78 protein-coding genes (1 of these 78 running past the window's edge) are annotated in these 115,343 nt (G+C 35.2%); 45 read left to right on the top strand and 33 right to left on the bottom strand.

All coding sequences use genetic code 11. The features are described 5' to 3' along the window. From BD847_RS07250 to panC, 5 genes are all read right to left on the bottom strand, one after another. Positions 1–287, bottom strand: partial view of a transglycosylase domain-containing protein gene (locus tag BD847_RS07250; RefSeq protein WP_115888333.1) — the start only. 1,681 nt of this gene lie to the left of the window's left edge; 287 of the gene's 1,968 nt are visible here — the first part of the coding sequence; it begins with the start codon at positions 285–287; the stop codon falls past the left edge of the window. Between the two features lie 20 nt (positions 288–307). Then, positions 308–1,669: a DNA repair protein RadA gene (radA, locus tag BD847_RS07245; protein ID WP_115887627.1), complete on the bottom strand. Its 1,362-nt coding sequence runs from the start codon at positions 1,667–1,669 to the stop codon at positions 308–310. Further along, on the bottom strand, positions 1,669–2,823 hold the full coding sequence (locus BD847_RS07240; RefSeq protein WP_115887626.1) for an alpha/beta hydrolase: 1,155 nt from the start codon (positions 2,821–2,823) through the stop codon (positions 1,669–1,671). The genes radA and BD847_RS07240 overlap by 1 nt, the downstream gene beginning before the upstream one ends. A gap of 202 nt (positions 2,824–3,025) precedes the next feature. After that, entirely contained in the window at positions 3,026–3,376 is a 351-nt protein-coding gene (panD, locus tag BD847_RS07235) for an aspartate 1-decarboxylase (RefSeq protein WP_115887625.1), read from the bottom strand. 14 nt (positions 3,377–3,390) lie between these two features. Beyond that, entirely contained in the window at positions 3,391–4,239 is an 849-nt protein-coding gene (panC, locus tag BD847_RS07230) for a pantoate--beta-alanine ligase (RefSeq protein ID WP_115887624.1), read from the bottom strand. 108 nt (positions 4,240–4,347) lie between these two features. On the opposite strand from panC, the gene BD847_RS07225 reads away from it, so the two are divergent. The 14 genes from BD847_RS07225 to BD847_RS07160 all read left to right on the top strand — a co-directional run bounded on the left by BD847_RS07225 (position 4,348) and on the right by BD847_RS07160 (position 22,750). Next, the gene (locus tag BD847_RS07225; RefSeq protein ID WP_115887623.1) at positions 4,348–5,154 is read left to right on the top strand and encodes a glycogen/starch synthase; all 807 of its coding nucleotides are present in this window, start codon (positions 4,348–4,350) and stop codon (positions 5,152–5,154) included. A 21-nt stretch (positions 5,155–5,175) separates the two neighbouring features. Beyond that, positions 5,176–6,813 carry a DUF4270 domain-containing protein gene (locus tag BD847_RS07220; protein ID WP_115887622.1) on the top strand — a complete coding sequence of 546 codons (1,638 nt, stop codon included), beginning with the start codon at positions 5,176–5,178 and terminating at the stop codon, positions 6,811–6,813. 9 nt (positions 6,814–6,822) lie between these two features. Further along, positions 6,823–8,673, top strand: a complete 1,851-nt coding sequence (gene glmS / locus BD847_RS07215; protein WP_115887621.1) for a glutamine--fructose-6-phosphate transaminase (isomerizing) — start codon at positions 6,823–6,825, stop codon at positions 8,671–8,673. Positions 8,674–9,078: 405 nt separating this feature from the next. Then, positions 9,079–11,919, top strand: coding sequence for a TonB-dependent receptor domain-containing protein (locus BD847_RS07210; RefSeq protein WP_115887620.1), 2,841 nt, complete (start codon positions 9,079–9,081; stop codon positions 11,917–11,919). 84 nt (positions 11,920–12,003) lie between these two features. Beyond that, positions 12,004–13,482: an SGNH/GDSL hydrolase family protein gene (locus tag BD847_RS07205; RefSeq protein WP_115887619.1), complete on the top strand. Its 1,479-nt coding sequence runs from the start codon at positions 12,004–12,006 to the stop codon at positions 13,480–13,482. Positions 13,483–13,718: 236 nt separating this feature from the next. Then, a complete protein-coding gene (atpD, locus tag BD847_RS07200; RefSeq protein WP_115887618.1) occupies positions 13,719–15,230 on the top strand; it encodes a F0F1 ATP synthase subunit beta in 1,512 nt (503 codons plus the stop codon). A gap of 71 nt (positions 15,231–15,301) precedes the next feature. Continuing rightward, the gene (locus BD847_RS07195; RefSeq protein WP_115887617.1) at positions 15,302–15,583 is read left to right on the top strand and encodes a F0F1 ATP synthase subunit epsilon; all 282 of its coding nucleotides are present in this window, start codon (positions 15,302–15,304) and stop codon (positions 15,581–15,583) included. Positions 15,584–15,603: 20 nt separating this feature from the next. Continuing rightward, the gene (locus BD847_RS07190) at positions 15,604–16,158 is read left to right on the top strand and encodes a hypothetical protein (protein WP_147298498.1); all 555 of its coding nucleotides are present in this window, start codon (positions 15,604–15,606) and stop codon (positions 16,156–16,158) included. 179 nt (positions 16,159–16,337) lie between these two features. Beyond that, a complete protein-coding gene (locus BD847_RS07185) occupies positions 16,338–16,976 on the top strand; it encodes an NAD(P)-dependent oxidoreductase (protein WP_115887615.1) in 639 nt (212 codons plus the stop codon). A gap of 77 nt (positions 16,977–17,053) precedes the next feature. Beyond that, positions 17,054–18,205 (top strand): aminotransferase class I/II-fold pyridoxal phosphate-dependent enzyme, encoded by a 1,152-nt coding sequence (locus BD847_RS07180; RefSeq protein ID WP_115887614.1) that lies wholly within the window; start codon positions 17,054–17,056, stop codon positions 18,203–18,205. Positions 18,206–18,377: 172 nt separating this feature from the next. Beyond that, a complete protein-coding gene (locus BD847_RS07175) occupies positions 18,378–19,241 on the top strand; it encodes a TraB/GumN family protein (protein ID WP_115887613.1) in 864 nt (287 codons plus the stop codon). Positions 19,242–19,419: 178 nt separating this feature from the next. Next, the gene (gene bioD / locus BD847_RS07170; RefSeq protein WP_115887612.1) at positions 19,420–20,037 is read left to right on the top strand and encodes a dethiobiotin synthase; all 618 of its coding nucleotides are present in this window, start codon (positions 19,420–19,422) and stop codon (positions 20,035–20,037) included. 139 nt (positions 20,038–20,176) lie between these two features. After that, a complete protein-coding gene (gene bioA / locus BD847_RS07165; RefSeq protein WP_115887611.1) occupies positions 20,177–21,448 on the top strand; it encodes an adenosylmethionine--8-amino-7-oxononanoate transaminase in 1,272 nt (423 codons plus the stop codon). A gap of 135 nt (positions 21,449–21,583) precedes the next feature. Next, entirely contained in the window at positions 21,584–22,750 is a 1,167-nt protein-coding gene (locus BD847_RS07160; protein WP_115888332.1) for a beta-ketoacyl synthase N-terminal-like domain-containing protein, read from the top strand. 75 nt (positions 22,751–22,825) lie between these two features. On the opposite strand, the gene BD847_RS07155 is transcribed toward BD847_RS07160, so the two are convergent. Beyond that, positions 22,826–27,070 carry an Ig-like domain-containing protein gene (locus BD847_RS07155; protein ID WP_115887610.1) on the bottom strand — a complete coding sequence of 1,415 codons (4,245 nt, stop codon included), beginning with the start codon at positions 27,068–27,070 and terminating at the stop codon, positions 22,826–22,828. A gap of 371 nt (positions 27,071–27,441) precedes the next feature. After that, a complete protein-coding gene (locus BD847_RS07150) occupies positions 27,442–27,912 on the bottom strand; it encodes a regulatory protein RecX (protein ID WP_115887609.1) in 471 nt (156 codons plus the stop codon). Between the two features lie 444 nt (positions 27,913–28,356). Here BD847_RS07150 and BD847_RS07145 point away from each other — a divergent pair, with 444 nt between their 5' ends. The 4 genes from BD847_RS07145 to BD847_RS07125 all read left to right on the top strand — a co-directional run bounded on the left by BD847_RS07145 (position 28,357) and on the right by BD847_RS07125 (position 45,234). Then, the gene (locus BD847_RS07145) at positions 28,357–34,713 is read left to right on the top strand and encodes a T9SS sorting signal type C domain-containing protein (protein ID WP_167443835.1); all 6,357 of its coding nucleotides are present in this window, start codon (positions 28,357–28,359) and stop codon (positions 34,711–34,713) included. 222 nt (positions 34,714–34,935) lie between these two features. Continuing rightward, positions 34,936–38,736, top strand: coding sequence for a T9SS sorting signal type C domain-containing protein (locus BD847_RS07140; protein ID WP_115887607.1), 3,801 nt, complete (start codon positions 34,936–34,938; stop codon positions 38,734–38,736). Positions 38,737–39,309: 573 nt separating this feature from the next. Continuing rightward, positions 39,310–44,442: a fibronectin type III domain-containing protein gene (locus BD847_RS07130; protein WP_167443834.1), complete on the top strand. Its 5,133-nt coding sequence runs from the start codon at positions 39,310–39,312 to the stop codon at positions 44,440–44,442. 234 nt (positions 44,443–44,676) lie between these two features. Further along, complete coding sequence (locus BD847_RS07125; protein WP_115887604.1) at positions 44,677–45,234, top strand: hypothetical protein; 558 nt, start codon at positions 44,677–44,679, stop codon at positions 45,232–45,234. A gap of 134 nt (positions 45,235–45,368) precedes the next feature. On the opposite strand, the gene BD847_RS07120 is transcribed toward BD847_RS07125, so the two are convergent. From BD847_RS07120 to BD847_RS07105, 4 genes are all read right to left on the bottom strand, one after another. After that, positions 45,369–46,235, bottom strand: a complete 867-nt coding sequence (locus BD847_RS07120; RefSeq protein ID WP_208641791.1) for a cupin-like domain-containing protein — start codon at positions 46,233–46,235, stop codon at positions 45,369–45,371. Between the two features lie 80 nt (positions 46,236–46,315). Further along, positions 46,316–47,404 (bottom strand): biotin synthase BioB, encoded by a 1,089-nt coding sequence (gene bioB / locus BD847_RS07115; protein WP_115887602.1) that lies wholly within the window; start codon positions 47,402–47,404, stop codon positions 46,316–46,318. Between the two features lie 172 nt (positions 47,405–47,576). Next, positions 47,577–48,014, bottom strand: a complete 438-nt coding sequence (locus tag BD847_RS07110; RefSeq protein WP_115887601.1) for a hypothetical protein — start codon at positions 48,012–48,014, stop codon at positions 47,577–47,579. A gap of 699 nt (positions 48,015–48,713) precedes the next feature. Beyond that, on the bottom strand, positions 48,714–49,646 hold the full coding sequence (locus BD847_RS07105; protein ID WP_115887600.1) for a bifunctional riboflavin kinase/FAD synthetase: 933 nt from the start codon (positions 49,644–49,646) through the stop codon (positions 48,714–48,716). Between the two features lie 196 nt (positions 49,647–49,842). Here BD847_RS07105 and BD847_RS07100 point away from each other — a divergent pair, with 196 nt between their 5' ends. Beyond that, positions 49,843–52,527 (top strand): zinc-dependent metalloprotease, encoded by a 2,685-nt coding sequence (locus tag BD847_RS07100; RefSeq protein WP_115888331.1) that lies wholly within the window; start codon positions 49,843–49,845, stop codon positions 52,525–52,527. Between the two features lie 85 nt (positions 52,528–52,612). Here the strand turns inward: BD847_RS07100 and BD847_RS07095 are convergent, their stop codons facing one another. Continuing rightward, positions 52,613–53,233 (bottom strand): ComF family protein, encoded by a 621-nt coding sequence (locus BD847_RS07095; RefSeq protein WP_115887599.1) that lies wholly within the window; start codon positions 53,231–53,233, stop codon positions 52,613–52,615. 226 nt (positions 53,234–53,459) lie between these two features. Between BD847_RS07095 and BD847_RS07090 the strand changes: the two genes are divergently transcribed. The 6 genes from BD847_RS07090 to BD847_RS07065 all read left to right on the top strand — a co-directional run bounded on the left by BD847_RS07090 (position 53,460) and on the right by BD847_RS07065 (position 60,997). Then, the gene (locus tag BD847_RS07090; protein WP_115887598.1) at positions 53,460–54,878 is read left to right on the top strand and encodes a T9SS type A sorting domain-containing protein; all 1,419 of its coding nucleotides are present in this window, start codon (positions 53,460–53,462) and stop codon (positions 54,876–54,878) included. 157 nt (positions 54,879–55,035) lie between these two features. Then, entirely contained in the window at positions 55,036–56,577 is a 1,542-nt protein-coding gene (locus BD847_RS07085) for a glycine--tRNA ligase (RefSeq protein ID WP_115887597.1), read from the top strand. Between the two features lie 251 nt (positions 56,578–56,828). Next, positions 56,829–57,704 carry a LytR/AlgR family response regulator transcription factor gene (locus BD847_RS07080; protein ID WP_115887596.1) on the top strand — a complete coding sequence of 292 codons (876 nt, stop codon included), beginning with the start codon at positions 56,829–56,831 and terminating at the stop codon, positions 57,702–57,704. 175 nt (positions 57,705–57,879) lie between these two features. Beyond that, positions 57,880–58,155, top strand: coding sequence for a hypothetical protein (locus BD847_RS07075; protein WP_115887595.1), 276 nt, complete (start codon positions 57,880–57,882; stop codon positions 58,153–58,155). A 99-nt stretch (positions 58,156–58,254) separates the two neighbouring features. After that, a complete protein-coding gene (locus BD847_RS07070) occupies positions 58,255–60,312 on the top strand; it encodes a tetratricopeptide repeat-containing sensor histidine kinase (RefSeq protein ID WP_167443833.1) in 2,058 nt (685 codons plus the stop codon). Then, positions 60,302–60,997, top strand: coding sequence for a response regulator (locus tag BD847_RS07065; RefSeq protein WP_115887593.1), 696 nt, complete (start codon positions 60,302–60,304; stop codon positions 60,995–60,997). The genes BD847_RS07070 and BD847_RS07065 overlap by 11 nt, the downstream gene beginning before the upstream one ends. An 89-nt stretch (positions 60,998–61,086) precedes the next feature. Here BD847_RS07065 and thiL read toward each other — a convergent pair whose 3' ends face one another. After that, entirely contained in the window at positions 61,087–62,133 is a 1,047-nt protein-coding gene (thiL, locus tag BD847_RS07060) for a thiamine-phosphate kinase (RefSeq protein WP_115887592.1), read from the bottom strand. A 256-nt stretch (positions 62,134–62,389) separates the two neighbouring features. Between thiL and BD847_RS07055 the strand changes: the two genes are divergently transcribed. Both BD847_RS07055 and BD847_RS07050 read left to right on the top strand, forming a co-directional pair. After that, positions 62,390–62,872 carry a DinB family protein gene (locus BD847_RS07055; protein ID WP_115887591.1) on the top strand — a complete coding sequence of 161 codons (483 nt, stop codon included), beginning with the start codon at positions 62,390–62,392 and terminating at the stop codon, positions 62,870–62,872. A 43-nt stretch (positions 62,873–62,915) separates the two neighbouring features. Then, positions 62,916–63,416, top strand: coding sequence for a DinB family protein (locus BD847_RS07050; RefSeq protein WP_115887590.1), 501 nt, complete (start codon positions 62,916–62,918; stop codon positions 63,414–63,416). Between the two features lie 47 nt (positions 63,417–63,463). Here BD847_RS07050 and BD847_RS07045 read toward each other — a convergent pair whose 3' ends face one another. From BD847_RS07045 to BD847_RS07025, 5 genes are all read right to left on the bottom strand, one after another. After that, positions 63,464–64,426, bottom strand: a complete 963-nt coding sequence (locus BD847_RS07045; RefSeq protein WP_115887589.1) for a helix-turn-helix transcriptional regulator — start codon at positions 64,424–64,426, stop codon at positions 63,464–63,466. Positions 64,427–64,537: 111 nt separating this feature from the next. Then, positions 64,538–65,155 carry an outer membrane beta-barrel protein gene (locus BD847_RS07040; protein WP_115887588.1) on the bottom strand — a complete coding sequence of 206 codons (618 nt, stop codon included), beginning with the start codon at positions 65,153–65,155 and terminating at the stop codon, positions 64,538–64,540. A 262-nt stretch (positions 65,156–65,417) separates the two neighbouring features. After that, positions 65,418–67,214, bottom strand: coding sequence for a translation elongation factor 4 (gene lepA, locus BD847_RS07035; protein WP_111287390.1), 1,797 nt, complete (start codon positions 67,212–67,214; stop codon positions 65,418–65,420). A gap of 162 nt (positions 67,215–67,376) precedes the next feature. Beyond that, positions 67,377–68,084 carry an NUDIX hydrolase gene (locus BD847_RS07030; RefSeq protein WP_115887587.1) on the bottom strand — a complete coding sequence of 236 codons (708 nt, stop codon included), beginning with the start codon at positions 68,082–68,084 and terminating at the stop codon, positions 67,377–67,379. Positions 68,085–68,090: 6 nt separating this feature from the next. After that, positions 68,091–68,807 (bottom strand): NUDIX hydrolase, encoded by a 717-nt coding sequence (locus BD847_RS07025; protein ID WP_115887586.1) that lies wholly within the window; start codon positions 68,805–68,807, stop codon positions 68,091–68,093. 506 nt (positions 68,808–69,313) lie between these two features. Between BD847_RS07025 and BD847_RS07020 the strand changes: the two genes are divergently transcribed. The 12 genes from BD847_RS07020 (at position 69,314) to BD847_RS06965 (ending at position 94,768) form a co-directional block, all read left to right on the top strand. Beyond that, complete coding sequence (locus tag BD847_RS07020) at positions 69,314–72,442, top strand: SusC/RagA family TonB-linked outer membrane protein (RefSeq protein WP_115887585.1); 3,129 nt, start codon at positions 69,314–69,316, stop codon at positions 72,440–72,442. Positions 72,443–72,453: 11 nt separating this feature from the next. Beyond that, positions 72,454–74,025, top strand: a complete 1,572-nt coding sequence (locus BD847_RS07015) for a RagB/SusD family nutrient uptake outer membrane protein (RefSeq protein ID WP_115887584.1) — start codon at positions 72,454–72,456, stop codon at positions 74,023–74,025. 23 nt (positions 74,026–74,048) lie between these two features. After that, entirely contained in the window at positions 74,049–75,416 is a 1,368-nt protein-coding gene (locus tag BD847_RS07010) for a hypothetical protein (RefSeq protein ID WP_244201568.1), read from the top strand. 77 nt (positions 75,417–75,493) lie between these two features. Beyond that, positions 75,494–77,977, top strand: coding sequence for a glycoside hydrolase family 2 TIM barrel-domain containing protein (locus BD847_RS07005; RefSeq protein ID WP_115887583.1), 2,484 nt, complete (start codon positions 75,494–75,496; stop codon positions 77,975–77,977). A gap of 124 nt (positions 77,978–78,101) precedes the next feature. Beyond that, positions 78,102–80,501 (top strand): glycoside hydrolase family 31 protein, encoded by a 2,400-nt coding sequence (locus tag BD847_RS07000; protein ID WP_115888329.1) that lies wholly within the window; start codon positions 78,102–78,104, stop codon positions 80,499–80,501. A gap of 331 nt (positions 80,502–80,832) precedes the next feature. Further along, complete coding sequence (locus BD847_RS06995; RefSeq protein WP_115887582.1) at positions 80,833–82,839, top strand: glycoside hydrolase family 97 protein; 2,007 nt, start codon at positions 80,833–80,835, stop codon at positions 82,837–82,839. A 129-nt stretch (positions 82,840–82,968) separates the two neighbouring features. Beyond that, a complete protein-coding gene (locus BD847_RS06990; RefSeq protein ID WP_115888328.1) occupies positions 82,969–84,549 on the top strand; it encodes a GH39 family glycosyl hydrolase in 1,581 nt (526 codons plus the stop codon). Positions 84,550–84,657: 108 nt separating this feature from the next. Continuing rightward, positions 84,658–86,895 carry a glycoside hydrolase family 3 C-terminal domain-containing protein gene (locus BD847_RS06985; RefSeq protein WP_115887581.1) on the top strand — a complete coding sequence of 746 codons (2,238 nt, stop codon included), beginning with the start codon at positions 84,658–84,660 and terminating at the stop codon, positions 86,893–86,895. Position 86,896: 1 nt separating this feature from the next. Further along, on the top strand, positions 86,897–88,408 hold the full coding sequence (locus tag BD847_RS06980; RefSeq protein WP_115887580.1) for a cellulase family glycosylhydrolase: 1,512 nt from the start codon (positions 86,897–86,899) through the stop codon (positions 88,406–88,408). A 114-nt stretch (positions 88,409–88,522) separates the two neighbouring features. Next, on the top strand, positions 88,523–90,469 hold the full coding sequence (locus BD847_RS06975) for a sialate O-acetylesterase (protein ID WP_115887579.1): 1,947 nt from the start codon (positions 88,523–88,525) through the stop codon (positions 90,467–90,469). Between the two features lie 10 nt (positions 90,470–90,479). Further along, positions 90,480–91,979 carry a family 43 glycosylhydrolase gene (locus tag BD847_RS06970; protein WP_115887578.1) on the top strand — a complete coding sequence of 500 codons (1,500 nt, stop codon included), beginning with the start codon at positions 90,480–90,482 and terminating at the stop codon, positions 91,977–91,979. A 305-nt stretch (positions 91,980–92,284) separates the two neighbouring features. Further along, on the top strand, positions 92,285–94,768 hold the full coding sequence (locus BD847_RS06965; protein ID WP_115888327.1) for a glycoside hydrolase family 95 protein: 2,484 nt from the start codon (positions 92,285–92,287) through the stop codon (positions 94,766–94,768). Between the two features lie 230 nt (positions 94,769–94,998). Here BD847_RS06965 and BD847_RS06960 read toward each other — a convergent pair whose 3' ends face one another. The 4 genes from BD847_RS06960 to BD847_RS06945 form a co-directional block, all read right to left on the bottom strand. Next, the gene (locus tag BD847_RS06960; protein ID WP_115888326.1) at positions 94,999–95,673 is read right to left on the bottom strand and encodes a hypothetical protein; all 675 of its coding nucleotides are present in this window, start codon (positions 95,671–95,673) and stop codon (positions 94,999–95,001) included. A 5-nt stretch (positions 95,674–95,678) separates the two neighbouring features. Next, entirely contained in the window at positions 95,679–96,671 is a 993-nt protein-coding gene (locus BD847_RS06955; protein ID WP_115887577.1) for an alpha/beta fold hydrolase, read from the bottom strand. A gap of 232 nt (positions 96,672–96,903) precedes the next feature. Further along, positions 96,904–97,992 carry a helix-turn-helix domain-containing protein gene (locus BD847_RS06950; protein WP_115887576.1) on the bottom strand — a complete coding sequence of 363 codons (1,089 nt, stop codon included), beginning with the start codon at positions 97,990–97,992 and terminating at the stop codon, positions 96,904–96,906. Between the two features lie 286 nt (positions 97,993–98,278). Beyond that, positions 98,279–98,821: a CvpA family protein gene (locus BD847_RS06945; RefSeq protein WP_115887575.1), complete on the bottom strand. Its 543-nt coding sequence runs from the start codon at positions 98,819–98,821 to the stop codon at positions 98,279–98,281. Between the two features lie 222 nt (positions 98,822–99,043). On the opposite strand from BD847_RS06945, the gene BD847_RS06940 reads away from it, so the two are divergent. From BD847_RS06940 to BD847_RS06930, 3 genes are all read left to right on the top strand, one after another. Then, a complete protein-coding gene (locus BD847_RS06940) occupies positions 99,044–99,400 on the top strand; it encodes a hypothetical protein (RefSeq protein ID WP_115887574.1) in 357 nt (118 codons plus the stop codon). Positions 99,401–99,522: 122 nt separating this feature from the next. Further along, the gene (pheS, locus tag BD847_RS06935; protein WP_115888325.1) at positions 99,523–100,542 is read left to right on the top strand and encodes a phenylalanine--tRNA ligase subunit alpha; all 1,020 of its coding nucleotides are present in this window, start codon (positions 99,523–99,525) and stop codon (positions 100,540–100,542) included. Positions 100,543–100,620: 78 nt separating this feature from the next. Beyond that, positions 100,621–101,028, top strand: a complete 408-nt coding sequence (locus BD847_RS06930; protein WP_115887573.1) for a hypothetical protein — start codon at positions 100,621–100,623, stop codon at positions 101,026–101,028. A 121-nt stretch (positions 101,029–101,149) separates the two neighbouring features. Here the strand turns inward: BD847_RS06930 and BD847_RS06925 are convergent, their stop codons facing one another. The 3 genes from BD847_RS06925 to BD847_RS06915 all read right to left on the bottom strand — a co-directional run bounded on the left by BD847_RS06925 (position 101,150) and on the right by BD847_RS06915 (position 104,566). Beyond that, positions 101,150–102,145, bottom strand: coding sequence for an NAD(P)H-dependent glycerol-3-phosphate dehydrogenase (locus tag BD847_RS06925; RefSeq protein ID WP_115887572.1), 996 nt, complete (start codon positions 102,143–102,145; stop codon positions 101,150–101,152). Positions 102,146–102,486: 341 nt separating this feature from the next. Further along, on the bottom strand, positions 102,487–103,644 hold the full coding sequence (locus BD847_RS06920) for an iron-containing alcohol dehydrogenase (RefSeq protein WP_115887571.1): 1,158 nt from the start codon (positions 103,642–103,644) through the stop codon (positions 102,487–102,489). Between the two features lie 160 nt (positions 103,645–103,804). Beyond that, on the bottom strand, positions 103,805–104,566 hold the full coding sequence (locus BD847_RS06915; RefSeq protein ID WP_167443832.1) for a type 1 glutamine amidotransferase domain-containing protein: 762 nt from the start codon (positions 104,564–104,566) through the stop codon (positions 103,805–103,807). An 85-nt stretch (positions 104,567–104,651) separates the two neighbouring features. Here BD847_RS06915 and BD847_RS06910 point away from each other — a divergent pair, with 85 nt between their 5' ends. Together BD847_RS06910 and BD847_RS06905 are read left to right on the top strand one after the other, a co-directional pair. Next, on the top strand, positions 104,652–105,557 hold the full coding sequence (locus BD847_RS06910) for a LysR family transcriptional regulator (protein WP_115887570.1): 906 nt from the start codon (positions 104,652–104,654) through the stop codon (positions 105,555–105,557). Between the two features lie 68 nt (positions 105,558–105,625). Beyond that, complete coding sequence (locus BD847_RS06905) at positions 105,626–105,979, top strand: PKD domain-containing protein (protein WP_115887569.1); 354 nt, start codon at positions 105,626–105,628, stop codon at positions 105,977–105,979. Between the two features lie 51 nt (positions 105,980–106,030). Here the strand turns inward: BD847_RS06905 and nadD are convergent, their stop codons facing one another. The 4 genes from nadD to BD847_RS06885 all read right to left on the bottom strand — a co-directional run bounded on the left by nadD (position 106,031) and on the right by BD847_RS06885 (position 108,804). Next, positions 106,031–106,612 (bottom strand): nicotinate (nicotinamide) nucleotide adenylyltransferase, encoded by a 582-nt coding sequence (nadD, locus tag BD847_RS06900; RefSeq protein WP_115887568.1) that lies wholly within the window; start codon positions 106,610–106,612, stop codon positions 106,031–106,033. A 23-nt stretch (positions 106,613–106,635) separates the two neighbouring features. Then, entirely contained in the window at positions 106,636–107,208 is a 573-nt protein-coding gene (gene gmk, locus BD847_RS06895) for a guanylate kinase (RefSeq protein ID WP_115887567.1), read from the bottom strand. Positions 107,209–107,302: 94 nt separating this feature from the next. Further along, entirely contained in the window at positions 107,303–108,163 is an 861-nt protein-coding gene (locus BD847_RS06890; protein WP_115887566.1) for a YicC/YloC family endoribonuclease, read from the bottom strand. A gap of 293 nt (positions 108,164–108,456) precedes the next feature. Beyond that, the gene (locus BD847_RS06885) at positions 108,457–108,804 is read right to left on the bottom strand and encodes an arsenate reductase family protein (RefSeq protein WP_115887565.1); all 348 of its coding nucleotides are present in this window, start codon (positions 108,802–108,804) and stop codon (positions 108,457–108,459) included. Between the two features lie 80 nt (positions 108,805–108,884). On the opposite strand from BD847_RS06885, the gene BD847_RS06880 reads away from it, so the two are divergent. Then, positions 108,885–109,340, top strand: a complete 456-nt coding sequence (locus tag BD847_RS06880; RefSeq protein WP_115887564.1) for a DinB family protein — start codon at positions 108,885–108,887, stop codon at positions 109,338–109,340. A gap of 38 nt (positions 109,341–109,378) precedes the next feature. Here BD847_RS06880 and BD847_RS06875 read toward each other — a convergent pair whose 3' ends face one another. From BD847_RS06875 to pgi, 4 genes are all read right to left on the bottom strand, one after another. Continuing rightward, on the bottom strand, positions 109,379–109,864 hold the full coding sequence (locus BD847_RS06875; RefSeq protein WP_115887563.1) for a septal ring lytic transglycosylase RlpA family protein: 486 nt from the start codon (positions 109,862–109,864) through the stop codon (positions 109,379–109,381). Between the two features lie 86 nt (positions 109,865–109,950). Then, a complete protein-coding gene (locus BD847_RS06870) occupies positions 109,951–110,373 on the bottom strand; it encodes a hypothetical protein (RefSeq protein WP_115887562.1) in 423 nt (140 codons plus the stop codon). A gap of 106 nt (positions 110,374–110,479) precedes the next feature. After that, positions 110,480–113,323, bottom strand: a complete 2,844-nt coding sequence (locus tag BD847_RS06865) for a TonB-dependent receptor (protein WP_115887561.1) — start codon at positions 113,321–113,323, stop codon at positions 110,480–110,482. A 320-nt stretch (positions 113,324–113,643) separates the two neighbouring features. After that, positions 113,644–115,287 carry a glucose-6-phosphate isomerase gene (gene pgi, locus BD847_RS06860; RefSeq protein WP_115887560.1) on the bottom strand — a complete coding sequence of 548 codons (1,644 nt, stop codon included), beginning with the start codon at positions 115,285–115,287 and terminating at the stop codon, positions 113,644–113,646. Positions 115,288–115,343: the final 56 nt, after the last annotated feature.

Genomic DNA, 115,343 nt, shown 5'->3' with positions numbered 1-115,343 from the left:
AAATTGCTCAAACTGACGCTGGTTTCAATGTTGTTAATTTTTAAAAGTGTGTCGGCATTTTTCGGAACCAAAACCACATCTGTCAATTTGATAGTAGATAATCCATCGAATGAGGCTTCTTTTATAGAAAAGTCACTATTATAATCAACCGCCATTTTATGGGTAACTTTTGCAATAGCTTGTTTCAAAAGCGAGTTTCTAAAAAAATACAATCCGATGCAAAGCAAAACCACTACAACGGCAAGTATTTTTAAAGCTGTAAATATTTTTTGTTTTGGAAAATTCATAGAAGTATTTTTATCAGAAATCAACCAAAAAGAATGCTTGCCACATCTTCAATTTTTGCTACAAGTTCAATTTTGATTCCGGTATTTTTTAATGCTATTTTATTGTATTTTGAAACAAAGATCGTATCGAAACCTAATTTTTCTGCTTCCTGAATGCGTTGATCAACACGGTTTACAGGTCGAATTTCGCCAGAAAGTCCAACTTCGCCGGCAAAACAAAAGCCTTTTCCAACCGGAATATCTTCATTTGATGATAAAATGGCTGCAACAACTGCAAGATCGATTGCAGGATCATCAACTGAAATTCCTCCCGTAACATTCAGGAAAACGTCTTTGGCACCCAAACGAAATCCGGCTCTTTTTTCTAAAACAGCCAAAATCATGTTTAATCTTTTGGCGTTATAGCCTGTTGTGCTTCTTTGCGGAGTTCCATAAACTGCGGTACTTACCAATGACTGGATTTCGATCATAAGCGGACGCATGCCTTCAAGTGTTGTGGCGATTGCAGTTCCGGATAATTCTTCGTCTTTGTGCGAAATTAAAATCTCTGACGGATTGCTAACTTCGCGTAAACCACTCCCTAGCATTTCGTAAATTCCTAGTTCTGATGTTGAACCGAAACGGTTTTTTAAGGAACGTAAAATTCGGTAAATATGATTTCTGTCGCCTTCAAACTGAAGAACGGTATCAACCATGTGTTCCAGGATTTTTGGACCGGCAATATTTCCGTCTTTGGTAATATGGCCAATTAAAATAACTGGAATATTGGTTTCTTTTGCGAATTTTATAAGCTCAGCTGTAGTTTCCCTAATTTGAGAAATACTTCCGGCTGTTGATTCAATATAATCCGTGTGTAAAGTCTGAATCGAATCGATAATGACGATTTCAGGTTCAATCGCTTCAATTTGTTTGAAGATATTCTGCGTTTTTGTTTCCGTCAGAATATAGCAATTGTCGCTGTTTGGCGTGATTCTTTCAGCGCGCATTTTTATTTGTTTCTGACTTTCTTCGCCCGAAACATATAAAGTTTTATATGGTAATTTTAATGAAATTTGAAGTAAAAGTGTACTTTTTCCAATTCCGGGTTCACCGCCTAAAAGCGTTAAAGATCCCGGAACAATTCCGCCACCCAAAACACGATTCAGTTCGCCATCAGTAGTATCCATTCGGATTTCCTGAGCCGAATCAATTTCGTTTATTTTTAAAGGTCTTGGCGCTTTATTTGTTGGAGTCGGTTCGCTTTTCCAGGCGACTTTTTCCTGTTTTTGGATGATTTCTTCTGCAATAGTATTCCATTCTTTGCATGCGTTGCATTGTCCCTGCCATTTAGAATATTGGGTGCCGCAATTTTGGCAAAAAAAGGAAGTTTTAACTTTTGACATTATTTACTTTTTTTAGCAAGCGTATTCATTTCGTCAATTTTCTCATACATCAAATCTTTGTTCAAATCTCCAATTGGCTCCATTTGAGAAGCGTTTTGATATTTTTTTGAAGCATGTTTTGGATCGCCCATTTTTTCGTACATCAAGCCTAATTCATATTCGCCCAACATGGCTTTTGGATAATTTACGTTTCCAATTTCTGCCATTTTTCCTAATTCATCGTAGGCATTTTTCTTTAAAATAAGATTTTCAATTACTTTGAAATCGTTCATTCTAACAGGAACTTGATAGCCTAATATTTCCGACATCGTTGCATATTTCTTTTCTAAATAGTCGGCATAACCGGTTTCTAAAACTGCAATTTTATCATTGTATTCCGCAGAATTTATTGGTCTGTAAGATTCAAAAATCTGATACAATGCACTCGGAATCGAATGTAAAACCTCGGTATAATGCGTTGCACCTTTGAAAACCTCATATTTATAATTCACTAACGGATTATTTGCGATTTTAATATTGCTGTTTAATTTTTCAATCGGTTCTTTTATTTTTTTATTATCACCTTCTCCTGCAGAAAGATAATAGAATATGGGTTGTTTGATTTTAGCAAATTTCTCAGCTATTCGAACTTCCATTTTTGGGGCAAGTTCAGGGCTAAAACAAATGTAAGCGTTAAAAATCGGATCTTCTTTATATAAATAAAAATTAGCAAAACTTGCTGTTATGTCATGGCCTGCAATAATTCTGAAAGGTGCGGTATGGTATTTTTTTTCGATGTACGGAATTAATTCAGCACCTACAAATTCAAAAAACTTTGCTCCTTTTTCAAATGGAAGACCTTCATTTTGATCGATTGTTGAATCGTCTTCACGTTCATCATTTTTGTTTTGATGAATTCCAATGATAATCATTTCCGGAATATCATCCCAATAGGAGCCATAACTCACTGCTCCCAAAAATGGGTCAAATAAATAATCTCCATCAAAAAGATATAAAACCGGATATTTTCTATCTGATTTTTCATCATAAGATGGCGGAAGCCCAATTGTTATTCTTCTTTCTTCTCCTAATTTTTCTGATTTGATGTTGTCAAATTTTTTCTGAGAAAATACAGAAATGGAGATGAAGGTTAGCAGTAGGTAAACTTTTTTCATGATTTGTGGCATTTCGTGAATTAAAAAGTATTGATAATTATATGGCAATATAATACTTTATTTGCTTTTTGGTATTTTGGGATTGAAAAAAAAGCAATGATTTCCTACGCTTAATTCAGTTTTTGACTTAAGGCAAAAGGAAATCTGTTTGTGCAAAATAAATTGTACAAATTATTAGTTTAAGTAAACTTGAATTGAGTGTTTATGTTAACGAATTATCGTTTTCATTAGGGAAAATGATCCATGGTTTGAAGGTTTTTGCCTCTTCAAAATCCAGGGTTGCATAAGAAATGATGATGATAATGTCGTCTTTTTGAACCTTTCTTGCAGCCGGACCATTAAGTGTAATCTCGCCTGAATTTTTAATGCCTTTTATCGCATAAGTTTCAAAACGTTCGCCATTATTAATGTTAACAATTGATACTTTCTCGCCTTCAATAATATTTGAAGCTTCCAGTAAGGTTTCATCAATAGTAATACTGCCAATATAATTTAAATCAGCTCCAGTAACTTTTACTCGATGAATTTTTGATTTTATAACTTGAATTTGCATGCTGCAAAGGTAATTTAATTTAATGAAATGGTGTCAATTAACCTTATAGAATTAACAAATACCGCTATAAATGCACGATATTTTTTGTCGTTAATTTTGTGATCAATAGATAATAATGTGGATTCGTCAGCAATTACGAAATATTCAAGTTCAAAACGCTCGTTGTCTTTAAAAGCCTCTTCTACGAATTTAATGGTTTCTTCGGGAGAATGTGTTTGAAATACTTCTTTTGCTTCGGTTAAAGTTTTATAGATAATGGCAGCTTCTTTTCTTTCTTCAGTTGTAAGACGTTCGTTTCTAGAACTCATTGCCAAAAGATTGTCTTCTCTAAAAATAGGACAACCCACAATATTTACAGGAAGATTGTTTTTTTCTACCAGTTTTTTTACAATTTGCAACTGCTGAAAATCTTTTTCTCCAAAATACGCATTTGTAGGAGTGACGATTTCAAAAAGTCGTTTTACAATAGTTCCAACTCCGTTAAAATGACCTGGTCTGAATTTTCCTTCCATCTGATTTTCCAGTCCGTCAAAATCAAAAGATTGAGAAATAGTCTGTCCTTCATAAATATCTTCTACAGAAGGAGCATATAAAATCATTTTGTCACTTAAACCTCTCATTTTTTTTACGTCTTCTTCAAGAGTACGAGGATATTTTTCGAGATCTGCAGGGTTGTTGAACTGCGTAGGGTTTACGAAAATACTTACAACGGTGTCGTCGTTTTCTTTTAGTGAACGTTGCATTAAAGCCAGATGCCCTTGGTGTAAAGCTCCCATTGTAGGGACAAATCCGATAGTAGAATTTGCGGTTTTGATAGTTTTTAAATACGCTATCAGCGCTACTTTACCGTAAAAAATATGCATGGCGGTATTATTAAAATTTTATGCAAACATAATATATTAGTTATAAACTGCATAAATTTTTGTAATTTTGCAACGTTTTTATTACCAAAAATTAAGTAAAATACTATTATGAAAGATAAGAGGATATTATATGTATCATCTGAAGTCGTGCCTTATTTGGCTGAAAATGAGGTTTCTTTAATGTCTTATGACGTTCCTAAAATGATCAACGATCAAGGAGGTCAGATAAGAATTTTCATGCCCAGATATGGAAATATCAATGAAAGAAGACATCAACTACACGAAGTAATCAGACTTTCTGGAATGAATTTGGTAGTGAATGACTTAGATATGCCATTGATTATCAAAGTAGCTTCTATTCCAAAAGAAAGAATTCAGGTTTATTTTATTGATAACGATGAATATTTTAAGCGTAAAGCAACTTTTGCAGACGAAGAAGGAGTTTTATATCCTGATAATGATGAAAGAGCGATATTTTTTGCTAAAGGAGTTGTTGAAACGGTAAAGAAATTAAATTGGGTTCCGGATATTATTCATGTTCACGGATGGCTTGCGGCTATGTTGCCAATTTATATGAAGCATTATTATAAAAACGAAGCTTTATTTTCTGAAACAAAAATCGTGACTTCGGTTTACGGTCAGTCGTTTGATGAAAATTTAGATTTGGAAATGATTAATAAGGTGAAATTCGATGGCGTGCCACATGAATCAGTAGCTGATTTGGAAACACCGAACTACGAAAATATTTTAAAAGCTAGTATATTACATTCTGATGGCGTTATAATTGCGTCAGAAAATGTTTCTCCAAGTTTAACAAAATTTATAGAATCTTCAGGAAAACCTTTTTTACCTTTCGCCACGAAAGATGCATTCGCTGAAGCGTATACAAATTTCTACAGAACATTTGGACTTTAAAAATTAACTTTACTATTAAACATGTATAATACTTCTTTTATTAAGAAAATTCTATTAGCTGCAACAGTTGTTCTTTTATATTCTTGTGATAAAGATTTTAATGCGATTGGAGATGATTTAATTGGTGACAATCATTTTGATTTGGCACCTGAAAAATATGATGTTCTGGCTTATAACCAGGAAGTAACTCCAATTCAGTCAAACGCATTGTTGGTTAATGGTCTTGGTATTTATGATAATCCTGTTTTTGGTACTACTACTGCCAATTATGTTACTCAAGTTGCTTTAGGGACTTATGCGCCAACTATTGGTGAGTCACCAGTTATTGAAACTGTTACATTGAGTATTCCATATTTTAGTCATACAACCGGATCGGTGAATACTGAAGGGTTAACACCGTATGCACTGGATTCAATTTATGGTGCGAAAAATGGTAGAATAAAACTTAGTGTTTATGAGTCGGGAGTTCAGATGCGCGGAAGTTTTTACGACAATGGTACTCAGTTTCCACAGTATTATTATACAGATATGGATAGTAATACGGATCCGAATTATATAAATTTTGATGCAAAAAAAGTAGGAGTAAGACTGAATAATTATAGCGATAAAACTCAAAATGATGAGTTTTATTTTGATGCCAAGCAACAAAATGATACAGTTGTAGATGATGCTGGTAAAGAAACTATTAATAAAGTGAAACCTGGAATGCGTTTATATTTGAATAAAGCATATTTTCAGAAAAAAATATTAGAAGCTCCAGCAGATAAATTGGCTAAACCTGATACATTTCAGGAATATTTTAGAGGATTATACTTTAAAGCAGAAAGAGCAGATGGATACCCTAGTAATATGGCTTTGCTTAATTTCGCAGAAGCAGTAATTACGATTAAATATAAGGCTAAAACGGAGAGTACTGCAGATGATGCGGCAACTACCGAAGAAAAAAGTTTAACCATTAGTTTTGGTGGAGCCACTGCCGGTTTGTTAAAAGATAATAAAGCAACCGCTTATGCTGACGCAATAAAGACGGCAAATGTTAACAAAACAACGGGTGATCCAAGACTTTATTTAAAAGGTGGTCAGGGTTCGCTTGCAGTTATTGATCTGAAAGATTTTGGTTCAAAACTGGATGATATCAGAGCTAAAAACTGGATGGTCAATGAGGCAAATCTTGTTTTTACAATTGATTCTGATAAAATGGGTGTTAAAGATGCAGCCGGATTACAGGCTAATGAACCTAAAAGGGTTTATTTGTATGATTTGACTAATAATGTTCCTATTTTGGATTATACTTCGGACCGATCTACAAGTATAACTTCAGACGCGAGAATGAGTAAGATTATTTACGGAGGGATTATTTCAGTTGATGCAACTACAAAAAGAGGAACTACTTATAAAATTAGGTTAACAGAGCACATTCGTAATCTTATAAAAACTAAAACGGCAACTAATGTAAAATTAGGATTAGCTGTTATGGATGATATCACCATCACAACATCAAATAAGTTGAAAAATAAAAATGATGTTATTTCAGAAGCGCCGAGAGCTTCAGTTGTGAATCCGTTGGGAACGATATTGTTTGGTAATAATATTCCTTCAACAGATGCTTCTTTTGAGAAGAGACTGAGACTTGAGGTTTATTACACGAAACCAAATTAATAAGTATATATGTGTGGAATTGTTGGGTATATCGGTCATAGAGAGGCCTATCCTATTGTTATCAAAGGATTAAAGCGGCTCGAATACAGAGGATATGACAGCGCCGGAGTTATGTTGTATGACAACGAAGCTGGTGTAAAACTTTGTAAAACAAAAGGCAAGGTTTCAGATCTTGAAGCTAAAGCTAAAAATGATTTTACAACAAACGGAACTATTGGAATAGGGCATACACGTTGGGCAACACATGGTGTGCCAAATGATGTAAACTCACATCCGCATCTTTCTAATTCCGGGGAGTTAGTCATAATTCACAATGGAATTATTGAAAATTACGCACCTCTTAAAGAGGAGTTGATTAAAAGAGGCTATAGCTTTAAATCAGATACTGATACTGAGGTTTTAGTAAATTTAATCGAAGAAGTTCAGAAAAACGAAAACATCAAACTCGGAAAAGCAGTTCAGGTTGCTTTAAATCAAGTTGTTGGTGCTTATGCAATTGCTGTTTTTGATAAGAAAAATCCAGATGAAATTGTTGCAGCACGACTTGGTAGTCCGTTAGCAATTGGTGTTGGAGACGGAGAATATTTTATTGCTTCTGATGCTTCGCCTTTTATTGAGTACACTTCAAATGCTATTTATCTTGAAGATGGTGAAATGGCAAATATCCGTTTGCATAAACCACTTAAAATTAGAAAAATTAAAGATGACTCTTTAGTAGATCCTTATATTCAGGAACTTCAAATGAATTTGGAGCAAATTGAAAAAGGTGGGTATGATCACTTTATGCTAAAGGAAATCTATGAGCAGCCAAGTGTAATTAAAGATACTTACAGAGGAAGGCTTCATGCTAATGAGGGAATTGTTCAGATGGCTGGGGTTGAAGATAATCTTGAAAAATTCTTAAATGCAAAACGAATCTTAATTGTTGCTTGTGGTACTTCATGGCACGCAGGTTTGGTTGCAGAATATATTTTTGAAGAGTTTACACGTATTCCTGTTGAAGTTGAGTATGCTTCGGAATTTAGATACAGAAATCCAATTATAAATAAAGATGACGTTGTAATAGCAATCTCTCAATCGGGAGAAACGGCTGATACAATGGCGGCTATTAAATTGGCAAAAGAGAATGGTGCCTTTGTTTTTGGAGTTTGTAATGTAGTAGGTTCGTCTATTTCAAGAGAAAGTCATGCAGGTGCTTACACGCACGCAGGTCCGGAAATTGGAGTAGCTTCTACTAAAGCTTTTACAACTCAGATTACAGTTTTAACTATGATCGCTTTGAAATTAGGAAAAGCAAAAGGAACATTGTCAAACCCTGATTTTCATGCTTATTTGCAGGAATTAGAATTGATTCCTGAAAGAGTTGCTGAAGCTTTGGATACTAATGATAGAGCAAAAGAAATTGCAGCTGCTTTTAAAGACGCGCCAAACTGTCTTTACTTAGGTCGTGGGTATAATTTCCCGGTTGCTCTTGAAGGTGCTTTAAAGCTTAAAGAGATTTCATACATACATGCTGAAGGTTATCCTGCAGCTGAAATGAAACACGGTCCAATCGCTTTGATTGATGAGCATATGCCAGTTATTGTAATTGCTCCTAAGCAAGGTCATTATGACAAAATTGTAAGTAACATTCAGGAGATTAAATCGCGTAGTGGTAAAATCATTGCAGTTGTTACAAAAGGTGATACGCAAGTGCGTGAATTAGCAGATTATGTAATCGAAATTCCTGAAACTTCAGATGCATTATCGCCATTAATTACAACTATTCCGCTGCAATTGCTTTCGTACTACATTGCGGTTATGAGAGGTTGTAATGTTGATCAGCCACGTAACTTAGCAAAATCGGTTACTGTTGAGTAATTTTTTTGACATAAATAATTTTAGAAAGCGAGATTAGGTCTCGCTTTTTTTGTGCTTTAATACAAAGGATTTTTAAGTTATCGAAGAATCGATAATGTTAAAAAAGTGAGATTTACATCTCACTTTTTTTTATTGTCAAATTTTTTTTATGGCAGGTGTATTTTTATTAAATCCTCAAAAAGAGCGTCAAATTTTATATGTATGCATAGTATTGTTGCTAATAATGTATTTAAATATTGATTTTACTTTAATAAAATCAATTGCATAATAGTTAATATTGATGTAAATTTTATAATAAATATTAATTTTTTTTAACGTTTTTTTATCAATGTCAAAAATATTTGTATTTTGGCTTGATCAACTAGTAATTTATCAAAATCAAAAACTAACCAAAATCTAACCCTAATGAGAGTCTACTTGCTTATTATGTTGTTTTTCAGCGGAATATCTTTTGCGCAGAATACAATTACAGGTTCTGTTACTGATAGTAACAAACAATCTATTCCTGGTGCCAATATCAATGTTGTTGGAAGTACTAGCGGAGCTTCAACTGATTTCGATGGTACATTCAAATTAAATACTACCGCTAAACCGCCTTTTTCTATTAAAATTTCTGCTGTAGGATTTGAGAGTAAGACAGTCAGTATTACTTCTGCTAATCAAAAGGTAGATGTAGTGTTGATTGGAGAAGAGAATAAACTTGATGAAATTGTTGTTTCTGCTTCTAGAACGCCGGAAAGAGTTTTGGAATCGCCTGTGACAATTGAAAGAATGGGGCTTCAGGAAATTAAAAGAACGGCTTCTCCATCTTTTTATGACGGATTGGAAAATCTGAAAGAGGTGCAAATGAATACAAGTAGTATGTCTTTTAAATCAATTAATACTAGAGGGTTTGCTACTGTTGCAAATACTCGTTTTATGCAATTGGTTGATGGAATGGATAACTCGTCTCCATTATTGAATTTTGTTTTAGGGAATATGATTGGTGTTTCTGAAATTGATGTTCAGAGCGTTGAGTTACTTCCAGGAGCATCATCTGCTTTGTATGGTGCGAATGCTTTCAATGGAATTTTATTCATGAATAGTAAAAGTCCATTTACAAGTCAGGGAATTTCTACTTATTTTAAATACGGAGTTACTTCGCAAGAGGCAGCTGGAACAAATGGATATTATGATTTCGGAATTAGATTGGCTCATTCTTTTAATAAATATTTCGCAGCTAAAGCTAACTTCACTTATATGCAGGCTACAGATTGGTATGCAACAAACTATGACGATAAAACCAGAGCTGGAATTGACAGAACAGATCCAAATTACGATGGTATAAACGTTTATGGTGATGAAGCGTCTACTAATATTAGAGGTGTAGGTCAAAAGTTGGAAGCAATGGGTTTGATTCCTGCGGGAGCTTCTAATCTTTTGCCAAACTCAAATGTGAGCAGGACTGGTTATAATGAAACTGATTTAACAAATAATAAAGCTGGAAATACAAAAATCGACTTGTCTTTTCATGTTAGACCTTTTGGTGATGAAAAGTTGGAAATTATTTGGCAAAGTAAATTTGGTTTCGGAAATGCTGTCTATCAAGGAGCAAATAGATATTATTTGAATAACTTTTTTATGCAACAGCATAAGATTGAATTTAAAGGAAAGAATTTTTTCGTAAGAGGATATACTACTTCTGAAGATGGTGGGGATTCTTATGATATGATCTTTACAGGGATTAATGTAAACAGAAAGTGGAAGGATGATAACACTTGGTTCGGTCAGTATGCTGGAGCTTTCATCACAGGAACTTTAGGAGGTATGACTCCGCAACAGGCACATGCGGTGGCAAGATCTACTGCTGATACTGGTCGTTTTATGCCAGGAACTACACAATTTAATAATGCTTTTAATCAGGTAATTGCAGATGAAAGTGTTCTTACTGGTTCAAAATTGGTTGATAATTCAAGAATTTATCATTCAGATGCTAATTATAATTTCAAAGACGAAATAAAATTTGCTGAAATTCAGGTTGGTGGATCTTTCAGATTGTATGAGCTTAATTCTCATGGTAGAATTTATACAGATGCTAATGGTCCTATTAATTATAATGAATACGGTGCATACACGCAATTGATGAAAAAATTCATGGATGACAGATTGAAGTTTACAGGTTCTATTCGTTATGATAAATCTAAAAACTTTGATGGAAACTTTTCACCGAGATTGTCTTTGGTGTATTCTGGAGGGGAGAAGAGAAATCATAATTTCAGAGGATCTTTTCAAACAGGTTTTAGAAATCCATCTACACAAGATCAGTACATAGGATTCAATATCGGAAATGCTGTACTTATCGGATCTGCTCCTGATAACTTAACAAGATTTAGTGAAACTTTTAATCTTAGTGCAGAAGGACAAGCTTACAGTGGTGGAAGAACTACGAAAGATATGACGGGTGTTGATGCTTACGGAAACTCTTATTTAGCAAGTTCAGTTGCTGCGTTTTCAGCTATGGCTGGAACAGATCCTGTAGCGGCGGCAGCTTTATTAAAGAAATCAACAGCAAATTATGTAAAACCTGAAGAGGTAAAAGCTTTTGAATTAGGATATCGTTCTGTTTTTGAAGGTATGTCAATAGATCTTAATGGTTATTATAACATATACAATAACTTTATTGGTAATTTGAATGTAATTTCTACTTATTATGGAACGGCTCAGGATAATCCTGCTTTGCCAAATCCTAGTGCCCCTATTACAGATCCGGGAGCGCAATCTATCCGTGCTTTGCAAAATAGCGAATATAGAGTGTATCAATTATATACAAACTCAGATGTGGAAATACATTCGCTTGGTTTTGGTGTTGGGCTTTCTAAAAAAGTAATTTCTGATTTTGAGGTAGGTCTAAATTATAATTATGCTCAGTTTGATTTTGATCAGGCAAAAGATCCAAGTTTCGAGGCTGGATTTAACACGCCAAAACATAGAATAAAAATGTCTGTTGGAAACGATAAGTTGTTCAAAGATTTTGGTTTCAGTGTTAGTGGAAGATGGAATAGTGAATATTTATGGCAAGCAGGTTTTGCTGATGGTGTAATTAAGTCGGCTACTGTAATTGATGCTCAGATAAACTACGGAATTCCAAAATTAAAATCAGTTGTAAAATTTGGAGCTGCTAATATTGGTGGTAAAGAATACTATCAAGTTATCGGAGCTGGATTAATCGGACAGCAATATTTTGTTTCATGGACAATTAATCCATAATTAGAGATTTCAAATAAAATAAATATGTTATTCGCTTTTCTTAAAAGAGAATTTAGAAAGGAATAATTTTAAAATATATAAATTATGATAAAAAGTTTCAAATGGCTCTTATTGGTTTCATTGACCTTTGCAGCCTGTAATAGCGATGATAATACCCCAGAAGTAATTGATTCAGCAGATGGTTTACCTCTAACTTCTGGTTCAGCTGATTTTGCTAATTATGTTGCTTTGGGAGATTCCTTTGCGGCTGGTTTTAGTGACAATGCTTTGTTTATTAAAGGGCAACAAGGGGCATATACTAATGTTATTGCTCAGCAATTTGCTTTAATAACTAAGGCAGATTTCAAAACTCCGTTAGCTAACGATAATATAGGAGGATTATTGTTAGGTGGAAATGTTATCAGCGGGCCACGTTTGTATTTTAATGGGAAAGTTCCTGTTCCTGTAGATGGAGTGCCTACAACAGAAGTTACTACACATCTTTCGGGTACTTTTAATAATTTAGGCGTTCCTGGAGCCAGAAGTTATCATTTGGTTGCTCCGGGATACGGTAACGTAGCAGGAGTGGCGCTTGGAAAAGCAAATCCGTATTTTGCAAGATTTGCAAGTTCTCCGACTACAACAGTTTTAGCAGATGCAATTGCGCAATCGCCTACTTTCTTCTCTTTATGGATTGGAGGGAATGATGTTTTAGGATATGCTACATCAGGAGGTACAGGTAAAGATCAAACTGGTAATATGGATCCGTCGACTTATTCGGGAAGTGATATTACAGATCCAACAGTTTTTAAAATGGTTTATACTAATATAATAGACGGATTGACAGCTAAAGGAGCAAAAGGTGTAATAGCAAACTTGCCAAATATCACATCGCTGCCTTATTTTACAACTGTTCCGTATAACCCTGTAGGATTGACGGCAGAGAAAGCTGCTCAGTTAAATGCGGGATATGCAACTTATAATGGAGGTTTGCAGCAATTGAAGGCTTTAGGTGCAATAAGTGCTGATGAAGCTGCAAAAAGAACAATAAACTTTGTAGCAGGAAATAATCCTGTAGTTATTGAAGATAGTTATTTAACGAACCTTTCTGCTTATAAACTTCCTTCATACAGACAAGCTACAAAAGATGATTTAGTGGTTTTGACTGCTATGAGTTTTATAGGAACACCTGTGGGTGAAGATCCAACAAAAGTAAATGGAGTTTCGGTGCCTTTAGCAGATAAATGGGTTTTGACAAAAGATGAAATTGCAGAAGTGGCAAAGGCAACTAAGTCATACAACGAAACTATTGTGGCAGTAGCTACTGCGAAAAACTTAGCTATTCTAGATACAGAAACGCTAATGAAGCAAATTGCTGGTGCAGGAATTACAGCTAATGGCTTTACAATGAAATCTACATTTGTAACAGGTGGTACTTTTTCTTTAGACGGAGTTCATCCATCGCCAAGAGGATACGCTCTGATCGCTAATAAATTCATTGAGGCTATCAATGCTAAGTACGGATCGAACTTAAATGGAGTAGACATAAGTAATTATCCGGTTATGTTTCCTAAAGCATTATAATAAAGCCAATTTTTTTTTAGTAAAAAGTCACTCATTTTTAAAATGTAGTGGCTTTTTTTATTGTCTTAAAATTTACTGTTTTAGTTATTTGAAGCCCAACTTTTAAGAATCAAACAAAATGATGGTATTTTTTATGAAAAAAAAATTGATTTTATATTTTAAAAAATTATCTTTGCGCTCTGAAAAAAGAGGTATTTTCGATAAACCTAAATAGCTATTTAATAAATACATAAGTAATGTCAAAAGTAATAGGAAAAGTTGCTCAAATCATTGGACCAGTAGTTGACGTAGTTTTCAACGGTAAGGATGTTGAACTTCCAAAAATTTATGATTCACTAGAAGTCACTAAAAAAGATGGAACTTTATTAGTTCTAGAAGTACAATCTCACATTGGAGAAAACACTGTTCGTACAATCTCTATGGACTCTACAGACGGTTTGTCAAGAGGATATGAGGTAGTTGGAACTGGAAATCCAATCCAAATGCCAATCGGTCCAGACGTATATGGACGTTTATTTAATGTTGTTGGAGATGCAATTGATGGTTTAGGCGAATTGCCAAAAACTGGAGAAAATGGTTTGCCAATTCACAGACAAGCTCCTAAATTTGAAGATTTATCAACTTCATCTGAAGTTTTATTCACAGGTATTAAAGTAATCGATTTGATCGAGCCTTACGCAAAAGGAGGTAAAATTGGATTGTTCGGTGGTGCTGGTGTTGGTAAAACAGTATTGATTCAGGAGTTGATCAACAATATCGCAAAAGGTCACGGTGGACTTTCAGTATTCGCTGGAGTAGGTGAAAGAACACGTGAAGGAAATGACTTACTTCGTGAGATGTTGGAGTCAGGAATTATTAAATACGGTGATGATTTCATGCACTCTATGGAAAATGGAGGATGGGATTTATCTAAAGTAGATATGCCAGGAATGAGAGAGTCTAAAGCTACTTTCGTTTTCGGACAAATGAATGAGCCACCTGGAGCTCGTGCACGTGTGGCACTTTCAGGATTATCTATCGCTGAGTATTTCCGTGATGGAGCTGGATCTGACCAAGGTAAAGATGTATTATTCTTCGTTGATAATATCTTCCGTTTTACACAAGCAGGTTCTGAGGTATCGGCACTTTTAGGTCGTATGCCATCTGCAGTAGGTTACCAACCAACTTTGGCAACAGAGATGGGAGCTATGCAAGAGCGTATTACATCTACAAACAAAGGATCTATTACATCTGTACAAGCGGTTTACGTTCCTGCGGATGACTTAACTGACCCGGCGCCGGCTACAACTTTCGCGCACTTAGATGCAACAACAGTATTGTCTCGTAAAATTGCTGAGCTAGGTATTTATCCAGCGGTTGACCCGTTAGATTCTACTTCAAGAATTTTGACTCCTCAAATTTTAGGAAATGAGCACTACGACTGTGCACAAAGAGTAAAAGAGATTCTTCAAAAATACAAACAACTTCAGGATATCATCGCGATTCTTGGTATGGAAGAGTTATCTGAAGAAGATAAACTTTCTGTATCTAGAGCTCGTCGTGTACAACGTTTCTTGTCTCAGCCATTCCACGTAGCGGAGCAATTTACAGGTATTCCAGGAGTATTAGTTGATATTAAAGATACTATCAAAGGATTCAACATGATTATCGACGGTGAGTTAGATCATCTTCCAGAAGCAGCTTTCAACTTGAAAGGTTCTATTCAGGATGCTATCGAAGCTGGAGAAAAAATGTTAGCTGAAGCATAATCTAGTTTTCAGTATTCTGTCACAGTATTCAGTACTGAGACTGTTAACTGAGACTGTAAACTAAAAAAAATATGATTTTAGAAATAGTATCACCAGAAGCAAAATTATTTTCAGGAGAAGTAACATCGGTTACATTGCCTGGAGTTGATGGAAGCTTTCAAATATTGAATCATCACGCTCCTATTGTTTCTATTCTAGAAAAAGGAACTATTAAAATTGCAGCGCCAAGTTTCAGTTTTTCTAAAGAAGTTGCGGATAAATTCACGAAAGTAAATGACCAAACCTATACATTAGAAATTACGTCAGGTACTATCGAAATGAAAGACAATAAGATAATTGTTTTAGTTGACTAATAACAATTTCAGAATAAGTTTTGAAAACCATTCACTTTTGTGAATGGTTTTTTTTATTTTTAGATATGCAAAACGCCCACTTAGACAAATTAATTTATAGATCAGAAAGGCCATTTTGGCATTTTCTTTTAGCTGCACCACTTTATTTTTTTACCATTTCAATGTCACTTAAAATGTTTGATCTTTTTTATACTGGCAGGATTATTAATGGGTTAAAATTTACTTTAGCTGTCTTGTTTATGTTTGTTTGCGCTGCGGCATTGACTTTTACAAAAAGAGTGTATACAAATTCCTTTACTAAAGAAGTTCGTTTCAATTTCATTTTATTTAATATCCCTTTGTGTAAGGACACTGTATTTAAAAATGTAGAATATGTTTCTGTATACAAAAACCACTCTGACAGGGATTTTGAAGTGCAAATTTGGCTTTCAGAAACAAAGAAAAAATCTGTTTCGATTCATCTTAATTCTCAATCTGCTTTTAACTTGGCGATTAAAATAGCTAACGGACTTCAAGTTAATTTACTCGATGCAACCGAAAAAGGTAACTTTAAATGGGTTGAAAAAGAAAGCTAATAATATTTAAATGTCATTAGCTAAGGTTAATATCTTTATTAAAGTTACTATCTTTGAATTATTAAAATCTCTTTATAAAATATTGATTCTGTTGTGAAAGCTCAGTAAGCTTTTACGTTTTTGCTTTATCAAACTGATAAAGCAAAAGTTTTCTATGTCAAATTTTATAAAGAATATATATGAAAAATATATCAAAAGTCGCTGTTCTTGGCGGTGCAGGGAGAACTGGAAAATACCTTATAAACCAGTTACTAGAAAAAGGATTTAATATAAAAGCATTAGTTAGAAATCCTGAAAATCTAACCATTCAAAATTCATGTTTAGAAATCATCAAAGGAGATGCTGTCGATGAAGAAACGATTCGCTTATTATTAAATGATTGTCAAGCAGTCGTAAGTACTATCGGTCAAAGACCCGGCGAAACTATGGTTGCAAGCCAATCTGTGAAAAACTTGCTGAAGGTTATGAATGAATTAGAAATTGAGCGATTTGTTTTATTGGCAGGGCTCAATATTGATACACCATTTGATAAAAAAAGTCCAAAAACTATCATGGCAACAGATTGGATGAAGGCTAATTTTCCAATAATTCAGGAAGATCGTCAGAAAGCGTATGATCTTTTGATTCTGAGTGATGTTTGCTGGACACAAGTTCGTGTTCCGTTTATCGAATTTATTGATGATAGTTCTCAAATCGAAGTAAATCTTGAAGATTGTTTGGGAGATAAAATCAGTGCATTTGACATCGCGAAATTTATGGTTCAGGAAATGATCGAATCAAATTACCGCAGGCAATCGCCTTTTATAAGTGCTGTTTAAAATAAATTAGGAAACAGCGGGAACATCAAATCCCGCTGTTTGTTTCTATCAAATTTCAATTTCATAACTTTGCTTTCATGAAATTACCTGAAAATCTTATTCAAAAGCTTGAAAATCGAAAGCAAAATAACTCGTTAAGAAAATTACCAAGTTTTAATAATCTTGTTGATTTTTCTTCAAATGACTATATTGGGTTTTCAAAATCGGAAACCATTTTTAAGCAGTGTCATCATTATCTAATAGAAAATGAGATTTTTCAGAATGGCGCAACCGGTTCGCGATTGATTTCGGGTAATCATTCGTTATATCAAATTGCAGAAACAGTTATAGCTGAATTTCAAGAGGCAGAATCGGCTTTAATTTTTAATTCGGGCTACGATGCTAATGTTGGTTTTTTTAGCGCTGTACCGCAGCGAAATGATGTTATTTTGTATGATGAATTAAGTCATGCCTCAATTCGGGACGGAATTGTAATGTCGAATGCTAAATCGTATAAGTTCAATCATAATGATTTTGAAGATTTAGAACGATTAATTCTTAAATTCCAATCTTCGAATTCCCTAAATCCAAACATTTATATCGTTACAGAAACCGTTTTTTCAATGGATGGCGACAGTCCGAATTTGGAAGAGTTAGTGCAGTTAACCGAAAAGTATAATTGTTATTTAGTTGTTGACGAAGCACATACTCTTGGCATTTTTGGTGAAAAAGGAGAAGGACTTATACAGCAATTGCAACTGCACAGTAGAATTTTTGCCCGCATAATGACTTTCGGAAAAGGATTAGGCTGCCACGGTGCGGTGGTTCTCGGAACAAATGAACTTAAAGAATATTTAGTAAACTTTGCCAGAAGTTTTATTTATACAACAGGTTTGTCTCCACATTCTGTTGCCACTATTTTGACTGCCTATCAGCATTTGGAAATTGAGAAAGAAACAATTGAACAGCTTCGAAGCAATATTATTTTCTTTAATCAGCAGAAAAATCTTTTGGGTTTAAAACCAATGTTCGTTCGTAGTAAATCGGCAATCCAATCGGCCATTATTCCCGGAAACGAAAATGTAAAACGTATTGCTCAGCAATTGCAGGATAAAGGTTTTGATGTAAAACCAATTCTTTCTCCAACCGTTCCGGAAGGTCAGGAACGTTTGCGTTTTTGTATTCACAGCTTTAATACACAGGAAGAAATTAGTCAGATTTTAGAATTATTGCGAGATTTTGTATTCTAAGATTTCTTCAGATTCAAAAAAACTTTTGCGAATCTCCGTGATTCATAAAACTTTTCCGCATGATATTTTACTTGTTAACCTGATTTTTAAAGGTTAAAATTTTTTGTAACGTTTTGAATATTTGGGTACATACAAGTTGTAATTCACACATCATCTTAAATCAATAATTAAAATGAAAAATACCATCCAATCAATACTAACATTATTTTTAATTGTTTTTGGTTTTTCTGCGAAAGCACAAACAAATGTTCCAAAACTTGAAAATACGCTTTTATGGGAAGTTTCCGGAAACGGACTTAAAAAGCCTTCTTATTTATACGGAACGATTCATATGATTTGCGCACCGGATTATTTTCTTTCCGATAAAACAAAACGCGCTTTTGAAGCATCGAATAAATTGGTTTTAGAAATTAATTTTAATGATCCGAAAGAGTTGACTGAAATGCAGCAATTGGCAATGGGCAAAGAACCATTAAGCAAAAAATTAAGTCCGGAGCAATTGTCAAAGTTAGATGCGATTTTAAAAAGTACTACCGGGATGGGCGTACAGCAAGTCGACAGTTTTAGTTTAGTGACTGTATTGAGTTTGATATCGATGAAATCTTTCGGTTGTGCTGATTTGAAATTTTATGAAATGGAATTTATCGATCAGGCGAAGAAGAGAAGTATAGAAATTAGCGGACTTGAAACGGTCAAAGCGCAGTTTGCCACTCTTGAAAATGCCTATTCAAATGATGAAATGATTGCCTTGCTGGAAGAATCAGATATGGAGGAAACAAGTAAGTTAGTGGCCGCTTATAAAACTGAGAATCTCGAAATTTTATATGATATTTCAACGGATAAAAAAGTAACGAGCGATAAGATTAGGAAGATTATACTGGACAACAGAAATAGTAATTGGGTAAAAGAGATGCCACAGCAAATGCAAAAAGAAAGCGTCTTTTTTGCTGTTGGTGCGGGACATTTGGGTGGTGAGTTTGGAGTAATAAACTTATTGAGGAATGCGGGATTTGTTGTTAAACCGATTATGAATTAGTCTCTTTTTGAAAAGGTAAGAATTTTTAAGCTGACTGGAAATTCACAAAAGAATTCCGTGTGAAATTTCAAAAATGTACGTGGATGATGTTGATAATCAGTAGGATTTGTTTCGGAAGAATAAATAGAAATTAGCTTATTGTTTTTATTGGTATTTTTGTATCCGTTAAAATAAGAAAATGAAAATATTTATTACAGGAATTTCAACGGATGTTGGCAAAACAGTAGCTTCGACAATTGTGGTTGAAGCTTTAGAAGCTGATTATTGGAAACCTATACAAGCTGGAGATTTAGATATTAGTGATACACATAAAGTAAGAGCAAAAATATCGAATTCAAAATCTCAATTTTTTCCGAATGCATATGAATTGAATACGCCGGCGAGTCCACATTTGGCAGCGGAAATTGATGGAATTGAAATTGACTTGAAAAATATTCAGGAGCCAAAAACAGAAAATCATTTGGTTATTGAAGGCGCGGGTGGAATTTTTGTTCCATTAAACGAAAAAGACACTATTGTAGATTTGATTCAGCCCGATTATAAAGTAATTGTGGTTTCGCGACATTATTTAGGAAGCATCAATCATACGTTATTAACTATTGAAGCTATAAAAAACCAAGGATTTGATGTTCACGGAATTATCTTTAGCGGAAGCGAAAACAAATCGACAGAAAGTTTGATTCTGAATAAAACCGGAATTAAATGCATTGGAAGAATTGATGAAGAACCGTATTTCGATCAGAATGTAATTAGAGAATACGCCGATTTATTTCGAGAGAATCTTCTTGGCTTGTAAAAGTATAGATTTAAAGAGGCAAGATGCAAGAAGCAAGAGAATAGAGACGGGAAATTGAGGGTAAGCAAATAGACTTTCTTATCTTTGCGCAAACTTATAGCGTCTTTCTTCTTGACTTTATAAATCTATTCTCTAAAAAATGACATTAACAGAAAAAGACAGCCAATACCTTTGGCATCCTTATACACAGCATAAAACATCACAAACTCCGATTGCTATTTCTAGAGGCGAAGGCGCTTTGCTTTGGGATGAAAACGACAAACAATATATAGATGCAATTGCATCGTGGTGGGTAAATCCGTTTGGGCATAGTAATAAATTTATTGCCGATGCGATTTACAAACAATTAACCACTTTAGAACATGTTTTGTTTGGTGGTTTTACACACGAGCCAGCGATAAAAGTAGCAGAAAAACTAATTGAGATTCTGCCTGAAAATCAGCAAAAAATCTTCTTTTCTGATAATGGTTCAACTGCAGTTGAAGTCGCGATCAAAGTGGCTTTGCAATATTTTTTCAATAAAGGAGAAAAACGAACTACAATAATTGCTTTTGAAAATGCTTTTCATGGTGACACTTTCGCGGCAATGGCAGCGAGCGGTATTTCATTTTATACACAAGCTTTTCAAGGAATGTTTATTGATGTTGTCCGAATTCCGGTTCCGGAAAAAGGACAGGAAGAAGCAAGTTTTGAAGCTTTAAAAAATGTAATTCAGAATCATAATTGCGCCGGATTTATTTTTGAACCTTTAGTACAAGGTGCCGCGGGAATGGTAATGTATGAACCTGAAGCATTGGCAAAACTGATTGAAATTTGTGCAGCAAATAATGTTTTAACGATTGCCGATGAAGTAATGACAGGTTTTGGAAAAACAGGAAAAACCTTTGCAATGGATTATGTTAATGTTAATCCGGATATGATGTGCCTTTCGAAAGCGTTAACCGGAGGAACAATCCCGATGGCGATTACCACTTTTACGCAGGAAGTTTTTGATGCTTTTTATGATGATGATATCAACAAAGCATTGTTTCACGGACATACTTTTACTGCCAATCCAACTGGTTGTGCGGCAGCTTTGGCTAGTATTGAATTGTTGCAGACAGATGAAATGCAGGCGAATATTGAAAGAATAAATAAAAGCCATTTAGAATTTCAGAAGAAAATCGAGAATCATTCAAAAGTAATAACAGCAAGAACTTTAGGAGTTATTTTTGCGGTTGAAATAAAATCGGATTCTGAGGAAAGTTATTACGGTTCAATGCGTACTAAATTGTATAATTTCTTTATCGATAAAGGAGTTGTGTTAAGACCGGTTGGAAACATCGTGTATATTTTGCCTCCTTACATAATGACAGACGATCAACTTCAGAAAGTATATAAAACCATTGAAGAAGCCATCGAAATGGTATGATTTTTTAAACATATAAGTCATATAAGTTCATTTAATTAAACTCGCTTTAATTTACTTATATGACTTATATGGTTTAATTTTGCATAAACTTTGGCTCCTGATAACTGTCGGGATTACGCCTTAAAAATCATTACATTGAATAAAAAAATATCCATAACTGCTTTTTCATCTATTTCTCCATTAGGAAATAATGCTGAAGAAGTATGGTCAAAATACCTGGAGAATAATCATTGTTTTTCGAAGCAATTTTTAGATCAGCAGGAAACTTCGACAGCGTCATTGAGTGAAGAATCAAAACGAATTGTTGCAGAATTAAGAGCGTCTGATATTAAATATAAATTTTTAGACGATTCGGTTTTATTTGCTTTGGCCGCTTCGCGTAAAGCAGTTCAGCAAGCCGGATGGAGTTCTGAAGATGTTTTCGGAATAAACATTGGTTCTTCAAGAGGAGCGACAGATTTATTTGAAAAACATTACAAAGAATATATTGATACCGGAAAAGCACAAACTTTAGCTTCGCCAACAACAACTTTAGGAAATATTTCATCCTGGATTGCGCATGATTTGCAGAGTACAGGTCCTGAAATTTCGCATTCGATAACCTGTTCAACTGCGCTTCATGCTTTATTAAATGGAGTTGCGTGGCTAAAATCGGGAATGGCAGATAAGTTTTTGGTTGGAGGAAGTGAAGCACCGCTGACTGATTTTACCATTGCTCAGATGAGAGCTTTAAAAATCTATTCGCGTATTGATCAGCATCAGGAAGCTTGGCCAAATTTGGCTTTTGATTTTGAGAAAACGCAAAACACAATGATTTTGGGCGAAGGTGCAGCCGTTTGTTGTTTAGAAGCTGGTGAAAAAGATAACGCGATTGCTTACGTAACGGGCGTTGGTTATGCAACAGAAGTACTGGAACATAATATTTCGATTTCTGCGGAAGCGACTTGTTTTCAGAAATCAATGAAAATGGCATTAGACGGAGAAGAATTAGAAAATATCGACGCCATTGTAATGCATGCGCCGGGAACAATAAAAGGTGATTTAACCGAATTGCGTGCAATTGAAAAAATCTTTGGTTCTAAATTGCCACTATTGACTACAAATAAATGGAAAATTGGACACACATTTGGAGCTTCGGGAATTTTGAGTTTGGAACTGGCACTTTTGATGATGCAGCATGATACTTTTGTTGGTGTTCCATTTGGAGAAAAACAAAATCAGACCAAACCAATTAAAAAGGTGTTGATTAATGCAGTCGGTTTTGGCGGAAACGCCGTGAGTGTTTTGATTGAGAAAAGATAATTAAAGACACATATTATATTAAATAAAAAAAATCCATTCGATATCGAATGGATTTTTTTATGGAGTATTTTTTATCTAGTTAATGATTATTTTTTTAGAATCGGTATGACCATTTTCTAAAGTAATTTTCACTAGCAATAATTGATTTGTAGCTCTTAAATTAGCGATTTCATACTCGGTTTGATTCACTTTCGTTTTATCATAAAGTAATTTTCCTGAGATGTCGTACACTGAAATCTGTTTGATGTTTTCTTTTGCCGATTGTACTTTAACCACTTTATCTTTTACAGAAACAATTAAATCATTTTCAATGTTTTCGAAATCACCTGTTCCAAGTGTTTTACTAGTGTAACGAAGTACAAATCGATTTGTAAATGTTCCAATTATTGTATTGAAAGTATAGTTTCCGGCACGAAGATCAATCTCTTTTCCAGTTACTTTATCTTCAAGATATATCGCTTGTTCATTGAATAAACCATCAACATGGTCAATCGAAATCGTGAAATCTCCGGCAATAGTGGTAACATATCCTAAAGGAACTTCATCTGTATTCGCAAATGGTACCGCACGCCCCTGAATAGCTAATTTATCGTTCTCGTTGATACTGTAAAAATCTATGTAAGCATTACTGCTCATTGTTCCAGCATCATAATTATCATCCCAACTGTCTGTTGCGCCTTTAATGTAACCTACTAAAAGTTGTTTGAAAGCACCTTTAGCATTTGTGAAATTCAACCAAATACGATTTTCTTCAGGTTCACTGTCGCCAGTAGTTTTAAAGAACTGATTGTTATTTGCACCAATACGCATGTCGTTGGTGAATTTTATTTTATTAGCATTAGAAGCAAGCATAAAGAAGCCTTGTCCCGAAGTAATTTTTCCGTTTGGCTCATTTGTGTTTCCGGTTCCAGTTCCACTTTTAGATCGTTGTGTTGCAATTCCTCCAGATAAACTAAAGATAGCATAATCATCAGTTGTGTAGGTGTAAATACCATCACCGTCTGTATCTACTGGTGAACTATTGTGTGTCCACAAATAAATTGCACCAATTATAGTTCCGGCATTCTCATTGTCCTTAATAAATTTTTTGGCATCTAAAGCCGATGGATAAGGATTTCCGATTAAATTATATTGCCCTCCAACAGGAGTAACTTCGTAATCCCCATTATTTGGGATTCCGAAAAATGATGCTCTAAAAGCTTTTTTTTCTGTAATGCTAAAAGTTTGTGGTGCTCTTACATTGTATCCCATTCCAGCATACATAATCTGTCCTCCTCCATAACTTAGTGTCCAGCCTGACCCTGGAGTATAACTCCAATATTTATCTCCCAATGTATCTGGAGACAAATCATGAAGTGTAAATCCTGGAGTTTTCGTAACTGGTGACGACCAACGTGTGTAATCGTAACGACGAACCGGAGTGGTCTCTCTTTGTAATTCAAATGCGTCCATCGCACCGGTAAACGCTGTTTTACTTGTAGTGGTCTGTATTAAGGAACCTCCACTTTCTATTAAAAGTTTTCCTTTGTCGCCAACTGTAATGGTTTCGTTTACGGTTAATGTTCTGTCTACAGGAACGGTTAGAGTTACTCCTGGTTTGATTGTGCAAGAGCAAACTTCGAGGTCAGACTGTAAAGTTGTATTTGCTGCGATCTCAATTGAGCTAGTCTTTGAAGGTGCAGTGCCAGTTCCGTTATATGCAAGGGGAGTATCAACAAAATTTACTGCAATATTTGCATCTGAAGCATCTTCTCGTAGGATAATCTCTATTTTAGAGTTTGAATTTAAAAGATAAAATTTGCCGTCAGTATCTTTTGCCGGACCTGGATAGTAACCATTTTGAGTGTAAATAAGAGTACCATCAATATATATTAACCCAACATTATCGCAGTTTACTAATTGTATTTTATATCTCCCACAAGGGAAACCTTGACGTTTATAGGTAATCGTAAAATTGTCTGTTCCTATTGGAGCTCCCTGCCAATTAGCAGCTGAAGATGGAGATTTGCTTTTTGTCCATTTTTTTTGGGTATCCACATTTAAATTGGTATCTACATAAGTTCCCGCATAGCTGAAGCCTGGTAATGTAACATCTGGGACAGTGAAACCATAAACATTCCATTCGTTAATACCGTAAGGAAGTTCGACATTATTGCCTTTTATTTCACCGTAAGAGAATGAAACACGGGCCAGATCTTCTACGTCATAATACTCTAAAATAAATTGATGAGTTTTTGATTCAGTAAAAGTGATTTGAGCAGCATAATTTGAATAACCATGTCTTCCCCATGAACCTGAAGGACTCACAGCCACAAGAGCACCATCCATATATAATCTTACACCATCGTCTCCACCAATAGTAAAATTATAAGTTCCTGCGGGAATTACGGTATTCATTAAATAGCGAACATAGAATTGATCAATAGGAGCCGTGTTGCAAAATGCATCAATTGCAACGCTTTGATCTCCTGTTATTGCATTGGCTTTTACATCACGGTCAAAAATTGCTTTTTCGGCAATAGTACCTACATAAGTTGTCATAGCAGGAACATTTCCCGTATAAGTGTAGACATATCCTTTCCAGGAATCTGTTCCTGGGGTTAGTGTTGCAATACAAGGTGGCGGAGTTACTGTAACGGTTACTGTTGCTGATGAATAGGAAGTTCCATTAAATAAAGTATATATAAAAGTAGTAGTTCCTGAGTAACCTGGAGCTGGAGTAAAAGTGATGTCTTTGAGACCATTCGCTACCGCAGTACCATTTAAAGATTGCGTTGTAATGGTCATAGTTTGTAATGGAGTAGGAGCTATAATGTCATTACTTAGATTTTGAATTGTTACCGCTTGATTTGCTGGCGTCGTTGCACTATCATCATAAGCGGCTAATGAATTAATGGCTCTTACATATCCTCGAATAACTGGGCCGACGCTATTTCCGTTTCCGTTTTGAATATAATAACTGTTGTTAGTATTGTACACATAGAAACGAATATACATAGTTTCAGTAGGAATAAGTGAGCTAAGGTCTGATGCAAAAGTATTATTTAGTGTTGCCCATGAACCTGCACTTGAGGTTTCAGGGACAAAAGTTTTAACATTGGTTACAAAGTTTGGATCTTTTGAATAAGTTACTCGAAACTTTTGGGGATCATTATTGCCATTTCGTCTATATGTAAAGTTGAAAGATGTTAAGTCTATTTTATGATCTTGATCAGGTGAAATTTTAAAGGTTACAAATTTTGTTGGATCAAAACTTCCACCATTTTGTTGGGGGTTTGGCCAATTTGAGGTTTCAAAAAATATATTGCTTCCTGAATTATTACGGTAATCAAGACCTACGCCGCCTGATGCTGCTATTGGTCCAGAGGTAACATAGCTATTAAGGACCGGAGTATAACTTGATCCAGCTCCGTTCCATAATGCAAGATTTACTTCCTCACGATCCTTAACTGTTAAATAAACTGTTCCAGTTGACGATTGTGTAGCATTTTTTATCGTGTATGTAAATGATGTATTACCAACGTAAGACAAAGCTGGGTTAAATGTTACAGAGTAATCTGGATTGATTGTTACACTTCCTTCGCTAACATTCGGTTTTGTAGTAATTGTAAGGTTATTAATGTTTGAGGAACCTTTAACATCGTTGCTTATCAAAGGAATGTTAATCGTCTCATTTTTAGTAGTCGTCGCGTAATCATCAATGGCTAAAATCGTATTAGGATCAAAATTAGAGACATTACCTTTTATCGTTATTGCACTGTTGCTTGATACGGACCCTATTTTTAATTGAAAATTGTTATAGGTATTGTATACATAAATTCTAATATAAAGAATTTGAGTTGGAAGTATCGGGTTTATTTCTGGTAAGAAACTTGGATTGTATGTAGTCCAGGTTGATGTACTGATTGTTTCAGACATTAAATCCTTAACATCTTTTATAAAACTTGGATCTTTAGAATATTTAATTCTGAAGTTATTCGTGTTTCCTTCAGATCTGCATTGAAAAGTAAGAGAAGTCAAATCTAGTTTGCGATTGGGAGCTGCACTAATTTGTAATGAAATATATTTAGTTGGATCGTAAGTTCCTCCGTTTACAGCTGGCGAAGGCCATGAACCTGTATTGTAAAATACATTTTCGCCTGAATTATTAGTATAATTCATTGATCTGTTGTCCGTAATACTGATGTTTGCTGAAACGGCATCAGGATGAACAGTAGGAGAGTTGGTGTCGCTTTTTGCTGCATTCCATTTTACTAGGTCAGTTTGCGAAAATCCAAAAAAAGGTAATAACAACAAAAATAAAAGTAAAGTTTTCTTCATGTTAAGTGGCGTGAATCAGGTTGTTATGCTGGCATAATAGTTTTACCGCGCAAAGATATATACAACTACGACGTAGATGATATTAAGGTTTTTTGAAAGGCCATTTAATCGATGAAATGTTTAGATTACTCGTTAAACTACATTGGGAATTTTAAGATTTTATGGAAATTCTTATAAATCTGTTACTTTAAAAATAGGAAAAATCGTAATTTTTGATTAAAAATTGATTGTTTTTTGATTTTTTGGAAGAAAAAACGCGAGTTATACTGGTTTTTTCGCAACAATTCAATATTTGTATAGGAAAGTATTTTCTGATGTTTTAAGTGTTTTTGTAGCACTTTTGAGAAGATTATGTGGCAAAAAAATGGAACTTAATTCTGTTCCATTTCTTTTACTTTTTCATAAACAAGATTACTTTCGTAACCACGACGTAAGAGATAGTCGCAGAACTTTTTTCTCTTTTTAAGCTGATTATTTTCCTGAATCGAATTCCAAGATCTTTCGGAGAGCTGCTCAAAAGTTTCCAGATATTCTTCGCTACTAATTTCTTTAAGCGCTAAAGTGATATTTGTAGCCGAAATGTTTCTCATTTTTAACTCATTTGTAATCCTGATTTTTCCCCAGGACTTCATGCGGTGTTTTCCTCTGGCAAAGCTGCAGGCAAATCTAGTCTCGTTTAGAAAATTTCCTTCTATGAGTTTGACTACGATTTGATCAATTTCATCGGTCGTCATTTTTAAGCTATAAAGCTTCGAAACTACTTCATCATGACAGCGTTCCTGATAGGCGCAAAAGTGTTCCAATTTCTGTAAAGCTTCCAGAGGAGTAAAAGTAGTTTTCATGTGTTTTTTCTTGCTTTTTAACTATAAGTGCTAAAAATAATTATTATGATGTTAATTTTTTAGGAATTTCTTTACTATTCGCAAAAAAGAAATCTTATAAAATGTTGCGTGTGTGCGGAATTATAATATTTTTGTACGATATTATCATAAGTCCTAACCTGTTTGAAAAACAGTGTTTTAACGAGAAAAATTAAGTTTAAAAGCCAAAATTAAAATTTTGCTGTAAATAACACAGCACCTTTTGTTTTCTTTTAACGCCAAAAACAAATTTAATACCGCGCCTATATGATTCGAAAACTACTTTTGTTAATTCGTTCTTTATTTTTATTTTTTTCTAATTCTTCTAAAGAAAGATCTTTTACCCTGAGTTTGAGGATGCTTTGTTTGGGGATGTTTTTTGTTGTTTCACTTTCTTTTGGACAAATTGTACAAAGAGGAACCGCTATGTCCGCAACAGGAACGACTTCTTTAGCAATCACTAAACCTAACGGTGTTGTGGAAGGAGACGTAATGATTGTAAATATTTCTCAAGTTGGTAATAATACCGTTAATCCATCTTCAACTGGTTGGTTGTTAGTTAGTGCCGCAGATCTTAATGGAGGAACAGCAAGAAGGGGAACTGTTTTGTACAAAGTAGCAACGGCTTCGGAACCAGGTTCCTATACTTTTACTTTGGGTTCAGGTGTTACTGGTTCTGCTGGGGCAATTGTCGCATTCTCCGGAGTTGATGCATCGGGATCCACACCGTTTGATGCTTCAGGAGGAATATCAGTTTCAGCTAATAGCTCGGTAAATGTAAGCGCAGGGAGTATTACAACTATAACTGATAACGCAGCGGTTATTATGTTTGGTCAAGCAGCAGATTCATCACCAGACTGGAATGATACTAGCTGGAAGACAGCTACTTCACCAGGTAACTTAACAGAACTTTATGATGTTAAAAAAACTACTGGTGGAAATGTTACCATTGGTGCTGCTTGGGCGATTAAAACTGCTGCAGGTGCTACTGGAGCCGGAACAGCAACAATAACTTCAGCTCAAAGAAATGGAGGTGTTTTAATTGCTTTAAAACCAAAAGTTGCCTACAAAAGTCAAATCATATCGGCCAATACAGGGTCAACTAATTGGTGCCCTGGTGAAACAAGAAATGTAAGTGTCACTATAAAAAATGTGGGTACTTCTACATGGACTGATGGTGCTGGTTTTCCGGATATTAATATTGGTGTGAAATGGACTACAAACGGATCTAACTGGATGGATTATTATGCTCCAAGGCAAGATGCCGGAAATTTAGCGCCGGGTGACACGAAAACCTATAACCTTACTATTACTGCTTCAAATAATGCAGGTGCGGGATATACAACACCTCTTGCTTCAGGTGCCAACAGTCTTTTTTTTGATGTGGTTTATGAGGGTGTTGCTTGGTTTGCATGGAATAATAGTGGGGTTGGACCCGGAAATACAGCTTTTCCAGTAGCGCAAACAATTCTTGCAGCTCCTACTAATAAAACCGTTGCAGCAGCAGCGACAACAGTGTGTTCAGGAACAGGAACTAATATTACTGTAGCGCTTTCTGAAATTGGGACCAATTATCAATTAAGAAATGCTTCAAATGTAGCGATTGGTTCAGCAATAGATGGTACAGGTGGCACAATTTCTTTGCCAACAGGAAACTTAACGGCGAATACAACATTTAATGTTTTGGCTACAAACTGTGTTGGTTCTACACAAATGACGGGAACAGCTACAGTAACTGTTAATGCTCCATACACTACACAGGCAGGTGCAACACAAACTTTTTGCATAGATAATTCGAATACAATTACTACTGGGACCGTAAATGAAGGGCAATACGTAGTGTTAAATGTTGTAAAAGGGTTTAATTATACTTTTTCTGTTGGAGATAGATTCACTGGAAATGAAATTTTAACTGTGCTAGATGATGCGACAAATGCCGCTGTTGTCCCTGCAGCAAGTGCATCAGGTCCATCTGGAGCATCTATTACTTGGCCATCCTCTATCTCTGGTGCAGTAAAAATTGTGTTGTCATCCAGTAATTGTGCTAACGGAACAACTGGTGGACCATTGACATTGATATTAAATTCTATTGGTAATACTCAGGACAATCAAAATCTTTCAGGACCAGTATCTGATGTTTGGAGAGGTCATGTTTATAATTGGACTGGTGGAGCTCCTCCAGGTGGTACACCATCTCCTCCTAATATAGCAAATACAGATCCTTTTGCCAGCACACAATATGTGGGTTATTATGATTTTAACGCTGAGGCTCTAAATGAAGGCTTTGGAGGCAATACCAATTGCTTTGATGTTTATTCAAATGGCACTGTTAGAACAAAAATTTATACAGAACTGTTTGCGGTGAGATATCGAATGAAAACATCGAAGAGCGGTTGCTATCTGGTAACAATTGCTGGAGATGATGGAGTTAGATTGTATCTTAACGGAACATTAATTATAGACAGATGGAAGGAACAGTCTATAACTACATATCCTAATGTATTAGTGAATTTGAATGCAAATGATGAATTTGTATTAGATTATTATGAAAATCAAACAAATAATACAGTAAGTTTTAGTATAAAACCCTTTGATATATCTACAAATACAATTACGCCGGCAACTAGCACTATTTGTAGTGGTACTTCTGTAGCATTAGATGGATCAGACTATTTGATAAATGGTGCTGCAAATCCATACTTAACATTTCAGTGGGAATCTTCCTTGAATAATTCAACATGGACAAATACAGGAGTAACAACAGAAGACTATAGCCCGGCGCCAACCGTTACGACATATTACAGACGTATTGTAAAAGCGGTTTCATCCAGTTGTTCATCAACGAGTTCTTCTGTAGTAGTAAATGTTGCAACTCCAACTCTTACAGCTGTTTCACAACCGAGCCCGACTTGTGCAGGTTCTCCAGCGACTATAAGATTAACGGGTTTATTGCCAAATACAACATCTATAATTAATTATTCTATAAACGGAACTGCTCAGACTGCTAAAACTGGAGTGATTTCAGATGCTTCAGGAGTGGCAAATTTTGCTACTGGTAATTTGCCTATTGGAAATAATGGGCAGGCACTTGCAATAACAAGTATTACAACAACGAATACAACACCAAACTGTTCAAAAACATTCACCGGTATAACAACAAATCTAAGTGTAAGTGCTGTGAGTGTAGCTGGTAGTGTTTCGGCAAATCAGACAATATGTTCTGGTACATCGCCAGGAAACATCACATTGACAGGAAATACAGGTGCAATTCAATGGCAAGTTTCAAGCACAAGCGCTTCTGCAGGGTTTACAGATATTTCAGGTGCAACAAGTAGTCCGCTGACAAGTGCTCAAATGGGTGCTATAACAGCCGTAAGATATTACAGAGCTGTGGTTACAAATTCACCATGTAGTTCAATAAATTCTGCGGCGGTTACCGTGAGTATCAATGCACTGCCTACAATTTCTTCTCAGCCTTCAACAACGGCAATAAATGTTTGTTTGAATGGTACTTTAGCGCCACTTTCAGTAACATCGGCGGCAGGAAGCGGAACAATTTCTAATTACAAATGGTATAGTAATGTAACAGCCACTAATTCGGGAGGTACTTTAGTAGCAACTAATACGTCCGCTGCAACAACTAATACATATACACCACTATCAACATCAGCTTCAGCGCTATATTATTATGTCGTTGTTACGAATAGTAATGGTTGTAGTTTTACATCCAATATTTCAGGTTTAATTACCGTAAATGCAAGTTTATCAGCGGTTTCCATCTCGGCAACTTCTCCACAGACTTTTTGTGTTGGAGGTTCAGGAACGGCTTTGACAGCAACAGAAACGGGAGGCGGTGCAATAACAGGTCGTGTCTGGGGTAAGCGTTCAGTTTCGGGTGGGACGATAGCAACAATAACTTCTGCAACGGGTTCTTCATATACACCTAGTGGCGCTGATTTGGGATCAGGTACTTGGTATGTGGTTTGTACATCGACCCCAACATGCGGTAGCGCAATGGTTTCAAATGAAGTTACCGTTACTGTAAACGCAAATTTATCTGCAGTGTCCATCGGAACTACAGCCCAAACTTTTTGTGTTGGAGGTTCAGGAACGGCTTTGACAGCAACAGAAACGGGAGGTGGAGCAATAACAGGCCGTGTTTGGGGTAAACGTTCAGTTTCCGGTGGGACGATAGCAACAATAACTTCTGCAACGGGTTCTTCATATACACCTAGTGGTGCTGATTTAGGAGCAGGTACATGGTACTTGATTTGTACATCAACTCCAACATGTGGAAGTGCAGTAGTTTCAAATGAAGTTACCGTTACGGTAAATGCAAATTTGTCTGCAGTTTCCATCGGGACTACAGCCCAGATATTTTGTGTTGGAGGTTCAGGAACGATTTTGACAGCAACGGAAACGGGAGGTGGCGCAATAACAGGTCGTGTTTGGGGGAAGCGTTCAGTTTCCGGTGGTACTATAGCGACAATAGCTTCAGCAACTGGATCTTCATATACGCCTAGTGGTGCTGATTTGGGAGTAGGTACTTGGTATGTAGTTTGTACCTCGACCCCAACATGTGGAAGTGCAGTGGTTTCAAATGAAGTTACAGTTACAGTAAACGATAAACCGACTATTGCTGTAATTTCAGCACCAACAGCATTATGCGTTGGAGCTTCTTTAACTCTAAGTATTCCGACTGTTACAGCACAAGGTTCTGCACTTACAGGTCAAGGTTGGGAAATAGAAACTGTTGCGGGAAATAATACTTATGCAACTTTGACATTACCTCGTACGGTTGCTTATACAGATAATGGTAAAAATATAAGATATTTTGCAATAAATGGTTGCGGAACAACTTACAGCAATTTAGTTGCTTTAACTGTAAACGCTTTACCAGCAGCACCAGACACAAACACAACCCAGCCAAATTGTACCGTTACAACAGGAACAATTACCGCTAGCAGTCCAGACGCAACGTCATATATCCTTACTAAAATTAGTGATGGATCAAATACTACAAATATAGATGGAATCTTTTCAGGAATCGCAGTTGGAGCTTATGATGTTACAATTCAAAATGCTTTAGGATGTATTTCACCGGCAGTTAGAATAAACATTAATCCGGTTGGCCCAAAACAATGGATAGGAGTAACAGATTCCGATTGGAACAAAGCAACAAATTGGTTTTTAGGAGTTAAACCGGTAGATGGAGATTGCATTTCAATTCCCGATACACGCTCAATTTACAAACCAGTTATTAACTCCGATATAACAGTTAACTCTATTATCGTTGAGGATTATGGTTCATTGACAGTTAACTCAGATAAGGTTTTGACAGTTTCTAACGGAATTATTGTTGGACCAAATGGTTCTTTCGTATTCGAAAACAATTCAAGTTTATTACAAACAGATCCTGATGCTAGCAATGTTGGAAACATAACCTATAAGCGTAATACTACGCTAGTTCGCCGCTATGATTACACACGTTGGTCATCACCAGTTACTAAAAGTCCAGGATTTACACTTCATGATTTGTCTCCAAATACATTAGGAGATAAATATTGGAGTTATACTCCAGGTTCAGGCTGGACGCTAAGTTATGGAGGAGGACAGATTATGTATGCTGGAAAGGGTTACAACGTTAGGGCTCCACAGACTTTTGATATTACAACTCCAGCTATTTACCCGGCTTCATTTATTGGAACACCAAACAACGGTGATATATATAATAATGACATAATTGTAGGTGAATGGAATCTAATAGGAAATCCGTACCCATCAGCTTTAAACGCAGACAAATTAATTAGTGACAATCCAGTTGGTGCTTTATACTTTTGGACACATAATACTTTACCTAAAGATTTAGATGGTGATGGTATCTATACCTACACTTCTGATGATTATGCTATTTATACTGCAGGTGGGGGTATTGGAACAACAAGATCAGTGAGTGGAGGATTAAATACTACAAAACCGGGAAGACAAATTGGTGCAGGACAAGGATTTTTTGTCTTGGGTGGTGGTAATATAAAATTCACCAATGACATGCGTATTGGTGCAGGGAATAGTCAATTTTTTAAGACTTCAAATACAAGCCAAATAGAGAAAAATCGTATTTGGCTGAATTTAACCAATACAAAAGGAGCCTTCAAACAGCTTTTAGTTGGTTATATTGAAGGTGCTACGAATGGCTGGGATCTTAAGTACGATGCAGGAACTATGAGTAGTAATGCTTATGTTGATTTTTATAGTATTAATGAATCTAATAATCTTGCCATTCAGAGTCGTGCAATACCATTTGCAAATACTGATGAGGTTCCTTTAGGATATGTTACTACTATTGCGGGTGATTTTACTATCTCTATTGATGAAGTTGATGGTTTGTTTACAGAACAGGAGATTTATCTTGAAGATAAAGTAACCGGAAAAGAGATAGATCTTCGTGCCGGAAATTATACTTTCACAACCGCAATCGGTACTTTTACAGATCGTTTTGTACTTCGTTATACAAGTAAAACACTTGGAACTGGCGATTTTGAAAATCTTGAAAACGGCATTTTTGTTTCCGTAAAAGATAAAGTAATTAAGGTACAGTCTTCTAAAGAACCAATCAAAGAAGTTACGATTTTCGATATCACAGGTAAACTGCTTTATACTAAAAAGAAAGTGTCTTCAACAGAATTACAAATACCAAACTTAAATGCTTCAAACGAAGTTTTACTGGTAAAAGTGACTTTGGAAAACGGATTTTCAACAGCTAAAAAAGTTATCTTTCAGTAGATAAATTGAAATGTAAATAAATCAAAAACTAAGTTTTATAAAAAATCCATTTGCTCAGCAAATGGATTTTTTTTTGTTTTGTAAATATCACTAAAAGTGGGTATTGTAGTGTAGAAATAGGGTTTCTAAATTAGGTGCTATTCTTTTAATAACCTGATTTTTCGAATTTTGATTAGAAATTTATTCTCCACTTTCATTTTTGCTTTCATTTTTTACCCTAATATGTGTATTGCGCAACAAGGAAAAGTAGATGTTACTTTCAATACGCTGGATGATGGTATAATAGGTGACGGATTTGATCTTTCGGTACGAACGTTGTCAATGCAACCTGATCAAAATTTAATTGTTGGAGGGGAATTTTTAAATCTGAACGGAATACCAGCTCCTTATCTCACACGTTTAAAACCTGATGGTACAACTGATGAAACTTTTCATATCGGAGCAGGTTTTAATGGTAAAATCTATGCATCATGCCTACAAGCAGACGGAAAAATCATAGTTGCAGGCAGTTTCACTCTTTTTAATGGAATTAATGCGGGAAGAATTATTCGGCTAAACTCAGATGGTTCCTATGACTCTTCTTTCAATACGACAATAGGCGCAACAACAGGAATTATCTATGATATTACATCTCAACCTGATGGAAAAATTTTAATTGTCGGAAGCTTTACCAAGTATAATAATTCTACCGTAAATCGGGTTGCACGTCTTTTACCGAACGGTTCATTAGACACTTCTTTTGCAATAGGTATAGGATCGACTTCTAATATTATGAGTGCTAAGATTCTTTCAGAGGGAAGAATTCTTTTAGTCGGCAATTTTGATAAGTTTAATGGTATTTCGGCAAATAGGATTATTTGTTTAGGTGCAGATGGTCAAGTCGATACGAACTTTTTGGCGGGTTCTGGTTTCAATGATGATGTAAGTGTGGCGATAATTCAACCAGATGGTAAAATTCTTTTAGGAGGAAAATTTACTTCTTACAACGGAACTTTGGCGAATAGAATAATCAGAATTAATAATGATGGTTCAGTTGATACAACTTTTTTTGCGGGTTCAGGTTTTACTGATGGAGCCGTTGTTGCATTAAAACAAGATATCGCAGGAAATCTAATGGTAGGCGGGTCTTTTACAGGGTCCTACAACGGAGAAGGTGTTAATAGAGTTTGTTTGCTAAATTCAAACGGACGACTTTTAAATGATATTGATTTTGGAGCTGGACCTGCTACAGCTTCTGTTTACGCTTTAGAAAATGATGTGGAAGGATCGTGGTATATAGGCGGTTCATTTTTGGTTTTTGATGGATTAAATCAGGGAAGGTTGGCTAAAATTAATGCGGATCATGAGTACGATACCGGTTATTTATCGTCAGGAATTGGTTTTGATAATTCTGTTTACAAAGTAATTCCGTTAGACAACAGAAAAATGATTGTATGCGGCAACTTTAAGAAATTCAATGGTGAAATGGTTTCCCGAATTACTAAACTTTCAGAAGACGGAACTGTAGATGCTACTTTTAACATGGCACAATTTGGAGCCAATAATCTGATTAAAACGGCCGATATTCAATTGGATAGGAAAATTATAATAGGCGGAAATTTTACCAGATATAATGATACTGCTCTTAATCGCATTCTCCGTATTCAGTCAGACGGAAGTATTGATCCAACATTTAATATTGGTAACGGTGCAAACAGTCAGATTTATGCTTTGAGTATTCAGCCAGATCAAAAAGTAATTATAGCCGGAAATTTTACACGGTTTAATGATTTACCGGCAGGCCGTATAATTCGATTGCTTCCTGATGGTTCCCGCGATTTGACTTTTAATAGCTCCGGAACTGATGCGGTTATTGAAGTACTATTAATTCAGCCAGACGGAAAAATTCTTATTGGCGGGCGTTTTACCAATTTTAACGGAGCTCCGGTTTCTCATTTGGTCCGACTGAATCCGGATGGTAGTACAGATTCCAATTTTGCGATTGGAGATGGTTTTGATAAAAATGTCTATGCTCTCGCACTCCAATCTGATGGAAAAATAATTGTTGGAGGAAATTTTTTGAGTTTTAATAGATCTTCGCAAAAACGTATAGTTCGATTGAATGCTAATGGCTCATTAGACACAACTTTTGATTCGGGAACTGGTTTTAGTAAAGGTGATGTTCGTAGTATTTTGATACAGCCCGATGATCGTATTTTAGTTGGCGGAACTTTTTCCGGAACTTTCAAAAACAATTCTTCTCTGCGATTAGTTCGTTTGCTGAAATCGGGTGGTTTTGATAATTCTTTTGATGCCCGTCTCAATAATAAATTATTTACGATGGGCATAACTTCTGATTATCGATTAATTATTGGAGGTGATTTTAATTCTGTTTCAGGAATTTCCAAACATCGAATTGCCAGATTGAAACTCTGCCTCGGGTCTACATCTTGGGATGGAACTAACTGGTCAAATGGTTTTCCGTCAGGCGGAAAAGAAGCTTTCTTTAAAGAAGATTATTTAGGTTTGACGGGGACAAATGTCTGTAGCTGTACTATTGACGAAGGCAAAAATGTAAACTTACTAAGCGGAAACACTTTAAGTATTGAATTTGGTTATTCGGGATCAGGAATTTTAACTTTGGAGAATTCAGCATGCCTCTATCAAACGGATGACGATATGGTGAACACAGGAATTATTCAGCTTAAACGAATTACAACTCCCATGTCGCGCTATGATTTTACGCATTGGTCATCTCCCGTTGATCATCAAAAATTAGTAGATGTTTCTCCGAATACTTTAGCCGACAAGTATTTTTCATATGATTATAATGTAAAAAACTGGAAACTGGAAAGCCCTTCAAACGAGATGGTTCCGGGTATAGGCTATATCATTAGAGCACCTCAGTATTATTCGATTACCGATCGATTAGAATATGAAGCGGTTTTTAAAGGAATTCCCAATAATGGAAAAATAACAACAAGAGTAGGACCATTAGATAGTGCGACTTTAATAGGAAATCCGTATCCGTCAACACTAAATGCAGACGCTTTTTTACGCAAAAATTCATCTTTATTAAAAGGCGGACTCTATTTTTGGACTCATAATACGCCTGTAACAAACCTAAAATATACAGCAGATGATTATGCGGTTTATAATTTACTTGGCGGAGTGGGAACAAGAAAATCCCTATCTGTAGGAAAGGTTGATCAAATTCCGGATGGAAAAATTGCCACAGGCGAAGCATTTTTTGTTTTTAGCACTGCGAGAGGAGAAATTGAGTTTAACAACAGTATGCGTCAGATAGAAAACAATTCATTTTTCTTTAAGCCAGCAAAGAAAGAAGAGGTAATTTCTCAATCAGTTCTAGAAAAGCATAGAGTTTGGCTGAACTTTGAAAATAAAGAAGGCTTTTTTAAACAAATATTAATTGGTTATACAGAGGGTGCAACAAACAGTTTTGATAATGATTTTGATGCAGAGTCTATGGAAGGAAACACGTTTGGGGATTTCTTCAGTAGTATTGAAGATAAAAAGTTAGTGATTCAGGGACGTGCGTTGCCTTTTGAAAAGTCGGATGAAGTTGCTCTTGGTTATAGGAGCTCAATTGAAGGCGATTTTACTATAAGCATTGATCATGAGGACGGTTATCTTATTACATCGGATATTTTTATAGAAGATACAGAATTAAACAAGATTCATGATTTGAAAACGGAACCCTATGCCTTTAAAACACAAAAAGGGAATTTTGATAAGCGTTTTGTTTTAAAATATAACAATGCAACCTTAAGTGTGATTGATATAAAGGATAATAATTGTCAAATTTCGGTTTCGGTAAAAGATCAAATTATAAAGATAGACGCTTGTGAAGAAATAATAAAGGAAATTGAAGTTTTTGATATTTCGGGCAGATTAGTGTATCGAAAAGACAAAGTTCAATCTAGTAACTTTTCGACTTCAAAACTTCAATTTGCACATCAGATTTTACTTTTGAAAATAAAATTAGAAAACGGTAAAACAGAAACCCGGAAAATTATTGTATAAATTTTTTTAGAAATATTTTAAAACCATTTTCGAATTGAAAAATGGTTTTTTTATTTCATTTTTTTGTTAGGAATTATCTTTTACACGACGTTTTTTTCGTGAATAATTTTAAAAGAGCATCAATAAAAGTTCATTTTGTTAAAATTACAAAAAAGACGTTTTTCAAATTACTAGACCAGAAACAGAAATCAAATGATGAACTGCATGAAAAAGTAAAAATCATGAGAAATTACTTTAAAAGAATTTATTTTTAAATTATAAGTCTCTGTTTTTTAAATAATTAGTTAAAATTTGTAAATTGTTATTAGGATTTTGTTAACTAATTTGTGCCATTATTTATACCTATACACACTTCACTTTTATATTAAATTTTAAGGCAAAAAAATCTTTTTTCACCCACCCCAATTATCTGCTTAACGTATCTAAATGGTAAATTTAAATACCACTATTTTTCGTTTTTTAAGATTTGTATTTTCTTTTTCTCTGCCAATGTGAGCTCGCGGTATTTAAAATTTTAAAATGATTTTCATAAGAGTTTGGATTTAATTTTTAATGATTTTAAAATATAGCCGTATGAAAAAATCTTTACTTATAGCAATAATTAGCTGCCTGCCATTTTTTCTTAATGCCCAAACAACTACAACCTTTACACTTGCGGGAACCCAGACATTTGTAACACCAGCAGGGATCACCACTTTAAACGTGCAGGCATGGGGAGCAGGTGGGGCAGGTGGAGCTTCTACAAATCCGGGGTTAAATGGTGCTAGAGGAGGTTCAGGTGGTGGTGGTGGTGCTTTTGCCAGTGCTGCTATAACAGTTACTTCAGGCACGACATTGTCCGTAGTTGTTGGTGCAGGAGGTAAGGGTGCTGTCGGTGCGACAGTATTTTCTGGAGGATTCTCTGGAATTACCGGTTTCCCAATTAGTGCAGAAGGAGGAAGAGGCGGTCTTCAAAATACAAATAATACTCCTGCGGGAGGTCTTGGAGGATCAGTTGCAGGTTCTACAGGTACTACTATAATGCCTGGAGCACCGGGTGAATCGGGACAATCTGGTTTTACCGAAGAAGATGAGAATGGACAACCCGTTATTGTTAGAGCAGGAGCAGGTGGAAATGCTGCAAATGGTGGAGGAACTGGAGGTGCAAGACTTAACACTCCTTTTGCCAGCAGTGTTGGAAATAACGGAAATGCACCAGGTGGAGGAGGTAGTGGAGGACGATCTTCTTTTCTTTTTCCTGCCAGAAAAGGTGGTGATGGTGGTGACGGAAAAGTTATCATTGGTTATACTTGCCCCACTTATACTGCAGATAGTGCTACAGGCTCTAATGTAAACGTCTGCTCCGGGACTTCTTCAGAAATCACATTAACTGGAACTTTGCCAGTTGGACTTTACTCCGTTTCATATGAAATTCAAGGTATAGCACAAACACCTGCAGCAATGCAAGTGACAACTGCAGGAACAGGAACTTTTATTGCAACTGGTTTTACAACCGTAGGAACTGTATATGTTAAAATTACAGCTTTAACTTCAGGATCGAGTACTGTGGCTTCAGAAAATTGTACTTCGCAGCTTCCCGTTCCTCTTTTAGTTCCTGTTGTTGTAAATTCTTCAGGAACAGCACCTGTAGCAACTGCGGGGACTGGTGCAACATGTAATCAAATTACGGCAAATTGGCAAGCAGTTGCGGGAGCAGTTTATTATGAGCTTGATGTTTCGACAGTAAACACTTTTGCTAGTTTTGTGACAGGATATAGTGCTTTGAATGTTGGTAATGTATTAACTTATAATATCACCGGTTTAGCAAATGCTACTTATTATTATCGTGTTAGAGCATATAATGGAAATTGTATTAGTGCTAATTCTAATACTATTACTTATGCAACTGCAGTTATTCCGGGAACAGTAACATCTATGACTGGAACAGCTGGGATTTGTACTGAATTTATTGCACGTTGGAATACATTAACAAGCGCAACAAGCTATTTGTTAGATGTATCGACGACATCTACTTTTAATGCCGGAACGTTTGTTGCTGGTTATAATGCTTTGGATGTAGGTAATGTAACAAATTATGATGTTACGGGTTTAAATCCTAATACTCAATATTATTATAGGTTAAAAGGAAAAAGTGGCTGTGGAATCAGTGTAAATTATTCAGCAGTTCAGACTGTTACAACAACGAATGCTATTCCAGGAACTGTGACATCTCTTACTGCTAATAGTATATTCTGTAATTCTTTTAATGCTAGATGGAATTCATCATCAGCGACGACAAGTTATTTACTGGATGTTTCGACTTCATCCACTTTTGCAAGTTTCTTACCAGGATATCAATCTTTAGATGTTGATAATGTTAACGGCTACGTAGTTACAGGGTTAACCGGAGGTACTCAATATTATTATAGAGTTAAAGCAAAAAATGGTTGCGGTGTGAGTGCTAATTATTCAACAGTTCAGTCTCCAATAACGTCAACCGCTGCACCTGGAACGCCAACAGTAACAATTTCTTCCGCGTTATGTAATCAAATAAGTATATCGTGGACCACTCCGACAGGAAGTTTGAGCTATACTGTTCAAATGTCCACATCAAATACTTTTCCGATTGGTTCTACAACACAGACTATAACAGGATTAACAACTAATAATTATACTTTTACTGGTTTGCCGTCAGGCCAGACATATTATGTTCGAGTTTATGCAAAAAATGGATGTTCAGTGGGTGATGGAACCGTTTCTAGTATTGTTACAACAGGTACAATAAGCCCAGCAGCAGCACCAACAGTAACTGCGAATGGATCATTAACAATTTGTCAGACAGACGGAGTAAGACTCACATCTAGTGCCGCGCCAACTGGTTATGGTTATCTTTGGTCAACAGGTTCAACTTCAAATTCAATTTTTGTTACGGCACCAGGAAGTTATACGGTTCAGTTTTCCAGAGCGGGTGGGTGCAATAGCCCTGCATCTGTAGCCCAAGTAGTCGTAGTTGAGAATTTGCCAACAGCCTCTGCCGGTGGTTCACAAACAATCTGTTCAAACCAATCGGCAACAGTTTCTGGAGCTTCTGCATCCAATGGATCAATACAATGGACGTTTTCTGGGGGTGCTGGTACCTTGGCTAATTCAACTTCGCTTACTCCTACCTATACGCCTGCTTTGGGTGGCCCTGCGAGAACAGTAGTTTTGACAATGACTGTAACAAGCACAAATAGTTGTATGCCACAGATTGCTACCGCAAAATATACCATAAATATTCAGGCAGCACCAACAGTTTCTATTTCTGGAGCTAAAAGTACTTGTCCCGGTGGAGCAATTACGGTTCTCGCTGGTGAAGCAAACGCGACTAATGGTACAATTTTGTGGGGTCACGATGGAAGTGGTACAATTGCAAACGGAACAACTTTAACTCCTACTTATACTTCTGTCGCAGCTGATGCTGGTAAACAAGTTACATTAACCATGACTGTAACAGCTTCACCTGCTTGCTCAACAACCTATGCAGTAAGTGATGTTTACCCTGTTGTGGTGTTTGCAAATAATACAGTTGGAGCAGCTTCTTCCTCTCCTGTCGTATGTATTAATACTCCTATAACAGACGTTACTCACGTAACAGATGGTGCGTTAGGAATTGGCACTCCCGTAGACTTACCAGCTGGAGTTACTGCGACTTGGGCTACTAATACGATTATAATTAGTGGTACTCCGACAGAAGCAGGTATATTTAATTATTCAATACCATTGACGGGTGGATGTGGTACATTGAACGCAACAGGAACCATAACCGTGAATGCCTTAACAGCAAGTCCTACTATTGGAACAGTAGAACTCCCAACCTGCGTAAATTCACAAGGTAAAGTAGAATTAACAGGGCTTCCTTCAGGAAATTGGTCTATTGCTCAAAGTGGTACAGTATCTCAAACTTATTCATCATCTGGATCTAATTATACAATTTCAGGATTGATTCCCGGAAATTATTCCTTTACGGTTCAGGTAGGAAGCAATTGTCCTTCTTTACCGACTTTAAACGTTATTATTGACGCGCCGGTAACCAATGTTTGGAACGGAACTGTCTGGTCTACAGGAAGTCCGCCAATTGATACTGATGCGATCGAATTTAATGGAGATTTTGTGTCGACAAGCGATTTGGAAGGATGTTCTTGTAAAGTTAATGATGGCAGAAATGTGACTATTAACTCGGGAAATACTTTAAAAATTAAACATGGACTTACGGTCAATTCCGGAGCAGGAGCAATTTTAACATTCGAAAATAATGCAAGTTTGGTTCAAGAAGATGATAATGCAGTCAATACAGGAAATATCAACTATAAACGTACAACAACTCCGGTTCGCCGCTACGATTTTACACACTGGGGATGTCCGGTAACACGAACACCAGCTTTTACATTGCACGATTTATCGCCAAATACATTAGCTGACAAATATTATAAGTATGATCCTAACAATGGATGGGTCATTATTTACAATGGAACTGACGCTTGGATCAAAGGAGTAGGATATATTATCAGATCGCCTCAGAATTATGATATTGATGTCCCGGCAGTTTTTAATGGTACGTTCAATGGAGTTCCGAATAACGGGCTTGTTACTGTTCCCATTTCGACAGCAGCGAAATGGTATCTTGTTGGAAATCCATATCCTTCAGCAGTGTACGCTGATCAGTTTATTGTAGACAATCAGAATGTTCTTTATGGAACTTTATATTACTGGACGCATAATAGTTCTCCACGTAAGATGGCGCCTGAAGATACAACATACAAGTATACATCAGATGATTACGCAATTTATAATTTGTCAGGGAGTGTTTTAGCAGGAACTCTTACCGGAGAAGAAGCTGAATCTCCAGGAAGTAATACATATGCTCCAATTGGCTATATCGCTTCTGGTCAGTCCATTTTTGTTGAGTCGAAAACAGTTGGAGATGCTTTTTTTAATAATGCAATGCGCGTAGTTGGAAATAATGATCATTTTTTTAAACAGGATCCAAAATTTAAAAAATTAGCAGAACGCGAAAAACACCGTATTTGGCTTAATTTGAGAAATACAGAAGGCGCATTCAAACAACTCTTAGTTGCTTATGTCGAAGGAGCAACCAACAGCTGGGATGATAATTTTGATACTAAAACTATGGATTCAAACAAATACATTGATTTTTACAGCAACAATGAATCTCTGAATTATAGTATTCAGGGTAAAGCTTTGCCTTTCAATGAAACAGAGTTAATTCCGTTGGGTTATAAATCAACAATTGCGGGCGAGTTTTCTATTTCTATAGATCATGTCGATGGTCTTTTTAATACGCAGAATATTTATCTGGAAGACAAGAAAAACAATGTTGTGCATAATTTACGTGAGAGTAATTATAAGTTTTCTACTGAAACAGGTACTTTCAATGATCGCTTCGTACTACGTTATACAGGCAAAACCTTGGGTACAGATGACATAACAAATCTTTTAAATTATGTTTTGTGCACTGTTAAGGATAAAATCGTACGTGTAAAATCAAGCAAAGAGACATTAAAAGACGTGTATATTTTTGATGTTTCAGGAAAAATGCTTTACAAGAAAAATAAAATTGGAGAAACAGAACTGCAAATCTCTAACTTACAATCAGCAAACCAGGTCTTAATGATCAGAGTGGTCCTTGATGATGGATCCTCACAAACCCAGAAAGTAATTTTTTGATGCAGTTCAATATTTGGTTGTTTGAGAAACCATTCCGTAAAACGGAATGGTTTTTTTGTTTTAGTGTTTCATAGAGAGTTCAACTGAAAAGCTGCGCAAATTTCTCTGACTTTGTGTAATTTTTTATTTCTTAGAAATTGTGAACGTTTAAAAGTCTCCTGACTTTTTTCGTTCAGTCGCGATGAAATATTTAATGAAGATAATATTTATCTTTATAAAAATAAATAATAAGAAATGAGAAATCTTTTGTCTTTTTTAGCAGTAGTTTTGCTTTGTTCTTGTGAATCAAACTCTCAAAATTCTCAAAGAGAAAATTTCAAAAAAGAAGTAAGTGAGAAGACTTTAGAAAAAATTATAAACAATTCTCCATTTCCTTTATCAAGTGGCGTAATGTCAAGTTACAAATATTTTAATTATTATGAACTATTTAGAAACTCTGGAGTTTGTGTTCAATTTAATCTTAATAAAGAAACAGAAAAAGAAGTTATTTATAAATTGAAAAAATATGAACATCTAAAAAATAATTTAGTAGCGCGTAAAGATTCGAGTTACGTATATAATTATTCTGATAATAATGGGAAAAACATACAGATTCCAGAGTTAAGTGAAGAATTTGGAGAAAGATCATCAATTAATTTAACCGATAATAAACAAGTAGATATTTATCTTATTGAAGAAGGAAATTTAGAGAACATTTATATTGATCAAAATAAACAGATTTATAATTATTCTATTGGTCTCTATTATTTTAAAAAATCATCAAATTTGATATATTGGTTTTTAATATATTAGAAGGTCAATATAAAAAACTACACAAATGTCTCCTGATTTTACGCTCGCAATCCAAAACAACAAAAAAGCCACTTTTGCGTAATACAAAAATGGCTTTTATGTTATTTTATAAATAAAACTATTAAATCCTATTATCACGCACTCCTCCTCAAATTCTCATGCGTATTCTGAATCGCTTTTTCATTCTTATAATCAATCCATTTTTGGCCTTTAAACTTTCGCATCATAATATCAAAATAACGCATAATAAAGACATTATAAGCTGCTTTTGAAAGATTGCTAATGCTTTTAGGGAAAGATCGCAAACTCATCGAAAATCCTGGCGTCAGATACTTCATATAATGCCAATAACCTTCCGGCATATAAAGCATTTCTCCATGTTTAAGTTTGGTGATGTAACCTTCGGCATTTTTCAGGGCAGGGAATTTCTCATAATCAGGATTATCAAAATCAATATCTTCCCGCGAAATAAGCGCATGCGGAACTTTATACATATACTTTGACTGATCCGGAGGGAAAATCATACATTGCTTTTCTCCATGAAAATGAAAATGAAGAATGTTCGAGTAATCGATATCAAAATGCATAAAGACTTTCGAGTTTTCTCCACCAAAAAAAAGCATCGGCATTTGCTTTACCAACTTCAGTCCAATTTCCGGCCATTTAAAATCATTATTTAAAGCCGGAACATCTTTCATTAAATTATAAAGAAAGATGCGGTAGTTGGTTGGTTTTGATTCTAAAAGGGAGATATAATCGCTCATTTTCATTTTGGTATGAGCTTCATTAAATCCGTCTTCGTGATTTACAGGTCTGTCATCATACAAAGGAACTGTAATGTTGCCTGCGATTTCGTTTATATAGGACAATTTCCATTTATGATAAGCTGGCCAGTCTTCGGTCAGTTCTTCAATTACTACTGGAATTTGTTTTTTAACATATTGGGAAATAAAATCAGCTTTTGAGATTTTTTTTACCCTTTCAATTTGCTTTAACTTCATCTTAAAAATAAAAAAATTGCTTATAACTCTGTGTTACAAGCAATTTAAAAAATTTTATTGAGATGTATTAACTCTTTTGACTAAATTTTTGATTTAATCGAATGTTCAACATTTCTTTCAATTGTATGTCCTGGTCTTGTCCATTTTGGTTTTTCACCAAGAGGAGCAAACTGAGAATCTTCTGCTTCAACTGTTTTTGGTTGCGAAACTTTAGTAAATGGCTTTTGCGGATTCAATCCTAAAAGTTCGAACATTTTCATGTCTTCGTGAACATCAGGATTTGGAGTTGTTAGCAATTTATCTCCGGCAAAAATTGAATTTGCTCCTGCGAAAAAGCACATTGCTTGTCCTTCGCGGCTCATATTTGTTCTTCCTGCAGATAAACGAACTTGTGTTTCCGGCATTACAATTCTTGTTGTAGCCACCATTCTGATCATTTCCCAGATTTCAACTGGTTTTTCATCTTCCATTGGAGTTCCTTCAACAGCAACCAAAGCGTTAATTGGCACTGATTCCGGTTGTGGATTTAAAGTAGAAAGTGCAACAAGCATTCCTGCTCTGTCTTCAATACTTTCTCCCATTCCAATAATTCCGCCGCTACAAACCGTTACATTGGTTTTACGAACGTTTTCGATTGTTTCTAAACGGTCTTCAAAAGCACGTGTCGAAATAACATCTTTATAATAATCTTCAGAAGTATCTAAATTATGATTGTAAGCGTATAAACCAGCTTCGGCCAAACGCTGCGCTTGGTTTTCGGTAATCATACCAAGAGTACAACAAACTTCCATATCCAGTTTATTAATGGTACGAACCATTTCTAAAACCTGATCAAATTCTTCTCCGTCTTTTACGTTTCTCCATGCAGCTCCCATACAAACACGGGAAGATCCGCTTGATTTTGCACGCAATGCCTGAGCTTTTACCTGACTTACACTCATTAAATCATTTCCTTCAACTCCTGTGTTATAGCGTGCTGCTTGTGGGCAGTAGCCGCAGTCTTCAGGACATCCTCCGGTTTTGATAGATAATAATGTAGATACCTGAACTACGTTCGGATCGTGTTTTTGCCTGTGAATGCTTGCCGCTTCATAAAGAAGGTCCATTAAAGGCTTGTTATATATGGCGATTATTTCGTCTTTTGTCCAATTGTGTTTTGTAATGCTCATCGATACATTGTTTTTGAAGCCTCAAAAATAGTCAAATTGTTCTAATCAACCAATGCCGAATTTTGTAAATGAATATTTGTCAGCTATTTTCAAAAAAGAAACACTCTAAAATCATAGAATTGTACTTTTTTATGATTTTAGAGTGCTAAATGTTAAGATTTATTTTGAAATATTAATCGGCTACATATTTATTGTTCCAATATAACATCATCATTAAGGTCACAATTACTGAAGAAGCGATTCCTTCAAATAATAAACAAATGCAATACGTTGGCACTGATGGATCTCCTCCAAACATAAACGTTTCAGATAATGTTTTTACATAAGCATCTCCACCTCTTGCATAACTATATACCAATAATCCGAATACGCTCATCGACACACCAACCACAGAGGTTGCCATTGCCGAAACTGCATTCGATACAAAATTGTTTTCTCCTTCATGAAGGTTCATTTGCATAGTTCGGTTTACGCCATAAAAAATAAAAAACACGTTTAGGGTACGTAAATAAAACAAGTCTGCTAAACCTAGTACATTCATCAATAAAAAATAAATGCCTATTCCGAGGAAAATGAGAAACCCGTTGGTTATTTCTTTAGGTAATTTCATAGTGGTTATTTTTAAAGAAGTTAATAGTAAATGTTTGAAGAACAGAGTTCTATATCAAATTTACTAAAAAAAATAACGACAATGATTTAAAATGGGTAAAATTTGTATAGAGGTGATAATGCCCCGAAATAAGTAAAGTCCTTACAGGACATTCATGCAGGTGCGATATTTTTTTTGCTACCGATATTTAACTCCTAACGGAGTAGTTGTTAATGAAGAACATATCTCGTAGAGATTTTATATCGGTAGAAATGTTTTATAAACCATTCCATTTTGTCCTGTAGGGACTATAATATCTGGAAGTAACTATTGAAGTTTGCTCAGAGAATCTAAAGTCCTTACAGGACATTCATGCAGTGTGATATTTTTTTTTGCTACCGATATTTAACTCCTAACGGGAGTAGTTGTTAATGAAGAACATATCTCGTAGAGATTTTATATCGGTAGAAATGTATTATAAACCATTCCGTTTTGTCCTGTAGGGACTATATATCTAGAAGTAATTTCTGAAGTTTGCTCAGAAAATCTGAAGTCCTTACAGGACAGTAATGCAGGTGTAATATTTTTTTTGCTACCGATATTTAACTCCTAACGGAGTAGCTGTTAACGAAGCGTATATCTCGTAGAGATTTTATATCGGTAGAAATGTATTATAAACCATTCCGTTTTGTCCCGTAGGGACTATATATCTGAAAGGAACTATTGAAGTTTGCTCACAAAATCCAAAGCATTCAATTTATCCTGATTTAATTGTTCTTTCAATAAATCAATCGAACCAAATTTTTGTTCCTCGCGAAGATATTTTAATAATGAAACTTCGATTTGTAGACCGTAAATATCTTGATCAAAATCAAATAAGTGGACTTCAATAGTTTGTTGTTGCCCATTGACAGTTGGATTGAAACCAATATTCATCATTCCAAAAACTTCTTTTTGGTCTACAATTGCTTTTACGGCATAAACACCCGTTTTCGGAATTAATTTATAATCTTCCTCAATTTTGATGTTTGCAGTTGGAAAACCAATTGTTCTTCCCAATTGTTTTCCTTTCACAACTTCGCCCGATAAAAAGTAATTATAACCCAGATAATCATTGGCTAAAGCCATATTTCCTTCGTTTAATGCTTTTCTGATTTTCGTTGAACTTACAGAAACATCCTGAATTTCCTGTGCAGAAATTTGTTCTACTTCGAAACCATATTCTGCTCCAAAAGCAATTAAATCATTAATATCAGCAGTTCTGTTTCTTCCAAATCGGTGATCGTGTCCAATTATTATTTTTTGAATATGAAATTGATCCACTAAAATAGAATGCACGAATTCCTCGGCAGTTAATCTTGAAAAGCTTTCGTCAAAAGGATGAATGATCAGATTTTCAATTCCGGTTTTCTCTAGAAGTTTTGTTTTTTCAGCAATTGTATTCAGAAGTTTTATTTCTGATTTTTCCTGCAAAACCATTCTTGGATGCGGAAAAAAAGTAAGTACTAAACTTTCGTATTTACCATCTTCAGTATTTTGTGTAATTCGTTCAAGAATTTTTTTATGACCAAAATGCACGCCATCAAAGGTACCAAGAGTTAAAATTGTTTTCTTGGTCGACTGGAAATCGTTTATAGAATGAAAGAGCTTCAAAACAAATATTTTAAGATGCTGCAAATTTATACTATCTATTTTGAATTTGATACCAACGTGAATTGATTTTTTTAGTATCTGGATGTTTCTTTTTGTGAAAAAGAACCAACTCGTCGAGTAAAAAGTATTAAATGTCGTTTATATGGGAGAATTCGGTTTAATTCCTTTAATTTTGAATTATCAATCGCCGCGACTTATGAAAAAACTTTTACTTTTTTTATTTATCTTTTGGAGCGTTGCCGGTTTAGCGCAGCAAAGTGATGATTTATGGCAAAAATCTAATGCCGTTTCTGTCTTGAGCAAAAGCACAAATGCTTCGGTTTCAGACTCAGGCAAGTTATATTATCGATTAAATACTGAACGGCTGCAAACGAAACTTGCACCTGTAACAAGCATAACTTCAAAAAGTAATACGGCTGAAATTAGCATTCCGAATAGTGATGGAAAACTGGAGCGATTTATTGTTTGGGAATCTTCGAATTTTGAACCTGAATTACAGGCGAAATATCCTGAAATTAGATCTTATGAAGGTTCTGGTTTGGATGATAAAACAGCAAAAATTCATTTTAGTGTTTCGCCTTTAGGTTTGCAGACAATGGTATTTCGTGCAGATAAAGCAACCGAATTTATAGAAGAGAATCCTGAAAATAAAACCGAATACGTACTCTTTGCAAAAAAATCATTGCTGTCTGATAAGCTTTTATGTACTACAATTGATTCGGCTCTGAATAAAAGTGCGACTGCAAAAACAGCAAAGACAGCATCAAATTCGAAAGTTTTTAAAACACTACGTTTAGCATTATCCTGCACGGCTGAGTATACCACCTATTTTGGTGGGACAAAACCATTAGCATTGGCAGGAATGAATGCAACACTGACACGAGTAAATGGAGTTTTTAATAAAGATCTTGCCGTTAAATTGATTTTGATAGCAAATACAGATCAGGTAATTTATATAGATGCAGAAACCGATCCTTATGATCCTCCGGCGCAAGGAACTGCAGATCCTGGCGCAACATGGCCAAAGGCAGTCCAGAAAACACTGACTACAGTTATCGGAGATGGTAATTACGATATGGGCCACTTATTTGGTGCTTCAGGAGGTGGAGGGAACGCAGGTTGCATAGGTTGTGTTTGCGTAAGTCCAGTTGATAATGAAGATTTAGCAAAAGGAAGCGCGTATACTTCCCCATCTGATGGTAGACCTGAAGGAGATACTTTTGATATCGATTTTGTGGCGCATGAAATGGGACATCAATTAGGTGCAAATCATACATTTTCTTTTGATTCAGGTGAACGTAGCAGTGTAAATATCGAGCCAGGAAGTGGTTCTACTATTATGGGGTACGCCGGTATAACAAAGTATGACGTCCAGGATAATTCAGATGATTATTTCGCTTACGCCAGTATTCTTCAAATTCAGGAGAATCTTGCGAGAAAAACTTGTCCGGTAGACACATCTTTAACTAATAATCCTCCCGCAATTATTGCAGGAAACGATTACGTAATCCCAATTAGTACTCCTTTTGTTTTGACTGGTTCCGGTTCAGATCCAGAAGGCGATACCATAACATATAATTGGGAGCAAAATGATAATTCAATAACAACAACCGAAGATAAAAGTATTGCATATCCCACAAAACCAGATGGACCGTTATTTAGATCAGTTAAGCCAGGAAGCTCGTCAGTGCGCTATATGCCTGACTTTAGTTCAGTTCTTCAAAATATTTTAACCACTAAGTGGGAGTCTGTTTCGTCTATTGCAAGAACGTTGCATTTTACTTTAACAGGAAGAGATAATGCTGCTTTAGGTTCAGGACAAACGAATACTGATGAAATGATGGTAACCGTTTCTGCTTCTGCAGGGCCTTTTGAAGTTACATCACATGCATCTGAAAATGTAAGTTGGCGTCAAGATGTAGCGCAAACGGTAACTTGGAATGTTACAAATACAAATACGCTTCCAGGGTCTTCTGCAGTTAATATCAAATTGTCTACAGATGGCGGAGCAAATTTTCCGATAACGTTAGCTGCAAATACGCCAAATGATGGCTCTGAAGTGATTACACTTCCGTCAAGTGTGCCAGATGCGAAATATTGCAGAATCTTAATTCAGCCGACCGATAATATTTATTATGCATTAAATAAAAAAGCTTTTGCTGTAGGATATAGGTCGTCTATAACTTGTGATCCGTATAGCTTCGAAAGTGCATTTTCAATTCCAAATACCACAACATTTTTTACCAAATCGGTAACTGTTCCGGCATCAGATGCGGTGGTTTCTGATGTGAATGTTTCGGTTAACATAACACATGAAAATTTTTCCGATTTAGAAATTCAAATGGTAAGCCCACAAGGAACCGTTGTGCGATTGTTTAATAAAAGCTGTGGCGGTTCAAGTGGAACTAAGGTATTTCAGTTTGATGATGCAGGAGCTGAAATAGATTGTTCAAAAACGACAGAGCAAATTGTTGTTCCGGTAGATCTTTTGAGCGCTTTTAATGGTGAAAATCCTGCAGGAACTTGGACATTCAGGATAAGAGATGCAGTTGTCGGAAGTTTTGGAACTGTAAATTCGGCTTCGATTACTATTTGCGGTCAGGTTTTCACACTTGGAAATGAAGATTTTGAAAATATTGATTTTAGTCTTTATCCAAATCCAAACAAAGGAAGTTTTGCGGTTGAGTTTGAAAGTAATTCAGGTTCGGGAGCAAAGATTTTTGTGCATGATGTTTTGGGAAGAACTGTTTATTCTAAAACTTTTGAGAATACGACTCACTTTAATCACAACATTCAGCTTTCAAACGTTGTGTCCGGAATGTATTTCGTGACGGTTATCGACGGAAACAGACGAACTGTGAAGAAAATTATTGTGAACTAACGATTTAAAATTCCAATAAAGAAATTCCAAATTCCAAAAACTAATCAATTGGAATTTGGAATTTTTTATTTGGAATTTAACTCCGCTAGGAGTTCGCCATCGCCATACAAACAATACTGATTTTAGCTCCCGGAATTTTTAATAAAGCTTTTGAGCAGGCTTCAAGTGTTGAACCTGTTGTAAGAACATCGTCAACAATTAAGAAATGTTTGTTATGATTTCTTTCCGAAAAATGAACATCAAAAATACTTTCAATGTTTTCAGAGCGACCAAGGAGATTCTTTTTGGATTGTGTTTTAGAATACTTTTTTCTGAAAAGAACGGTTTCATCAAAAGTAAGATTCAAACTTTCTGAAAGTGCTTTTCCAAAGGCAGTAACCTGATTATAACCACGTTCTTTGAATTTTTTGGGATGTAGTGGTACCGGAATTACAACTTCGAACGAATTGTTCAGTTTCAATTCTTTTAAATCTTCGGCATACCAGTGGCCTAAAACAGTTCCTATTTCTTCATGCCCTTTATATTTTAAATTATGAATCAGTTCCTGAACAATTCCCTTTTTATTAAAATATAAAAATGCCGATGCATGCTCAATTTCAATTTTACCATAAAATTTCTTAACAGCTTCATTTTTAGCATCCAAATGATATTGTGTCAGCGGCATTTCATGTCTGCAACTCGTGCATAAAACAGTTTCGTTTGTCATTAAAACAGAACGACATCCGGAGCAAACTTTCGGGAAAAACAAGTTGATAAGATAATTGAGCACAGTTGAATAATTTAGTTTCAATAGTAACGATAAAATACTATCGTCTTTTGAATAAATATAATTAAAATATTGATTTTAATCATAATATTTTTACAATACAATCATGTTTTCGGTTTAAAGAATTACTTGATAGAAAATAAAAGCGGTGAACCAATACTTTACTATGAAAAACAACTACCAAAGCAGCTATGTAATTTTAGCAGTACTTCTTTTTTTTGTTTTTGAAAATCAGCTTGTGGCTCAAAAACGCGGAATGGTCAATAAAACCTTTTTCAAAAACGGACTTATTGCAAAAGAGATTTATTTGGGAGCAGATCAAATGTTGGACAGCATTAGAACCTATCATATTGTTGGAGGACTGGATGAAAGATTCAGTTTTGATGAAAATGGTTTGATGAATGGTATTTGCCAAAAGTTTTCAAGTAATGGAAAGCTAAAAACGATCTGGCTATTTAAAAAAGGCATTTTGATTAAAAGAACCGATTTCTTTAAAGAAGATAATCTTAAAAATAAAGCGAAAGTCGAAGAAAACTATGCTATTATTGTCAAAAACAATGAATTGTTAAAAACGGATCCCAGTAATTACGGACTACTTTATGGCAGAGCGGCAAGTCGGATATATCTGGAAGATAATATATTGGCAGAGTTTGATTTTTTAGGATTTAAAGCACATTTAGAAAGTCTTAAAGCAAGTCCGAATGCGGGTCAATTTCCTAGATTAAATCAGGATTTAGCTGAAATTTATAGCAGACTTTCTACTCTTTATTCCAGATTTGAGAACGATAATCTTAGTGTTGATTTCAAATTAAAGGCAATCCAGATTGATCCGCAAGAAACAAGACATTACTTTAATCTCGGAGCTTATTTGGCTACAGAAATACACGATTATCGATTGGCAATTTACTATTTGGATGAAGTAGAGCGCAGATTTCCAAATCATAATTTTGCACACTGGGTTTTGGGTTATACGTATTTGGAACTGGAACAGTATGATAAAGCAATAGAAAATATAAATATTGCTTTTCAAAATGAAGCAAATCTCTATGAAAATGGATACGGAACCGAAGAGAGTGATTTAAGAACAATAAGAGGACTCGCGTATCATAAATCAGGAAAAACCGACTTAGGAATTGCAGATTTAAATGAAGCTTTGAGAATTAATAATAAGAATTCGGTAGCAAATAAATATCTTGGAATAGTATATGATGATTTAGGGCAATCTCAAAAAGCCTGCGATTATTTTAAGAAAGCGAGAGATTTAGGTTATGAAAAAAAATACGCTAACAAGGAACTGGAAAGTTTTATAAAGAAAGCTTGTAATGCAGATCAAAGCAAAATTGCCAGTATTGCACCAAAAGATTTACCTTTTATAGCGCCAAATCCTGCAGAAAACAGTGTTGAGGTTTTTAATTATCCGTATTCCGATTTTAATTATGAAATACATAATGCACAATCTCAAAAATTACGTCATGGAGTTTCAAATAATAAAACGATAGAACTTTTGGGGTTGCCAACAGGTTTTTATATTCTAACGATTACGAATCAAGGTAAATCGGAAACTTTTAAACTGATTAAGAAATAGAAAGTGAGCTACTTATTGTTCTGATTTATAGAAAAAATTATGATTTTCTATTTTGAAATAGAAAATAGCGGATTTATTTCTAAAAATTACTAAACAACGGGGAATCTTCAGCTATTTTTCTTTTTTTTAAATTCACTTTTTATATTTTTGCATCACTATGGCAAAACAAGAAGATTTATTTAAGAATGTGGTTTCGCACGCAAAAGAGTACGGATTTATTTTTCCGTCGAGCGAAGTATACGATGGATTGAGTGCAGTGTATGATTATGCACAAAATGGTGTCGAGTTAAAAAAGAATATACGTGAATATTGGTGGAAATCAATGGTTCAGATGAATGAAAATATTGTTGGCCTTGATGCGGCAATATTAATGCACCCAACAACCTGGAAAGCTTCAGGCCACGTTGATGCGTTCAATGATCCGTTAATTGACAACAAAGATTCCAAAAAAAGATATAGAGCTGACGTTTTAGTAGAAGATTTTGCTGAAAAAATCAATCTGAAAGCTAAAAAAGAAATCGAAAAAGCAAAAGCTCGTTTTGGCGATGCATTCAACGAAGAAGAATTTGTAACTACAAATGCTCGTGTTGTTGAATATTTGGCTAAAGAAAGAGAAATTAGAGAGCGTTTAGGACGTTCTTTAGGAAACGGAGATCTTGAAGATGTAAAAGCTTTGATTGAAGAGCTTGAAATCGCTGATCCTGAAACGGGTTCAAGAAACTGGACTGATGTAAAACAATTCAACTTGATGTTCGGGACAAAATTAGGTGCTTCTGCAGAAAATGCAATGGATCTTTATTTACGTCCGGAAACAGCACAAGGTATTTTCGTAAACTTCTTAAACGTTCAGAAATCAGGTCGTATGAAAGTTCCTTTCGGAATTGCTCAAACGGGTAAAGCATTCAGAAATGAAATTGTTGCAAGACAGTTTATTTTCCGTATGCGTGAATTCGAACAAATGGAAATGCAATTTTTTGTGCGTCCGGGAGAAGAAATGCAATGGTACGAACACTGGAAAACAACTCGTTTAAACTGGCATTTATCTTTAGGTTTAGGAAAAGAAAATTACCGTTTTCATGATCACGAAAAATTAGCGCACTATGCAAATGCGGCTGCTGATATTGAATTTAACTTCCCATTCGGTTTCAAAGAATTAGAAGGAATTCACTCTCGTACTGATTTTGACTTAAAAGCACACGAACAATACTCTGGAAGAAAACTACAATATTTTGATCCTGAATTGAACGAAAACTACGTGCCATACGTAGTAGAAACGTCTGTGGGTCTTGATCGTATGTTTTTAGCTGTTTTTGCAACATCGTTGCAAGAAGAGGTTTTAGAGGATGGATCATCAAGAACAGTGCTTAAATTGCCAGCAGTTTTAGCGCCAACAAAAGCAGCGGTATTACCATTGGTTAAAAAAGACGGTTTGCCGGAAATTTCAAGAAAAATCATCGAAGATTTGAAATGGGATTTCAATGTAGCTTATGACGAAAAAGATGCAGTAGGACGTCGTTACAGAAGACAAGATGCTCTTGGAACGCCATTCTGTATTACTGTTGATCACCAAACTTTAGAAGACGAAACAGTAACAATTCGTCATAGAGATACAATGAAACAAGATCGCGTTAAAATTTCTGAGTTAAGAAGTATTATCGAAAATGAGGTTTCAATGAAAAACTGGTTGATGAAAATGTAATTTTTCTTAATTAACACGATATAAATCCCAAATTCCTCGCAGGAGTTTGGGATTTTTTTAATTTTGAAAAGTGCATTTCGTCGAACATTTTTGCATTTCGTCCTTATGTATTAACATTTTAGCGTAATGTGTTAACAATGAAATGTTTAGAAAATTGAAATAACTAAATTTAATTGCGCATTTTACCCTAAAGTCAAAAATATGGTTCTGATGTTGTTTTCATCGGATCATAAAATGAATTAAAACTAAAATTGAAAAAATATTCGTATATCATTATTGACAATGACGCTGAAAGTGTTTTGAAAACCAGAATTGTTACTGAAGGTTTTTCAGAATTAACTTTTATAGCCTCTGCTACGAATTACCATCAGGGTTTGAATTTAGTTTTAGAGCATCGTCCGGCCTTTATTTTTTTAGAAATCAATCCCGAAGATTCACAAAGTAACCTTTCTCTGGCTTTCATCGGCGAATTGTATCGGTATTTATCTATTATACCGAAAATCATCATTACAACGTCAACAAAAGAGCTGGCTTTTGATGCGATTCAGTACGGCGTTTTTGATTATATTTTAAAACCTTTAACGCATATTGATCTGATAAAGACCCTTTTAAAGCAGGAAAAGACCCTTTCTGAGCCAAAAGAGACACGTTTTGTCGAAACTCCCGCGCAAGTTATTGATTTAAAAGAAGTTGAGTCTATTATCGAAATTCCGGACGTAATTGAAGATAATAAGCCTGGGATTATAGAAAATCAACGAATTATTCTTGAGACAGAAAAACCACTCGTAATCTGCGTAAAATCATATGGAGATTACCGTTATATGAATGCATCTGATATTTGCTATTTTCAAGCCGATAATAACTCGACAGATATATTTCTCGCATCTGGCGAAATGGTGACCGCATTTAAGACTTTAAAACATTTTGAGAGCGTTTTGACGCATCCGTTTGTGCGAATTCACAACAGTTATATAATCAATCAAAATTATATTGCGAGAATTCATAACGGAAACTCAGTTTGTTACATCAAAAACTCTCCTAAAAAGATTCCTTTTTCCAAAACTTACAAAGCAAACGTAGACGCAATTATCACAGATATCGCTGATGGTAATTATTTAGAAGTCTAAATGTGAAGCGTTTACATTGATTTGACGTCCAATGACTATCATTTGGGCATGATTCACCATAAACTGGTTTTTTCATGTAAATTTTTTTTGTTCCTGGGTATAATTTTACACCAACGAATCGCAGAGAGCGGTTCCTCCAAAAACAAAACAAACGAACATTTAAATACCTCAAATTATGAAAAAAACAGCTTTAACATTCGGATTATTCTCTTTAGTAGTAGTAGCAACTTCTTTTTCTGCTCCTGAAAATGTAAAATCTTCTACATATGCAATGAATACATCTGTTGATATTGATGGTGGACAAAAAACTGGACAAGATAGAAAACTTGATGTTATGGCTCCTATCGATGGTGGACAAAAAACAGGTCAGGATAGAAAACTTGATTTCGCTAATGTTGGTGGTTTTGGATCTGATTCTCAATCAGCTACAGCAAACAGAAAAATCGACTAATTTATTTAGTTTCAAAAATATAATAAAAAGGCTATCATTTTTTGATAGCCTTTTTTTGTATCTATAGTTTTACTATTTTTGGTAAAAATCAGGTACATATTGAAAAAACATTGTCAAATATTATTGCTTTTATTTCTCGCATTATTTGGTTGTACCAAAAAAAACAGCACAGATAAAAGTATTGTTTCTTCAAAAGACAGTCTTTCAACTTACCTCACACTCGCGAATGACATTAATCTTCCGTATGATTTTAAGCAGAAATACAATAAAAAGGCTTTAACGATCATTTTAAGTGAAGAAGATGATTCTCTCAATAAAGTAAATTTGTTTAAGGTTGCCAACCGTTATTACAATATGAATGATTTAAAATCATATGGTAATATCTCAAGGCTTATTGTAGAGCGTTCTAAAAAGACCAAAGATTCATTAAATTTGGCAAAAGCCTATACCTATTTGGGGGATTATTATAGCTCCCAAACTATTTCTGACAGTGCATTTTTGGTTTATTTTAAAGCAGAAAAAGTATACTTGCGCATAAATGATGACATCAATTTGGCAAAAACGTACTTGAGCAAAGCCAATCTTCAGTTTAATGAAAGTGATTTGTTTGAGAGCGAACTTACTGTTTTTAAAGCATTAAAAATTCTTAAGCAAAAAGAAAATGTCAGTAATTTATTATATCAGTGCTATAATCTTTTAGGTATTTTGTATAATGAAAGAGAAGATTATGCCAAAGCTTTAGAATATCATAATAAGGCTTTAAAAATACTGAAAGACAAGTCTATTGCCGCAGAATTGCAATTGACAGCAACTTCGCTTAATAACATAGGTTTTGTTTATTTAAGTATGAAGGATTATGCGAAAGCAAAAACAAGTTTCCAAAAAGGACTCGAACAGGAAAATCTATTTAAAGAAAGTACCACACTTTATGCAATGCTTTTGGATAATCTGGCATATTCCAAGTTTAAACTGAACGAATTTGAAGATCTTCCGAAGCAATTCTTTGATGCTTTACAAATAAGAGATAGTTTAAAACAGACTTCGGGTATTATTTTGAATAAAATCCATTTGTCTGAATATTATGCTGTTCAGAAAGATACTTTCAGAGCGATTCAGTTTTCGAGACAGGCTTTGATTTTGTCCCGAAGTTCAAATAAATTAAGAAATACGCTTGAGGCTTTAAAGCAAATTGCAGTTGTAGATCCGCGAAATGCATCATTGTATTCGGAACAGTACATTCGAATCAATGAAAGATTGCAGAAAGCAGAGCGAAATATGGGGGAGAAATTTTCTCGAATTGAATATGAAACAAATGAAATAAAAGATCAAAACTCAAATCTTCAGGAAAAGAACAAAACATTAGTATATGTTTTTAGTATTTGTACATTGTTGGGACTGTTTTTTTATGTTTATAAAACCCAACAAGCCAAAAACAGGGAACTGCTTTTTAAACAGCAACAGCAAATTGCCAATGAAGATATTTATAATTTAATGATTTCTCAGCAAAACGAGATTGAGAGAACCCGAATTAAGGAAAAACAAAAGGTTGCACAAGAACTTCATGATGGTGTTTTGGGCCGAATGTTTGGTGTGAGAATAAGTCTTGACAGTTTGGACAAAATTGATGAAGCACTTGCAACAACGAAGCGAAAAAAGTATTTAACGGAGTTGAAACATATTGAAGAAGACATCCGTGAAATTTCGCATGATTTAAATAGAGAAAAATCAGAATTAATTAATAATTTTGTCGCGATTCTTAAGAAACTATTTGAAAATCAGCGTAACACATATTTTTCAAAATTAATTACGACATTTGATTCTCATATAAATTGGGATTTGGTAAGCAATACTGTAAAGATCAATTTATACAGAATTATTCAGGAAGCGCTTCAAAATTGTAATAAATATGCAGAAGCTGATATCATTAGAGTAGAATTTAAAAGTGAAGTAAATCATTTGGTTTTAACTGTTTTTGATGATGGAGTTGGCTTTAACACAAAAAGAAGGAAGAACGGAATAGGTTTACATAACATTATGTACAGAGCGGCAGAATGTAAAGGCACAGCCACAATAAAATCGGCCAAAGGAGAAGGAACGGTTCTCATAGTTAAAATCCCAATCGAGCAAAAAATTAACCTACATAATAATGACATTTGACACAGCCCCTTTTTCGCCTGCACTCAAGCGAAATATCTTAATTGTCGACGATCATCCTTTTATAATTGAAGGATACAAAAATGCAATAACACGATATAATCCAAAAGATTATGAGTTTGTAATTGCTCAGGCTTACGACTGTAAATCGGCTTATGATTTATTGGATGGAGAAGCTACACCAAATTTTGATATCGCTTTTCTAGATATCAGTATGCCCGCTTATGAAGAAAAAGAGCTTTTTTCCGGAGAAGATCTGGCAAAACTAATTATGCATAAAATGCCGCATTGCAAGATTATCCTTCTTACGATGTATACGGAATTGCTTAAGATAAAAACCATTATACGAGCAATAAACCCGAATGGTTTAATTATAAAAAACGATCTTACTTTTGACGAATTGCTTTTTGCTTTCGACAGAGTGATGAAAAATGAAAAGTACTACAGCCAGTCGGTAGTGAAAATGTTGAATCAGTCGACTCATAATTCGATCGAAATTGATCAGTTTGACAAACAGATTTTGTTTCACCTTTCAAAAGGAACACGTGTAGAAGAAATGTCACATTATATTCCGATTTCGGCCGTGGCTATTGAAAAACGAAAAGTAAACTTGAAAGATTTGCTTAAAATAAGAACCGGTTCAGATGAAGAATTGGTAAAAGAAGCAAAAAGTAAAGGGCTCTTTTAGAATAAAAAATCCAATAAAAATTAAATTCCAAATTCCAAATGCGTTATGCCATTGGAATTTGGAATTTTTTATTTGGAATTTTTTAGAATTTATTCGCTCAAAGCATCCCAGCCACGCGCTTTTAAAGCAATTTTCGTGTTTGCACGGGTTACAAGGTGAATTCCTTCACTTTCGTCTGCCATATGGCCTATAATGGAGAAATTTGGATTTCCTTTTATTTTGTCAAAATCGTTGATGTCGATTGTAAACAAAAGTTCGTAATCTTCACCACCATTAATTGCAACTGTAGTACTGTCAATATTGAATTCTTCGCAAGTCGAAATAAACTGCGGATCCAATGGTAGTTTATCTTCATACAAATTACATCCTACTTTTGATTGTTTACAGATATGAATAATTTCAGAAGATAATCCGTCCGAAATATCAATCATCGAAGTTGGTTTTATTTCTAAAGCGTGCAAAAGCGTACGAACATCTGTACGTGCTTCCGGTTTTAGCTGACGCTCGATTAAATAGCTGTACATATCTAAATCAGGCTGACTGTTTGGGTTTACCTGAAAAACTTGTTTTTCGCGCTCTAAAACTTGTAATCCCATATAAGCTGCACCAATATCTCCGGTCACAACCAGTAGATCGGTTTGTTTGGCTCCGTTTCTATAAGCGATTTCATTTTCATCAGCTTCGCCAATTGCTGTAATGCTGATAATTAATCCTTTTTGAGATGAGGTTGTGTCTCCGCCAATAACATCTACTTTATATTCTTTTGCAGCATGCGTAATTCCGTCAAATAATTCTTCTAAAGCTTCCAACGGAAAACGATTCGAAACAGCAACAGAAACCGTTATTTGAGTTGGTTTCGCATTCATCGCACATATATCAGACAAATTGACTACAACTGCTTTGTAGCCTAAATGTTTTAATGGCATATAAGCCAGGTCAAAATGTACGCCTTCAATCAATAAATCGGTAGAAACAACAACTTTTTTATCCTTAAAATCTAAAATTGCTGCATCGTCGCCAATACTTTTTAAAGTGGATTCCTGAGTGATATCAAAGTTTCGGGTTAAATGGTCAATAAGGCCAAATTCGCCTAATTGTGCTATACTGGTACGCTGCGGATTTTTATCTTCAATCATTTTCTTTCTGAGTTCCAAAGTTATTAAGGTGCAAAGGTACAAAGGATTTTCCTGTAGAGACGCATTTTAATGCGTCTAACACAACGGGAGGAAATTAATAATGGAAATACTGGATGTCATAAAGGGCGTGAGACGCATTGAAATGCGTCTCTACGGCAGGAAAAAAAATTTTTAAAATATTTTTTTTCCTGCTGACAAACTGTTGTCACCGACCCATTTTACCTTTGAAATATCAAAACTTTAAAACCTTAAAATCATGAAAACATTAGAAGCACAAGTAATTACTTCAGAAGATTTATTGAAACACTGGCAAGGACATCGCGCACTAACACGTCGCTTGATCGAGATTTTTCCTGAAAAAGATTTCTTTGAATTTTCGATAGGAGGTATGCGTCCTTTTGCAAAATTGGTTGATGAGCTTTTAGCAATTGCTGCTCCGGCATTAAAAGGAATTGTAAATCGCGACAGCAAGCCGTATACTGAAGGAGAAGAAAAACTGATTTTTAAAGCGCAATATCTTGAAAAATGGGATCAATCTACATCTGAAATCAATAAATACTGGGAGCAGTTATCTGTAGAAGATTTTAGCGAAAATTTTAATTTGTTTGGACAGTACGAATTCCCAATCATTCAGAATATTTTGTATTTTATTGATAATGAAGTGCATCACCGCGGTCAGGCGTATGTGTATTTGAGAGCTTTAAACATCGAACCACCATTTTTTTGGGAAAGACAATAAACGTTTGTTGTAACTTTATTTAAAATCTAAAAAATTAACGACTATGAGTTTGAAAAAGATAATGTCAAATTATGCAGATTATAATTTATGGGTAAATCAGCAATTTGTGAATTGGCTTTCGCCGAAATCTTCCGAATTGCTTTATACAGAAGTGCCTTCAAGTTTTTCTACCATTATAAAAACATTGGATCATATCTGGTCAACAGAAGAATATTGGTTTTCTGTAATTTCAGAAAGTGATTTATTTGTAAAGAAACCGGAAAATGAAATGTCAAAAGAAGAAATCTTTTCGGGTTTATTAAATTCATCGGCAAAATTGAAGCATTTTATAAATTCATTGTCAGAAGAAGATTTAAGTAAAGAAGTTAAAATCGTAAATCCGTGGTTTGAATGTGAATTACCAATCGCCGATTACTTGATTCAGGTAATAAATCACGGCACTTATCATCGAGGGCAAATTGTGACGATGGGTCGAAATATTGGCATAACCGATGCATCAAATACCGATTATAATTTTTATAATGTTGTAAAACAACAACAATAGAAATTAAAAACCTCTAATGCAATTATATTGCATTAGAGGTTTTTTTCTTATAAAAGCCTTTGTTTGTTGACTTCTATTAATTTTAAAGTATTTGTTTTCAATATTTCCGGTTCAAGAATTGTGGCATAATCTCCAAACATTAAAAACCACCTTGGAAAAGCGTTTTCTATGTCACGGCACATAAAAGTCATTTCGATTTTTTCGTCAACTTCTTTCTCCGAAATATAACCGTGATATTTTCTTTCCGTTGCCAAATATCTTGCGATTTTTTTGTCAATCAAAAGTCTGACTTTTGTAGTCGGAATGGTTTCGGTTTGCGATAAATAGGTTTCCAGAGAATTATGTTCGATTGTAAAATCAAGTTCTGTTTTTTTAATTTCCTGAATACGGTCCGTTCGAAATTGGCGGTAATCTTTCCGCAAATGACAATAACCAAGAAAATACCAATTGTTATGATCGTGAAATACACCAACGGGTTCTAAATTCCGTTGCGTAGTTTCGTCTTTGTCAAACGTTTTATAGGTTAATAGAATCTGTTTTTTCTCCGCAATACCTTCAAACAAAACAGCCAGTGTATTTGGTGAATTATCATTGAACATTGGTTCGGTAGTTGCGGTTTGCATCAAAACCCTGGATTCGATATTTGAAAGATAATCTTTGTCACCGCTTCTCAAAACCGATTTCAGTTTATACATCGCCGATGCATAATGGCTTCCAAGTGAGGGATCAGTAAATTTTTGCATTAATTTTTCAGCGGCAATAAAACTGCTCACTTCTTCACGGGTAAACATTACGGGAGGTAACCTGTAACCTTCCATTAAAGCATAGCCAACTCCGGCTTCACTATAAATAGGCACTCCGGAAGCTTCCAGTGTTCGAATGTCTCGATAGATTGTTCTTAAGCTACAATCAAAACGATCTGCCAATTCCTGCGCTCTTACAATTTTTTTAGATTGTAATTGAATCAGAATAGCGACAATTCGGTCAAATCGTTTTGGAGTTTCATCCATTTTTTTAGGGTTCAAAGGTTTGGAGGATCAAAGTTACAAAGGTTAAAGCTTTTTAGAAATAAAAAAGCTGTCCCAAATTGAGACAGCTTTGTATGTAAATTTCTGAAGAAATTAAAATTTGTACAAAAGCCCAAACTTAGGTTGTGTAAAGATATTATTAAACAAATTGATGTTTAATTCGAATGTGTTTGAAGATGGACCATTTTCTGGAGAAACACTGTTGTACGATAGTAAGTTAGCCAGTACGAAAGTTACCGCGATGTTTTTAGTTACAAAATAGTTTAGACCGACATTAATATTTGCAGTAAGACTGTTGCTGTCATCAGAGCCTGTTGGGTCTTCTACTTTGTTTCGGCCATAGCCTAATCCAGCTTCGCCATACGCTTTGAAACGTTTTTTGTCTAATTCTAAGACGTAGTATCTTGCAAACCCTCCAATACCGAAAATATTAGTTTTAGTGTCAGTAGATTCATATTTGTCACTTGAAAAACTAATTTGTCCACCAACGGCAAATTTGTCATTAAGGAAATATCCAAATTTGGGATTAAAAGCATAAAAATCGCGGTCGCCGCCAGTAGCAATTTGCAAAGCACCTTCGACAAACATATCACCGTGAGCAAAAGTAATTCCTTTTGCAGAATTCATTTCAGAATTAACTTGATCTTCCTGTTGTGCACTGGCAAAGTAAAATGTAAATAAGCCTAGAATAATTGAAAATTTGGTTTTCATAATCTTACAGTTTTAAAGTTGTAGGATTAAAAATACAAATTTTAGTGTAAAATTAACTTTAAGTTCGATGAACTGTGTTAAAAATCAGGTATTTATGTGGTTTTTTTAGTGTAAATAAGATTAATCTTACTTAAAAAATCTATATTTTTAACTATTTGATAATCAGGAACAAGTTGGAAATAAACAAAAAACCCAATAACTTTCGTCATTGGGTTTAATCTATAATCTTGTTTCTTTATTCTTTCTTCTAAATAAAAAAAATCTAGTCATTCAATTTCAAAACAGCCATAAATGCTTCTTGCGGAATCTCAACATTTCCTACCTGGCGCATACGTTTTTTACCTTTTTTCTGTTTTTCAAGAAGTTTACGCTTACGCGAAATATCTCCACCATAACATTTTGCGGTAACGTCTTTACGAAGTGCTTTAATCGTTTCACGAGCGATAATTTTTGCTCCAATTGCAGCCTGAATCGGAATATCGAATTGCTGTCTTGGGATCAATTCTCGTAATTTTTCGGTCATTTTTTTACCGATGTTGTACGCGTTATCTTCGTGAATCAATGCAGAAAGTGCATCAACGGTTTGAGCATTCAAAAGAACGTCCAATTTCACTAATTTAGAAGTTCTCATTCCGATAGGAGAATAATCGAAAGAAGCATAACCTTTAGAAACAGTTTTTAAACGATCGTAAAAATCGAATACAATTTCCGCCAAAGGCATGTCAAAATTCAACTCAACTCTTTCAGTTGTTAAGTATGTTTGGTTGGTAATTAAACCACGTTTTTCGATACATAAACTCATTACGTTTCCAACAAAGTCAGATTTTGTAATGATCGTAGCTTTGATAAACGGCTCTTCAACTCTGTCCAGTTTTGAAGGTTCCGGTAAATCAGAAGGGTTGTTTACAATTAATGCTTTTTCAGGCTCTTTTTTGGTGTAAGCCAAATACGAAACGTTAGGAACTGTAGTAATTACAGTCATGTCGAACTCACGCTCTAAACGTTCCTGGATGATTTCCATGTGAAGCATTCCTAAGAATCCGCAACGGAAACCAAATCCTAATGCAGCAGAACTTTCAGGAGTGAAAACTAATGAAGCATCATTCAATTGTAATTTTTCCATTGAAGAACGTAAATCTTCGTAATCTTCAGTATCAACAGGATAAATTCCGGCAAATACCATTGGTTTTACGTCCTCAAAACCTGTAATCATATTAGTTGTCGGCACTTTTGCATCTGTAATTGTATCACCTACTTTTACTTCGCGTGCTTCTTTAATTCCTGAAATTAAATATCCAACATCTCCGGCAGAAACGACATTTTTAGGAACTTGGTTTAATTTTAAAGTTCCAATTTCGTCAGCAAAATATTCATTGTCTGTAGCCATGAATTTAATTTTCTGACCTTTTTTAATTTCACCGTTTACAACTCTAAAAATTACTTCGATTCCACGAAACGGATTATAAACCGAGTCAAAAATCAAAGCTTGTAATGGCTCATCAGGATTTCCTTTCGGAGCTGGAATTTTTTCGATAATAGCCGCCAAAATATTTTCAACACCAAAACCTGTTTTTCCCGAAGCATGAATAATATCTTCTAATTTACAACCAAGTAAATCAATAATATCGTCACTTACTTCTTCAGGATTAGCACTTGGTAAATCAACTTTATTCAAAACCGGAATAATTTCCAGATCATTTTCTAAAGCCAAATATAAGTTCGAAATAGTTTGCGCCTGAATACTTTGTGCAGCATCAACAATCAAAAGTGCACCTTCGCAGGCAGCAATCGATCTTGAAACTTCGTATGAAAAGTCAACGTGACCAGGAGTGTCAATTAGATTTAAAATATATTCTTCTCCTTTATAAGTATATTCCATTTGAATGGCGTGACTTTTAATGGTGATTCCACGCTCACGCTCCAGATCCATGTTGTCAAGCAATTGTGCTTTTTCTTCACGAGCTGTAACGGTTTGTGTAGCGCCCAATAAACGGTCTGCCAGTGTACTTTTACCGTGGTCAATGTGTGCAATAATGCAAAAGTTACGTATCTTCTTCATTTTAATATATCAATTCTCTAATTGAGTTTTAGTCTTTTTGTGGGTATAAACACCGCTCCGGCAATTACTTTAGGGCAGTTATTAAGGCGCAAAGATAGCGCAAAGTTTTGGATTCTGGAATGCTCAGCAGCCGATAGTTAAATATGAAATTTAAATTCGGACTTAAAATTCAAAATTAAATCCTTTTTCTGTTAATTTTTTGTAGATCTCTGGATCAAATTTATAGAGTTTAGCCGCTCGATGCGAAACATCCTGTTGCTTTTCATCTAAGGCAACTAATAGTTTCATATGAAGAATTTTTCGTCTGAAATTCGATTTGTCCAATTCAATTCCGAGAATCTCTTCATATAGATGCATCAATTGCAATAAAGTAAATTTTTCTGGTAGTAAATTAAAACCAATTGGTGCCTGACGCACACGGTTTTGAAGTTGCTTCAGACTGAAATCGAAAATTTCGTTATGATCAAATATTAATTTCGGAAGATCTTTTATTTTGTACCATTTTGCTTCGATAACTGTTTGACTTGCTTTTATATTATAGTCTTCACGATTCACGAGCGTGTAATAACCAATTGTAACAACTCGTCTGTCGCTGACCCTTTTTGGATCGGTAAAAGCTTTAAGTTGCTCCAGATAAATATTATCTAGTGTTGTTAATTCGTATACAATTCTTTGTGCTGCTTCGTCTGCACTTTCTTCTTTTTTGAGATATCCTCCCAGTAATCCCCATTTTCCGATACTTTCTCCTTCTGCGTGTTGCACCAAAAGTACTTCAAGACTTGCTTTATTAAATCCGAAAATGGCACAGTCAATTGTTATACCGTCTACGGCTGGAGTGTTTGTTGTTTGTGTATTAATTTGAGAGGTCATTATGGTTTAAAATTCAAAATTAAATCCTTTTTCAGTTAGCTTATTGTAAATTTCAGGATCAAACTTATACAATTTTGCGGCTCGATGCGAAACATCTTGTTGTTTTTCGTCTAAAGCAGCTAAAAGTTTCATGTGAAGAATTTTTCGGCGAAAGTTCGATTTGTCCATTTCAATGCCTAAAATTTCTTCGTATAAATGCATTAGTTGTAATAAAGTGAATTTTTCCGGAAGGAGATTAAATCCAATTGGAGCCTGACGAACCCTGTTGCGAAGGTGCTGTAAACTGTAGGATAAGATTTCATTATGATCATAAATAAGATCAGGAATGCTGTTGATTTTATACCACTTGGCATCAGCGGCCGTAAAACCGGCTTTAATATTATAATCTTCTCTTTTTACGAGAGCATAGTAGCCTATAGTAATAACACGGCGAAGCGGAAAACGATCCGGATCGCCAAATGCTTTCAATTGTTCCAGATATATATTGTCAAGTCCGGTAAGTTCATTCAACAATCGGTGAGCTGCATTGTCTGTGCTTTCTTTCTTGTAAATCCATCCGCCGGGAAGTCCCCATTTTCCTTTGCTGATACCTTCGCCATGTTGTACTAAAAGTACTTCAAGACTTCCTTCGTCAAATCCAAATACAACGCAGTCAATGGTGATTGCGTTCATCGCATTTTGTTCGCTAATTGCAACAGAGTCGGCATCTACTTTTCTAACCATATGCGAAATAAATTTTGACAAATTAAACAAATAAAATGCATAACTGTCTTTGTTGATTAATTAATATTTTTTTAACAACTAATGAAATTGACGTTCAGTGCTTTAGAATCGTTAAAAAACAGCCTCAAAGATTTTGTTTTCTTTAAATAGTTGATTGTCAAAATCATACTTCGTTATTTTTTCATCATTTTTTATTTCAATTTTCTTTTAATCCTTGTTGTATTGATAAAAATGGTTGGATTTAAATTAGAATAAAAAAAAAATAACCTTAATATTTTGCTAATATAGAAAAAAAGTTTTACACTTGTAGTCAAATTTACCATAAGATATTTTCAATTTGACTATAAGTTTATTTATGAATAATTTTTTAAATCCAAAAAAGGTAAAAAAAGAAGGTTTTGAAAAAATCGTACTTCAATGATTTTTTGAAAATCCATTAAAGCAGAAACTTATCACATAGACAATTATAAACGTAACTAACTTAATTTAACCAACTCTTATTTATTATGAAAAGCAAATATTGTATTAAAACATTGCTTCCGTTTTTTACGGCTCTGTTTTTTAGCTTATTTATGATACAGTCAGGTTTTGCTCAGGCACAATCCCGATCTGTAAGCGGAACTGTAACATCGGGTACAGACGGAATGGGAATTCCCGGAGCATCAGTTGCTGTAGAAGGAACAAAAATTGGCGCTGCAACCGATTTTGACGGGAATTATAAAATAGAAGCAAAAACCGGTGATGTGCTTGTTTTTACTTTTATCGGGTACAAAAAACAAAGAATTACTGTAGGAACTCAAAAAACAGTAAATGTTAAACTAGAAGAAGAAACTGCAGAACTTAAAGAAGTTGTAGTAGTTGGATACGGCTCACAAAAGAAAACCCTTGTAACCAATGCTGTTACTCAGGTTAGCGGAGAGAGCCTTGTAAAAACCAATACTACAAATGCACTTCAGGCACTTCAGGGGCAGGCAGCTGGTCTTCAGGTTACATCAACTTCAGGACAACCGGGAGAAGGTCTGAATGTAGTAATCAGAGGGGCTGGTTCGATAGCGGGTACGTCACCTTTATATGTTGTAGACGGAATATTGACAGGCGATATTTCTTATTTAAGCAACTCGGATATTGAATCTATTTCTGTTTTAAAAGATGCTGCTTCTGCTGCAATCTACGGATCTCAGGCTTCAAACGGGGTTATCTTGGTAACAACTAAAAAAGGAAAACGCGGAGCATCTGGCCAAATTACATTTGATCAATATTACGGAGTACAATCTGTAGCAAGAAAAATGGATATGCTTGATGCAACAGAATATGCTACAATATTAAACGAAGCGGCTGTAAACTCAGGGAAGAACCCTTATTTTACAAATGCTCAAATCGCTCAGTTAGGTGCAGGAACAAACTGGGTAGATAAAATGATTACTGATAACGCAGCGACTAAAAATTTCGCTTTTGGTGCATCGGGAGGTTCTGAAACTTCAGTTTACTCATCTTCATTATCTTACTTAGGTCAAGAAGGAGTTGTTGGTGGAGCAGATTTATCTAACTATGAGCGTTACAATTTCAGATTCAACTCAGAGCACAAACTTTACAAAGATGTTGTAACTTTTGGACAGAATTTAAGTTTCGCTTATATCAATAAAAACGGAATTGGAGTTGGTAATCAATACAACAACTCTTTAAGAAGTGCATTTCAGACTAATCCATTGTTGCCAATGTATGATGCTGAAGGAAATTACTACGATACTACAAAAAACTCTGAACCATGGTTGGCTGGTGTAGCAAATCCTTATGCTATGATGGTTTATAACAATCAAAATGAGAACAACAATCAGAAATTATTAGGAAACGTTTATTTACAAATTGAGCCTATCAAGAATTTGACATTCAAAACAACTTTAGGACTTGATTATTATGCAGGCGAAGGTCATTCTTATAAACCTGTATATCACTTGTCAACGTATGCAAATAATGATTTTGATACTGTGAATCAAAACATGAATAAAGGTAAAACTCTTACTTGGGATAACTTATTGACATACAAATTTAACGTTGCAGATGATCACCATTTTGAAACAATGTTAGGTACATCATCTATCAATTATGATGGTACTTCAGTATCAGTTACCAATGCAGATTCTGTTTTTAATGATTTGGAGCATGCTTGGATCGACAACACTACAAACAAAGCCGGTGCTAAAATTGCTATCAAAGGTATCAAGCAAGAGACAAAAAGAATGTCTTATTTTGGAAGATTAAATTACAACTACAAAGAAACGTATTTATTAAATGCGACTTTTAGAATGGATGGATCTTCTATTTTTTCTAAAGAAAATCAATGGGGTTATTTCCCATCAGTTTCTGCAGGATGGATTGTAACAAATGAAGAATTCCTGAGAGATGCAAGCTGGATTGATTTCTTAAAATTAAGAGGAAGCTGGGGACAAGTTGGAAATCAAAATGCAAGAGCTTTCCAATACTTATCACCGATAAAAACAGATTATACAAACTATATTTTTGGTAATGCAGAAGGCGAATTAACTCCAGGAGCATATCCTAACAGATTATCAAATCCTGATTTAAAATGGGAAACTTCAGAACAAGTTGACTTTGGTTTTGATGCAAGGTTCTTGAAAAATGCATTGAACGTTACTTTCGATGTTTATAAGAAAACGAACAAAGACTGGTTAATTTTAGCTCCGGTTTTAGCAACAGCAGGTGCTGATCCAGCTTATACAAATGGTGGAGATGTAGTGAATAAAGGTGTTGAGTTGTCTTTATCTTATCAGAATAAAATTGGCGATTTCAATTATAGTATTAGTGCAAATGGTGCATATAATGAAAATAAAGTGGGACAAATACCTTCTCAGGACGGTATTATTCACGGATTGAATAATGAACTTTATGATAATGCAGGTGAATTCTACAGAGCACAAAACGGATTTCCTTTAGGTTATTTCTGGGGATATAAAACAGGAGGAGTTTTCCAAAATCAAGAGCAAATCGATAATTACAAATCTGCAAATGGAGTGGTTTTACAACCAAATGCAGCGCCTGGAGACATCATTTATGTAAATACAAATGGCGATGATAAAATTGATGCTACTGATAAAACAAGCATCGGAAAACCAAATCCTGATTTTACTTACGGTTTTTCTGTGTCAGCTAGTTATAAAGCTTTCGACTTCTCGCTTAACGCGAATGGTGTTGCAGGAAATGAAATCGTACAATCGTACAGAAACCAATCTGGTGCGTACGGAAATTATACGACTGCTATTTTAGACCGTTGGCATGGTGAAGGTTCTTCGAATACAGTTCCTAGAGTAACAGAAGACAACAGAAACTTTACTCAATTCTCAGATTTGTATATTCAAAAAGGAGACTTTTTAAGAATTAATACTGTAACATTAGGATTTGATTTAGCAAAAATGAAACAATCTAAACCATTTTTTGCAAGTCAATTCAGAGTTTATTTCTCAGTATTGAACCTTTATACTTTCACAAAATATGATGGTATGGATCCAGAGATTGGATTTGGTTCTTCAAATGATGACCAAAAGTTTTCTTCAGGTGTTGACGTAGGTTACTACCCAAGACCAAGAACATTCATGATGGGATTAAATATTAAACTTTAATAAATAAAAAGATGAAAAATACATATTTATATATTTTCTGTTTTAGTTTATTGTCTTTGGGCTCTTGTAGTTTAGAAACAGAACCTATGACGCAAACAGATACAAACTTTTACAAAACTACAGACGATGCTTATTCTGCATTAGTAGGATGTTATGATGGAATGCAGGTTGCAACAGGAGCTGCAGGAATGGGAGTGCCAGTGATAAGTGAGGTAATGTCTGACGATTGTTTTGGAGGAACAGGAAACTCAGATGGATACAATTATGCAGCTGTTGATGAGTTTGATATCAAACGTTCACCATCAGATGTTGACATGTTAAATGGAAACTGGATTGCTTACTATAAAGCACTTTATCGTTGCAACATTTTCTTGAGTAAAATGGATCAAATTGATTGGCAAGGTGATACGGCTTCAAAAAATATGTATATTTCTGAAACAAGATTTATCAGAGCGTATCTTTATTTTGAAATGGTTCGTCTTTGGGGAAATATTCCATTATTAACGGTACCATCTTCTGAAAATATTCCTCAGGCAAATCCTGATGAAGTGTATAAAGTAATTGCAGAAGATTTAGTTTTCGCAGCTGATAATTTGCCTTCAGTAGCTTACAACGCTACAACTAGCGGACGTGTTACAAAATGGGCAGCAAAATCTTTATTAGGTCGTGTTTATTTATACTACACAGGATATTATGGAAAAACTGATTTAGCGGGAGTTGTAACTAAAGCGCAAGCTTTGGCACATTTGGAAGATGTAGTTACTTCTAGCGGACATGGTTTACTTGAGGATTTCTCAACACTTTGGCCAGCTGCTTCTGTAGATAAATATGCAGGTGAAAATAACAGAGAAAATGTGTTTTCTATAAAATATACGTATACAAGTGACTATAACGGAAATACAGATGGTAACCACTGGTTAGTAATGTTCGGAATGAGAGAGTATTCATCTTATCCTTATGGACGTGGTTGGGGAGTTACAGTTAATTCTAAATTGTACAATGCATACAGCGCTAATGATACTAGACGTACAGCAACTGTAATTGGAATTACTGAAGAAAAAATCAATTTTGATAAAATCAACAATCAAAGAGAATATACAGGTTACTACAACAAAAAATATACACCAATGGTGGATAAAGACGGAAAAGATCTTCCGCTTACAATGGGTAGCCAATTCTGGGATATTAGCCAGTTTCAGGATTATGTAGTCTTAAGATATGCTGATGTTTTATTGATGGCAGCTGAATTAGGCAGCGGAAATGCGCAGGCTTATTTTGATGAAGTGAGAAAAAGAGCTTATAAAACGGCTTACACACCACTTGCTGTAAATCAGGATAATATTATGAATGAAAGACATTTAGAATTTGCGCTTGAAGGAGTTAGATATTGGGATTTATTACGTCAGGGAGTTGGGAAAGCTTCTACTACTATTGCTGAAACTACATCGTTGTTAAATGGAGGAGTTCCAACTACAAAAACAATTTCGGCAGCAAATATCCAAAATACAAAAGGTCTGCAACAAATTCCTAACACGCAAATTACATTGTCAGGTGGAGTTTTAAAACAAAATACCGGTTGGTAATTTTAACTTAAAAAAGAAAGAAAATGAAAAGTATAAAAATATTAATGAGCTCATTTTTGATGTTAGCATTGCTAGTATCATCTTGTTCACCAGAAACATATTCTTTGGATGGCCCGATTGATAAATCGGATATCCATTTTGAAATCACTCAGGATTTAGCTGCAGACGCGGGCGGAAATACTGTGATCCTGAAAAATACAACCCCGGGAGTAATCTTAAACTGGGATTATGTTACAGGAAAATCGGATAAGGCTGTACAAACCGTTAAATATGCTTTCAAAGGAAATTATACTATAAAAGTTTCGGCAGTTACAGATGCAGGAATTGTGGAGTTAGATCCCGTGACAGTTACAGTAACACAAGACAATTTAAATTATGTTAACGATCCTCTTTGGACAGCTTTATCAGGTGGAGTAGGAAAACAAAAATCTTGGGTATTAGATAATGGTAAATATGGCCAGGCTATGGGTGCAATGGCTTATGCAGATCCAAGTACAACAGTTGAATGGAACAATTTTTCTCCAAACTGGGAACCTGAAGGTATGCCTCCGGGAAGTTCAGAGGCTGATATGCATTGGGGAAGATATATGACATTCAGTCTTGAAGGTGGGCCATTTATGAAAGTTTATGAAGCTGACGGAACACTTAAAGAAAGCGGAACTTATTTCTTAGACATTAATACGCATACGTTAACTACAACAGGAGCAACGATTTTAAGAGCAGACAATTATGTAGGAAACGCAAGCAACTGGACTAATAATATCAAAGTTTTAAAACTTACTGAAAACCAACTTCGAATTGCTATCATGAGAACCAATAGTGAAGGTCCTTGGTGGTACATTTGGAACTTTGTTTCTAAAGAATATGCAGACAATTACGTACCGCCGGTTACAGCACCGGTTTACGATGAAGGTTTCAATCCAACTTTTGCTCCGGGAGAATTGTTAAAAATGCTTACTGGTGGTGCTGGAACAGGAAGAGTTTGGGCTTTAGACGGAAATGGAAATCCAGTTGACTGGTTAGGAAAAGGAAAAGGTTGGACAACTGGAGCTTCAAGTTCATACAACTGGGGTTGGAATGATGATTGGGCTGCGACAGCTGGTAATTCATGGATTCGTTTTGATCAATTTGGAGGAAAACTAAATTATACCAGAAGCCAAAATGGAGTAGAAACTACAGGAGTATTTACTATTAATGAAGAGAAAAATGAAGTTAATTTAGGAACAAATACCCTTCTTCAAAATCCAACGAGCTGGATGAATCCAACGACTAATACTATTAAGGTAGTGAAAGCATTCAATAATGACTATCTTACGAAAGGTATTTGGTTTGGAACATCTTATGATGCAGGTAAGGATGAATGGTTTGTTTTCCATTATATAATTCCTTAATAAAATAGATTACAATTTAATAGTAACTTGAAAGCAGTTTTAACACTGCTTTCAGGTTATTAAAATTTAAAAACACTATGATTCAGCTTACTTCATTAAAAAAAATCGGATTACTTTTTGCAGGCTTGGCTGTAATGACGGCTTGTAAATCTTCAAGTGATCAGAAATTTAAAAACCGAAAAGTGTCATTCAATTCAGATTGGAGTTTTCATTTAAACGACAGTCTAAAAGATAAAGATACAATTGGAGCTTCAACGCAATGGCGTATTTTAGATGTGCCTCACGATTGGAGTATTGAAGGAAAGTTTGATGAAAAAAGCCCTGCCGGATATGGTGGAGGATCGCTAAACGGAGGTTTAGGCTGGTACAAAAAAACATTCAAAGTAGCTGCGGAAGACAGCACAAAAATAACTTCTATAACTTTTGACGGAGTTTATAGAAACAGCGAAGTTTGGGTAAACGGACATTATTTAGGAAAACGCCCAAACGGATATATTGGTTTTCAATATGAAATTACTCCCTATTTAAATTACGGAGAAAAAAACAACGAAATAATTGTTAAGGTTGACAATTCAAAACAACCAAATTCACGTTGGTATTCGGGTTCCGGAATTTTTAGAAATGTCTGGATCGAAACCACAGATAAACTTCACGTGGGACAATGGGGAACGTATATTACAACTCCAAAAGTTACAGCTGAAAATGCTTCAGTAAATATTGAAACTACAATTAAAAATCAATATTCAGCAGAAAAAAAAGCAACTGTAATTACTACCATTTTTAAAGACGACACCAAAGTAACATCGGTTACTCAAAATATAACATTAAATGCTAATGCCAATCAAACCATCAAACAATTGGCAGTTGTAGAAAATCCAGTTTTATGGTCGGATGAAAAACCGGAATTGTATACTGCAGTTACCGAAATTTCGCTTGACGATAAAATCATAGATCAATACAAAACCACTTTCGGAATCAGAGATTTTAAATTCGATTTGAACAAAGGTTTTATTTTGAATGGAAAACAAGTCAAGATTAAAGGTGTTTGTATGCACCACGATTTAGGTCCGTTGGGTTCTGCGATTAATACACGCGCAATTGAGCGTCAGTTGGAAATCCTGAAAGAAATGGGTGTAAACGGAATAAGAACTTCACACAATCCGCCTGCTCCGGAACTTTTACAACTTTGCGACAAAATGGGTTTCATTGTCATGGATGAAGCTTTCGACATGTGGAAACAAGCCAAAAGTAAATATGATTATGCTAATGATTGGGACAAATGGCACAAACAAGATTTAATCGATCAATTATTGCGCGACCGAAATCATGCGAGTATTTTTATGTGGAGTATCGGAAATGAAATTCCGGAACAATGGAATGAAACCGGAATTGAAATCGCCAAAGAACTTGCTGCAATTACACGTCAATACGATAAGACAAGACCTATTACTGCAGGAATGAATCCGCCGGTAAATATGAATATTGATGCGGTGACTTTACAATTTGAGAAAAAAAATGTATCGATTAATCCGCTTGCCGGATCTGGTGTTTTAGATTTAATTGGATACAATTATGCACATCAGACATTCGAACATCATTTGAAAAATTTCCCAAATACACCTTTTATCGCAACCGAAACAACTTCGGGTTTACAAACAAGAGGATATTACGATGCGGTTTCAGATACAATCAAAAAATGGCCGGTAAGCTGGGATAAAAAATTTGAAGGAGGAAATCCTGGAAATACGGTTTCAGCTTATGATCAGGTGCAAACGCCTTGGGGATCAACACATGAAGCGACTTGGAAAGTCATTAAAAAGCATGATTTCTTAGCCGGAATGTACGTTTGGACAGGTTTCGATTATATCGGAGAACCAACGCCGTACGAATGGCCATCGGTGAGTTCGTATTTTGGAATTGTTGATTTGGCCGGTTTCCCGAAAGACGTTTATTACATGTACCAAAGTGAATGGACAAATAAAACGGTTCTTCATATTTTTCCACATTGGAACTGGAAAGCAGGACAAACCGTTGACATTTGGGCATATTACAATAATGCTGATGAAGTTGAACTTTTCTTAAACGGAAAATCAGTTGGTATTCGCAGTAAAAAAGGAGACGATTTACATGTAATGTGGAGAATTCCATATCAGCCAGGAACTTTAAAAGCAGTTTCTCGTAAAGACGGAAAAGTGGTTTTAGAAAAAGAAATTAAAACAGCCGGTAATCCTTCAAAACTAAAATTAACGGCAGACAGAAGCACGATAAAAGCGGATAAAAATGATTTGTCTTTTGTGACTGTTGACATTTTAGATGAAAAAGGAATTTTAGCACCAAATGCGAATAACGAGATCAATTTCTCTTTAAAAGGAAATGGAAAAATTGTTGGAGTTAGTAGTGGAGATCCGGTTAGTCACGAATCTTTTAAAGGAAATAAACATACTGCTATGGCTGGAAAATGTCTGGTAATCGTTCAGTCTGGAGATAAATCAGGAAGATTAGAATTAACTGCAAAAGCAAACGGATTAAAACAATCGACAATTGTAATTACAGCAGAATAATGACACGTAGTTCCTGCAAGGTTTTCAAAACCTTGTAGGTATATATAGTAAAGTATAGAATAAAAAATAGCAGACCTACAAGGTTTTGAAAACCTTGCAGGAAGGAAATACAAAAACTAAACTAATGAAAAACACATCACTAACCACATTGTTTTCAGCTTTTATGCTTGGATTTGTTTTGACACCAAAAGCATCAGCTCAAATCCAAAATGCAGACGTACTGAACGCACCAATAGACATCAGTAAAGATTTTCAGAATTATCTGAACACTTTTTATTTCGCAGATGAACTGGCTTCTTTTGATCCTGCAACAGGAAAAGGAACTATAAAATATTTGAGATACAATTATAAAACGCGTCAGGCTTTCAACAATATGATGATGAAACCGGATGCGGAGAAACCAAACGAATTTCCAACTACAGAATATGAGGTTTCGCCAGTATTGCCATTCGAAATTCAGTTTGTTTCAGATAGAACGGTTCGTATTAAAACTACTTCAGGACCACAATTTCATCCAGAGGCAGCATCTTTAATGCTGGTTAATGGCGTTGCGCCAAATCATCCTGAATTATGGAAATATGCTAAAATCGAAGGCGGTCATAGTTACACAAGTAAACATGGACGAGTTGAAATATTAGTAAAACCTTGGCACGTAAAAATCTACGACGAAAAAGGAAAATTACTGACAAGTACACTTCACGATACTGATTTTAAAAATACCTATACACCAACACTTCCGTTTTCTTATGTTCGCAGAAATAGCGATTATTCAAGAAGTATGGGCGCGGCTTTCAGTTTAGAACCAGACGAAAAAATATTTGGATGTGGAGAATCTTTCACACAATTCAACAAGCGCGGACAAAAAGTTGTTTTATGGACGGATGACGCAAACGGAATCCAAAATGAAACAATGTACAAACCGATTCCGTTTTACATGAGTAGCCGTGGTTACGGAGTTTTCATGCACCATTCGACTCCAATTACAGTAGATTTCGGAAAATACTTTGGAAGTGCAAACGAAATGTACATTGGAGATGACGAAGCCGATTTATTTTTCTTCATCGGAGAACCAAAAGACATTTTAGATCAATATACAGATTTGACAGGAAAAGCAGCGATGCCACCACTTTGGTCTTTCGGTTTTTGGATGAGTAGAATCACTTATTTCTCTGAAAAAGAAGGACGCGACGTAGCAAGAGATTTACGTAAATACAAAATCCCAACCGATGTTATTCACTTTGATACAGGTTGGTTTGATGTAGATTGGAGAAACAACTACGAGTTTGCAAAATCTCGTTTCCCGGACGCTACAAAAATGATGTCCGATTTGAAAAAAGATGGTTTCCAGGTTTGTCTTTGGCAATTGCCTTATTTCACGCCAAAGAACACTTTGTTCCCTGAAATCATGGATAAAAACTTAGCAGTAAGAGACAGAAAAGGAAACCTTCCTTACGAAGATGCCGTTTTGGATTTCTCAAACCCGGAAACAATCACTTGGTACCAAGGAAAATTGAAAAAATTATTTGACGAAGGCGTTGCGGTTTTCAAAGTTGATTTTGGAGAAGCTGCTCCGCCAGACGGAATTTACCATTCTGGAAGAACAGGTTTCTACGAACACAATTTATATCCGTTGCGATATAATAAGGCTGTTGCCGAAATCACTCAGAAAGAAAAAGGATATACTTTAATCTGGGCGAGAAGTACTTGGGCAGGATCTCAGCGTTATCCGTTACATTGGGGAGGAGATTCTGAAACTACAAATGGAGCGATGTCGGCAGAATTACGCGGCGGACTTTCATTAGGACTAAGCGGATTCAGTTTCTGGAGTCATGACGTTGGAGGATTTGCAACAAAATCTCCTGAGAATATTTACAGAAGATGGACACCATTCGGAATGTTGACTTCACACGTAAGAAGCCACGGAGAACCGCCTCGCGAGCCTTGGTTGTATAGCAAAGATTTCTTAGAAGGATTTAGAAAAGCAGATAATATGCGTTACGAATTAATGCCATATATCTACGCTCAGGCAAAAGAAAGTTCTCAAAAAGGTTTACCAATGATGCGTGCTTTATTTGTAGAATATCCAAACGATCCGGGAGCTTGGTTGGTTGATAATCAATATTTATTTGGTTCAAGTATGTTGGTTGCACCACTTTTTGAAGAAGTTGAAGAAAGAGACGTTTACCTTCCGGAAGGAACTTGGATTGATTACCAAACTAAAAAAGTTTACCAAGCAGGATGGCACAAAATCAAAGCAGGTGAAATTCCAATTATCGTTTTGGTTAAAGATGGAACTGCAATTCCGCACATTGGTTTAGCGCAGTCTACAAAAGATATGGACTGGAGCAAATTGACATTAAAAGTATTTGCAAGCGATAAAACGACTTCGGCGACAGCCAAAGTATTTTTACCGGAAGGTGATGCAGTTCAGGAAATAAAAGTGAACAAAAGCGGAAACAATTTTGATGTAGCTGCAAATCCGTTAAACGGAAAAACCACTTTTAAAACAGAGTGGGCGAAATAAAAAGGTTAGCCACTAATTGCACGAATTTCCACGAATTGAATTGGTGATAATTGGTGCAATTCGTGGCGAAAAAATAGTCACAGATTAAAAGGATTATTACTCTCGCAGATTTAGCAGATCATGCAGATTTTTTTAATGTTTAAAATCAGCTAAATCTGCCAAATCTGCGAGAGAAAAAAACAAACACATAGAAACTATAAGTCTCTAATAAATTATAATTCTGTGTGTTAAAAAAGCATACCTATAATTAAAAATTGAGTTTTTGTTTAGTTTTTAAATCGGGTAAAGCGGCTTGCAATGCCCGATTTATTAAAATGTTTAAAAAAAGATTATGAAAAAGTATCTAGTTCTTCCAGTTGTTTTGCTTTCCATTTCAGTTGGATACAGCCAAAAAGTTAAGAATGCTTACGAATTGGCATCGCCAAACGGAACGAATAAAATCAAATTTGAGCTGGTAAAAAATGCTCCAAAATATGCAGTTTCTCACGGAAAAACGGAAGTGATTTCTCCATCAGATATGGGATTTTTGCTAAAAGGAAATGAAGACTTAAGTTCTAACTTTGAAATGAAAGGCGCAAAAACGACTTCTTTTGATGAGACTTGGGAACAAGTTTGGGGAGAAAAGAAAAACATTAGAAATCACTATAATCAGCTTGTAGTTGATTTGCAGCAAAAAACAGGAAACAAAAGAAAACTGCAAATTCAGTTTCGCGCTTTCGATGACGGAATTGCATTTCGATATGTTTATCCAAAACAAAATGTGAAAGACAGTATTTTCATTATGGATGAAAAAACGACTTTCAACTTAAAAGAAGATGGAAAAGCGTGGTGGATTCCGGCAAACAGAGAAAATCGCGACGAATATCTTTTTAAAGATGCACCGGTAAGTACTTTGGATACCGTTTTAACGCCACTAACAATTGAAAGCAAAAGCGGATTAGCTTTAAGTTTCCACGAAGCAAACTTGATTGATTTTGCAAGTATGACTTTGGTGAACAATAAAGGAACAGAATTAAAATCGGATTTGGTGCCGTGGCCTGACGGTGTAAAAGTTCGCGTAAAAGATACTTTTACTTCTTCTTGGAGAACGCTTCAAATTGGAGAAAATCCGGGAGAATTGATCACTTCTTATTTGGTTTTAAACCTAAACGAACCAAACAAATTAAAAAATACAAACAATTATTTCAGACCGTATAAATATTTAGGAATCTGGTGGGGAATGCACATAGGGAAATATACTTTCTGGGAAAGCGACAAACAAGGAGCAACAACTAAACACGCTGAAGAATATATCGATTTTACAGCAAAAGAAGGTTTCCACCATTTATTGATCGAAGGCTGGAACAAAGGCTGGACGCCAGGTTGGTATGAAAATCGTATGCACATGTTCAGTTTCACGAAAAGTGCTGATAATTTCGACCTTGAAAAAGTAGTGGAATACGGAAAGAAAAAGAACATCGAATTAATTGGTTATCACGAAACAGGTTCTAACTTAATTAACTACTTAAAAGAAGTTGACGAAGGTTTTGCTTTATACAAAAAATTAGGAATTCATACCGTGAAAATCGGTCACGTAGGTTCTAAATTGAATATGAAACAAATGCACTTCGGGCAGTTTGGAGTAAATTATTTCAGATACATTTTAGAAAAAGCAGCACAATACGATTTAGCGGTTTTATATCACGAATCAATTAAAGATACAGGAGAAAGAAGAACTTTTCCAAACATGGTTTCAAGAGAAGCAGCACGCGGACAAGAATATAACGCTTGGAGCGAAGGAAATCCGCCAAACCACTTAACGATTATTCCTTTTACAAGATTGCTTTCAGGACCAATGGATTTTACGCCTGGAATTTTTGATGTTGAGGTAAAACAAGGATATCCTGGAAAAAGAGTTCAGGGAACAGTTGGTCAGCAATTAGCGTTATATGTAACGATTTATGCTCCAATTCAGATGTTGGCCGATCTTCCTGAAAACTACGAAGGAAAACCAGCTTTACAGTTCTTAAAAGATGTTCCGACAGATTGGGAAGATACTAAAATCTTAGAAGGAAAAATTGGTGAATACATCACAACAGCAAGAAAAGACAGAAACAGCGCTGATTGGTATTTGGGAACTTTAACAAATGAAAAACCAAGAAATGTAGAAGTTTCATTGTCATTCTTAGATCCAAATGCGACTTACGAAGCACAAATTTATGTGGATGCTGAAGGAACAGACCAAACACACAATCCGGAAGCAGTAGCTATTTCTAAGAAAACAGTAAAAGCTTCGGATAAATTACAATTGAAATTAGGTGGTGCCGGAGGTGGAGCAGTGAGATTCAAAAAGATGTAATTATTAATTTCTCAAACCCGACAGGTTTTAAAAACCTGTCGGGTTTCGTAACGAAACGATTACGCATATTTGTAGAGACGCATTTCAATGCGTCTACGTTCCAATAATCAAATAAATATTTATTATCAAATGAAAAAATTTTCAGCAATACTATTTATTTCCTTAATCGTAAGCAGCAGTATTTCGTTTGCACAAAACAATAATGCTGAAAACCGAATCATAAAAGTTGATTTCAAAAAAGAAGCAGGAAAATTAAACACCATGTTTAAAGAATGCATTGGAGCTGGAAGAGCGAACGAAGGTTTGAGAGCCGACTGGCAGCAGCAATTGGCATTGGTGAAAAAAGAATGCGATTTTAAATACATCCGTTTTCATGGTTTATTGTCGGATGATATGGCGGTTTATCGCGAAGATTCAAAAGGAAATCCGGAATACAATTATCAGTATGTAGATGTTTTGTTTGATTATATCGTGAGTCTGAAAATGAAACCGTTTGTTGAATTAGGTTTTATGCCAAATGCTTTAGCGAGCGGAAAAGAAACTATTTTTTGGTGGAAAGGAAATGTAACGCCTCCAAAAGACTATAAAAAATGGGAAGATTTAGTGAAAAACCTAACCGCACATTTTAAAGAGCGTTACGGAGATGAAGAGGTGAAAACATGGTATTTTGAAGTGTGGAACGAACCGAATTTATCACCAGGATTTTGGAGCAGCACTCAGGAAGAATATTACAAATTGTACGATTATGCAGCTCGAGGCGTAAAAGCTGTAAATCCGGCTTACAGAGTGGGTGGGCCGGCAACGGCTGGTTCAGCTTGGGTTTCGGAAACAATTGATTTTTGCGCCAAAAATAATGTTCCGATGGATTTTGTATCAACGCATACTTACGGAGTAAAACAAGGATATCTTGATGAATTCGGAACTTCAGGGACAGTTTTAAATCAGGACGAATGGAGTGTAAGCGGAGAAATTATTCATTCCAGAAAATTGATTACCGAGTCGGCTAAACCTAATTTAGAGTTGCATTACACAGAGTGGAGTTCATCGTATACGCCAGCAGATCCAATTCACGACAGTTATCATTCGGCAGCTTATATTTTACAGAAATTGAAACAAGTTGGAAATGCCGCAAACTCAATGTCATATTGGGTTTTCACCGATATTTTTGAAGAAGCAGGACCTAGATTCACACCTTTCCACGGAGGTTTCGGATTATTGAATACGCAAGGAATTAAAAAACCGGCTTATTTCTCTTATTATTTAATGAATAAATTAGGAGAAACCGAACTTCAAAATACCGATAAAGCTTCATGGGCAACCAAAAATTCTAAAGGAGATGTTCAGTTATTACTATGGGATTTTACCAATACACATCCGGGCGATAAAGTTTGGAACCAAACATATTACGTACAGGATTTACCATCTAAAGAAAAAGGAAAAGTAAAAATTGAAGTTGATGGTTTGCAGAAAGGAAACTATGTTTTGGAAATCTACAAAGTAGGTTATAAAGTAAATGATGCTTACGCAGATTATTTAGCTTTTAATAAACCAAATCAGTTAACACGTCAACAGGTTAATTCAATAAAAGAGAAAAACACTGGCGCGCCAATTTCGACAGAAAAAATAACGGTAGATGCAAAAGGAACTTTTAGCAGAGATCTTAAAATAAATGAAAATGATGTGGTGATGTTGAATTTTGTTAAAAAGTAACCTTAAAGCATCATTATAAAAAGAACCATAAATAAATATTAATAAATAGAATGAAAGGTTAGGGTGAGGATATTAACCTTTAAGTTCTGAAAATCTAACTATCTAACTATGAAAAACAAATTGATATACCTTTCAGCAGCGGTGGCTTTTGCATTTGTAACATCATGCAAGAATGAAGCGCAAAGTTCTGACACGGCTTCGGTTCAAACCGAAGAGTATCAAGGAAAAGAAATTGGAACGGAGCATGATGCAGAAATCGACAAGCTGATTGCCCAAATGACATTGGAGGAAAAAATCGGAATGCTTCACGGTAACAGTATGTTTGCAAACGCAGGCGTAAAACGTTTAGGAATTCCGGAATTAAAAATGGCCGATGGTCCTTTGGGAGTTCGTGAAGAAATCTCAAGAGACAATTGGGCTCCAGCAGGATGGACAAATGATTTTGCAACTTATTATCCTGCAGGAGGAGCTTTGGCAGCAACTTGGAATGCAGAAATGGCGCATACTTTCGGAACCAGTTTAGGAGAAGAATTGCGTGCAAGAGATAAAGATATGTTGCTCTCGCCGGCCATAAATATGGTAAGAACACCACTTGGAGGAAGAACTTACGAGTACATGTCGGAAGATCCGTTTTTGAATAAAAAAATCGCAGTGCCTTTGGTTGTTGGTTTACAGGAAAAAGATGTAATGGCTTGCGTAAAACATTTCGCAGCAAACAATCAGGAAACGAATCGTGATTTTGTCGATGTACAAATTGACGAACGTACACTTCGTGAAATTTATCTTCCAGCTTTTGAAGCTACTGTAAAAGAAGCAAAAGCTTACAGTATAATGGGAGCCTACAACAAATTCAGAGGCGAATATTTATGTGAAAACGATTATATGTTGAATAAAATCCTTCGTGATGAATGGGGATTTAAAGGTGTAGTAGTTTCAGACTGGGCTGCGGTGCATTCTACAGGAAAAGCTTTGAAAAATGGTTTAGACATTGAAATGGGAACACCAAAACCTTTCAACGAATTTTTCTTAGCTGATAAATTAATTGCTGCAGTAAAATCAGGTGAAGTTTCAGAAAAAGAAATTGACTTGCATGTAAAACGTATTTTAAGAGTTTTATTCCAAGTTAAAGCAATGGGCGGAGGCGAGCGTGCAAAAGGAAGCATCGCAACCGAAGCACATTATCAAGATGCTTACAAAATTGCAGCAGAAGCTATTGTATTGTTGAAAAATGAAAACAATGCATTGCCATTAAAATTAGATGGAGTTAAATCTATTGCCGTTATCGGAAACAATGCAACTAAGAAAAATGCTCTTGGCGGATTTGGTGCCGGAGTAAAAACAAAAAGAGAAGTTACGCCTTTAGAAGGTCTTAAAAACAGATTGCCTTCTTCAATTAAAATCAATTATGCGGAAGGATATTTAGAGCGTTACGACGAAAAAAATAAAGGAAACTTAGGAAACATTACTTCTACAGGACCAGTTACAATTGACAAATTAGATCCTGCAAAAGTAAAAGAAGCAGTAGAAGCGGCTAAAAACTCAGATGTTGCAATCATTTTTGCGGGTTCAAACCGTGATTACGAAACAGAAGCTTCAGATCGTAGAGATTTGCATTTGCCTTTCGGACAAGAAGAGTTAATAAAACAGGTATTGGCTGTTAACCCTAAAACTATTGTGGTTATGATTGCCGGAGCTCCGTTTGATATTAACGAAGTAAGTCAGAAATCTTCTGCTTTGGTTTGGAGTTGGTTTAATGGTTCTGAAGGAGGAAACGCTTTGGCTGATGTTATTTTAGGAAAAGTAAATCCGTCAGGAAAATTACCTTGGACAATGCCAAAACAGTTGAAAGATTCTCCTGCGCATGCAACAAACAGTTTCCCTGGAGACAAAACGGTAAATTATGCAGAAGGAATTTTGATCGGATACCGTTGGTTTGATACTAAAAATGTAGCGCCATTATATCCTTTTGGTTACGGATTGTCATACACAACTTTTGCGCTTGAAAATGCAAAATCAAACAAAACAGATTACGCACAAACGGATGTAATTGAAGTTACTGTTGATGTTAAAAATACAGGAAAAGCAGATGGAAAAGAAGTAATACAATTATACACTTCTAAATCGGATTCTAAAATTACACGTGCAGCACAAGAGTTGAAAGGCTTCAAAAAAGTAGCTGTAAAAGCTGGAAGTTCAGAGAAAGTAACAATCAAAGTTCCGGTAAAAGAATTGGCTTATTATGATGTTGCGTCTAAAAAATGGACGATTGAACCTGGAAAGTACACACTTAAAGTTGGAACTTCTTCAAGAGATATTAAAAAAGAAATTGCCATAACAATTAAATAATATGAAAAAGAAAATCACAGATTATTTGTTAAGCATTGTTTTGTGCTTTGGTTTTTTAGGTGTTTTGGCTTGCAGTTCTGAAAAAGATACACCTTCAGATACAGAGACGACGGTAAAATCACTTTCGGCAAACACTACTAAAATTGATTTAAAAGGCACAGAAGATGGAGCTGATATTACAATAACTTCTGAAGCAGCATCTTGGGCAATAAGCAGTTCAGAAACTTGGGCGAAACTTAGCGTAACAACGGGTACAAAAGGAACTTTTTTGGTACGACTAACAGCTGAAGAGAACAAGACAACTGCAGTTAGAACAGCTGTATTAACTTTAACTTCGACAGAGGCAAAAACGGTAACAATTTCTGTTTCGCAAGCGTTGGGGGAAACAAGCAGTGGTTTATATCCAAATTATAATACAAGTCCGATCGCGGCTGATGCATCCGGAATGGGAAGTACGGCAGCACAATTGGCAGCGAAAATGAAATTAGGCTGGAACATTGGAAATACTATGGAAGCAACTGGCGGTGAAACGGCTTGGGGAAATCCAAAAGTAACCAAGCAACTTATTGATTTGGTAAAAGCAAATGGATTTAATGCAATAAGAATTCCATGTTCATGGAACCAATATTTGGCTAATGCCGATAAAGCAGAAATTCAAACTACTTGGCTAAACAGAGTTAAAGAAGTGGTACAATATTGTGTTGACAATGATATGTATGTAATTGTCAATATTCACTGGGACGGCGGCTGGCTGGAAAATAATGTTATAACAGCTAAAAAAGAAGCAAATAATGCGAAGCAAAAAGCATTTTGGGAACAAATTGCAACAACGTTACGCGGTTTTGATGAGCATTTGCTTTTTGCAAGTGCCAACGAACCAAATGTTGAAAACGCAGAGCAAATGGCAGTTTTGACTTCGTACCATCAAACTTTTGTAGATGCAGTTCGTTCTACGGGAGGAAAAAATGCATACCGTAATCTGATAGTACAAGGACCATCAACAGACATCGAAAAAACAAACAAATTAATGACGGCTATGCCAACTGATAAAGTTGCGGACAGAATAATGGCTGAGGTTCATTATTATACGCCATATCAATTTTGCTTAATGGACAAAGATGCAGATTGGGGTAAAATGTTTTATTATTGGGGAAAAGATTATCATTCGGCAACAGATACTGAGCGTAATGCAACCTGGGGAGAAGAGGCAGATTTAGATAAATTTTTCCTTTCGATGAAAACGCAGTTTGTAGATAAAGGAATTCCTGTAATTTTAGGGGAATTTGGAGCGATAAAACGTAGCGATTTAACGGGTGATAATTTGACATTGCATTTAGCATCAAGAGCTTATTTCCTGAAATATGTTGTAAAACAATCTAAAGCTAACGGATTAATTCCGTTTTATTGGGATGCCGGAAATCTAGGTGTCAATACAATGTCTTTATTTGACAGAAGCAATAATACAGTTTATGATGCCCAGGCATTAACTGCTCTGAAAGAAGGATTACAATAAAAAAAGTCTCTCAAACCATATAAGTGATATAAGATATTTAAGTTTTTGTTTAGTCAAGATATTAAATTTACTTATATCACTTATGTGGTTTTATACTATTAAAATTAGAAAAAAATGAAAAAGTCGATTGTTTTTATTTTGTTGATATTTAGCACGATATCAATGGCCAATGTGAGAATGCCTTTAATATTTTCAGACGGAATGGTGTTGCAAAGAAACAAGCAAATTCCGATTTGGGGTTTTGCTGATGCGAATGAAAGCATCGAAATTCATTTTAACAAACAAATCAAAAAAACGCAGGCAGACAAAAACGGAAAATGGACGGTAAATTTAAACGCTGAAAAAGCCGGCGGACCTTTTGAATTAATTATTATCGGAAAAAATAAAGTTACGATCAAAAATGTTTTGGTTGGTGAAGTATGGATTTGCAGTGGACAATCGAATATGGAATTTCAGGTGTATAAAACCATGAATGCCGAAAAAGAAATCAACTATTCAGATTATCCTATGATTCGTCATTTTGGCGTTGCGCAAGATTTAAGCGGAACTCCGAAAGACGATTTAAAACAAGGAAAATGGGAAGTTTCAAGCAAAGAAACGGTTGGTAATTTCACGGCAGTTGGTTTTTATTTTGCCAGAAAATTATATTCAGAATTAAAAATTCCAATCGGAATCATAAATACTTCTTGGGGTGGAACCAATGTAGAAACCTGGACAAGTCGCGAAGCTTTCGAAAAAAGCGACGAATTCAAATCGATGATTGCCGATGTGCCAACGGTAGACATCAATGCCATTTTTGAAAATTATAAAAAATCGGTTTTAGAGAATATCAAAAAAGTGCAAGGTTTTGAAGCTTCAATGGAAAATGAAGCACAATTTAAAGAAGCAAATTTTCAGGACAATAAATGGCCGGAAATCAAAGTGCCTTCACTTTGGGAAAACCAGCAAATTGGAAACATTGACGGAATTGTCTGGATGCGTAAAACAATTGTTTTAACTGCAGAACAAGCTAAAAAAGAAGCCGTTTTGCATTTAGCAAAAGTAGACGACGAAGATAAAACTTATGTAAACGGAATTGAAGTAGGAACCAACAATCTTTGGGACAAACTAAGAGTTTACAAAATTCCGGCAAATGTTCTAAAAGAAGGAACAAATGTAATCGCCGTAAGAATTACAGATTACAGCGGCGGTGGCGGAATTTACGGCGATCCAGCCGATTTAAAAATCGATTTTAAAGATTCAAATCTTCCGCTTGAAGGACTTTGGAAATTCAATGTCATAAAAGTAAGAATCGAGGTTTCTCCAAATAGTTATCCATCGTTATTGTACAATGCAATGGTAAATCCACTAGTTCCTTATGCAATTGAAGGTGTTTTGTGGTATCAGGGCGAGGCCAATGTTTGGAGAGCGAAACAGTATAAAAAGGCATTTCCGTTAATGATTAACGATTGGAGAACCAAATTCAAACAAGGCGATTTTCCTTTTTATTTTGTTCAATTGTCCACTTTTGATGAAACTGGCGGAAACAGCCAAAAAGGAAGCCGTTGGGCAGAACTTCGTGAAGCACAATCGGAAACGTTAAAATTACCAAATACCGGAATGGCCGTTACAACCGACATTGGAAACGCAAAAGACATTCATCCAACAAACAAACAAGACATTGGTTTGCGTTTGGCAGCCATTGCGATGAATGATATTTACGGTAAAAAACAAGTTCACAGCGGACCAACGTACAAATCTCAGGAAATAAAAGGCAATCAAATTATTTTGACTTTCGATAACATCGGCAGCGGATTATCAACGCCAAATAATGATGAATTAAAAGGTTTCGAAATCGCAGGCGCAGACAAAGCTTTTCATTCCGCGAAAGCGATAATAAAAGACAACAAAGTAATCGTTTCAAGTGATCAGGTTCAAAATCCGGTTGCAGTGCATTACGGCTGGGCAGATGATGATACGCAAATCAATCTTTTCAATAAAGAAAAATTCCCTGCATCACCATTTAGAACCGATAATTGGGAGTTGATGACAGCAAATGAAAAATACAGCGTAAGCAAATAAATACAGCGTTATGAAAAAAATAGTTTTCTTATTTATTGCTTTCATTTCTTTTGTGAGTTTTGCGCAGCAGCAAAAAGCAAATGTAGACGAAGCGTTTTATCAAAACCCAATATTTGCGGGAGATTACGCAGATCCGTCAATTATCAGAGATGGCGAGGATTATTATATTGTACATTCTTCTTTCAATTATTATCCGGGATTGCTAATCTGGACTTCAAAAGATTTAGTGAATTGGAAACCCGTTACACACGCGCTCAAGAAAAGTGTCGGTTCCGTTTGGGCGCCCGATTTAGTGAAATACGACAACAAGTTTTTTATCTATTTTCCGGCAAACGAAACCAACTATGTCGTTTGGGCAAATTCAATAAACGGACCTTGGAGTGATCCTATAGATCTAAAAATCGGAAATATAGATCCAGGACATTTTACAGACGATAAAGGAAATCGATATTTGTATTTCAGCAACGGTACGTATGTTCCGTTGTCGAAAGATGGTTTAGCAGTTTCCGGCCAAGGAAAACAAGTATATGATGGCTGGAAAATTCCGGCAGAATGGTCGATCGAGTGTTTTTGTATGGAAGGCCCAAAAGTTTTGAAACGTGGCAATTATTATTACTTAACCGTTGCAGAAGGCGGAACCGCTGGTCCGGCCACAAGTCATATGGTTATTTCGGCACGATCAAAATCACCTTTAGGACCTTGGGAAAATTCACCTTATAATCCAATTATCAGAACAAAAGACAGTTCAGAAAAATGGTGGTCAAAAGGTCACGCTACAATTATAGACGATGTAAACGGAAAATGGTGGATGGTTTTTCACGGTTACGAAAACGGCTATCACAACATGGGACGTCAGACACTTCTGGAACCCATAGAATGGACAAATGACGGTTGGTATAAAAGTCCAGAAAACATTAAAACCGATGCTTTAATAAAAAAGCCGGCAGGAAAAGCAATAAAAAGTAATTTCAATTTATCTGATGATTTTTCAGGTTCAGAATTGAAACCGCAATGGCAATTTTTTAACGAATTTGATGCGGAAAGATTCAAACTCACAAAAAACGGATTAGTGCTTAAAGCGAAAGGAAAAAGCGTTGGAGAAAGCTCGCCTTTATTATGCACGCCGCCAGATCATTCCTATACGGCAGATGTCGAAGTAGAAATCGAAGGCAACGCAACAGCGGGATTGGTACTTTTTTACGACACAAAGTTATACACCGGAATTGCTGCCGACAAAGAAAACGTTTTGGCAATCCTCCGCTCATGGCAGTTTCCAACGCAAAAAGGCGTAAACAAAATCCATTTATTTCTTCGTTTAGAAAAGAAAGAACAACTTGTAAATATGTTCTACAGCATCGACGGAAAAACATGGACAAAAATTGAAAATTCGGCTGAGGTATCAGCATTTCATCACAATGTCCTGAGCGGATTTATGAGTCTTCGTTTAGGACTTTCCGCAGTTGGTGAAGGTACGGTTACGTTTAAAAATTTTAATTACAAATCAAATTAATTGCGTTGATGATTAGGGCGTGACCCCATTGCAATAAGAGGGCAAATTTACTTTGCGCATATACGCCCTCTTATTGCAATGGGGTCGGGCTATCCGCACTACTTCGGTAGTTTGCTTCTATCCCTCACGCGAACAAAGCATTAATGACGTTTCGTTTGTCATTCCGAGGAAGGAGAAATCACACTAGTAATTCCGCAAAGAGAATTGTCAACCTTTGTCGATTTGCGAGTGTGATTTCTCCTTCGTCGAAATGACAAGATTGCAGAAATACCAAATTGTTAGATATGATCCAAAACAATAATCCTATGAATTCCACCTTCAAAAACACATTTCTCATCTTACTATTCACATCTTACGCCATAAACATTTCGGCACAATCCAAAAATGTTTTGTGGTACGATAAACCAGCCGAATTCTTTGAAGAAAGCTTAGTTCTCGGAAATGGAAAAATGGGAGCAACCGTTTTTGGAGGCGTAGATTCAGATAAAATTTATTTGAATGATGCAACGCTTTGGTCCGGAGAACCTGTTTACCCGCTTATGAATAGAGATGCCTACAAAAACTTACCCGCAATTCGTGAAGCACTTATAAAAGGAGACTATAAGTTGGCAGAGGAATTAAATAAAAAAATTCAGGGGAAAAATTCGGAATCTTATGCACCGCTCGGAACATTAGAAATTAAGAATCACAATAAAGGAAAAGTTACGAATTATCGTAGAGAATTGGATCTTTCTACGGCCATTTCAAAAGTAAGTTATGAAATTGACGGCGTTCAATTTACCAGAGAATATTTTGTTTCGGCACCGGATAAAATTATGATTATCAAATTGAAAAGCAGTCAAAAAGGAGCTTTAAATTTTGATGTGCAATACAGTAGTTTGTTAGAGTCGAGTAGTGAAGCAAAGAAAAATAGTCTTTCCCTTAATGGAAGAGCGCCAATTCATGAGAATCCGGGATATTTTATGTATTCAGAAACTTATCTCTCACCACTATATCCAACAGAAGCACAAAAGGCAGAGATGGAAAAAGAAGCTTTAAAAAGAAAAAATAAGATAAGAGGCACCCGTTTTACTTCATTATTAAAAATTAAAAATACCGATGGAACAATTGTAAACACAGATAAAACTTTAGGTTTAAGAAATGCAACCGAAGCAACAATTTATGTTTCAGTAGCAACCAGTTTTGCAGGATTTGATAAATCGCCATCAATTGACGGAGTGGCAGAACCATTAGCAAAAAATGACTTAAAGAAAGCTTTTTCAAAATCATATGATAAATTAAAAACAGCACATATCGCAGATTACCAAAAATTCTTCAATCGTGTAACTTTAGATTTAGGAAAAACAACCGCTCCGGATTTGCCAACAGACGAACGTTTATTGCGTTACGCTGACGGAAAAGAAGATAAAAATCTGGAAATTCTGTATTTCAATTTCGGACGCTATTTATTGATAAGTTCCTCCAGAACACTTGGTGTTCCGGCGAATTTGCAAGGAATTTGGAATCCGCATTTGAATCCGCCGTGGAGCAGTAACTATACGATGAATATCAATTTGGAGGAAAATTATTGGTTGGCAGAAAACACCAATCTTTCCGAAATGCATTTGCCGCTTTTGAGTTTTATAAAAAATCTTTCGGTAACAGGAAAAGTTACAGCAGAGAGTTTTTATGGTGTAAACGAAGGGTGGGCCGCCGCGCACAATTCTGATATTTGGGCAATGTCAAATCCAGTTGGACAATTTGGAAAAGAAGAACCAATGTGGGCTTGTTGGCCAATGGCAGAAGCGTGGCTGAGTACTCATATTTGGGAACATTATATTTTTACTGAAGACAGAGAATATCTAAAAAATGAAGGTTATCCTTTGATGAAAGGCGCTGCGCAGTTTTGTCGCGGTTGGCTGGTAACCGATAGAAACGGAAATTTAATTACAGGCCCGTCGACTTCTCCTGAAAATCAATATAAACTGGCAGATGGTTTTGTAGGAGCAACCATGTACGGCGGAACGGCTGATTTGGCAATGATTCGCGAATGTTTTGATAAAACCATTAAAGCATCTAAAGTTTTGAATATAGATGCTGAATTCAGAGCGGAGCTTGAAGCTGATTTAGCGAAATTGCATCCATATCAAATTGGTAAAAAAGGAAATCTGCAAGAATGGTATTTCGATTGGGAAGACAATGATCCGAAACACCGTCATCAATCGCATTTATTCGGGCTTTTTCCCGGGAATCATATTACGCCATTAAAAACTCCCGATTTGGCTGAAGCTTCGAGAAAAACACTTGAAATAAAAGGCGATGAAACAACCGGTTGGTCAAAAGGTTGGAGAATCAATCTTTGGGCAAGACTTTGGGATGGCAATCGTGCTTATAAAATGTACCGCGAATTATTACGTTACGTAGATCCCGATGGAAAGAAAACAGAAACACCAAGAAGAGGAGGAGGAACGTATCCGAATTTATTCGACGCGCATCCACCATTTCAAATTGATGGAAATTTTGGAGGTGCTGCAGCAGTCGCCGAAATGCTCGTTCAATCTGATGAAAACGAAATTCGTTTGCTTCCAGCACTACCAGACGCCTGGGAAGAAGGTGCCGTTAAAGGAATCTGCGCTCGTGGCGGTTTTGAAATCGAAATGAATTGGAGTAATAAAACAATTCAGAAATTGATTATTTCTTCTAAAAAAGGAGGAAAAACGAATTTAATTTATGGAGATATTCAACGAGAAGTTGAGTTGAAAAAAGGAGAAAAAAGAACAATCCAACTCTGGATTAAAGAGAAAAAATAGAGCATTTAAACCCGACAGTCCCGAAGCCTCTGGATAAAACCTGTCGGGTTTAATTTTTAAAAGCTCCAGAGGAGCGTGATATTTATAGCAAATTAATACGCGTGAAATCAAGCTCCATCGGAGCGAAATATAATTTTATTAGTAATCTATTATATTTCGCTCCGATGGAGCTTTTTTGTATTTGCACGATTTGATTCTATAAATATTTTACCCCCCAGGAGTTTTAAATATCAATCCAATTTATAACTATATCCCAATTGAACATAAAATGGAATTAAAGGTGTCGTTTGAAAATCCTGTGTCATAACTTTTCCGGCTCTTAAAGTCAGATCGCTTTGCTTAAAAGAATAACCGCCCTGAATTCCAAAGTTGACATTTCCGCCAGTTGTAGGTTCAAACCAGCCATTCTTGACATCGGGATAAACTTCTTTGTAAATGTTGGTATGTTTAAAATGTGTTACAATGGCCTGATCATAACCAAATTCACCAGCTACAAACCATTTCGGTTTATAATATCCAATTATTATTGACGCATCGGCACCAAAATTTTGCAAAGTTACAAGTGGATTCCCATAACGTCTGTAAATTCCATGAATTCCGGCATTAAAACGAAAATTATCGATCTGATAAAAGTTAATTTGTCCGCCAATTTTGGTTTTAAAATCATCAAAAATAACTTCGCCTGACGCAAAAGAAAACGAGCCTTCGAGAATAATAGGAATTTCAGTTTTTAAATGATAACCATAACTTAAGCCGTAAACAAAACTGTATTCCCAGCCAACGTTGATATTTAAAATATGTTTTTCATCGCTTTTAAGGTTTTCCCAATTGATGGTTTGTGCCTGTAAAAAGTTAGTGGTAAAAAGTGAAAGGAGAAATGTGATAAATACTACTATTGCTTTCATCGCTTTTATTTTAATTGGTTTAGATAATTCAGAACAATCGGATGCACATTTTCCCATTTGAAATAAATCATTTCGTGTCCCGTTCCTTTTACTTCTTCAATTTCTGAAACAGGAAAATAAGCCGCTTCCTTTTGAGCAAAACTCAAACCATATGATTGATTCAGTTCTCCGTACAAAAACAAAACTTTTGTTGTGTATTGATCAAGATTTGTCGTGAAATCAAAACCGTCATTTTCGGCGATATCCGTAAAACTTTCTAAAACCGTTGTCCCGATTCTCCAAAACGGAGATGGCCCCGGAATGCCTTCTTTATTGCCTTTCGCATAAGAAAAACTAGAAGAAATACCATATTTATAATCAAGAATTTCATGCTGATTTTCTTTACCGGTCAAGAACTGATCGACGTATAAAAGATTGCTGGTTACTTCAGAAAAAATGTTGATTTTTCGACTCATTTCGCCATAATCATCTAAGAGTTTTTTATTAAGTCCGCCCGGTTCGGCGAGAATTAATCCGTCTATTTTATCGGGATAAGAGTTGACATAAGCGGCTCCCAACATCGCGCCCCACGAATGTCCGAGGAGAAAAACTTTTTGCTGGGGTGACGTTCGATAGTATTTGATGACCTCAGTAAGATCGTCTAAAACAAGTTGAATGGAATAACTGTTTTTATCATGCCTTTTAGACAATCCGGAACCTCGCTGATCATAGAATACAACATAATAACCGTCGGTTGCTAGTTGTTGTACATTTAAACCATTACGGTAATCAGAACCTGGGCCGCCGTGTAAAAAAATCAGCATTGGATTATTTGGATTTCCAAAAGTCTCCGCATGAAGCTGTGTTCCATTAACTGAAATTGAAGGTAATGTTGGATCTTGATCAACCGTTTTCGGAACTAAATTCCCGATGCCGTCAATATCATTTTCGTTTTCACATCCAAGAAAAAAGAAAATCGAAACAGCAATTGCTGCTGAATAAAGTAAGTTGGTTTTCATTGCATAGTTTTTAAAAGTTTATGCAAAGATGTGTTTCGGAAGTACATGAGTCGCCCCAACTTGTAAGGTGGTTCTTTTTTTAAGCGGCTAAGTTACTAAGACGCTAAGTTGCTAAGCTTTTTTGTATTGAAATTTGCTCGAAAAGGCGTGAAGTTATTTTGCCACAGATTATAGGATTAAAATGATTTAAAAATCTGTTTAAATCTGCGGAATCTGCGAGAAACAAAAAAACTTATTTTAAATATTCAGAAGGAGAAATTCCCGTTTCTTTTTTAAAGTTTCGGTTAAAAGCCGTTTTCGAATTAAATCCGCATTCGAAAGCAACAGACAACAAAGTGAATTTTTGATTTTCGGGTAAAAGAATCAATTTTTTAAATTCTGCTACACGTTGCGAATTGATATAATCGTAAAAGTTTTTTCCTTCTGCAGAATTGATTACTTGAGAAAGAACATTCGGATGAATATTTAATTTTTGAGATAATTCCGATAAGGTCAAATCCGGGTTTTTGTACAATTTTTCATTCGTCATAATCGTAGTTAAATTATGATGAATGGATTGACGTTCAGAATCGCTTAAACTTGATTTTTCATATTTTATCTTTTCAGTTTCAATATTCTCAACAGTGGAAATCATCGAAATTTTATTTTCAGAAATAGTCTGATTCGTAAAAATCCCAACTTGTTTTATTCCGAAATAACCAATAAACATCAAATAAAAAACCACGACCGAAAAGATATATTCATCATTAAAAAAAATAACAACAATCCAGATAATACTAGAGCCAAGAATTAAATATTGAAGCCAGCTAAGATTGATTTTTTCGGTAGAAGAAAATGCTTCCGAAATGTTTTTTCGATGTTTTGAAAGTTTTTGAAGTGAAAGCAGTGCATAAACAATTCCCGAAATAAGAATTGCAGTATAAAGAATTAGAATCAAGTTTTCATAACCTTTTCCTTCATTCTTAAAAACCTCCAATTTTTCTTCGAAGGAAAGTTCAAAAAACGGAATCAGAATTAAACAGGCTATTAAAAAAGGCAAAAAATGAAAAAGATTGTATTTTTTATGCTCATTTTGGCTGGTCAATGCCGAAGTGTACAAATACAAAAATGGTCCTTGGAGCAAAGGCATTGGAAGTTCAAAACCTAATAAAAATGGAAACGAAGCAAAATCATTTTTATAATGCAGATAGTACAAAAACAAATGAAATCCGGTAAAAAACAGCCAACACGCCAGAATTTTATCCGCTTCGCTTTTATTTTTTTTGCTTGCCAGAATAACAACCAGAAAAAAGGTAATTATGATGCCCGTTAAGTACAACATGGTTTAGATTTTTGGTTAAAATCGGTAGTTGGAAATACGGAGCAAGATAAAATATTTCCTGCAAATATTTGAAAATGAAATGTTTTGTAAAAGTTAATTAAAAATGAGCTTCGGAGAAGCGCTATATTTATAGAAAACACATCGTTGTCAATGCAAAAGAGCTCCAGCGGAGCGAGATGTAAATTTCTTTTTAAATGTATTTCGCTCCGCTGGAGCTCTTTTGGATTCTCAGGATTAAATCTCTATAAATATTCTGCCCCTCTGGAGCTATATCAAAAACAACAAATTATTTTTCAGTTTCTGATGTTTCGTCCGTTTTTTGTGTGTTTTCTTTTTTAAAACTATCGTACCATTTCTCAATTGAAGGATAGACAAACGCAGCAACTTTTTTTACGGGATTGTAGAAAATAGATTTGTCTAAAGTTTCTTGTTTCGCAAAAGTATTATTGAAGTTTATTTTTTCAAAAAGAGCGATAAAAATACTTAAGATCAGGATGCTTTTTAAAACTCTGAAAAAACCGCCGCCTAATTTGTTCATCCAGCCCAACATCGCAAAATCGGCGATTCCGGTTAATATTTTGGCTAAGAAATAAACGCCAATAACAACAAGAATAAAAGTTAAGATAAAAGCAGTAATCTGAATATTGGTAGGATTCCAGGAAACATGTTTTGAAATTATGCCTGTCATTAACGACGAAAATTTAATCGCAAGATAAATTCCAAGCAACAAAGAAATAAAAGAAGCAACTTCAACAAAAAGCCCGTTTTTAATTCCTTTGTATAGACTGTAAACTAAAAGTGCGGCAACGATAATATCAAAAAAACTCATGATTTGGTTTTGTGTTTAATGAGGCGCAAATATATGTTTTTTTAAGGTTCAGAGGTTCAGAGAGACAAAGGTTCAGAGGTTTTTTCGGAACAAAAATTTAGCAACTTTTCAATGTATTTAATTTTTTAAGGTCTTTGGAATTGAAGTCCGTATCTTTGCCATCTAAAATTTATGCTTTCTGAATTTATAATTCACAATTCATAATTTATAATTAAAAAACAAATGTCCAGAGATACACAACTAAAAGAGCGATGGGAAAAGCTCGTCGATATACTTTCAAATCAATTTTCGCAAGGAGAAGATTTAGATTTAGATGCCATAATTTACCTTATTGGAGTTCAGGAATTTGGAAAAGTGCACCGTGAATTCAAGAAAGATGAAAAACTGAACTTAATGCATATTGCCATTTGCAGATTATTAGAACCGTATGGCTTTTACGAATTCGAGTATTTTGACGAAGACGGTTGGCCGCATTACAAAGTAAAAGAGCAGTTGCCACCATTAAAAGCTGGCGAACAATCGGTTTTGATGAAAGAAGCAATTGTAAGTTATTTTTTAGAAAGAAAGTTTATTGAGTAGGTTTTAGTCACAGTCAAAGTCGCAGTTTACAGAATTATTTATTTGAAAGCCGAAAACTGCGACTGCGACTGCACACTTTCAACTAAAAACACTAAATTTGTATTCTCAAGAAACGAATGAAAATGATAGATAAGATTAAAGATTATATTGGGGAAGCCCAATCTTTTTCAACCGAAAACAAAGAAGAATTAGAAGCATTCCGTATAAAATTCTTAGGAAAAAAAGGAGTTTTAAACGATTTTTTCGCTGAATTCAAAAATGTTCCAAACGATCAAAAAAAGGAATTTGGTCAGGTTATAAATGCATTGAAAAATGCTGCTGAAGAAAAAGTAAAGTCAATTGTTGAAACTTTAGAAAGTAAAGAGGAGACAAAAGGCGTTTTCGGCGACTTGACTCGTGCTGCAGAACCGGTTATTGTAGGTTCTCGTCACCCTATTTCAATTGTCAAAAATCAGATTATAGATATTTTTGCTAATATCGGATTCAATGTTTCTGAAGGTCCGGAAATCGAAGACGACTGGCATAACTTTACAGCATTAAACTTACCGGAATATCATCCGGCGCGTGATATGCAGGATACTTTTTTCATTCAGACAAATCCTGATGTGTTGTTGCGTACGCATACATCATCTGTTCAGGTTCGTTATATGGAAAATAATAAACCGCCAATTCGTACCATTTCTCCGGGACGTGTTTTTCGTAATGAAGCAATTTCATCTCGTTCGCATTGTATTTTCCATCAAGTGGAAGGATTGTACATTGATAAAGATGTCTCATTTGCCGATTTGAAACAAACGTTGCTTTACTTTACAAAGGAAATGTTCGGAAAATCTAAGATACGTTTACGTCCGTCTTATTTTCCATTTACAGAACCAAGTGCTGAAATCGATATTTACTGGGGATTAAAAACCGAAACTGATTATCGTATTACAAAAGGAACGGGTTGGTTAGAAATTGGAGGTTGCGGAATGGTAGATCCAAATGTTCTTAAAAACTGCGATATTAATCCTGATGAATACAACGGTTTTGCTTTTGGAATGGGAGTAGAGCGTATTGCAATGCTTTTATACCAAATTGGTGATATCCGTATGTTCTATGAAAATGATGTTCGTTTCTTAGAGCAGTTTAAATCAAATATTTAAAAAAAGTTATATAGTAAATAGTGATTAGTAAAGAGCTTTCTTTCTAATCACTATTTACTTTTTACTATTCACTAAAAAATGAAAAAAGATATAATAATTCCGGAAGTAGAAAACGTCTTTCTTGCTGCAGTGCAGGAATGGAGTGACGATTTTATGGAAAAAGTATGGTACGCTTATCTGGTTAACGACAGTGATTTTAATCTGGATAGTGTTATGGTAGTTTCAAAAGCATTTGGAACTATTGATGGTGAAATGAAAAAAACGTCTATTTTGCGTCATGCTTTTGTTGAGGTTCCTTCAGTTTCTGTTGTGAAAATAGAATTGGTCGAAAAAAGCCTTTTACCACTTAATAATGAATTTATGGTAACTTTCTTCATCGGAAATACTTTGTATGATAAGAAGTTTATTTTTAAAGCCAATTCGCTTGACGAAAACAAAACAGAAGAAGTGCCGATTTTGTTTGTTGAAGGGATTATGGTAAAATAGTTTTAAGTCGCAGACGCAGTTTACAGTAAACAGTGAAAAAATAAAAAAAGTCAGGAATATAATTTAAAAATTATTCCTGACTTTTTTTATTTGCTGCGACTGTAAACTGCGACTTAAAACTTTAATCCAAAGACTCAGTCAATTTCTTAAATACAGACTTCGCATCTTTTCCTTCGTATAAAACGGCATAAACAGCGTCTATAATTGGTGTTTTTGCTCCGTAACCCTGATTTAGTTTGTAAGCACTTTTTGTTGCGTAATAACCTTCAGCAACCATGCTCATTTCCATCATGGCACTTTTTACGGTGTATCCTTTTCCAATCATATTCCCGAACATCCTGTTTCTAGAGAAAACCGAATATCCTGTAACTAATAAATCGCCCAAATAAGCAGAATCATTAATGTTACGTTTCATTTTATGAACTTTTCTAATGAATTTCTTCATTTCGCGAATTCCATTACTCATCATTACCGACTGGAAGTTGTCACCATATCCTAAACCATGGGCGATTCCGGCAGCAATAGCGTAAATGTTTTTAAGCATCGCAGCATATTCAGTACCAATAATGTCATCTGAAATTTTAGCTTTGATATAATTTCCTGAAAGTGATTTGGCAACAATACAAGCTTTTTCGGGATCACCGCAGGCAATTGTTAAATAAGAAAGTCTTTCTAACGCCACTTCTTCTGCGTGGCAAGGTCCTGTTATAACTCCAATGTTGTAATAAGGAATATCATATTGAATATGGAAGTGTTCGCCAACAATCAAACTCGTTTCAGGAACAATTCCTTTAATAGCCGAGAAAATAATTTTGTCAGATAAAGAAACCGTCATGTTTTTCAATTCGGCATCCAAAAAAGCAGATGGAATTGCAAAAATGATGTAGTCTGCGTATTCAATTGCTTCGTTTATATTATTGGTAAGCTTAAGTTTTTTAGTGTCAAATTCTACCGAACTTAAGTAATTAGGGTTGTGTTTGTATTTTTGAATGTGTTCAACGGCAGCGTCATTACGCATATACCAAGCAATTTCTGAAAGATTAACGCATAACATTTTAGCGATTGCCGTAGCCCAGCTTCCTCCTCCGATTACTGCAAATTTTAAATTTTCGCTCATTATTTTAATAATTTGAAACAAAAGTACTTAATAAAGTAGTAATAATACAAAATCTGGTTTAATTAATTTCCTAAATCCCTTTGATTTCAATGGTTTTCAGAGGAATACCAAAATAAATGAAAAATATTTTTTTGATTATACAATATAATGAAAAGCCTTACGTTGTAAGTTATTATAAATTAGAATTTTAATGAGTTTAATAAGAATTGAGTTAGTTAGTTTTGTTTTAGTATTTTGAAAAGGCGTTCCTAAACTTGTTAAGAACGCCTTTTTTAGTTTAAAGTCGCAGTCACAGTTTTCAGTGATGTGCTAAAACTGTTAACTGATACTGACTACTGTGACTAGTAAGAAAGTTCAACAATAGATTTTACTTTTTCTAAAGTTACCAATTGATTTTCGCCTAAGCCTTTCCAACCTCTTTCATCAAAACGATTTACAATAAAATCTGCTGTGTTGCTGTAGTTTTCTGTGTATTGTGAAAGTTTAGTATCCATTCCCATTTTGTGGAAAAATTCAACAGTTTTATTGATGGCTTCTTTCGCTACTTCTTCATCAGAACCGGTTAAATTAAAAATACGTCTTCCGTATTGCGCCAATTTTCCTTTTTTAGTTTCAAACATTACAGTATACAAACTTGGGCCAATAATTGCCAAAGTTCTCGCATGATCAATTTCATACAAAGCAGTCAATTCGTGACCAATCATGTGTGTTGCCCAGTCAGATGGCACGCCTTTTTGAATTAATCCGTTTAGGGCCATGGTACAGCTCCACATAAAATTAGAAGCCAACGTATAATCTGTTGGGTTTTCAACAACGCCTGGGCCAACTTCAATTAAAGTCTGCAAAATTCCTTCGGCGATTCTGTCCTGAAGAAAACCTTCGTGCGGATACGTTAAGTATTGTTCCATAACATGCGTGTAAGCATCTACAACACCGTTTTGAATTTGTCTTTTTGGTAAAGAAGCGATAACCGTTGGGTCACATATTGAAAATTGTGGAAATAAAGCGCTTCCGCCAGAAGCTAATTTTTCCTGCGTTGCTTCAATAGTTACCACGTATCCGGAATTCATTTCGCTTCCTGTTGCCGGAAGAGTCAAAACGGTTCCGAAAGGCACTGCATTTTCTTTAATCAAAATTCTTTTTTGCAGAATATCGATTGGATTTCCTTCAAAATTTACTGCAGCAGAAATAAATTTCACGCCGTCAATCACAGATCCGCCACCAACAGCCAGTATAAAGTCGATTTTTTCTGCTTTTATTACAGCAACAGCTTTCATCAATGTTTCAAATCTTGGATTTGGCTCAATTCCGCCAAATTCTACAATTTCAAAACCTTTTAAGTTTGCGATTACCTGATCGTAAATACCATTTTTAAAAATACTTCCACCACCGTAAGCCAATAGAATTTTAGCATCTTTTGGAACTAAAGTCGAAAGTTTTTCAATTTGTCCTTTTCCGAAAATTAAATTCGTCGGATTGTATAATTCAAAGTTTAGCATTTTTTTTGAGTTTCTAAGATGCTAAGATTCTGAGTTGCTAAGCTTTTTAAAACTTATCTTAGAATCTCAACATCGATTATTATTATTATTATTATTATTATTATAAATTTATAAAGTACTTAAAGCTTAGAGTCTTAGCAACTTAGAATCTTAGTATCTTTTATTTCAATTTCTGCAGCAATTTTCCTGCTACTAGTTTAGACGATGCCGGATTTTGACCAGTAATCAAAAGTCCATCTTCAACTGCGTATGGTGCCCAATTCGGACCTTTAGAAAAAATTCCCCCGTTTGAAGCCAAAGCATCTTCCAATAAAAACGGAACCACTTTTGTTAAACCAACAGCTTCTTCTTCTTCATTTGTAAATCCGGTTATTTTTTTTCCTTTTACTAAATATTGACCATCTACTTTTACGTTTTTCAATACTGCTGGTGCGTGGCAAACAAAAGCGACTGGTTTTTTGTGGGTATAAAAAGCTTCAATTAAAGCAATTGAATTTCTGTCTTCAACTAAATCCCAAAGTGGTCCGTGACCTCCCGGGTAAAAAACGGCATCATAATCTTTTTGGTTTACTGATGAAAGTTTTAAAGTGTGTTTTAGTTTTTCTTGTAAAACCTTATCAGCATCAAAACGTTTTGTGTCTTCAGTTGCAGATGATGGATCAGCACTTTTTGGATCAATTGGCGGCTGCCCTCCTAATGGAGACGCAATTGTAATTTCGACGCCCTGATCTAATAATTCATAATAAGGCGCAGCAAATTCTTCTGACCAAAATCCTGTTTTTTCTCCTGTATTGCCCAGCTTATCATTGCTGGTCACAACAAATAATACTTTTTTCATACTTTTTTTATTTGATTTCTGAGCCAAAGCCGATGTGCTTAAAGCTGTAAATGCAATTATTGCGAGTAATGCTATTTTCTTCATAAGATTAAATTTTTGTCAAATTTACGTCTTAAGTGATATTAGTAAAAATAAAATAAACTATGTTTGTTATAAATAAATTTATGTCATGGTAAATCTCGAATGGTACAGAACATTTAAAGCTGTTTATAAAAATGGTAATTTTTCAGTTGCAGCAAAAGAGTTATTTATGAGTCAGCCTGCTGTTAGCCAGCAAATTTCTATGTTGGAGGCACACATTGGTAATAAATTGTTTAATCGAAAGTCAAAAGGCGTAGAACCAACGGAATACGCTAAGTTACTCAATAATTTGATAATAGATGCGCTGGATCGGCTCGAAAGTGTTGAGGCGGGTTTCAGGTCGAAAGCTGAAGATGCGAATAGATTAATTTCTGTTGGTGTTTCACGACATCTTTTTGACTGTATTGGGAATCTTTTAATTTCAAAATTTGATTTAATTGATTTTACTTTCGCCGAGAATGATGAGCTTTTTGCTTTGGTCGATGCGAAAAAACTTGATTTTGCCATTACAACAAAAAGGTTTGACACTTTTGATACAACATATGAAATTGTTGGGAAAATTAAATTAATACTTGTGGCAGCAGCAAGTTTAGATACGACCGACTTCCGTCAGAAATTAAAATCGGATAATTTTACCGAAATAGAACAATGGCTTAATGGTCAAAAATGGTACAGTCATGATGCAAGAATTCCGCATATAAAATTATTCTGGCTACATGCATTTAATAAAAAGAGGCCATCGATGGTCCCGAATTATATTATTCCTTCAGAATCTGAAATGCTCAGACTTTTAGCTAAAAATGGAGGCGTGGCGGCAACGTGGAATTGCAATGCGAGAAATTACATCAAAGAAAACAAACTACAATTGCTATGGAATAGTTTTCATGTTCCGGAGGAATTCGTGTATTTGCTGGCACCAAAAAACAGCAATTTGAATTCGTTTTTTGAGATCATTTCTAAGGAATTAAAATTGTTTTTTGGTAATAGATTATGATTTCAATCATTTTTTTTTGTCAGAGAAAGCGCTAATTTTGTTAAACAAACCACTAAAATATTTAAAAGATGAAAAGAATTTCGAAAATGTTATTAGTTGCTTCCGTTTTATTTATTGGTTTTTCTTGTAGTAAAACAGAAGAATCTATGGTAGATTGTACTTTTGAATCTGCTTATTCACAGATACACAATTCTACAGATGCTACTAATCCAAAATTAATGAATTATTCAATTGAGTATACCGGATCTGGCACTTTGCAAAATGTGACATGGACATTTGGAGATGGAGGTACAGGAGCAGGAGCTGTTGTTACTCATACTTATGCCGCTGCTGGAAGCTACGAAGCCGTAGCAACTGTTACGGTTAAAAAAGATGGTTCAGAATGTACCACAACTAAAAAAAGAACTGTTACGGTGAATTAATTAAATTTGAAAAAAATAAAAAGAGCCTGAATTATAAATTCAGGCTCTTTTTTATTTTTTATAAAAATTGTTATGATCAATATATTCCCAAACTTTTGGAGGGAGTAAAGGCTGAATGTTTTTACCTTCTTTAATATTGTTTCTAATAAAAGTTGAAGATATTTCTACAATCGGCGCATCAATTACATGAATTTTCGGATGCGATTTTAATTCGATATTTTCCGGTTCATCAGAAATTCTCGGGTAAACATAAATGTCATGGTTTTCGAGAATCACTTCGTAGTTTCTCCACTTATGGAGCGTTTTCAAATTGTCTTCGCCCATAATCAATGAAAACTCATGATTTGGATATTTTTCTTTCAGATATTCAAGTGTAATAACGGTATAACTCGGTTGAGGCAATTTAAACTCGATATCTGATGGTTTTATTTTCGGATAATCTTCTGTTGCCAAAAAAACCATTTGAAGCCGTTGTTGGTCATCTAATAAAGTCGTTTTTTTCTTTAACGGATTATGTGGCGTAACGACCATCCAAATCTGATCTAAACCCGCATATTCTGCCATGTGATTGGCAATGATTAAGTGTCCAACGTGAATGGGATTGTAAGTTCCGAAATATAGACCTATTTTCATTTTTTTGTACTTAGTTCTTAGTCTTATTTAGAAACAAAGTCTTTCACTAGTTGATACGCTTCTTCTTTAGCCGTATCTAAATCATAGTTTTTGATAATAGTATCAAATTGTGGAGCAGTAGCTAATTCTACAGATGCTTTTGCAATTCGCATATTAATTTTATCGTCACTTTCAGTAGAACGTTGTTTTAAGCGGCGTTTTAATTCGTCGACACTTGGTGGCTTTACAAAAACCGCTAAAGTCTGTTCCGGAAATTTATGCTTGATACGCAATCCGCCTGCAACATCAATATCAAAAATCACGTTTTTTCCTAAAGCCCAGATTCTTTCGATTTCTGCTTTTAAAGTTCCGTAAAAGTTATCTCGGTAAACTTCTTCCCATTCCAGGAAGTCTTCTGCTTTAATGTGTTTTTTGAATTGTTCCAGCGAAATGAAATAATAATCCTTTCCGTGTTCTTCTTCTCCGCGTGGGTCGCGTGAAGCTGCTGAGATCGAAAATTCTAAGTTTAAATCTTCTTTCCCTAATAAATGTTTTACGATAGTTGTTTTTCCTGATCCTGAAGGTGCAGAGAAAACAATTAATTTTCCTTTGTTCATTGTGGTATGCTTTAGGCTTTAGGCTTTACGCTTTAAGCTCTCTTACTTTATGTTTTTTTTGCTTAAAGCCTATTGCTTAAAGCTTACAGCGTTTTTACAAAACATTCAAAACCTGTTCTTTAATCTTCTCCAATTCATCCTTCATCATCACAACCAACTTTTGCATTTGAGCATGATTAGATTTTGAGCCCATTGTATTTATTTCACGCCCCATTTCCTGAGTTATAAAGCCTAATTTTCGTCCGTTAGCTTCATTTCCGTTTAACGTTTCAAGAAAATAATCTAAGTGATTTGTTAAACGAACTTTTTCTTCGGTAATATCTAATTTTTCTAGGTAATAAATTAATTCCTGCTCAAAGCGGTTTTCATCAACATTTACCTGTAATTCAGAAATAGCAGTTTGCAAACGATCTTTAATCGCCTGAACGCGTTCCGGATCAAGAGCCAAAGCGTCCTCCATATATTGACGAATATTTCCAATTCGCAAGTTGAACTCTCTCTCAAGAGAAGCACCTTCGTCTTTTCTAAAACTTAAAATATTCTCAAGCGCTTCATTAATCGTTACTTGTATTTGTTCCCAGTCATTTTCGTCGATTTCTTCACGTTCCGTTTTTAATGTATCAGGCATACGAACGGCCATTTTCATTAGTTCGGTTACATCTGCATCAGGATAAACTTCTTGCAATTGTGCGATATAATTTTTTACAACAGGAACATTAACTTTAGTCGAAGTTTGTTCGGCAGTACTTTCGATATAAATTCCGAAATCAATTTTGCCTCTTTCCAGTTTTGTAGAAATTTGGGTTCTTAAACCTAATTCCATTTCACGATACACCGAAGGCATTCGCACGTTTAAATCCAAACCTTTACTATTTAAAGATTTTACTTCGACCGTAATTTTTTTTGTAGGCAATTGCAAAGAAGCTTTGCCAAACCCTGTCATAGATTGTATCATATAATTGAGTATAAAGGCGCAAAGATAATTAAAAGTTTGCTCTGTTTATGACGTAAAATACTATTCTGTGATATAGAAAAGCCGTTTACTGATTTTTTTGACGAATTTACTAATTGTAAAAAGATCTTATTTGGTCATAAAGGATGATTTGGGCGTGACCTTGTTGCAATAAAAGGGCAAACTTACTTTGCGAGTATTCGCCCTTTTATTGCAACAAGGTCGGGCTATCCGCGCTACTTCGGTAGCCAGCTTCTATCCCTCACGCGAGCAATCGGAAAAAAGAAATTTCGAAATTAACTTAAGGCTTTAATAACTTCTGCTACATTTTTTTGGCTGTTGCCAATGTAAATTTTGCCATCAATTATAAAGATCGGACGACTTAAGAAAGTATAATGTTCTAAAATGTATTTTTTAAAATCACTTTCACCCAGATTTTTATTTTTTAAATCCATTGATTTATAAAGCTGCGCTTTCTTGCTGAATAACGCTTCATAGCTTCCAGAAAGTTTATACATTTCTTCGAGTTCAGCTTCCGTAATCGGATTTTGTCGGATATCCTGAAAAACCAAATTGTTTTCAGGCAAGCTTTTGATTATTTTTCGGCAAGTATCGCAAGAAGCCAGGTAGTATATTTTGTTCATTTTTTCTAAATTTTGTTAGACATACAAAGAAAATCCATTTGAAGCTTAAAATTGCCTAATTTTAGAAAAAAAATAAAATTATGAAATCTGTTTTTGAAGTTCAAAAAACCATTCGAGAAGTTCTGTTGAAGATTTTAGACAATCATTCGTTAGAACAGTTAAACAAGGTTCCGGAAGGATTTACCAATAATATCATTTGGAATGCAGCGCACTGCGTTGCAACACAGCAAGTTTTGCTTTATAAATTGTCTGGTTTGCCAATAAATGTTTCTGAAGAATTTATCGAAAAATATAGAAAAGGCACAAAGCCAGAAGGAGATGTTTCTCAAGAAGAGGCCGACGAAATAAAAAGGCTTCTCGCGTCAACATTACAACAAGCTGAAGGCGATTTTGATAAAGGTATTTTTACTACCTACACGGAATATACAACAAGCATGGGCTATACACTGAAAAATATTGAAGGAGCTTTAGAATTTAATAATTTTCATGAAGGGCTCCATACTGGAGTTGTTATGAGTATTAGAAAATTTGTTTAAAAGAAAAACCCGTTCTGATTCAGAACGGGTTTTTTTCTTTATTCTATAATTGTTTCAATTGTTACTTTCATAGCACCGGCACCTTTATTTTTGGTAATATCCATAAAAGCACGTTTAGAAAGATCAATTTCTCTGGTTCTTACAAACGGACCGCGATCCGTAATTTTTACAATTACAAATTTCCCATTGGCTTCATTTGTGACTTTAACGCGAGTTCCAAAGGGAAGTTTTTTGTGTGCTGCAGTGTAGCTATTGTTGTTAAAACGGCTTCCATCTGCTGTTTTTCGTCCTGTAAATTTATCTGCATAATAAGAAGCGTGTGCATTCTTTTTATAAGGTTTTAATTTTAGTCCTTTATCTGTAAATACAGAATCTGTAGGTAAGGGAATAATATTTGGTTTGGCCGATAGGGTGTCTTGAGTTTTTGGCTCAATAACTTGTTTAGTTTGGCTTATAACATAAGTAAAACAACTTATAAAAGTTGCGGTAAGCAAGGTGAGTATAACGTTTTTTTTATTTCTCATGGGTTATTTTTTTTCAGACTTGGGGAGTTTGTACAAATAATATGCCGAGATAAAAAAAGCCCTTTGTACAGGGCTTTAATTGGTTTTTAGAACCATAGGTTCCAAGGAATTCTGCTTAAAATAAGCAATAATCCTAATCCGTAAAAAATAGCAAATGTTTTAAATTTTGCTTCGCTATTAATTAATTTTTTATGTTTTGACCATCCAATAGTAATCAGAATGATTGCTATGATGTTGATTAATGGGTGTTCTAATGAAGTTAATCTCAGTTCAGCATTAGACATTTGTCCGAAAGCTGCTTTCCCTAAAGGAGATACAAAATAAAGAACTAGGCCAATCAAAAGTTGTGTATGAGTTCCAATTAAGGCAAATAACGAAATTTTGCGGTCTTTGGCAGTAAATTCTTTTTTAGAATTGAGGCCGATTAGTGCATTCACTACAGCAACTAAAAGAAGTAATAATGCTAAGTAAGCCCAACCAGAGTGAAGTTCTTTTAAAAAGTGATCCATAAATTATGTTTTTTGTTTTAAACAAATATAGAAAAAAACGGTATAAAAAAAACGGCATTAAACTAAAAGTCAATGCCGTTTTTGGTATTTATTTAGATTCTAAATATTAGAAATCGTAACGTAAGCTAAAGTTCCATGTTCTTCCAAATCCGAAGAATACTTGGTTAACATTTGCAACTCCATCATAAAGCATTCCATTTGATGCATATGTTCCTTTTGATCCTGGTGTTTGTCCAGCAGAAACAGGAAGGTTATCGTTAGCAAAAATGTTAGTTCTAGATTCAGCGATGTAAGTTTTGTCTAATACGTTGTTAAGGTTGAATCTGAAGTTTACAGATTTATCTTTGTCTTTACCTACTAACATTTTGTATGATAAACCAGCATCAAGTAAACCGTAAGATGGCAACTCTAAAGCTCCTTTGTTATCTGGAGAAGAGAAGTTCGTTGGGCTTAATCCAGCATATAATTTATCATTAAAGTTGTAGCTAGCATCAACAGTTACTCTTGTTAAAACTTCGTAAGAACCTCCTAAAGAAGCAGTAAGCTGTGCAGCATCACCAACTTTAACTTTGTCCATGTATACTGGAGTGCCAGTGAATCCAGGAACTGGAGTATTATCTGTTTGATAGTATGCGTTTACAGTTGCATCTCCTTTGTATTCCCAAATTCCATAAGAGAACATTCCAAATACTTTGAATTTGTCAGTAATATTTGAGCTTCCTTCAAATTCAATTCCAGAGTGAACTTCGTTAAGTCCTAAATATTCTGTATAAGTTGTATTTGCAGCGATTGTTGTACTTGCTGGAAGAGCGTTACCTTTTAAGTATCTGTCATTCCAAGTTGTGTTGTAAACGTTTACTGTACCATTAAAGTATCTAGAACGGAAACCGTATCCAGCTTCAAATCCGATGATTTTTTCGTTAGTAAGGTTAGGGTTTACTGTAGATCTGTTGTTAGGATAAACTGAGTTAAAGAATGGTTGTCTTGAATAGTATCCTGCGTTAACGTAAACATTGCTTTTCTCACTGATGTTGTAGTTAGCTCCACCTTTTACGTTTCCACCTAAGATGTTTTCGTAATCTGTAGATGCCAATGGATCTGTAGGCAAGTAAACGAAATCATCTTCTCTTTTAAATCCTTGTTGAGAAATTGCTCCCTGAACAAATGCACTTAAATTATCTTTAGAGTATTCTAATTGAGTAAATACTCCATACCATCTTACTTTACCAGTACTGTTGAATGAGATTTTTTCGTAATCTCTGTTGTCAAAAACATTCCACTGAACATTTGTAGCGTAAGTTTCTGTAAGGTGTCTTCCTGCTGGTTTTAAACTAGCAACACTATTGTCATAAAATTCATCACCACCTAATCTGTCATTAACAACTGTAAAGTGATATCCTGTGTAAGTTCTTGCATCGATACCGAAGTCTAATGTCAAAGTTTGAGATAACTTTTTGTTTAAGTTAATCAAAGCACCAAACCAGTCATGAGAGTTTATAGATGAAGTTTGTGTAATACCTGATGTAGTATTGTATTTGTATGGGTCTGCAGTAGTTCCTGCTCCAGTTCTACCAGTAGAGAAACCATTTTGGTAAACACCTCCAATTTGAGTTCTTGTTTGGTTAGCTCCGTCAAAGAAAACAGATCCAGTACCATTGTTCCAAGCTTGAATTTTGTCGTAGTTTACAGATCCGTCAGCATTTAAGAATACGTTACTGTTGTAAACATTTCCTCCAACACCACCTGTTGCACTAGCACCTGCTCCACGTCCCATAGATGCGTAAAGAACAGAAGAAAGTTTTGTAGTTTCGTTGATTTTGTAATCCCAGTTAAAAGAAGCTACCGGTTTGTGGTAGTAGTTTTTTCTAATGTTATATTCTTCTCCGTTTAAGTATCCTGCGTCAGCATTATATCTGATGTTTGGATCGTCAAGAGTACCATATTTTTGGTAAGTAGCAATTGTAGATGCAGTAGATCTTTGGTTGTGCCATTGTGGCGCACCAGTTACTGTAAGTTGAAAATCGTGTTTATCATTTTTAGTAGTGTATCCTAAAGCGATAAAATAGTTTGAACCTACGAATGGAGTTCCCTGAACATATCCATCTCCCATTGTTTGAGATAATAATACAGAAGCAGAAAGTCCGTTTGCTAATTTTCCTGTGTTGTAAGATCCTTGAACTTTGAAGTTTCTTGCATTACCAAATCCAGAAGAGAATGAACCACCTTCTTTCATGTCAGAAGATTTAGTAACGATGTTGATAGTTCCTCCTACAGATGGAGTAGCTAATTTAGAAGCTCCTAAACCTCTTTGAACCTGCATAGCAGATGTTACATCTGATAAACCTGCCCAGTTACTCCAGTAAACAGAACCATTTTCCATGTCGTTAACTGGCATACCGTTAATCATAACAGCAATGTTATTTTGGTTGAAACCACGAATGTTAATTCTAGCATCTCCAAAACCACCACCTGATTTAGTAACGTATACAGAAGGAGTGTTTCTTAAGATTTCTGGAAATTCTTGAGTTCCAAGTTTTTGTTGAATTTCAGCTGCTTTAATTGTAGAAACAGCAACCGGAGTTTTTCTGTCTTTTGCTACGTCAATAATGCTGCTTTTTACAACAATTTCGCTTAATTCATTTGAGTTAGCAACTAAAACGATAGTGCCTAAATTTGCAGTTGCTCCATTTGCTACTGTAAATTTTACAGTTTGGTTTTGGTAACCTAGGAAAGAGATAACAATTTCTCCTGTCCCTGTTGTTGAATTGAGGGTAAATTTACCATCAAAATCTGTTGAAGTCGCCGTAGTAGATCCTTTAATCACTACGTTTGCTCCTGGCAATGAACCCGTTCCGTCGGTAATTGTACCAGTAACTTTTCCTTGAGAAAATACGGTTGAAACTATCATAAAAAATAGTCCAGTAAGTAACCAATTTTTCATTTTCTTCATTTTGTTATTTAGTTTATTGTTTTTGGCAAAATTATAACAAATTAATCAGATAGTGTTATCAAAATGTTAAGAAAGGGCAGTTTTATATAAAGTGTTGCACATTAAAATGATTTTTTCTTTTTTCGTTAGATTATTTGAAGATATTTTGAATTTCGACTACTATTTTTTGTTAAAATGATAATAATCTGAATAGATATGTAGGTAAAAACTGTATTAAACTGTGATTTTAAAGGCTTTTTGAAGCTTGTTTATACGAAAAAACGCCTTAATTTTTGTTAAATCAAGGCGTTTCAGTGAGTTGAAAATATGATAGAAAACTTTTATTTATTCTTTAAAAAGTGATTTAATAAGAATGTTGTCGAGCTATCGTGATTTTTTACAACTTTAGAATTGATTTCATCTAAAATTGAGTTTGCCAGTTGTTTACCTAATTCAACTCCCCATTGGTCGAAACTGAAAATATTCCAAATTACACCCTGAACGAAAATCTTATGCTCATAAAGTGCAATCAATGAACCTAAGCTTTTTGGTGTTAATTTTTCAATCAAAATGGTATTGGTAGGTTTGTTACCTGTGAAAACTTTAAATGGTAGCAAATATGATGCTTTTTCTGCAGCAAGTCCTTGTTTGTCAAATTCTGCCTGAACTTGTGCCGGAGTTTTTCCGTTCATCAAAGCTTCTGTTTGAGCAAAGAAGTTTGACATTAATTTGTCATGATGATCTTGGTTTCCGTAAAGCGGTTTAATGAATCCGATAAAATCAGTCGGAATCAATTTTGTTCCTTGGTGAATTAATTGGAAGAAAGCATGCTGAGAATTTGTTCCCGGTTCTCCCCAAATAATAGTTCCGGTTTGATAGTTTACGGGTTTTCCGTCACGACCAACACTTTTTCCGTTACTTTCCATAGTTGCTTGTTGCAAGTAAGGAGCCAGTTTTGATAAATATTGTGTGTAAGGAATCAAAGCTTCACTTTCGGCACCATAAAAATTGTTGTACCAAACGCTTAATAAAGCCAAGATTACTGGAATATTTTCGTCAAATTCTGCCGATTTGAAATGCTCGTCCATTTCGTTTGCACCAACCAATAATTGATTGTAATTATCAAAACCAATTGCCAAAGCAATGCTTAAACCAACAGCGCTCCAAAGAGAAAATCTTCCTCCAACCCAATCCCACATCGGGAAAACGTTGTTTGGATTGATTCCGAATTCGGTTACTTTTTGAATATTAGTTGAAACTGCCACAAAATGTTTTGCAATATCTTCTTGCGAAGCCGATTTCAAAAACCACTCTTTAATAGTTTCAGAATTAGATAAAGTTTCTTGAGTCGTAAAAGTTTTAGAAACAATTAAAAATAAAGTCGTTTCCGGATTTAATTTTTTGATTACTTCGTTTACGTGATCACCGTCTACATTAGAAACGAAATGTAAGTTCAAATGATTTTTGTAGAATTGTAAAGCTTCAACTGCCATAACTGGTCCAAGATCTGAACCTCCAATTCCAATATTTACAACATCTGTAAATGCTTTTCCTGTAAAACCTTTTCTTTCGCCAGAAATAACTTCGTTAGTAAAGTTTTTGATTTTATTTTTTACTTCAAAAACTTCCGGAATTACATTTTCTCCGTCAACCTTAATTACTGCCGATTCCGGAGCACGTAAAGCGGTGTGAAGAACTGCGCGATTTTCGGTTTGATTAATTAATTCTCCTCCAAAATATTGAGCAATTGCATCTTTTAATCCAATAGAATTTGCTAATTCTAATAAAAGAGAAACTGTTTCCTGACTAATATTGTTTTTCGAATAGTCGACTAAAAAGTCATTCCATTGTAAGTTGAATTTTGCAGCGCGTGCATTATCTTGCTGAAATAATTCTTGTATTGTAGTTTCGTGAATTGCGTTATAGTGATTTTGCAGATTTTTCCACGCTTCAGTCCCAGTTGGGTTTGTTGTGTTTAAAGCCATTTGTATTTTATTATTTGGTTTGTTTTTTCCGAAACACAAAAATACTGAAATAACTT

Origin of the sequence: Flavobacterium cutihirudinis (assembly GCF_003385895.1) — a bacterium.
Classification (GTDB): domain Bacteria; phylum Bacteroidota; class Bacteroidia; order Flavobacteriales; family Flavobacteriaceae; genus Flavobacterium; species Flavobacterium cutihirudinis.
The sequence above is the reverse complement of the archived record's forward strand: the minus strand, read 5'-3'. Positions and strand labels throughout refer to the sequence as shown.

Coding starts and splice junctions, on each gene's coding strand:
- radA (WP_115887627.1), bottom strand. CDS start 1,669: ATGTCAAAAGTTAAAACTTCCTTTTTTTGCCAAAATTGCGGCACCCAA.
- BD847_RS07240 (WP_115887626.1), bottom strand. CDS start 2,823: ATGAAAAAAGTTTACCTACTGCTAACCTTCATCTCCATTTCTGTATTT.
- panD (WP_115887625.1), bottom strand. CDS start 3,376: ATGCAAATTCAAGTTATAAAATCAAAAATTCATCGAGTAAAAGTTACT.
- panC (WP_115887624.1), bottom strand. CDS start 4,239: ATGCATATTTTTTACGGTAAAGTAGCGCTGATAGCGTATTTAAAAACT.
- BD847_RS07225 (WP_115887623.1), top strand. CDS start 4,348: ATGAAAGATAAGAGGATATTATATGTATCATCTGAAGTCGTGCCTTAT.
- BD847_RS07220 (WP_115887622.1), top strand. CDS start 5,176: ATGTATAATACTTCTTTTATTAAGAAAATTCTATTAGCTGCAACAGTT.
- glmS (WP_115887621.1), top strand. CDS start 6,823: ATGTGTGGAATTGTTGGGTATATCGGTCATAGAGAGGCCTATCCTATT.
- BD847_RS07210 (WP_115887620.1), top strand. CDS start 9,079: ATGAGAGTCTACTTGCTTATTATGTTGTTTTTCAGCGGAATATCTTTT.
- BD847_RS07205 (WP_115887619.1), top strand. CDS start 12,004: ATGATAAAAAGTTTCAAATGGCTCTTATTGGTTTCATTGACCTTTGCA.
- atpD (WP_115887618.1), top strand. CDS start 13,719: ATGTCAAAAGTAATAGGAAAAGTTGCTCAAATCATTGGACCAGTAGTT.
- BD847_RS07195 (WP_115887617.1), top strand. CDS start 15,302: ATGATTTTAGAAATAGTATCACCAGAAGCAAAATTATTTTCAGGAGAA.
- BD847_RS07185 (WP_115887615.1), top strand. CDS start 16,338: ATGAAAAATATATCAAAAGTCGCTGTTCTTGGCGGTGCAGGGAGAACT.
- BD847_RS07180 (WP_115887614.1), top strand. CDS start 17,054: ATGAAATTACCTGAAAATCTTATTCAAAAGCTTGAAAATCGAAAGCAA.
- BD847_RS07175 (WP_115887613.1), top strand. CDS start 18,378: ATGAAAAATACCATCCAATCAATACTAACATTATTTTTAATTGTTTTT.
- bioD (WP_115887612.1), top strand. CDS start 19,420: ATGAAAATATTTATTACAGGAATTTCAACGGATGTTGGCAAAACAGTA.
- bioA (WP_115887611.1), top strand. CDS start 20,177: ATGACATTAACAGAAAAAGACAGCCAATACCTTTGGCATCCTTATACA.
- BD847_RS07155 (WP_115887610.1), bottom strand. CDS start 27,070: ATGAAGAAAACTTTACTTTTATTTTTGTTGTTATTACCTTTTTTTGGA.
- BD847_RS07150 (WP_115887609.1), bottom strand. CDS start 27,912: ATGAAAACTACTTTTACTCCTCTGGAAGCTTTACAGAAATTGGAACAC.
- BD847_RS07145 (WP_167443835.1), top strand. CDS start 28,357: ATGTCCGCAACAGGAACGACTTCTTTAGCAATCACTAAACCTAACGGT.
- BD847_RS07140 (WP_115887607.1), top strand. CDS start 34,936: ATGTGTATTGCGCAACAAGGAAAAGTAGATGTTACTTTCAATACGCTG.
- BD847_RS07130 (WP_167443834.1), top strand. CDS start 39,310: ATGAAAAAATCTTTACTTATAGCAATAATTAGCTGCCTGCCATTTTTT.
- BD847_RS07125 (WP_115887604.1), top strand. CDS start 44,677: ATGAGAAATCTTTTGTCTTTTTTAGCAGTAGTTTTGCTTTGTTCTTGT.
- BD847_RS07120 (WP_208641791.1), bottom strand. CDS start 46,235: ATGAAGTTAAAGCAAATTGAAAGGGTAAAAAAAATCTCAAAAGCTGAT.
- bioB (WP_115887602.1), bottom strand. CDS start 47,404: ATGAGCATTACAAAACACAATTGGACAAAAGACGAAATAATCGCCATA.
- BD847_RS07110 (WP_115887601.1), bottom strand. CDS start 48,014: ATGAAATTACCTAAAGAAATAACCAACGGGTTTCTCATTTTCCTCGGA.
- BD847_RS07100 (WP_115888331.1), top strand. CDS start 49,843: ATGAAAAAACTTTTACTTTTTTTATTTATCTTTTGGAGCGTTGCCGGT.
- BD847_RS07095 (WP_115887599.1), bottom strand. CDS start 53,233: ATGACAAACGAAACTGTTTTATGCACGAGTTGCAGACATGAAATGCCG.
- BD847_RS07090 (WP_115887598.1), top strand. CDS start 53,460: ATGAAAAACAACTACCAAAGCAGCTATGTAATTTTAGCAGTACTTCTT.
- BD847_RS07085 (WP_115887597.1), top strand. CDS start 55,036: ATGGCAAAACAAGAAGATTTATTTAAGAATGTGGTTTCGCACGCAAAA.
- BD847_RS07075 (WP_115887595.1), top strand. CDS start 57,880: ATGAAAAAAACAGCTTTAACATTCGGATTATTCTCTTTAGTAGTAGTA.
- BD847_RS07065 (WP_115887593.1), top strand. CDS start 60,302: ATGACATTTGACACAGCCCCTTTTTCGCCTGCACTCAAGCGAAATATC.
- thiL (WP_115887592.1), bottom strand. CDS start 62,133: ATGATTGAAGATAAAAATCCGCAGCGTACCAGTATAGCACAATTAGGC.
- BD847_RS07055 (WP_115887591.1), top strand. CDS start 62,390: ATGAAAACATTAGAAGCACAAGTAATTACTTCAGAAGATTTATTGAAA.
- BD847_RS07050 (WP_115887590.1), top strand. CDS start 62,916: ATGAGTTTGAAAAAGATAATGTCAAATTATGCAGATTATAATTTATGG.
- BD847_RS07045 (WP_115887589.1), bottom strand. CDS start 64,426: ATGGATGAAACTCCAAAACGATTTGACCGAATTGTCGCTATTCTGATT.
- BD847_RS07040 (WP_115887588.1), bottom strand. CDS start 65,155: ATGAAAACCAAATTTTCAATTATTCTAGGCTTATTTACATTTTACTTT.
- lepA (WP_111287390.1), bottom strand. CDS start 67,214: ATGAAGAAGATACGTAACTTTTGCATTATTGCACACATTGACCACGGT.
- BD847_RS07030 (WP_115887587.1), bottom strand. CDS start 68,084: ATGACCTCTCAAATTAATACACAAACAACAAACACTCCAGCCGTAGAC.
- BD847_RS07025 (WP_115887586.1), bottom strand. CDS start 68,807: ATGGTTAGAAAAGTAGATGCCGACTCTGTTGCAATTAGCGAACAAAAT.
- BD847_RS07020 (WP_115887585.1), top strand. CDS start 69,314: ATGAAAAGCAAATATTGTATTAAAACATTGCTTCCGTTTTTTACGGCT.
- BD847_RS07015 (WP_115887584.1), top strand. CDS start 72,454: ATGAAAAATACATATTTATATATTTTCTGTTTTAGTTTATTGTCTTTG.
- BD847_RS07010 (WP_244201568.1), top strand. CDS start 74,049: ATGAAAAGTATAAAAATATTAATGAGCTCATTTTTGATGTTAGCATTG.
- BD847_RS07005 (WP_115887583.1), top strand. CDS start 75,494: ATGATTCAGCTTACTTCATTAAAAAAAATCGGATTACTTTTTGCAGGC.
- BD847_RS07000 (WP_115888329.1), top strand. CDS start 78,102: ATGAAAAACACATCACTAACCACATTGTTTTCAGCTTTTATGCTTGGA.
- BD847_RS06995 (WP_115887582.1), top strand. CDS start 80,833: ATGAAAAAGTATCTAGTTCTTCCAGTTGTTTTGCTTTCCATTTCAGTT.
- BD847_RS06990 (WP_115888328.1), top strand. CDS start 82,969: ATGAAAAAATTTTCAGCAATACTATTTATTTCCTTAATCGTAAGCAGC.
- BD847_RS06985 (WP_115887581.1), top strand. CDS start 84,658: ATGAAAAACAAATTGATATACCTTTCAGCAGCGGTGGCTTTTGCATTT.
- BD847_RS06980 (WP_115887580.1), top strand. CDS start 86,897: ATGAAAAAGAAAATCACAGATTATTTGTTAAGCATTGTTTTGTGCTTT.
- BD847_RS06975 (WP_115887579.1), top strand. CDS start 88,523: ATGAAAAAGTCGATTGTTTTTATTTTGTTGATATTTAGCACGATATCA.
- BD847_RS06970 (WP_115887578.1), top strand. CDS start 90,480: ATGAAAAAAATAGTTTTCTTATTTATTGCTTTCATTTCTTTTGTGAGT.
- BD847_RS06965 (WP_115888327.1), top strand. CDS start 92,285: ATGAATTCCACCTTCAAAAACACATTTCTCATCTTACTATTCACATCT.
- BD847_RS06960 (WP_115888326.1), bottom strand. CDS start 95,673: ATGAAAGCAATAGTAGTATTTATCACATTTCTCCTTTCACTTTTTACC.
- BD847_RS06955 (WP_115887577.1), bottom strand. CDS start 96,671: ATGAAAACCAACTTACTTTATTCAGCAGCAATTGCTGTTTCGATTTTC.
- BD847_RS06950 (WP_115887576.1), bottom strand. CDS start 97,992: ATGTTGTACTTAACGGGCATCATAATTACCTTTTTTCTGGTTGTTATT.
- BD847_RS06945 (WP_115887575.1), bottom strand. CDS start 98,821: ATGAGTTTTTTTGATATTATCGTTGCCGCACTTTTAGTTTACAGTCTA.
- BD847_RS06940 (WP_115887574.1), top strand. CDS start 99,044: ATGTCCAGAGATACACAACTAAAAGAGCGATGGGAAAAGCTCGTCGAT.
- pheS (WP_115888325.1), top strand. CDS start 99,523: ATGATAGATAAGATTAAAGATTATATTGGGGAAGCCCAATCTTTTTCA.
- BD847_RS06930 (WP_115887573.1), top strand. CDS start 100,621: ATGAAAAAAGATATAATAATTCCGGAAGTAGAAAACGTCTTTCTTGCT.
- BD847_RS06925 (WP_115887572.1), bottom strand. CDS start 102,145: ATGAGCGAAAATTTAAAATTTGCAGTAATCGGAGGAGGAAGCTGGGCT.
- BD847_RS06920 (WP_115887571.1), bottom strand. CDS start 103,644: ATGCTAAACTTTGAATTATACAATCCGACGAATTTAATTTTCGGAAAA.
- BD847_RS06915 (WP_167443832.1), bottom strand. CDS start 104,566: ATGAAGAAAATAGCATTACTCGCAATAATTGCATTTACAGCTTTAAGC.
- BD847_RS06910 (WP_115887570.1), top strand. CDS start 104,652: ATGGTAAATCTCGAATGGTACAGAACATTTAAAGCTGTTTATAAAAAT.
- BD847_RS06905 (WP_115887569.1), top strand. CDS start 105,626: ATGAAAAGAATTTCGAAAATGTTATTAGTTGCTTCCGTTTTATTTATT.
- nadD (WP_115887568.1), bottom strand. CDS start 106,612: ATGAAAATAGGTCTATATTTCGGAACTTACAATCCCATTCACGTTGGA.
- gmk (WP_115887567.1), bottom strand. CDS start 107,208: ATGAACAAAGGAAAATTAATTGTTTTCTCTGCACCTTCAGGATCAGGA.
- BD847_RS06890 (WP_115887566.1), bottom strand. CDS start 108,163: ATGATACAATCTATGACAGGGTTTGGCAAAGCTTCTTTGCAATTGCCT.
- BD847_RS06885 (WP_115887565.1), bottom strand. CDS start 108,804: ATGAACAAAATATACTACCTGGCTTCTTGCGATACTTGCCGAAAAATA.
- BD847_RS06880 (WP_115887564.1), top strand. CDS start 108,885: ATGAAATCTGTTTTTGAAGTTCAAAAAACCATTCGAGAAGTTCTGTTG.
- BD847_RS06875 (WP_115887563.1), bottom strand. CDS start 109,864: ATGAGAAATAAAAAAAACGTTATACTCACCTTGCTTACCGCAACTTTT.
- BD847_RS06870 (WP_115887562.1), bottom strand. CDS start 110,373: ATGGATCACTTTTTAAAAGAACTTCACTCTGGTTGGGCTTACTTAGCA.
- BD847_RS06865 (WP_115887561.1), bottom strand. CDS start 113,323: ATGAAGAAAATGAAAAATTGGTTACTTACTGGACTATTTTTTATGATA.
- pgi (WP_115887560.1), bottom strand. CDS start 115,287: ATGGCTTTAAACACAACAAACCCAACTGGGACTGAAGCGTGGAAAAAT.